Source organism: Variovorax sp. GW821-FHT09B05 (assembly GCF_059418265.1).
Window position 1 is genome coordinate 1 of sequence record NZ_JBWKPN010000013.1, and the last position, 111,166, is coordinate 111,166.

Below are 111,166 nucleotides of genomic sequence, written 5' to 3' on the forward strand. Positions count from 1 at the left end.
AGTGGGGTCGCCTTTCTTTGCTTACTTTCTTTGGCGAGACAAAGAAAGTAAGTCGCCCGCCGGGGCGAGACCCGGCCTACAGCCTAAAAAAAGAACCCAACCTCAATTCAACCGCAGCACGTCCTCAACAGCCAAAGCAACCCCAGCCAACCGCGAGTCATCCCCATTAACCGAAGACAACATCAACCCAACAGGCAACTCCCCAGCCGAATGACAAGGCAAGCTGAACGAACACCCATCCATCAAATTGATCGCAAACGTATTCCGCAACAACAGTCCGTTAGCCTGGAAAAACGCCGAATCCTCAGCCAACGAATCAATGGCAGGCGCCACGATAGGCACCGTAGGACAAAGCAACGCATCGAACCCCTCAAGCCGCCCCTCGACCCGCGAGATCCACTCCCGCCGCCGATCCAGCAACGCGATGTAATCGGCAGCCCGCACCTCGGTCCCCAGGGCAATCCGCGCCGCAACCCGAGAATCAAACGCCTCGCGCTTCGAAGCAAACCGTTCCCGATGCACAGCCGAAGCCTCGATAGGCGACAACCCCCCCGGCGCATTGACCGTCCCGATCTCCGCTAGCTCGCTCAACGCAATCTCCACGATCTGCGCCCCGGCTTTGGACAGCGCCTGCACCGCCCGCTCAAAAGCCCGCGCCACGCCAGGCTCGATCGCATCGAACATCAGCGTCTGCGGCACCGCGAGCCGCAACCCCTGCGCCGGCCGGCGCCGCACCACGAGCGGCGCATCGGCGATCGCGGCGTCGGCGATCAGGCAATCCTCGACGCTGCGCGCCATCGCGCACACCGTGTCGAGCGAACGCGCGAGTTCGAAGGCGCCGGTGCGTGGCACGCGCGACTGCGTGCTCTTGAAGCCGACGATGCCGCACAGCGCGGCCGGGATGCGGATCGAGCCGCCGGTGTCCGAACCCAGGCCCGCGACCGCGAGGCCCAGCGCCACCGACACCGCGGCACCCGACGAGGAGCCGCCGGGAATGCGCGCGACCTCGGCGTCGGCCGGATTGCGCGGCGTGCCGTAGTGCGGGTTGATGCCCACGCCCGAGAACGCGAACTCGGTCATGTTGGTGCGGCCCACGATGGCCGCGCCCTGCGTGCGCAGCCGCGTCACCACGGCCGCGTCGCGCGCGGCCGGAGGCTCGCCCTGGCAGGCGATGGAGCCGGCCAGGGTGGTCTCGCCGGCCACGTCGTAGAGGTCCTTGATCGAGACCGGCAGGCCGGCGAGCGGCGCGGTCTGCACGCCGGCCTTGTGGGCGGCATCGGCATGGCGCGCGGCGGCCAGGGCGGCGTCGGCGTAGAGGCGGGTGAAGACGTTCGCGGCCGCGGGCTGCGTGGCGGCGGCTAGCACCTGCTCGATCAGCGCCTCGTGCGTGAGTTCGCCGCGGGCGATGCGCGCGCGCAGCGCGCCGATGGTGGAGTCGTTCTGTGTTGTCATGAAGGAGGACAAGGCGTTCAGGCGATCACGGGCAGGACGCGCACCGCATAGCGGTGGACGATGCGCCGCTGCAGGCGCGCGTCATGCAACTCGATTTCCATCTGCGCGGCGGGGCGGATGGCCTCGCCGCGCGCGTTGGGCAGCGCCGCCAGTGTGCCGCAGGTCATGAAAAGTCCCTCGGGTTCCTTGCCAAGACCCGGCAGGCCGTCGCGCAGCGCGGCCAGCGGGCGGATCGCGGCCAGGGTGCCGCGCTGGTAGTCGACCCAGCGGCCGTCCTCGAGGATGCGCGAGCGCAGCTCGATGGCGTCCTGGTGCGCCTCCACGTCGCGCCAGCGCCAGGCCGAGGCGGCCAGCGGCTTGGCGCACATCTGCTTGGAGACGGCGACCGAATAGCTCTCGACCTGGCGGTCGGTGTGGTCCGAGGCCACGCCGAGCCACCACTCGCCCCGCGAGAAGAACAGCAGCGGTTCGGCCTCGCCCGAGCTCTGGTCGCCGAGCGCCTCGATCTCGGAAGACTGCGTGAGCAGCAGCGAGGCCATGCGGTAGTACAGCGGCACGCTCGAGGGGCGCGGCACGCCGAGCGCGGCCAGCTCCTCGATGTGGTGCTCGATGGCGGCGCTGTCGCGGCCGGTCCAGCCGGCCACCACCAGCGCGCTGGGCGCGACGGCGTGCAGCGCGCTGCTGCGGGTGCCGTCCTCGGCGATGCTTTCGCAGGCGATGTGCAGGGTGTTGCGCGTCATCGCTTCAGGCCTCCAGCGGTTCGTGCGCGGTCTCGCGCGCCACCAGCAGCGCGACCAGCGTGAGGCACAGCGCGCCGGTCACGTAGAGCGAGACCGCGAGCGTGCTGCCGTAGGACTTGAACAGGCTGGCGATGATCAGCGGTGCGAAGCCGCCGCCGAGGATGCCGGCCAGCGTGTAGGCCAGCGAGGAGCCCGCATAGCGCACGCGGTTCGGGAATTGCTCGGTCACGAAGGCGGCCTGCGGGCCGTACATCATGGCGTGGATCACGAGGCCGACCACCACCGCGGCGCAGATCGCGAGCGGCTTGGCGCTGTCCATCAGCACGAAGAACACGAAGGCCCAGACGATGCCGCAGAGCGCGCCGATGATGTAGACCGGACGGCGGCCGATGCGGTCCGACAGGCTGCCGAACCAGGGCACCGAGATCGCGTTGCAGGCCGCGCCGATCATGGTCGCGGTCAGCGCCAGCGGCCGCGACAGGTGCAGCACGGTGGTCACGTAGGTGAGGGTGAACACCACCACCAGCGCATAGAGCACGTCGGAGCCGATGCGCGAGCCGCCGGCCACCAGCAGGCGGCGCCAGTGCTGGCCCAGCACTTCCTTGATCGGGGTCTTGGCGGTCTCCTGCTTCTGCTCCATCTCGCGGAACACCGGCGTTTCCTCGACGCCGCGACGCAGCCACAGGCCGAACAGCACCAGTGCCACGCTCGAGACGAAGGGGATGCGCCAGCCCCAGGACTGGAAGTCCTCGGGGCTGAGCCAGGCCGACACGGCGGCGATGAAGCCGGTGCCGATCAGCGTGCCGGCCGAGGGGCCGACCTGCGTGAACGAGGCGTTGCGGCCGCGCTCGTTCGGCTTGCCGTGTTCCATCGACAGCAGCACCGCGCCGGCCCATTCGCCGCCGAGCGCCACGCCCTGCACGAAGCGCAGCGCGACCAGCGCCACCGGTGCCCAGATGCCCCAGCTCGCGTAGGTCGGCAGCAGGCCCATGAGGCCGGTCGACACGCCCATGATCACCAGCGTGGCGACCAGCACGAAGCGCCGGCCGAGCCGGTCGCCGAGGTGGCCGAAGACGACGCCGCCGAGCGGGCGCGAGATGTAGCCGACCGCGTAGGTCGAGAAGGCGAGGATGGTGCCGGTCAGCGGATCGAAGGAGGGGAAGAAGATCGCGTTGAAGACCAGCGCCGCCATGATGTTGTAGACGGTGAAGTCGTACCACTCGAGCGTGGTGCCGATGGAGCTGGCCATCGCGAGGCGGCCCATCTTGGCGGGCTTGGCGCCGTGCGCGGCGGACGCGGCCGGGAGAGCGTGTTCGGTCATGAGGATCCTGGAATGAGGAAGAAGGTGAAGGAGGCGGTCGGTCAGGCCAGCTCGCCGGCGTGCAGCTTCCAGCCGAGCGCGAGCAGCCAGCCGCTCGCGGGATCGGCATCGAGCGCGGCGGCGGCCGTGGCGCGCGCGGCGCGGGCGGCATCGGCGCCGCTGGTCTCGACCACCAGCATCGGCTGCAGCACGCGGCCTTCGCTGCGCTCGCGCGGCAGCGGCGTGCTCAGCGCGGCATCGGGCTGCAGCAGGAAGGACTGGACGAAGCCCGGCTGTTCGGCGAGGCGGCGGCCGGCCTCGGCGGCGCGTTCGGCGAGCGCGGCGGCATCGCTGGCCACGGCCAGCGGCAGCACCGCGATGTGGCTGCCGCTGCCGAAGCCGGTGACGGCGCGCACCGCGCAGACGCGGCGGATCGGATCGCGCATGCGGTCGAGGTTGGCGATCGACCACGGCGTCTGGCGCTCGAAGGCGGCGCGGTAGCCGGCCGAGCGGAACACCTCGAGCGAGGCGGTGCGGTACAGGCCGAGGTAGCGGCGGCCGCCTTCGAGCGAGACATAGCGCGCGCCGGAAAGGAAGCCCGGGATGCGCACGCGTTCCTCGACGTGCTCGCGGTCGTACCAGCGGTTGAAGTCGGCCTCGTCGGCCGCGGGATCGACGTCGCAGGCGACGAAGAGCAGGCCGTTCTCGGCGGCGGAAGGTTCGGTGACGGAAGCGGTGGAAGTCATGGCGGCGGAAGCGGGAGCGGGCCTTCGAAAAAAGAAGGCGCGATCTTCCGTCGCGGGGTCAGGCTGTCACAAACGAGTTTTTCTGGGCGACAGCCACAAGAATTACTGGCCCCTCGATGGGGCGCAAATGCGCTGTTTCGAGGGTTAACCCTCTATGGCTCCGCTCCAGATTGGTGCAATTGCCGCGGCCGTGAACTGGTCGGAGGCCCGGCAGGCCAGCTCGGCCACGAGCCGGATGGCGTCGGAGTCGGCGGCCTCGAGATGGCTCACCACCAGCCGCTGCGGCGAGATCAGCGCATCGCATTCGATGATGCGTACGTCGCCGGCCGCCACGTACTCGTAGACCGGCGGCAGCGGCACCAGCGCATTGCCGAAGCCCGCCTTCACCAGCCGCGCGAGCGCCGAGATCGAGCTCACGCAATGCACCTTGCCCAGCGGGATGCCCACCGCGCGGTAGAGGTTCTTGAGCGCCTCGTGCGGCTGCGAGCCCGGGCTCATGGTCAGCACCGGCTGGCGCAGCAGCTGCTCCACTGTCTGCGTGCCCTCGGCGCTCATCTGGCCGACCCAGCCCATGGGCATCGGCAGGCAGGGCGTGCTCACGATGCCCGCGCCCGCGATGTGGTCGGTCTGCAGCGCGATGTCGAGCGCGCCCTCGCGCAGGCCGCGGTGCAGCGCCAGCGTGGTCTCGGAGGTGAGCTGCACCTCGATGCCCGGGTAGGTGGAGCGCAGGTTGGTGAGGAAGCCCAGCAGCCAGGTGTGGACCACGGTCTCGATCGCGCCGATGCGCACCAGGCCCAGCAGGTCCTCGCGCGGGCGGCCCAGCGAGACGATCTCGCGGCGCAGCTCGAGCAGCCGCTCGCCGTAGTCCATCAGGCGCACGCCGACGGGCGTGAGCCGCAGCTCGCGCGCGTCGCGTTCGAACAGGCGCGCGCCGATGTCTTCTTCCAGCGAGGCGACGCGGTTCGACACGGCCGCCTGCGTGATGTGCAGCCGGTCGCTCGCGGCCCGGAAGCTGCCCAGCCGCGCGGCCCAGAGAAAGGCTTCGACGAATCGTGTGTTCATGCAGGTGTGTCCGCGGGGATTGTGCCGGCAATCGCGCGCCAGCCACCCCGGGACGGCCCGCATGGCTACTTCGCGGCGAGGGGGAGGGTGAGCGCGTCCAGCACCGGCACCACCGCGGCCGCGTCGTTGCTCGCGAGCAGCACCAACGCTTCGCTGGTGGCTGGCGAGAACGCGAGCAGCGCGCGGTAGCCGCCGGTCTGGCCGGTGTGGAAATAGATGCGCCGCTGCGCGCCGCCCGCGGCCGGATCGCGCATGCGCAGCGCATAGCCGACGTCGTACTCGCCCTGCGCCGACAGCGGCTCGCGCAGCCGCTCGGCCGCGGCGCCCAGCGGCCCCGCGCGGCCGGCCATCAATGCGCGTGCGAACAGCAGCAGGTCGGGCGCGGTGCTGCGCAATGCGCCGGCCGCGGCCAGCGCGCCGAATTCCCAGGGCGCGCGCGCCGCGTTGCCCGCGTAGCCCTGGGGCAGCCGCTTCGCGCGCGCCGCGTCGAGGTGCTGCACCGTGTCCTTCATGCCCAGCGGCGCGGCGATGCGCTCGCGCACCAGCTGGTCCCAGGGCTGGCCATAGCGGTCCGACAGCAGTTGCCCGACCAGCGCGATGCCCAGGCTGCCGTAGCGCGGCGCGCAGGGCGGCGACTGCGTGAACTCGAGCGTGGAGAGCGCCACCATCAGGTGCGCACGCGTGGGCCTGGCGAAGGGATTGGAGTCGAGCCCGGGCGGGCGCGCCGGCAGCGAGGGCAGGTTCGGCAGGCAGGCCGTGTGCGTGATGAGCTGGCGCAGCGTGATCGCGGCCACGGGCGGCGGCAGCGTGGCCTTGTCGGCGAGCAGCCGGCCCAGCGTGTCGTCGAGCGAGAAGTCGCCGCGCTCCACGGCCTGTGCGAGCAGCAGGCCGGTGAAGACCTTGCTGATCGAGCCGATCTCGAACACCGGCTGCGCCTGTGTCGGTGCCATCGGCCTTGCGGGGCCGACGCGGCCCGGCGCATTGCGCTGGATCGCGTAGCGCGCCGCGCCATCGCGCCAGATGCCCGCGACGAGGGTGCCGGGCCGGTCGCCGAGGACCCGGGCGGCGAGCGATTCGGGAGGGCTGTCGAAGCCGGTGCGTTCGGCATGGCCGACCAGCGGCAGCAGCAGCGCAGACAGCGCGAGGAGGGTGGCGGGAAGATGTCGCATGGCGCGCATCTTCGAAGCGCGCGGGCGCCGCGGCAACGCGCGGCGGCGGCCGCCGCGTCACCGCCGTAACGCGCGTAACGACGGCCCGTGGCTCGGCGCTTGTCAGCGCTTGTCGGCGGGCAGCACGTTGCGCGCGTCCTGCCGCAGCACCAGGTCCCAGAGCTGCTGCCCGGTCGGCGCGCGCGATTCCTCGCAGACATGCGCGACCAGCCCGGCCGCGCGCCCGACCAGCGCGAGGCCGCGGCCCAGCAGCGGGTCGAGGCCCATGTCGGCGAGCACCGCGCCGTTGGCGCCGGCCGCGTTGAGCGGCAGGTGACGGCCATGGTCCTTGCGCAGCACCTCGACCAGCGCGAGCGCGAGCCGCCAGTGGCGCCCGAAGTAGCCGTTGGCCTTCGACACGGCCATGAGCGTCGGCACGCGCGGATCGCCGTCGACGTGGATCGGATGCCCGATGCCCGGGATGCTGCGCTTCGCCTGCCGGCGCTCGCGCACCAGCGTGGCCGCGCGCTCGCGCACCTCGGCATCGCTCGCGTCGTCGGTGAGGCCCGCGGCGGCCGCGAGCAGCATCTCGCTGACGTTCTGCACCGTGCCGAGGAAGTTCGAGCCCGCGCCCAGCAGGCCTGCAGCCACCGCGCCCTGCAGCGACTCGGGCGCGCCGAGCCAGGTCATGCGCGCGGCGATCGCGCTCGGCGTGAGGCCGTGGTCGGCCGCGGTCACCAGCAGCATGTTGACCATCGCCTTCTCGCGCGGCTCGGGCAGCCGCGCCATCGCGAGCAGCCACAGCATCTCGACGAAGTCGAGCTTGCCGATGATCTCGGTGGCGAGATTCAGGCCGCGCACGTGGATCGCGTCGGGGGTGGTGTAGCCGATCTCGGTGGTGATCGTCATCGTTGACCCCCTCAGCCCGCCAGGCCCACGGTGATGCCGCCGCAGACGTAGAGCACCTGGCCCGTCATGAACGAGGCCATCGGGTGCATGAAGGCGTCGACCGCGTGCGCCACCTCGGCGGGCTCGCCGAAGCGCTGCACCGGGATGCCCTCGGCGATGCGCCGCGTGCGCGGGCTGTCGGCCGGGTTCGCGGCCTTGAAGGCCTCGGTGGCGATCGGGCCCGGCGCCACCGCGTTGACCGTGATGCCCTGCGCCGCGAGCTCGAGCGCCCAGGTGCGCGTGAGCGCGTTGAGCGCGCCCTTGGCGGCCGAGTAGCCGCTGCGCAGTTCCTTGCCGAGCGCGGCGCGGCTCGTGATGTTGACGATGCGCCCGCCGCCGGCCGCGCGCATCGCGGGCAGCACGGCCTGCACGCACTGCAGCGCGGCGCGCGCGGTCACGCCGATCTGCAGGTCGAAGTCGTCGAGCGAGGTGCTCTCGAGTGGCGCCGGGCGGATCGCGGCCACGTTGTTCACCAGGCCGGTGAAGCGGTGGCGGCCGCAGGCGTCGGCGAGCGCGGCGGCGAGCGCCTCGCGGTCGCCCATGTCCACGCGCAGGTGCGCGCCGCTGCGCGCGTCGGGCGGAGGCTGGATGTCGAGGCTGGTGACCTGCCAGCCGCTCTCGATGAGGCGGCGGCAGATCGCCAGGCCGATGCCCGAGGAGCCCCCGGTGACGAGGGCGTGGCGGTCGGATGGTGGGGTCGGATTCATGGCGTGGCGTGATGCGGTGGGGAGGTCTCGCTGCCGGCGCCCATGCGCCGCAGCACTTCGATGCGTGCGTCCTTCTTCGAGGCCTTGCCGTTCGCGGTGCGCGGCAGCGCGTCGAAGAAGTGCACCGCCTTCGGCGTCTTGACGGGATCGAGCCGCTCGCGCACCCAGGCGACGAGCTCGGCGGCCTCGCAGGCCGCGCCCTCGCGCAACTGCACCGCGGCATGCACGGCCTCGCCCCACTTGTCGTCGTCGACGCCGATCACCACGCAGTCGTAGACGGCGGGATGCCGGCCCAGCACGTTCTCCACGTCGGTCGGGTAGACGTTGAAGCCGCCGGTGATGATCAGGTCGCGGATGCGGTCCTTGAGGAACAGGAAGCCGCGCTCGTCGAGGTAGCCGCCGTCGCCGGTGCGCAGCCAGCCGTCGTGGAAGGCCTCGGCGGTCTTCTCGGGCTGCTTCCAGTAGCCCGACATCACGAGGTCGCCGCGCACCACCACCTCGCCGCCCTGGCCCGGCGGCAGCAGCGCGCCGGCCGGGTCCATGATCGCGACCTCGGTCATCAGCGCGGCGCGGCCCACCGACTCGAGGTTGCGCGGATCGAGCGCGTCCTCCACCGGCATGTAGGAGATGATCGCCGGCGCCTCGGTCTGGCCGTAGCCGGTCTCGACATGGCCGAACACCTGCTGCGCCTCCACGATCTTCGCGCTGCGCATCGGCGCCGCCGCATAGACGAAGTGGCGCAGCGCGCGCCAGTCGCGCCCGCGCGCCGTCGGGTCCTCGAGCAGGCTGTAGATCAGCGTGGGCGGCATGAAGACCGCGGTCACCCGGTCGTGCTCGAGCTGGTCGAGCACCTCGCGCGGCCTGGTCGAGCGCGGCAGCAGCACCGTGCCGCCGCTGCCGAGCACCGGCAGCAGGAAGGTCGAGGTGCCGTGCGTGATCGAGGCCACCGCGAGGTAGCGCTCGTCGGCGTCGAGCTTCATCGCCTGCATGATCGAGACGATGGTCGTGTTCCACGCGCGGTAGCTCTGCATCACGCCCTTGGGCGCGCCGGTGGTGCCGCCGGTGAACTTGATCGCCTGGATCTCGGCCAGGTCGTGGCGCACCGGCGCGGGCCGGCTGCCCGCGTGCGCGGCCAGCAGCGCCGAGAGTTCGCAAGCGGTGGGCGCCGTGCCGAGCGCGCCCGGCCGGTAGACCACGCGCGGCGCGCCGGTGGCCTCGAGCTTGGGCGCCTGCTCGTGCTCGGCGATCACCAGCGCGGCCTCGGTGAAGTCGACGATGCGGCACAGCTCGTCGGCGCCGGCGCGCGGATTGAGCGGCACCCAGATGCGGCCCGCGAGCAGGGTCGCGAACAGCGACACCACGTGCGCGAGGTGGTTGCCCGCGCAGATCGCGATGCGCCCGCGCGGATCGGGCACCAGCGTCTGGAACGCGGCGGCCAGCGCCTCGGTGTGGGCCAGCAGCTCGGCGTAGCGGAGCGTGCCCTCGGGGCCCGAGAGCGCGATCTTGTCGGGATGGCGGCGCGCGGCGCGCAGCAGGAAATCGATCGGCCGCATCCGCTTACTCCGCCTTCGCGCCCGAGACGCGCACGATCTCGGCCCACTTGTCGTACTCCTTGCGCACGAACTGGTCGAAGGCCGGCTGCGGCATCGGCAGGATGTCGGCGCCGAGGTCGCGGTAGCGCGCCTTCACGCGCTCGCTGCGCAGCGCCTTGTCGACCTCGTCGTGCAGCCGCGCCACCACCGGCGCGGGCACGCCGGTGGGCACGAACAGGCCCGACCAGGCGGTGGACTCGTAGCCCGCGAGGCCGGCCTCGGCCATGGTCGGCACCTCGGGCAGCAGCGGCGAGCGCTGCGCGCCGGTCACGGCCAGCGCGCGCAGCGAGCCCTTGGCGATGTGCGGCAGCGAGGTCGGCAGGTTGTCGAACATCAGGTCGATCTGGCCGCCGATCAGGTCGGTCAGCGCGGCCGCGCCGCCGCGGTAGGGCACGTGCAGGATGCTCACGTGCGCGAGGTGCTTGTAGAGCTCGCCCGACAGGTGGATGCTGCTGCCGTTGCCCGAGGAGCCCATCGTGAGCTTGCCCGGCGAGCGCTTCGCGAGCGCCGTGAGCTCGGCCACGGTCTTGGCCGGCAGCGCCGGGTTCACCACCAGCACGTTGGGCACCGAGCCCACCATCGCCACCGGCACGAAGGCCTTGCGTGTGTCGTAGGGCAGGTTGCCGTAAAGCGTGGGATTGATGGCGTGCGTGCCGACGGTGCCGAGCATCAGCGTGTAGCCGTCGGCCGGCGCGTTGGCGACCTCGCGCGCGCCGATGTTGCCGCCGGCGCCGGGACGGTTGTCCACGATCACCGGCTGGCCCAGCGCCTGCGCGAGCTCGGTGCCCACGAGGCGCGCGAACAGGTCGGCCGCGCCGCCGGGCGGGAAGGGCACGACCAGGCGCAGCGGCTTGGCGGGCCAGGCCGGTGTCTGCGCCATGGCGCCGGTGGCGAGGGCGGCCAGCGCGAGGGCGCCGGCGCCCAGGAGGGAACGTCGTTTCAAGGCTTGTCTCCGGAAGCGGGGAAAAAAGAAAGAGAAGGCTCAGGCCGCGGCGCCGGGTGCGCGCGCGATGCCGTGGCGCAGGCCGCCGTCCACCGGCAGCTCGGCGGCATTGATGTAGGCGGCCTCGTCCGAGAGCAGGAAGCAGGCGGCGTTGGCGATGTCCCAGGCGCTGCCCTGGCGGCCGAAGGGCAGCGGCCCGCTCGCACGGCCCGGGCGCGCAGCGCTGGCGGCGCGGCCCATGGGCGTGTCGATCAGGCCCGCGCGCACGATGTTGGCGCGGATGTCGCGCCCATGGCCCTCGAGCGCTACCGCGCGGCACAGCGCCGACAGCGCGGCCTTCGAGCTCTCGTAGGCCGGGTTGCGGCCCGCGGGCATCAGCGCGGCCAGCGAGGAGACGAACACGATCGCGCCGCCGTGCTGCATGGCGGGCAGCGCCGCCTGCGCGCACAGCAGGTGGCCGCGCAGGTTCACGCCGAGGATCGCGTCCCAGCTCTCGGGCGTGACCTCGGCCAGCGGTCGGCGGTCGCTGATGCCGGCGTTGAGCACCAGCGCATCGAGCACGATGCCGCCCTCGGCCAGCGTGGCGAACAGCGCGCGCACCTGGGCCGGGTCGCCGATGTCGGCGGCCAGGGCCACATGCTGCGCACCGGGTGCCTGCGCCTCGGTCGCGGCCACCGTGTGTCGCGCGGCCTCGAGGTCGCGGTCGGCGCACACCACGCGCGCGCCGCGCTGCGCGAGCCGCAGGCAGATCGCGCGGCCGTTGCCCACGAGTTGGGGATCGCCGCCGGCGGCCTGGCCGCCACCCACCACCAGCACCGTGCGGCCGGCGAAATCGCGCCTTGTTTCTGAGAACGTTTCCATATCGATTCCAAGGTTAAAGTGAGCACCCAGGAGGCCGCAATCCATGGAACGTTTGCATAAGGGAAAACTATGAGCCGAACGCCCAGCCAGGCGGTCTCGCTGCGCGACGTGGCGCGCGCCGCCGAGACCTCGGTGGCCACCGTCTCGCGCGTGCTCAACCACAGCGGCTACGTCAGCGCCGAGGTGCGCAAGCGCGTCGAGAAGGCCGCGCAGGGCATCGGCTACGTGCCGAACTTCAGCGCGCGGCACCTGAAGACCGGGCGCAGCAAGGCGATCGGCTTCATGGTCTCGAACATGGCCAATCCCTTCCTCTCGGCCTTCTTCGCGGCGGTCGAGGCGCGGCTGCAGTCCGAGGGCTTCTCGGTGCTGGTCGGCAGCACCTTCGACCAGCCGCAGCGCGAGGCGCAGCTGCTGCACCTGTTCGAGAACCGCCGGCTCGAGGGCGTGTTCGTCTCGCCGAGCCGCGAGGACCTGCCCGCGGCGCAGGACGCCTTCGCGCGCTGCAAGCTGCCGCTGGTGGTGCTCGACCGCGAGACCGGCTTCGAGGCCGACGCGGTCTGCCAGGACCATCGCCAGGGCGTGGCCACGGCGGTCGACTACCTGGTGTCGCTGGGCCACCGGCGCATCGCGCTGTTCGGCCCCAATCCCGCGATCCGGCCCGGGCGCGAGAAGCTGCTCGGCTACCGCGACGGCCTGCGGCGCGCGGGCCTCGGCTACGACGAGGCGCTGGTGTGCATGCTGAGCTCGGCCATCGAGTCGTCGGCCGCGCAGATGGACGCGATGCTCGCGCTCGCGGCGCCGCCCACCGCGCTGATCGCGCTCGGCACGCGGCTGCTGTCGGGCGCGCTGCGCAGCGCGCGCGAACGCGGCCTGCGCATTCCGGCGCAGCTGTCGGTGGTGGGCATCGGCACCGACGACGCCTTCGCGCTGATGGACCCGCCGCTGACCACCTTGCGCTTCGACATCGAGGGCGCCGCGCATGCCGCGGCCGAGCTGATGCTCGAGCGGGTGGAAGGGCGCGCGCCCGAGGCGCGGCGCAGCGTGCACGTGCCGCTGGCGCTCACCATCGGCGCCTCGTGCGCGGCGCCCGCGCGCTGAGCGGTTTCAGTCGCCGTCGACCAGGCCGCGCGCGATGGCGAGCGGCTCGTCGCGGAAGATCGCCATCGCGGTCTTCATGCGGCGGAAACCGAGCTTGCGATAGAACGGCTCCTTGCCGGCCACCGCGTACAGGATGATCTTCTTGTGGCCGCGCGAGCGTTCGACCAGTGTCGCGACGATCTCGCGGCCCAGGCCGGTGCCCTGGCGCTCGGGGTGCACGGCCACGTCGCAGATGTAGGAGCAGTCGAGGCCGTCGGCCAGCGCGCGGCCCGCGCCGACCAGCCGGCCGTCCTCATAGACCAGGCACTTGAAGAGGCTGGCGGCGTACACCTGCTTCAGGCTCTCGGGCGGCTTGTGGCCCAGCGGCGCGATCTCGTAGAGCCGCGACAGCTCGTCCCAGTCGACAGCGTCGATCGCGTGGCGCCACTCGAGGGCCATGGGCTCAGGCCGCGTAGAAGAATTCCTCGCGCACGATCTTGCCGTCTTCCACCGTGTAGAGCGCCATCTCCTCCATGGTGAAGCGCTCGCCGCTGGTCTTGAAGGTGGCGTCGATCTTGAAGCCGACGATGAAGCGGTCGTCGTGCGGCCACGGGCCCGCGACGATCATGCCGTGCACCTCGTGGTTCGAGGTCCACCATTCGCCCTTGCCGCGGATCGCCTCGATGCCGCGCACCTCGCGCGCCATGTCGGGCGGGCCGCCGGCCTCGACGCTCACCGCGTCGCTCGCATAGAGCGTCAGCGCCTCCTCGTAGGCGCCCTGGCGGCACAGCTCGACGAGCGTGTTGGCGATTTCCATCGTGTCCATCGTGGTCATGGGTAGCGGCCTTTCTGCGGATCGCAGCAACGGGGTTGGGGGGAATGGGAACGGCTGGAGTCAGTGTAGGCCGCCGGCCGCGCGGCGCCCATCGGGAAAGACCGGGAATGACAAGCGCGCCGGGCCGGACTCAGTCCGGCGCGTTGAGCGCGCGCATGCTGTCCACCGCCTCGCCCGAGGCCCAGAGCAGCGTGTTGAGGTAGGTCTCGATGCGGTCCACCAGCGCGGCGCGCGGGCCCTCGCGCCATTCGGTCGAGCCGTAGAAGGCCGACTGCTCGGCCTCGAGCGCCTCGCGGCTCGCATAAGCGCGCACGAGGTGGTAGCTCTCTTCCTCGTGGTCGCCGCGGCCGTAGCTCACCACGTCCATGCCCCTGGCGCGCAGCATGGGCACGGCGCGCGCGTGCATGGCCTCGTGGAAGGCCTCGAGGGTGCCGGGCTTGAGGCGGTAGGTGCGGATTTCGAGCAGTCGCCGGGTCATGAAGAGGTCCTTCCTGGATGCCGGCCACCGTTGTACCGCGTGCCGCGCCGGCGAGCCAGCGCGGCGTGCTTCAGCAGAACACGATCGCCGTGCGATGCGCGATGCTCAGTCGCGCAGCCTCGTAAAGCAGCAGCCAGGCCGCGTACTCGCGGTAGAGGCCGTTGTCGTCCTCGATCAGGGCGTCGATGCGCTCGGCCTCCTCGTCGCCGAGCTTGCCGTTGTTCAGGTGGATGCCCAGCGCGGGCGCCACGTAGACCAGTTCCTCGAGCAGGCGGTACGAGGAGCCGAGCATGCCGCCGGGCAGGCCCAGGGCTTCGTCGTCCTCCTCGTCCTCTTCCTCGTCCTCGATGTCGTCTTCCTCGGGGCCGCGCGAGAGGTCGACGTCCTCGTCGTCCTCTTCCTCGTCCTCTTCCTCGGCTTCATCGTCCTCGTCGCGCTCGTCGAACAGCACTTCCTTGAAGTCCACCGGCACGTAGAAGCCCTCGGCATCCGAGTGGCACAGCAGGTGGCTGTCCTCGCTGTCGAGCAGGGTCTGGATCTTCGGGTCGGCCGTGGGATCGACGTCGTCGGCCAGCGGCGTGGCCACCCAGTCGGGCGCGAGCACGCGGTGCGCGTAGGCGCGGCGCAGGTAGTGGATGAAGGAGTAGGGGAAGCTCTCGATCGAGGCGCGCGAGTCGAACTCGATCGCCTCGCGCGGCTCGGTGTGCGGCGGCAGGCCGGCGGCCGCCAGCACGCGGTTGACTTCCGCCAGGTCTTCCTCGAACGCCTCGGCGCCCTCGGGGTCGTCTTCGAGCAGCTCGGCAAGCATGCCGACGCAGATGGCCAGGCCCATGGATCACTCCTCGTGGTTCGTGGCGGCGATGGTGACGAACCCAGATGAAGGCGGGATGACGGCCGGCCGCGCGTTGCGCCGAACCGTCATCCGCGCGGGCGGCTTCAGCGCGCCGCTTCGACCTTGATGCGCTCGTTCGGCACCTCGCCGAACATCTCGGGCGCGTACATCGCCTCGACACGGCTCGGCGGCAGCGCGAAGTCGCCGACGTTGTTCAGCCGCACCGTGTACTCCATCTTCACCACGCCCTTGGGCAGGTACTGGTAGTAGCTGCGGAAGGCCTCGAAGCTGCGTTCCTCGAAGGCCGGCCAGCCGGCGCCCGACTTCTTCTCGCCCTGGGTGGCGATCTGCGAGTCGCGGCCCAGGCCGCTGCCGAGGATGGTGGCGCCGCCGGGCACCGGGTCGCTGATGACGACCCAGGTCATGTCGGCGCTGGCGTTGACTTCCAGGCTCACGCGCAGCACGTCGCCGCGCGTGTACTTGCCGGCCACCGCCTGCTCGACCGGCGTCACGGTCTTCTTGATCGCATAGCCGGCCGCGAACGGCGCCTTGAGCTGCACCGCCGCGATCGACTGCATCGTGAGCCAGGGCTTGCCCGTACCCTGCTGGGTCACGAGCAGGGTGTCGCGCACCGGCGCGCCGCCGGGCGACGCCGCCCACGGCAGGAACATGCCGTTGTTGCGCAGGTTGCCCGGCGAGGCCGGGGCGCCGAAGAAGGTGGTCTGGTTCGGCGCGCCGCCCGGATCGCTGGCCTTCACGCGCTCGACCTTGCTCCAGTCGACCTGCGCCTTGGCCGCGCCCAGGGTGGCGGCGGTGATGCCGGCCACCGGCGTGCTCTCGAACAGCTTGCTGAACTTCTCGAGCGCCAGCCCGCCCCAGAGGTTGGCAGTGGTGGTGTGCCAGGCGCCGTTCTGCTGCCGGCCGATGAAGCCGTTGGCGAGCTTGCCGATGTCGTCCTTCCAGCTCGGATCGTCCATCACCGTCAGCAGCAGGCGCGCGGTGTTGACGTCGCCGTTGGTCATCAGCCACCACCAGTAGTCGTCGCGCTCGGTGCTGAAGATCAGCTTGGTGCCCTGGTAGGACAGCCGCGCCTTGAGCACGTTGTTGGCCTCGTCCATGCGCTGCTGGCGCTGCGGCACGTCCTGCACGCGCTTCAAGATGTTGAGCCAGTCGATCACCGCGCTGGTGGGCCACTGGTTCGGCGCGATGGTGATGCTGCCGAGCATGGCGCCCGAGGCCTTGCCGTAGCGCGACAGCGCCTCGAGCGCGGCCAGCTTGCGCACGTCCAGGTCCTTGCGCGGGCTCCAGAAGTCGCGCGTGAGACGGCCCTCGACGAAGGCGATCAGGCCGGCCTCCATCGGCGCGCGCACGTCGTCGGCGAGCGCGAAGGCGGGGTCGAGCGAAGCCGCTTCGTTCGTGGCCGCCAGCAGGTACGAGGTCAGGATGTCGCTGCCGCCGTTGGCCTCGCCGTCGCGCGGCGGGAAGTAGCTCGCCAGGCCGTCGCTGTCGAGGTAGGTGGGCAGTTGCGCGAGCACGCCCTGCCACATCTTCGCGTCGCGCAGGCCGACCGACTTGCTGGTCTTCTGCTCGAGGCAGACGAAGGGGTAGTTGGCGAACCAGTCGCGCACGCCCGGCAGGCCTTCGGCCAGCTTGGGCTGCAGCGACAGCTTCAGGCCGCCGCGGCCGGGCAGGGCGTCGGCCGGTGGCGCCACGTCGATGGTGAACGGGCCGTCGACCTGCACCAGCGTGGCCTGCTGCACCGTGAGCGGCACCGAGGGCACGATGCGCTGGCGCACCTTGAGCGCGTCGCGCGCGCCGCCCAGCGTGTCCTTGGCCTCGATCTCCCACAGGATCGCCTCGGCGCGCGTCTGCGCGAGCTGCGCCGGCGCGGTCACGTTCCAGGCCACCTCGCGCGCCTCGCCGGCGGGGATGTCCACCGTCTGCGGCTGCAGCGTGAGCAGGGTGGCGCGCGGCGTGGCTTCCACCTTCATCGCCTTCTGCGTGGTGTTGCGCAGCGTGATCTGGGCGCGGAACTGGTCGTCCTCGCGCACCAGCGGCGGCAGGCCGCTGATGATCTGCAGGTCCTGCGTGGCCTGGATGCTGGCCTGGCCGGTGCCGAACAGGTCGGTGCCCGAGTCGGCCACCGCCACGATCTTGAAGGTGGTCAGCGCGTCGTTGAGCGGCACCGTCACCACGGCCTGGCCGTTGGCATCGAGCACCACGCGCGGGTTCCAGATCAGCAGGGTCTCGAGCAGCTCGCGCGTCTGGCCCTTGCCGCCGCCGCCGCCCGCGGGCACGGCCTTGCGCCCGTAGTGGCGCCGGCCGACGATCTCCATCTGCGCGGTCGAGGTGCTGACACCCCAGCTGCGCCGCTGCAGCATCGCGTTGAGCAGGTCCCAGCTGTCGTTGGGCATCAGCTCGAGCAGCGCCTGGTCGACCGCGGCCAGCGCCACCTCGGCGCCGGCGGCCGGCTTGCCGTCGGGCAGCTTGGCGGTGATCGTGACCTGCGCCTTGCCGCGCACCGGGTAGCTGGGCTTGTCGCTGGCCACCGTCACGTCGAGCTGGTGGGCGCGCGTGCCGACGCGGATCTCGGCCATGCCGAGGCGGTAGGCGGGCTTGCTGAGGTCGACCATGGCGGTCGGCGCCACGTACTCCTTGCCCTCGTACCAGAAGGCGGTCCACCATTCGCGCGGCGCCTTCCAGCCCCAGCTGAAGAAGCTGTACCACGGCACCTCGCGCAGGCGCCCGCGCAGCGCGAGCACGCTCACGTAGGCGTTCGGGCCCCACTCGGGCTTGACCTGCAGCGTGACCGTCGGGTCCTGGCCGTTGAGCTGCACCACGTGGGTCTCGATCACGCCCTCGCGCTCGACCGACACCAGCGCGGTCGCGAAGCGGAACGGGCTGCGCACCTGGAACTTGGCGATCTCGCCGGGCTGGTAGCTCTTCTTCTCGGGCAGCACGTCGATGCGGTCGTTGTCCTCGCCGCCGAACCACAGCTCGCCCTGCTTGGTCACGTAGACCGAGCTGGCGGCGCGGGCATCGCGGCCCTCGCTGTCGGTGGCGCTGGCGACCAGTTCCACCTCGCCGGCGTCCTTGAGCTCGGTCTCGCACAGCAGCAGGCCGCGTGCGTCGCTCTTGCCGCTGCAGACGGTGCCGATGTCCTTGGTCTCGGTCTTGTTGTCGTAGGTGTAGAAGCCGCCCACCATGCGCTTGCGGCTGGTGGTGGTGATGCGCGCCACGGCGCGCACGTTGAGCGTCACGCCGGCCTGGGGCTTGCCCGCGAGGTCGAGCGCGAGCGCCTGGAACTTGACCTTCTGCGCGGTCGAGACCCAGCCCTCGGTCTTGATGCCGGCGATCACGCCCGCGGGCCACAGCGTCTGCGTGCTGCGGATGGTCTGCACCTCGCCGTTCGGGTCGGCGTAGGTGGCTTCCAGCAGCAGCTCGCGCGCGGCCTTGACCTTGGGCACCTTGTCGATCGTGAGCTTGCCGGCGCCGTCCTTGTTGAGCGTGAGCGGCAGCTTGTCGGCGATCACGCGGGTGTCGCTGACGCTGTTGAGGTCCTCCTCGCCGCCCGTGGCCTCGGGGCCGGCCGCGGTGGCCGCCTGCAGGCCCGCGGCCTCGACCGGCCGCGGCGGGCTGAAGCTGAAGGCGTCGTAGTCGGAGAAGCTCAGGCTCTTGCCGCGCACCATGGCCGACACGCGCACCGGCAGGTTGGCCGCGCCGCCGCCGGCCACGTAGTTGATCTGCACGTCGGTGGGCACGGCCGTGGCCGCCACCAGCGGCTTCTTGTCGCTGGGCGCGATGCGGCCCTCTAGCACCGGCAGGCGGAATTCCTCGACGCGGAAGATGCCGGTCGCGAAGCTGCGGCCGCCACCGTCCTCCTCGTCGTCGCTCTCGTCGTTGTTCTTCTTGGCGCCGCCGCTGCGCAGCTGCACCTCGTACACGCCGAGCTTGGCCGCGGCCGGAATGGCGAAGCTGTTCTCGGCGCTCAGGCCGCCGGTGGCGGTCTTGCGCCAGGCCAGCGGCTGGGTGAACTGCTGGCCGCTGCCCTGGTGCGTGATGACCAGCGTGTCGGGCGTGCCGTCGGGCAGGCCGAAACCCTTGCGGGTCTGGGTGCGGATCAGGCTCTTCATCGACACCGTCTCGCCGGCGCGCAGCAGCGTGCGGTCGAAGATGGTGTGGGCGATGCGGTCGGGCTCGGGCTGCAGGCTGGTGGGCACGTTGAAGCGCCAGGGCTCGATGCCGCGCTGCCAGTCGCTCTGCGTGAAGGCGAGGTCTTCCACGCCCTTCTCGTCCTTGGCGCGCGCGCTGACGAACCAGAAGCCCTCGCCGTATTCGTCCTCGCCGTTGCAGTTCGGCGCCTTCGAGGGCACGCCCTCGAGCATCACGGTGCCGTCGGCGCCGGTGGTGCCCGAGGCCACGGCCTTGCCGCGGCAGTCGGACACGCGCACCTGCGCGCCCGCCACCACCTTGCCCTTGTCGAGCGTGGTGACCCAGGCCATCGAGTTCTCGCGGCCCAGCTTGAAGTGCACCGCGAGGTTGGTGGCCAGCGCGCTGGTGCGCACGTACATCGTGCGGTTGGCGCCCAGGCGCTCGTCGAGCAGCGCGTCGCCGAGCTTCTGCGAGGCGATCTCCAGCACGTGGAAGCCCGGCGTCAGCGGGATGCCGATGACCTCGAAGGGGCGCGGGTCGCCGCTCTCGGCCTTGGGCATGTCGAGCGACTTCACGCCCGGCTGGCCCGAGAGCAGCGACAGCGTGCGGGTCTGCACGTAGCTCTTGTCGCTGCTGTCGAGCACCGGCGGCAGCGGCGTGCGCAGGTCCTTGCGGGCCTCGGTGCGCGCGATGGTGTAGCTGTCGTAGCGGCGCACCTTGCGCAGCCACTCGATGATCTCGGCGTCGGTCTTCGGGTTGATGTCGCTGACCTTGCCGGGCGTGAGCGCCTGCACCATCAGCTGCGGCTCCACGCGGCGCACCGTCACCGGCATCATGGCCGGGGTGTCGGGCTCGGCCAGGCGCTCGATCACGCCGAAGGGCGAGGCCGCGAACTTGGCCAGCGGCGGCATGGCACCGGTCGCTACTTTCAGCGGGAAGCTGTCGGGCGAGGCCAGCGGCCGGCCCGAGGCGTCCTCGAACTTCGAGGGCAGCTCGATGCTGAAGGAGGTGCTCTCGGCCAGCGGCGGCGCGAACTCGATCGAGCTCACCACGTCGTCGGCGTTCTGGGCCGAGCCCTCGTCGTCGAACTTGGGCGAAAGCGTCTTGCCGCCGCCCTTGAGCTGGATCGCCGCGGCCACCTTGCGCGTGACCGGCGCGTTGAACTGCAGCGTCATCGGGCGCAGCGGCAGGCAGGCGGCCTGCGCGTTCTCGCGCTCGCAGGTGAAGGAGACCGCGAAGGGTTCGCGCACCGTGAAGCTCAGCCGGCGCTCGACGCTGTTGGCGATGCCCGAGGGCGTGGCCACGCCCTTGCCGTAGACGATCTGCAGCTTGCTGCCGGGCGTCAGCGTGCGGTTGCACTGCAGGGTGACGAAGCGCAGCGGCGTCTTGGCGGCGGCCTTGTCGCGGCCATGGGCCTTGAGCAGCTCGTTGCGCTGGGCGCCTTCGATCAGCTTCACGGGCACGCGCTCGCCGACGCCGTCGGCCGCGCACCAGACGTTCTCGCGCACGCTGTCGAGCGTGGCCGGGCCGTTGAGCTCGAGCATGAACATCTGCTGCTCGTCGATCTTGGCGTAGCTGCCAGGCTCGAAGTCGCGGATGAAGGGACCGCCGGTGGAGAACTGGTAGCGCTCGGGGCCGGTCAGCTCGCCGCTGGCGGGCTTGAACGAGGCGATGCGGCTGATCGTGCAGCGCACGCCGGGCGGCAGGTCGTTCTCGAAGTCGTAGACCCACTGCTTGGCGTCGGTCCAGCGGCCCTGGCCCTTGCCGGCCTGCGCGTCGGTGCAGCTCACGGACAGCGGGGCCGGTGCCTTCGGATCGCCGAAGTTGACCGCGGCCTGGTCGAACTTGGCGACCACCTGCCGCACGCGCGAGACCTCGCCCTGGGGCGTGAGGCTGGTGATCTGCAGCGCGAACGCGGGGGCGGCCAGTGCCGCCGCGCCGATGGCCAGCCAGAGGGATCGCGCACTCATCGAACTGTTCACAACTAACTCCTCCTGAGGACAGCGCACGAGGGTAGCCGATTTGCATGGCGCCACGGCAGTGCCGTCCGTCATAGGCCGGGGGGCCGGAGCCTGCGAAGTCGCCCCTTCTTCTTACAATCGCTCACCCCGGGCGAGCGTCGCGCGGACGAAGTCAGGAAACCGCCGCCAACCGATGAAACGCTACTGGGAAATCGACGCCTTGCGCGGGCTGATGCTCGTGCTGATGACCGTCACCCACCTGCCGACACGGCTGACGGACCCGCTGGGCCAGCCCTTCGGCTTCGTCTCGGCGGCCGAGGGCTTCGTGCTGCTGTCGGCCTTCGTCGCGGGCCTGGTCTACAGCCGCATCGGCCATGTGCGCGGGGTCGAGTCGATGCGCAGCGCGTTCTGGCGCCGCGTGGTCAAGGTCTACCTCTGCCATGCGGCCACCCTGCTGTTCCTGTTCACCGTGATCACCGGCGTGGGCCTGCACATCGACCAGCCGGCGGTGAAGAACCTGGTCTCCTACTACCTGGCGGCGCCGCGCGACGGCTTCCTCTACGGGCTGCTGCTGGTGTACGAGCCGGCGCTGCTCGACATCCTGCCGATGTACATCTTTTTCATGCTCATGAGCCCCTGGGTGCTGGCCTTCGCGATGCGCCATGGCTGGCTGCCGGTGATGGCGGTGAGCGCGGCGCTGTGGGCGGCGGCGCAGTTCGGCTTCAGCGAATGGGTCTACGGGCTGGCGGTGCGCCACCTGGGCCTGCCGGTGCCGTACCACGAGATGGGCGCCTTCAACACCTACGCCTGGCAGTTCCTCTGGTTCTCGGGGCTGGCCATCGGCGCCAGCCGCAATGCGCCGGGCATGCGGCCGCTGCGCTTTCCGGCCTGGCTGCTGGTGCTGGCGGCGGGCGTGGCGCTGTACTGCTTCTACTGGCGCCACACCGGCATCAACGGCCAGGCGCCGTTCGGTGGCGACGTGGAACGCAACCTGCTGTTCGACAAGTGGCTGCTCGGGCCGCTGCGGCTGGTCAACCTCGTGGCGCTGGGCATCCTCGCGGTGCGCTTCGGTCCCTGGCTGATGCGCAAGCTGCCGCGCCTGGGCTGGCTCGAGGCCATGGGCTCGGCCTCGCTGCCGGTGTTCTGCGCCCACCTGGTGGCCGTGCTGCTGGTGCTGGCCTTCTATGGCGACAGCCAGACCGCGCGGCCCTGGTGGGGCGACGCGCTGCTGCTGGCGGCGGTGTTCACGGGCATGTACCTGGTGGCGCGCGTCTCGCGCGGCGCCGACGTGCCGCCGCCGGCGGACGAGGTGCCGACCCAGCCGGCGCGAGCCTAGTACCCGGCCAGCGGTTCGTGGCGGGCCGACCGGCTTGCCGCGGCGAGCAGGGCGTCGGGGTCCACCGCGTGCAGCGCCATGTGGGCGACGCCCCCGCGCTTGGGCACCCAGCAGCGCCAGGTCAGGAACACCTGCGCGAGGCCGCCGCGCAGGTCGACATGCACGCCGTCGAGCATCAGCGGCACAGTCTCGGAGGTCTGGTCCTCGCGCTGCACGGTCGTGCTCAGCCGAACGCCGGGCAGCCAGACCTGCACATGCGCATGGTCGGGATGCATGTGCAGCAGCTGCAGCTCCTCGTCGCCCGCGAGCGGCGCCTCGTGCACCAGGCCCGGCGCGGCGTACTGGTAGAAGCGGTAGTCGAAGTCGTCGGGCAGCAGCGGATGCTTGCGCGCGAGCCAGTCGTCGTCGTAGCGGCCCGCATGCCGCTGGCGCGGGCGCCACACCGGCGGCAGCGGCGCGAAGCCCTGCGGCACGTGGTCGTGGCGGCGCCAGTCGGCGATGGGGTCGGAGGGATCCTCGATCGCGGGCGCTGGCCACTCGGCCGCGGCGTCGCAATGCGCGGCATCGACGATGCCGCGGCCCAGCGGATTGGCGCGGTGCACGTCCGGGGGCGAACTGCCGGGGACCGGGCCGCCAAAGGCCTCGCGCCAGGCCAGCGGCACGGCGCGCGCGGGCTGCGGTGCCGACAGCGTCCAGCCGGCGTCGCGCTTCTCGCCGTCCTCGGGCGGATCGCGCCGAACGGGACACCAGCGCCTCGGGCCATGCACGCGCACCAGCTTCTCGAGCCGCCCCAGCCGCGCGCCCACGAGCCACGACGCGGCCGCCTCGCCGCGCGGCGCCCAGCCCGAGCCGAGGATCGTGAGATCGGCGGCCGGCTTGTGCGGCACGAGGTCGCAGCAGCGCACCAGCAGGCCGTCGGCCGGGTCGCCGTCGTAGCGGTCGGCCAGTTCCAGCGCGGCCTGGCGCGGCGCCAGCGCGAGCGGCTGGCCCGGCACCAGGTGGAAGCTGCCGCGCACCGCGAGCACGGCCATGTCGGTGCCGTCGCGGTGGAACTGGGAGAAGGCGAGCGCGGAAAAGGGCGTGTGGTTGTCGAGGTCGGGCGCCATGCTCAGCGTCGCAGCAGCGTGTAGATGCGGCAGGCGCCGTCGCGCTGGCTGCCCAGCAACTGGACCGGCAGCGCGGGCAGCGCGTCGGCCAGACTCTCGAAGGCCACGGGATCGTCGACCGCGAGCACCAGCAGCTGGCCCGGCGCGCTGCGCGCGATCGCCTTGCGCAGCCGCAGCATGGGCTGCGGGCAATGCATGCCGCGGGTGTCGATGCGCAGGGCCGGGCCGTGGCTGTCGTCGATGCCGTCCGCGGTGGGCGCGGGCCGGGCCGGCAGGAAGGCGGCGTGCGGATCGCTCATGGCGTGGCGCCCGGCGTCGCCAGCGTGCGGAAGTCCGGCATGGCCCCGAGGCGCTGCAGGTGCAGCCCCTCGATGCCGACCATCGCCGGCTTGAAGATCACGCCCACCACGCGGCCGTCGGGCAGGTAGTGGACGATGCGGTGGTTGCCGTCGCGCAGGTCGATCGGGCGGCCGAAGGCGGTGTCGGCCGAGAGCTTGCGGCGCGCGCCCTGCGGCGTTTCGCCGCGCGCGTCGAGGCCGAAGGGCAGCGGCAGCGCGGCGGCATCGAGCTGCAGGTCGTAGAGCACCCAGGCCTGCGGGTCGGCCTGGGCGACGCGATCGGCGAAGGGATGGACCAGCGCCACCCGCAGGCCGTTCGACGCGCTCGCGTAGTCGGCCCGGGCCGCGAGCTCGGCCGGCGGGCATCCGGTGGGCGCGAGCTGCGCCCAGGCCGCGAAGTCGGCCAGCCACTCGGCGATGCCGCAGCAGCCGATGCGCTGCGCGGCCTCGTCCATCCAGTCGATCTCGCGCTTCCACAAGGCCATGGCCATGGCGCCTCAGCGGATCGGCGGATTGCCGGGGAAGGGGATGCGCTCCCAGGCCGTGCCGTCGAAGCGCGCGATGTCGGCGTAGCCGATCGACCAGAGCACGCCGTCGACCACGCGCAGCAGGTGGCCATCCTCGTACTCGGGGTCGAGCCGGGTGCGGATGCGGTGCGTCGCGCCGTTGGCATGCAGGTAGAGGCCGGTCTCGGTGGCCAGGAAGATCTGGCCGTCGTAGCTTGTCACGTCGACATAGGCGCGCGTGTCGTCGAGCGCCGAGACGTCCTGGAAGCCGTCGACATGGTTGCCGTGCAGCAGCGTGCCGCCGCGGCCGCAGGCCCAGACCGAGTCCTCGCGCTCGACATGGATGCGCGAGATGGCCGGCATGCCGCTGGCGACGGCTTTCCACGGCCGTCGGCCGTCGCCGCAGTACAGCACGCCGTCGTTCACGTTCTGGAACCAGCCGCCCGCGTAGACCTCCTGCTCGTTCGCGCCGGCGATCGCCTTGAAGCTGATGCTCTTCTTCTCGCCCTTCTCGCGCAGCAGCCCGGTGTCCATGTGTTCCCAGGCCCCCGGCTTCGTCCGGCGATAGATCTGGCCGCCGCCGCCGCAGGCATGGAGCCGCCCGCCGATCTGGGCCAGCGCGATCATGCTGCCCCAGCCTTCGGAGTCGTCGCTCCAGAGGCCGGCGCCTTCGATGCGCTCGGTCATGGCCTCGCCGCCGGGCGGCAGCTGCATCACGTCGCCTTCCTCGGTGAGGAAGACGAAGGCCGCGGCCGCGCCGGGGTCGCCGGGCGGGGGCGAGAAGAAGAGGCCGTCGACGACCGTGGCCGGCAGGTCGGTGGAGCGCCAGAGCGGATCGTGGCCCGCGCGGTACTGGCACAGGCGCGCGAAGCCCTCGAAGCGCGCGTCGGCGTTCGAGCAGGCGAGGAAGAGATCGTCGCGTCCGCGCGGCGCCGCGGCCTCGATCTGCAGCCGTATCCGGTCGGGTTGGGTCAGGGGCGTCATCGTCGTGCTCGGTGCTTTCTCGTCGTCATTCCACGCGCCACGCGTTCTGCAGCAGTTCGCGCAGTTCGGCGGAGGTCTTCGTCAGGCCCCGTCCGAGCATTTCGTCGGGGATGGTCTTGAAGGCGTCCCGGATCGGCTGCTCGAACTGCCGCTTGCAATCGGGCTTGACCTCGTCCAGCGCGTCGATCGAGATGTCCAGGACATCCTTCAGCGTGACCGTGCCGTTGCTGCCTATTTTCGCGCGCATGCCTTCGGAGATCTTCCGATGGACTTCGGCATGGTCGTCCTTGTTCAGGCAGATCGACGGCCCCTTGTCGAGCGAGGGCGCGCCGGGCATGCGCACGCCCGGGTCGAGGCGGGTGCCCACGCGCAGGATGAAGTCGGGCACGACGTGGTGCGCGGCCTCGCCGTCGCCGCACTTGTTCTCGTCGTAGGGCTCGGGCTCGCAGTCGTCCTTGTCGCCGGTGATGCGGGTGCCGTCCTTGCCGCCGCCGCCGCTGGTGTCGGTGGCCGGCGCGGGGGCGGTGGTGGTCTCCTTGGCCCGGGCGCGCTCCTCGGCGATCTGCTGCTCGAGCGAATCGCGCACCTTGGCGTCGTAGGCATGGAAGCCCTTCGATTCCCAGGGCAGCAGCGACTCGAGGAAGTTGCTGCTGGCGTAGTCCTGCTTGTAGGCGGCGAGCTGGTCCACCGCCTGGTCGTAGAGCGACTGTTCGCGCGGGGTCTGCGGCGTGATGCCGGTCAGCGCCTTTTTCGCCTCGTAAATGGCCGCGTAGTGGTCGCCGATCGGCATCACCACCAGCACGATGACCGCGATCAGGTTGCCCTTGCCGCCGCCCGTGGGCTTGGGCAGCCGGGGGCGCGGCATGGTCGCCGGCGGGCGCCACTTGGGCATGTCGGTGACGGTCGGCGTCTTGCCGGTGTCGAGGAAGGCCAGCTGCACCGGCTGCTCGCCCAGCGAGGCGCGCAGCAGCGAGCTGTAGCCCGACAGGTTGGCGGCGCTGGCGATCTTCGCCTTGCCGGTCTTCTCGTCGTCGCTGCCGTAGTAGGCGATCTCGGCGCCATCGGCCTGCGCCTTGGCCAGCAGGGCCTCGGCTTCGCTGTCGTCGATCGCCGGCCGGTCCTCGGGCGGCCAGCGCTTGCCGCGGTCCTTCTTGTAGATCAGCTCGCCGCCGGTGTTGCGCTTGTTCATCCAGAAGCTGTCGCCGTCGCGCACCAGCCACTGGCCGTTGACCCGCACCACCGTCGAGGCGGTCTTGGGCTCGGCGATGTCGCCCACCGTGCCCGAACTGATGCCCTTGGCCGCGCCCGGCTCGTCGCCCGTGACGTGCGTGACCTGGCTGTCGAACTTGAAGGCCTTGAGCGAGGTCAGGAAGACGTTGCGCGAGGCGTTGGCATCGTCGCCGAGCCGGCCGGTGATCTGGTAGGGGATGGGCGGGGTGGACGAGCCGATCGGCGTCTTGCAGACGTCGGGCGAGGTGCACACCACCAGCGCCTGGCCGACGTCGCGGCCCGCCTCGGGCGGCGGATCGCTGGCCGGCGTCTGCGGCCGGGGCTTGCCCACGATCACCGCGACGCGCGCGATGCGTCCCGTCGCGCCCGAGGGCAGCGCCGTGCCGAGGCCATCGAGCCCGGCGGGCTTGGCAAGCGAGGCACCGGCCTTGGGGTCGAGCGCCATGCTCAGCAGAGGTCGATGACGTGGCCGTTGATGCGCACCGGCCCCGCGGCGCGGAAGTCGAAGCGCGTGCCGGTCAGGGTCACCTGGCCGTCCTTGGTCATCTCGAGCCGGCTCTTGCCGACGGTGATCACCAGCGTCTCGCCCACGTCGAGCGAGAAGTCCTCGCCGATGGTCTCGGTCTTGCTCTTGCCGACCGCCACCGTCTGCGTCAGGCCGACCAGCGAGGTCTTGGCGATGCCGACCTCCTCGGAGGAGGTCAGTGCGACGAAGCGGTTCATGTTCTGCAGCACCGTCAGCAGCTCGTTGGCCTTGATCGTCTCGACGCGGTTGTTGCCGATGGTGATGGTCTCGTCGTGGCCGACGTTCTCGGTGCGGTCGTGGCCCACCTGCACCGTCTCGTCGTGGTCGATGGTCTTGGCGCGGTCGTGGCCGACCCAGTGCGTCTCGTCGTGCTCGACCTCGATGTCCTGGTTGCGCTCGGCATGCAGCCACACCTGCTCGGCGCCCTTCTTGTCCTCGAAGCGGAAGGCGTTGGCATTGGCATCGGTCGCGCCTTCCGAGCTGCGCGACAGCAGGCCGCTCTGCGTGGCGTTGGCCGGCAGGTCCCACGGCGGCATGTTGTCGGCGTTGTAGACGCGACCGGTGACGATCGGCCGGTCGGGATCGCCGTTCTCGAAGTCGACGATCACCTCCTGGCCGATGCGCGGGATCTGGATGCCGCCGAAGTTGGTGCCGGCCCAGGGCGAGGAGACGCGGACCCAGCACGAGCTGTTCTCGTCCTTCGGGCAGTAGCGGTTCCAGTGGAAGCTCAGCTTCACGCGGCCGTACTGGTCGGTCCAGAGCTCGCGCCCGGCCGGGCCGGTGACGATGGCGGTCTGCGGGCCCGTGGTGCGCGGGCGCGGGACAGTGGGCACGTCGGCGCGGTAGACCTTGCTGGTGGGGATCACCTCGAAGTCGACGCGGCACTCGAACTGTTCCTGCCCCGAGGCCTCGCCCGGCTCCTGCAGGCGCAGCCGCGCGGCGGTGACGAGGTAGGCGCGGTTGGCCTCGTTCTGCGGATGGCGCTCGAGCGTGAAGGTGCAGCCCGGCACCACGGCGCGCAGATTGCCCGAGCCGCTCGCGCGTTCGCCACGGCTGCCGGTTTCTTCCATGCGCCGGCGCACCAGCTGCTCGCCCTCGGACTCGGCCGTGTAGTCGCCGGGCCAGGCATAGCGCTCGCGTTCGTTCTGCGCGGTCTTGCGCGGCATCGCGCTGACCTGCTGCAGCCGCGCCTTGGGCCGCTCGAAGTCGAAGTCGTCGGTCACCCAGCGCCCGCTCTGCAGCGCCTCGAAGGCGCAGAAGCTGTCGCAGTGCTCCTCGCGCACCGTGTCCTCGGCGGCGTGGAACGGGATCTTCTCGTAGGCCGCGTTCGCGAACGGCTGGTGCGCGCCCATCTCGTCGACGATCACCAGCGTGTGCTTGTCCTGCGCATGCTCGAACCAGAAGTACAGGCCCCACTCGTGCAGCAGCCGCGCGACGAAGTCGAAGTCGGTCTCGCCGTACTGCACCTGGAAGTCGCGCGGCGGATAGCTCTGCGAACTGCGGATGTCGAGCGGCAGGCCGTAGGGCGAGAGCACCTCGCGCACGATGTCGAGCACGGTCTTGTGCTGGAAGATGCGGTAGTCGCTGCTGCGCGTGGCGAGCGTGAGCCAGGGCTCGATCACCGCCTCGTAGAGCGCGCGGCGGTTCTCCAGCCGCAGGAAGCGCACGCGCGTGACCAGGCCCGCGATGTGACGCTCGCCGCCGCCCGCGCCGGGCCGGCCGTCGAGCAGGATGTGCACCGCGAGCGGCTCGCCCACGAGCTGCTTGATCGCGACGTTGGCGGCCTGGCGTTCGTTGAAGCCCGGCTGCTCGGGCGTGGTCAGCGTGACCGTGTAGGCGTAGAGCTGGCTCAGTCCCTCGCTGCCCTCGATGGCCACCGGCTCGAGCGCCGGCGCGTTGCCCCATTGCGGCATGGCGCTCGAGGTGACTCGCAGGACGCGCGTGGCTCGCGATGCGCTCGGCATGGATTCGATCTCCCTGAAGTCGTCGCCGCCGCCATGGCCGCGCACCGGCGCGGCAGGCGTGGAACAGGCCCCCTTTCTACCGAGCCGTCATGAAACTTCGAAGACCGTTTCCCTCAGTCGCGCTGTAGGACAAGGCCGTGCCGAGGCAGGGAAGGGTGAGAAATGGAGTCGAAAGAATTCGAAATGGCCCGGCCGGGCTTCGGCGGCTTCAATGCGCCGGCACGAGGTGCGAGGCGATCACCGACTGCCACAGCCGGTAGCCCTCGTCGGTCATGTGCAGCCGGTCGCCGCGGAACAGCTCGGGCCGCGGCTTGCCGTCGGCCCCGAGCATCGGCGTGAAGATATCGATGTACTCGCTGTTGGGCAGCCGGTTGAGGTAGGCCGAGACCATGTGGTTGGTCTCGCGGATCAGCGGCATCAGGTGCTCGCGCGAGGGGCTGGGCTTGACCGAGACGAAGCTGATGCGCGCATCGGGCAGCTCGTTGCGCACCACGTTGGCGAAGCGCACGAAGGCATCGAGCACCTGCAGCGGCGTGCGGCCCTCGGCGAGGTCGTTGTCGCCCGCGTAGACGATCACCTGGCGCGGCCGGTAGCGCACCACCAGGTCGTGCGCGAACAGGCTGCAGTCGGCCAGGGTGGAGCCGCCGAAGCCGCGGTTGACGATGCCGGGCACGCCGGCGAAGTCCTGCGAGAGGCGGGTCCACATGCGCACCGTGGAACTGCCCACGAACACCACGCCGCCGGGCGGCGGCAGGCCGTCCTGATCGGCGCGCGCGAAGGCCTCGAGCTCGCGGTGCCAGCGCACGCGCGCGGCGAGGTAGTCGGCCGAGGAGACGACCGGGTCGAAGCTGGCGGCGGGTGCCGGGGCGGTGACGGGTGCCTGGGCCTGGGCGGCGAACGAGGCCGCCAGCAGGGCCAGCGCGGCGAGCGCGGTCTTCATCGAGAACATGGAGCGGGAAGGAAAAGCGGGCAGGCGGACCATCGGAAAAGCCGAAGCTGGGCAGGGAACGGGCGCCGCGCGCGGCGCCCGCCAGGCCTCAGATTGTCTTCTCGATCAGCGCGCCCTTGAAGAGCACCGGGCCGGTCGGCCCGCCTTCGCTCGGCACGCCGCCCTTGGGCTCGAGGCTGATCGCGAGCGTGGGCACGGCGCGCACGTCGGCTTCGCTGGCCGGCAGCCGCAGGCCCGGCGCGCGGTCGAGCACGCCCAGCGAGCGCGGCGCGCCGCCCGGCGGCAGGGCCCACAGCTGCAGCGACTTGTCGGCGCCTTCGTTGAAGCCGCCCACGCGCTGCAGCACCAGCTGGCGCTTCTTCGGATCGAAGGTCACGAGCATCGAGGCCGCGTCCTTGTCGTCGGACAGCACCGCCACGTACTGCACCGCCGGTGCATTCAGCAGCTGGTCGCGCAGGTTCAGGCCGACCGTGACCGCAAGCACCGTGGCCAGCGCGCCGGCCGCGGTCGCGCCGCGCCACAGCGCGAGGCTGCCGAGCCAGCCGCCCGCGGGTTTGCGCTGCTGGGCGGCGCTGGCCGCTTCGCGCTGGCGGGCCAGCGCGAGCTGGGCCTGCTCGGCGTCGATCATGTTGCGGATGCGGGTCCAGACGGCCGGATCGGGCACGACCGGGCTCTGCAGCTCGGTCATGCTGGCCAGGCGGCCCTGCCAGACCAGCGCGGCGGCGCGCACCGGCGCCTGTTCGCGCGCGAGGGTCTCGAAGCGGCGGCGCGCGCCGCCGCGCAGGGTGCCGAGCGCGTGGCTCGCGGCCAGCAGCTCCAGCAGTTCGGGATGGGCGGTGAGTTTCATGGCGGGGCTACTTTCTCTGCGCCTACGCGAAGCGTCCCATGCAGACGCGCAGTTTCTCCAGGCCGCGCCGGATCCAGGTCTTGACCGTGCCCAGCGGCAGCTTGAGCTGGTCGGCCAGTTCGCCATGGCTGAGCTCGCGCAGGTAGGCCAGGCTGACCACCTCGCGCTGCCGGCCCTCGAGCTGGCTCAGGCACTGGTGCAGCGCCCAGGCCTGCTCGCTGGCATCGGCCGTGTCGGCCGGGTTCGGTGCATCGGATTCGAGGGTGTCGGCCAACAGCTCGTCGAATTCCTGCGTGAGCTGGGCCCGGTCGGCGGTGCGGCGGCGCAGCAGGTCGAGCGCGCGGCTGCGCACGATCAGCCCGAGCCAGGCCAGCGGCGGGCTCAGGCTGGCGCGGTAGTCGCCGGCCACGCGCCAGACGGTGAGAAAGCTCTCCTGCAGCACGTCCTCGGCCCATTCGCGCTGGCGCACCACGCGCATCGCGAGGCCCATGAGCTTGGGGGCGGTCCGGTCGTACAGGATGCGCAGGGCGGCTTCGTCGCGATGGCCGATCCGGTCGATCAGCGCCATCAGCTCGGCGTCGGGGCTGGGTGCGGTCATGCGCGGATTGTGGGGCATCGCTTTCCATCCCTGGAATACGCCCGCGCCGCGGCGCCGGATTCAACCGGTTTTTGGCGCCGGCTGAATCCATCGGCCCACCGCGCGCGTACAGGCGCAAGAGGCCGTCGAAACTCACGACAACAACGGACCGCTTCTTCTTTCACCTCTCCCGAAGCCGATCTGAAAAAGGAAACGATCATGCACATCCGCACCCTGAACGCCCTGGCCGCCGCGCTGGCCGTGGTTGGGCTCGCCGCCTGCTCCGGCATGGGCGCCAAGTCCGCCGCGACGTTCTCGCAGGCCTCCCTGCCCGACGCGGTGAAGGTGCCGGCCGGCCACTCGGTGGCCATGGAAACCGTGGGCACCGGCGACATCACCTACGAATGCCGCGTCAAGGCCAACGCCGCCGGCCAGTACGAGTGGTTCTTCGTCGGCCCCGATGCGAAGCTGTGGGACCGCGCCGGCAAGCAGGTCGGCAAGTACTACGGCCCGCCCGCCACCTGGGAAAGCGCCGACGGCTCGAAGGTCACGGCCACGCAGGTCGCCGTCGCTCCGAACGGCACCGGCAACATCCCGCACCAGCTCGTGAAGGCCAACCCCGCCACGGGCGCCGGTGCCATGCAGAACGTGAGCTACATCCAGCGCGTGGCGACCCAGGGCGGCGTGGCACCGGGCGCGGCCTGCGGTGCCTCGAACATGGGCCAGAAGCAGGTCGTGAAGTACCAGGCCGACTACATCTTCTACCGCGCGGGCTGAGCCCTCGCGCGCCTTGAAGACCGGGGCCGCGACCCCGGTTTTCCGTTGCCTCATGCCCCCGCGCGGCCCCCCTTTTGGGTGGGTCGTTTGAAACATTTGTGAACGTATACTGCCCCGCACATAACAGGAGCGGGGCGCTGCGGCGCGCGGGGCGGAGCATGAGGAACATCGCGATCGTGATCGCGCTCTGCGTGGGCGCGTGGTATTACTTCATCGGCGGTCGCAAGCTCGATGAACCGCTGGTCCGCCAGTACTACGAGCAGGAGGCGCACGCCATCCTCTCGCGCAATCCCGAGCGGCTGTGCAAGCAGCTCAGCAGCCGGGCCGTGGTGCAGGACCGCACCACCGTGCTCGGCCAGTCGCAGGACAGCACGCTGAACCGCGCCCAGGCCTGCGATGCCGCGCGCGAGAGCTTCAAGACCTTCGAGGTGATCGGCGAGGCCATGGGCGGCATCCTGACCATCGAGTACGACTACCACCTCGATTCGGTCGAGCTCGCCTCGGACCGCAAGAGCGCCATCGTCAAGGGCACCAGCCGGCTCAAGATGGGCGAGCAGGCGATGCAGTTCGCCTCCAGCTTCGAGCAGCGCATCGAGCGCGAGCTCGGCCAGGTGCGGCTGGTGCGTTCCGACCAGAGCACGCTGGTGCGCCTGCAGGGCGCCGGCGCGATGCGGCAGAGCGATTTCTTCAAGAAGTGAGGGCCGTGCCATGAGCACCCGTGACCGCATCCGCGAGGACGACGACCGGCCCGCGCCGCCGCCGTTCTGGCACCGCCTCAACAGCTTCTTCGCCTTCCCGTTCCAGATGCGCCCGCTGATGTACGGGCTGGCGCTCGCGCTGTGCAGCCTGCTGTTCGAGGCGGTGTTCTTCCTGCCCGACGTGCTGGCGATCCTGCTGATCGAGCTGGGCATCGTGCTGGCCGCGAGCCGCTACGGCTTCAAGGTGGTGGCGCTGGGCTCGCGCGGCATCTGGCGCTCGGCCGACTTCCCGCGCACGCTCGACGACGAGTGGGTCAACCTGCCGTGGAAGCTGTTCGCGATCTCGCTGGTGCAGGGCATCGCGATCGGCGCGCTGGCCAAGCTCGACCCGATGCTCGCCACGGTCGGCGTGTTCGTCATGTCCTTCACCTTCCCGGCCGCGGTGATCGTGCTGGTGCAGTCGTGCAGCTTCTTCCAGGCGATGAACCCCGGCTACGTGTGGGAGACGATGCGCATCATCGGCTGGCCCTATGCGCTGCTGTGCTTCTTCCTGTTCCTGCTGAGCACCGGCGCGCAGATCGCGATCGCCATGCTGCTGCCGGTGATGAACGGGCGCATCGCGCTGCCGATCATCAACTTCGCCTTCATCTATTTCGGCTGGGTGATGGCCAGCCTGCTGGGCTACGTGATGTACCAGCACCATGCGGCGCTGGGCATCGACCTGCTGCCCGGCGGCGGCGTGGACGACGGCGCGCCGGTGGACCGCCGCACGCCCGAGCAGATCGCGGCGCAGCGCCTCGACGCCGAGGTCGCGCAGTGCATCACCGACGGCGACCTCGCGGCCGCGCTCGGCCTCGCCTACGAGGCACAGCGCATCGCGCCTTCGGACGACCTCGCGGCGCAGCGCCGCTACCACCGCGTGCTGGCGCTCGTGCCCGACAAGAAGGACACGATGCTCGACCAGGCGCGCCGCTTCATCCCGCTGCTGATGCGGCGCGACCTCGCGTCCGAGGCGCTCAAGGTGTTCAAGACCTGCCGCGAGAAGGACAAGGCCTTCGCGCTCGAGGACCCCGCGATGGTGATCGCGATGGCGCGCGCCGAATGGCGCGGCGGCGATGCCCACGGTACCTTGGCGCTGCTGTCGGGCTTCGACCGGCGCTTCCGCGGCCATGCCGCGATCCCGCAGGCCTACGAGCTGGCCGCGCGCGTGCTGGTGCAGGGGCTGGGCCGCTCGGACATGGCGCAGCCGATCCTGACCACGCTCGAGAACCGCTACCCGGACAGCGAGCAGACGAAGGAAGTGCGCTGGCTGCTGCGGCCGGCGCCGGGCGTGGCGGCTTCGGCCTGAACCGCCTCAGCTCTCCTTCCAGCCCCCGCCCAGCACCTTGTAGATCGTGAGCCGGTTGGTCTGCTCGGTGAGCTGCAGGCCGATCAGCGTCTGCTGCGCGGCGTAGTAGGCGCGCTGCGCATCGAGCACGTCGAGGTAGCTGCTGGCGCCGCTGCGGAACAGCGACTGCGACAGCGAGAAGCTGCGCGAGGTGGCGTCGAGCAGCGAGCGCTGCGCGTCCAGCCGCTCGGCCAGCGTGCGGCGCTCGGCCAGCGCATCGGCCACTTCGCGGAACGCGGTCTGCACCGTCTTCTCGTAGCTCGCGAGCTGGATCTTCTGCTGCGCCTCGGCCACGCGCAGGTTGGCGCGGTTGGCGCCGCCATCGAAGATCGGCACGCTGATCGAGGGCGCGAAGCTCCAGGCGCTGCTGCCGCTGGCGAACAGGCCCGACAGCGTGCTGCTGGCCGTGCCCGCCGAGGCGGTGAGCGCGATGCGCGGGAAGAAGGCGGCGCGCGCGGCGCCGATGTCGGCGTTGCTCGCGCGCAGCGCATGCTCGGCCGCGAGCACGTCGGGCCGCTGCTGCAGCACGCTCGAGGGCAGGCCGGCCGGCGGCACCAGCAGCCGCGCGGCGGGCGCGGGTTCGGCGGTGGCGGCCGTGGCGGTGCCCGGGTCGGTCGCGGCCGGCGTGGGCAGCAGCTCGGCCGGCGGCGTGGCGCCGACCAGCAGCGCGAGCGCGTTGCGGTCCTGCTCGACCTGGCTGTCGAAGGCGGCCGCGTCGGCGCGCGCCGCATCGACCGTGCTCTGGGCCTGCGCGAGCGCGAGGCCGGACTGCGCGCCCAGCCCATGGCCGCGCTGGATCAGGTCGAAGGAACGGCGCTGGCTCTCGAGCGTGTGGCGCGCGAGCTGCAGCCGCTGCTCGTCGGCCGCGAGCTGCAGCCAGGCGGTGGCGACCGAGGCCACCAGGCTGATCTGCGTGCCGCGCTGCGTGGCCTCGGTCTGGAAGAAGCTCTGCAGCGCCGCCTCGCTGAGGTTGCGCACGCGGCCGAACAGGTCGATCTCGTAGCTCGTGAGGCCGAGGTCGGCGCTGTATTGCGTGGCGTAGCGCGGCTCGCCGCCGGTCGAGAGGCTGCCCGGCGTGCGCGAGCGGCTGCCGCCGGCGCCGGCGTCGATGGTGGGAAAGAGCCCGGCGCGCGCGATGCCGTACTGGGCACGCGCGCGCTCGATGTTGAGCGCGGCCACGCGCAGGTCGCGGTTGTTGGCGAGCGCGAGCTCGATGGTGCCGCGCAGCTTCGGCTCGACGAAGAAATCGCGCCAGCCCGCATCGAGCGGCGTGCTGGCTTCGACGTTGGCCGAGGGCAGGGTCTGCGGCACCGGCAGCGCGGGCGCCTGGTAGTCGGGCGCGAGGTTGACGCAGCCCGCGAGCACGGCCGCGGCGACGAGCGTCAGCGAACGCAAGGGGAGGGCGCGTTGCATCAGTGGCCTCCTTGCTCGGCGGTCTGCGCGGGCGCGAGGGGCTCGTCTTTCGGCGCGGCCTTGCGCCGCCCCGCGAGCCAGCCGCGGATCAGCGCGAAGAACAGCGGCACGAAGAAGATGCCGAGCGCGGTACCCACCACCATGCCGCCGAGCACCGCGGTGCCGATCGACTGGCGGCCACCCGCGCCGGCGCCGGTGCCGATGGCCAGCGGCAGCACGCCGAAGCCGAAGGCCAGCGAGGTCATCAGGATCGGGCGCAGCCGCAGGCGCACCGCCTGCAGCGTGGCGTCGAGCACGCTCTTGCCCTGTTCCTGCAGCTGCTTGGCGAACTCCACGATCAAAATCGCGTTCTTCGACGACAGCCCCACGGTGGTCAGCAGGCCGACCTGGAAGTACACGTCGTTGCTCAGGCCGCGCAGGCTGGTGAACAGCAGCGCGCCCACGATGCCCAGCGGCACCACCAGGATCACCGAGAACGGCACCGACCAGCTCTCGTAGAGCGCGGCGAGGCACAGGAACACGAACAGGATCGAGATCGCGTAGAGCAGCGGCGCCTGCGCGCCCGACAGCCGTTCCTGGAACGAGGCGCCGGTCCATTCGTAGCCGATGCCCGGCGGCATCTGCTTCATCACCTCCTCGACCGCGGCCATCGCGTCGCCCGAGCTCACGCCCGGCGCGGCATCGCCCACGAACTCGTAGCTCGGGCTGCCGTTGTAGCGCTGCAGCTGCGGCGAGCCGTAGCTCCAGCGCGAGCTCGAGAAGGCGGGGAACGAGACCATCTGGCCCAGGCCGTTGCGCACGCTCCAGCGGTCGATGTCCGAGGGCAGCATGCGGAAGTCGGTGTCGCCCTGCATGTAGACGCGCTTCACGCGGCCCTTGTCGAGGAAGTCGTTGATGTAGGTGCCGCCCATGGCGCTCGACAGCGTGCTGTCGATGTCGGCGGTGGCCAGGCTCAGCGCGCCGGCGCGCGCGTCGTCGATGTCGACCGCGAACTCGGGCGTGTCGTCGAGGTTGTTGCTGCGCACGTTCATCACTTCGGGCCGGCGGCTCAGCAGGTCGATGGCCTGGTCGCGCGCCTTCACCAGCGCGTCGTGGCCCAGGCCGTTGATGTCCTTCAGGTGGAAGTTGAAGCCGGCATTGGCGCCCAGGCCGCGCACGGCCGGCGGCAGCAGCACGAAGACGCGCGCGTCGCGCACCGTCGACAGGTCCTTGTTGGCGCGCCGCGCGAGCTCGGCGGCCGACTGGCCCTTTCCGGTGCGCTCGGCCCAGTCCTTGAGCTTGACGAAGGCGCGCGCCGAGCTCTGGTCGCCGTTCTGGCCGGTGAGGATGTTCACGCTCAGCACCTCGGGCTGCTTGGCGAAGTACTGCTGCACCTGCTCGGTCACCGGTTGCAGCCGCGCGTTCGAGGCGCCCGGCGGCAGCGTCACCTGCACCTGCAGGAAGGCCTGGTCCTCGTCGGGCAGGAAGGAGGTCGGCAGCCGCATGAAGAGCAGCGCCATCACGCCCGCGATCAGCAGGTAGACCACGATGCTGCGCTTGCCGCGCCGCACGATGCCGCCAACCACGCCCTCGTAGCGCGCGGCATTGCGGTCGAAGCCGCGGTTGAAGGCCGCGAAGAAGCGGTCGACCCGGCCCAGCAGGCCGGCGCGCGGTGCCGCATGGCCGCCCTTGGCGACCGGCTTGAGCAGCGTGGCGCACAGCGCGGGCGTGAGCGTGAGCGCCACGAACACCGACAGTGCCATCGCCGAGACGATGGTGATCGAGAACTGGCGGTAGATCACGCCGGTGGAGCCGCCGAAGAAGGCCATCGGCACGAACACCGCCGACAGCACCAGCGCGATGCCCACCAGCGCGGGCGTGATCTCGGCCATCGACTTGCGCGTGGCCTCCTTGGGCGAGAGGCCTTCCTCGTGCATCACACGCTCGACGTTCTCGACCACCACGATGGCGTCGTCCACCAGCAGGCCGATCGCCAGCACCATGCCGAACATGGTGAGCGTGTTGATCGAGTAGCCGGCCATCGACAGCACGCCGAAGGTGCCCAGCAGCACCACCGGCACGGCGATCGCGGGGATCAGCGTGGCGCGGAAGTTCTGCAGGAACACATACATCACCAGCACCACCAGCAGCATGGCCTCGAGCAGCGCCTTCACCACCTCGTCGATCGAGGCGCTGACGAAGGGCGTGGTGTCGTAGCTCACGAAGGTCTGCAACTGGTTCGGGAACAGCGGCTTGAGCTCCTCGACCTTGGCATTCACCGCCTCGGCCACCTGCACCGCGTTGGCGCCGTCGGCCAGCACCACGCCGAGGCCGGCACCGGGCCGCCCGTCGAGCTGCGAGCGCACCGTGAGATTCTCGGCGCCGAGCTCGACGCGCGCCACGTCCTTCAGCCGCACCACCGCGCCGTCGGGCGTCACGCGCAGCACCACGTTCTCGAACTGCTCCGCGGTCTGCAGCTTGCTGCGCGCGGTGATGGTGGCGTTGAGCTGCTGCTGCGCGGCCGCCGGCAGCGCGCCGAGCTGGCCGGCCGACACCTGCGCGTTCTGCGCCGTGATGGCGGCGTTCACGTCAGACGGCATCAGCGCGTACTTGCGCAGCTTGTCGGGGTCGAGCCACAGCCGCATGGCGTAGCCGGTGCCCAGGGTCTGGACCTCGCCCACGCCGTCGATGCGGCTGATCACGTCGACCAGGTTGCTGCTGATGTAGTCGCCGACGTCCACGGCCGAGGCGCTGCCGTCGGCCGAGAACATCGAGACGATCATCAGGAAGTCGTTGCCGCCCTTGGTGACGGTGACGCCGCGGCTCTGCACCTGCTGCGGCAGCCGCGACATGGCCTGCTGCAGCTTGTTCTGCACCTGCATCTGCGCCACGTCGATGCTGGTGCCGGGATTGAAGGTCAGCGACAGCCGGGCCACGCCCGAGGAGTTGCTGGTCGACTGCATGTAGAGCAGGTTGTCCAGCCCCTTGAGCTGCTGCTCGATCACCTGCGTGACCGAGTCCTCGACCGTCTTGGCCGAGGCGCCGGTGTAGGTGGCGTTGATCGACACGCGCGGCGGCGCGATGTCGGGGTACTGCTCGAGCGGCAGCGTGCGGATCGCCATCAGGCCCGCGAGCATGACGACGATGGAGAGCACCCACGCGAAGATGGGTCGGTCGATGAAGAACTGCGCCATGGCCCGACCTCAGCGCGCCACGGGATCGGTGGCGGCATCGGCCGCGTCGGGCGCGACGGCGGCCACCGGGCCGGCCGCGGCGCGCGCGCCGAGGTCGACCACCTTGACCTTGTCGCCGACCTTCACGCGCTGCGAGCCCTCGGTCATCACGCGATCGCCCGGGGCGAGGCCGTCGAGCACCTGCCAGCGCGTGCCGATCGCGCGGCCGACCTGGATCGGGCGCTTCGCGACCTTGTTCTCGGCATCGATCACCAGCGCCGAGGCGCTGCCGTCGGGCGCGCGCGTCACGGCCTGCTGCGGCACCAGCAGCGCGGCGGCGTTCACGCCCTCCTGCAGCACCGCGCGCACGTACATGCCGGGCATCAGCAGCCGGTCGGGGTTGGGCACCACCGCGCGCAGCGTCACGCTGCCGGTGCCGGCATCGACGGTGACGCCGCTGAAGGTCAGGCGCCCGGGGTGCGGGTACTTGCTGCCGTCCTCGAGCACCAGCTGGATGCGGGCCTCGGCATCGCTGGCGCGCTGCAGCCGGCCGCTGGCGAGCTCGCGCTTGAGCCGCAGCAGCTCGCTGCTCGACTGCGTGACGTGCACGTGGATCGGGTCGAGCTGCTGCACCGTGGTCATCGCGGTGGCCTGGTTGGCCGTGACCAGCGCGCCCGGCGTGACGCTCGAGAGCTCGGCCCAGCCGCTGATCGGCGAGGTGATGCGGGTGTAGCCGAGCTGGATGCGCGCGGTCTGCTCGGCCGCGCGCGCCACGCCGAGGTCGGCCTCGGCCTGCTGCTCGGCGGCCTGCGTCTCGTCGAACACCTGGCGGCTGATGGCGTCGATCTTCACCAGCTCGGCATTGCGGCGCGCCACGGTGCGCGCGGTGGCGAGCGCCGACTCGGCCTTGCGCACGCTGGCCTGCGCGCTGGCATGGGCCGCCTGCAGCGAGGCCGGGTCGAGCTGGTAGAGCACCTGGCCGGCCTTGACCTGCGAGCCTTCGGTGAACAGCCGCTCCTTGAGGATGCCGCCGACCTGCGGCCGGATCTCGGCGATGACCGGGGCCGCGGTGCGGCCCGGCAGCTCGGTGCTCAGCGCCAGCGTCTCGTGCTTGAGCGTGACGGTGCCGACTTCCCGTTCCGGCGCGGCGGCCCCTGCCTTGGGCGTGGCGGCCTCGTTGCGCGAGCAGCCGGCGAGCGTGATGGCGGCGGCCAGCGCGAGGGCGGTCATGAGCAGCGGGAAGGGACGGCGTGTGTGAGCGGGCATGGGCAGGGGGAAGTGACGAGGGCCCCAAATGGAGCGAACGGGCGCTCCCGAGTTCAATGCAGGAGGAGACCCGGAGCGAGCTTTACAGAGAGAAAGCCCTGCAAGTGCGATGCCAACCATGACAAAGTCGTGTGACAGCCGCTTGGCTGGAATGCAAAGTTAAGTATCGCTAGCGTTTGCCGAGCAAGTCCTTGCGAACTGTGTGGGTCTCCGACCGGCGGCCGGAAACCGCGAAACGGCTCAGGCGCGCTGCAGCGCGCGCGTGACCATGTCGTCGGGCGCGAGCCGCAGCAGGTGCGGCAGCAGGCCCACCGCCTTGTCGCGCTCGCCCGCATGCAGCAGGCCGTTGGCGCACACCGAGAGCGTGTCGGCCAGCTCGGGATGGTCGGGCGCGGTCTTCAGCAGGATGGTGCAGAGCCGGCGCGCGTCCTCGAACTGGCGGATGCGCACGAAGCGGCGCGCCAGCCGCGCCATGTCGTCGGGCTTGAGGCGCACGCCGGGCTTCGCCTGGTCGAGGTAGGTGGTGAAGCTCGCATGCTGCAGCGCCAGCGTGTCGGGGTCGGTGGCGCTCAGGCGGAAGATGCGCCGCGCCGCGGCATGGAAGTCGTCGCCGGCCGGTTGCAGCCGCGCGGTGTTGAACCAGGCGCGCAGGGTGTCGGCGTCGTTCGGGCGCAGCGCCGCGGCGGCGCGCCATTCGCTGCTGGCCGACTCGAACTTCATCGCCGCGCCCAGCCGGCGCGCGTTGGCGACGCGGCGCTGGAATTCGCCATCGCCGCCGTCGTGGTCGCGCGCGCTCGCGCGCTCGGCCGCCAGCGTCTCGGGCGTTTTCACGCGCCCGAGCGCCAGCGCGAGCGTCATCAGCGCCGCACCGCTCAACAGCCCGCCCAGATGCGCCATGTAGGCGATGCCCTGGCCGCCCACCAGGTGCTGCAGCAGTTCGTTGGCGATCCAGGCCGGCAGCAGCAGCAGGGCCGGTGCCGTGACGTAGTTGAAGTAGAAGAACAGCTGGTAGAAGAAGCGGATGCGCCGCAGCCGGTACATCACGGCATACATGCCCATCAGCGCCGACACCGCGCCCGAGGCGCCGAGCCCGTAACTGCCCTTGCCCGCATAGGCCCAGTCGGCCAGCGCCGAGGCACCGACGGCGCCCAGGAGGTAGAAGCTCAGGAAGGTGGTGCGCCCGAGCGCCAGTTCGACCGAGAAGCCGAACAGGAACAAAAACAGCATGTTGCCCAGCAGGTGGCCGGTGCTGCCGTGCAGGAAGGCAGCCGTGATCCAGGTCCAGGGCTTGAACTCGGCGTCCTTCGCGTAGTCCTGCGCCCAGCGCTCGGTGAAGGGCGCGGGCCACTGGGCATCGAACTCCCGGCGCTCGCGCTTCCATTCGTCGAAGCGCGGATGCGCGGGCGTGATCACCTCGTCGGCGCGCAACTGGCGCAGGAACACGCGCTCGTGCTGCAGGCCCTCGAGCAGCTCGTCGGTGCGCTTGAGCTTGAGCAGCTGCCGCGCGGCCTCGGCGCGCGGCGACTGCGTGCGCTCGAGCCAGTCGACGAAGGCCGGCAGCTCGAGCGCCGGCAGCGCGCTCTTCGCGTAGTAGCGCGCGGCGCGTTCCTGCGCGTTCTCCTCGCTGCGCTGCGGGCCCCAGAACACCAGCATGTTCACGAGGATCAGCAGCACCGTCATCCACGGCGGGTTGCGCCAGCTCGGGCGGTTCTCGAGCGGGATGGCGTAGAACATGGCGGGCCCTGCGGGTCGCTGCGCTGCCGAGGGCCGGCGCGATCAGCCGAGGCGGGCGCGGTGGCGCGCGATCTGCGCCTTGACCTGCGCGGGCGCCGTGCCGCCGAGGATGTTGCGTGCGTTGAGCGAGCCGCGCAGGCTCAGCACGTCGTACACGTCCTTCTCGATCTTCGGGTTGAACTGCTGCAGCACCGCCAGCGGCAGCTCGGCCAGGTCGACCTTGTGCGAGGTCGCGGCCTTGACCGCGTGGGCCACGATCTCGTGCGCGTCGCGGAACGGCAGGCCCTTCTTCACCAGGTAGTCGGCCAGGTCGGTGGCGGTGGCGTAGCCGCGCAGCGCGGCCAGTTCCATCGCCTCGGGCTTGACCGTGATGCCGCCGATCATCTCGGCGAAGATGCGCAGCGTGTCCTTGAGCGTGTCAGCGGTGTCGAACAGCGGCTCCTTGTCTTCCTGGTTGTCCTTGTTGTAGGCCAGCGGCTGGCCCTTCATCAGCGTGATCAGCGCCATCAGGTGGCCGACCACGCGGCCGGTCTTGCCGCGCGCCAGCTCGGGCACGTCGGGGTTCTTCTTCTGCGGCATGATCGACGAGCCCGTGGTGAAGCGGTCGGCGATCTGGATGAAGGCGAAGTTCTGGCTCATCCAGAGGATCAGCTCCTCGCTCATGCGGCTGATGTGCACCATGCACAGGCTGGCGGCGGCGCTGAACTCGATCGCGAAGTCGCGGTCGCTCACGGCGTCCAGGCTGTTCTGGCACACGCCTTCCATGTTCAGCGTCCTGGCGACCAGCTCGCGGTCGAGCGGGTAGCTGGTGCCGGCCAGCGCGGCGGCGCCCAGCGGCAGGCGGTTGACGCGGCGACGCACGTCGGCCAGGCGCTCGGCGTCGCGGCTGAACATCTCGACGTAGGCCAGCATGTGGTGGCCGAAGCTCACGGGCTGCGCCACCTGCAGGTGGGTGAAGCCCGGCAGGATCACCTCGACGTTCTTCTCGGCGATGTCGACCAGCGACTTCTGCAGGGTGACCAGCAGCTCGGCGATCAGGTCGATCTCGCCGCGCAGCCACAGGCGCACGTCGGTCGCGACCTGGTCGTTGCGGCTGCGGCCGGTGTGCAGCCGCTTGCCGGCGTCGCCCACGAGCTGGGTCAGGCGGGCCTCGATGTTCAGGTGCACGTCTTCGAGGTCGAGCTTCCATTCGAAGGCGCCGGATTCGATCTCGGCGCGGATCTGCGCCATCCCACGCTCGATCTCGGCGTGGTCCTGCATGGTGATGATCCCCTGCGCGGCCAGCATGCCGGCATGGGCGAGCGAGCCTTCGATGTCGGCCTGCCACAGGCGCTTGTCGAAGAAGACGCTGGCGGTGTAGCGCTTCACGAGGTCGCTCATGGGTTCCGAGAACAGGGCGGACCAGGCTTCGGATTTCTTGTCGAGTTGGTTTTGGGTCATGGGAGCCGTTCGGGAGGCAATAATGGGCTGGTTACCCAATGTATCTGCGAATGCGCAAGCCGGCGATTTTATCGGCCACCCCACCCGCCGCGTCCTCCGACCGCGCCCGCCCGCCCGCGCGCGCGCAGGCCGTGCTGTTCGACGCCTGCCAGATCGGCGTGGTGCTGCGCACCGTGGTCTTCGTCGAGGCGGTGGTGGGCGTGGCCGCGATGTTCGTCTCGGGCTCGCCCGGCGAGTGGCTGGTGCAGGCCGCCACCGTCACGGGCGGCGCCTTGCCGGCCACCCTGCTGTGGCTGGTCGCGGCCTGCGGGCTCAAGAAGCCGTTGCGGCAGCTGCCGGTGCCGTGGCAGTACGCGGTGGGCGCGCTGCTGGGCGCCATCTCGGCGCTCTATGGCTGCGGGCTGCTGCGGCTCACGGGCGTGCTGGTCAGCGCGCCCTGGTTCGCGAGCGCCCTGGCCGGTGCCTTCTTCGCCGGCATGGTGATGGCGGCGATGGTGCTGCGCGCACGTGGCCAGACGCCGGCTGCCACCACCGCGCGGCTCGAGGAGCTGCAGTCGCGGATCCGGCCGCACTTCCTGTTCAACACGCTCAACAGCGCCATCGCGCTGGTGCGCGAGGAGCCCGCCAAGGCCGAGACCATGCTGGAGGACCTGAGCGAGCTGTTCCGCCAGGCGCTGGCCGATCCCGGCGAATCGGGCACCCTGGCCGACGAGATCGCGCTGGCCGAGCGCTACCTCGCGATCGAGCAGGTGCGCTTCGGCGAGCGGCTGCGCATCCGCTGGGACCTCGATGCCGCGGCCAGCGACGCGCGGCTGCCGCCGCTCTTGCTGCAGCCCTTGGTCGAGAATGCGATCAAGCACGGCGTGGAACCGAGCCCGGACGGTGCCAAGCTGCGCATCCGCACCGAGCGGCGCGGCTCGATGGTGGTGATCGAGGTGGTCAACAGCCTGCCGCCGCTGCGCTGGGCCGACGAACCGCTGCCGCGCGGCCACGGCATCGCGCTGGCGAACGTGAGGGACCGGCTGCGGCTGCTGCACGACATGCGCATGCAGTTCAGCGCCGGCATGGATCAGAAGAGCTACCGGGTGCGCATCGCGATACCCGCCGAATCATGAACGCATGCCATTGCGTTGGGGGGACATGAATGAGCCTGAGGACATTGATCGTCGACGATGAAGCGCTGGCCCGCTCGCGGCTGCGCACCCTGCTGCGCGACTGCAGCGCGCCCGCGGCCGAGGTGGTGGCCGAGGCCGCGCAGGGCGCCGAGGCGCAGGCGCAGCTGGCGTCGATGAAGCTCGACGTGGTGCTGCTCGACGTGCACATGCCCGGCATCGACGGCATCGAGGTGGCGCGCGCGCTGCGCGAGCGCGCCGACGCGCCGGCCGTGGTGTTCGTGACCGCCCATGCGGCGCATGCCGTCACCGCCTTCGAGCTCGACGCGGTCGACTACCTCACCAAGCCCGTGCGCGCCGAGCGGCTGCAGCAGGCGCTGCAGAAGGCCGAGCGCTATCTCAAGGAGCGTGCCAGCGACAAGGTGGCGCAGGAGAGCGTGCTGATCCAGGACCGCGGCCGCGCCGAACGCGTGCCGCTGGCGGAGATCGTCTACCTGAAGTCTGAGTACAAGTACCTCACGGTGCGCACGGCCGCGCGCAGCCACATCCTCGACGGCTCGCTCAACGATTTCGAGGAGCGCTATCCCCAGCGCTTCCTGCGCGTGCACCGCAATGCGCTGGTGGCGCGCAGCGCGATCCGCGCGCTCGAGCGCTACGATGATGGCGAGGACGCCGAGGGCTGGGCGCTGCGCCTGTCGACCGTGCCCGAGCTGGTCGCGGTATCGCGCCGGCAGCTGGCGGCGGTGCGCGAGGTCATCAAGGACGCACGATGAACGACAAGGCGAGCGACGACGACGCCCCGCGGCCGCCGCCCGCGCAGGAGGAGGTGCCCGCGCCCGAGCTGGCCCCGGTGCCCGAGGAGCCGGTGACGGCCGCCGCCGTTCCCGCGCCCGCGCTGCGCCCCGAGCCGCCGCCCGCGCCGAAGTCCGAGGCCGACGCGGAGCGCGACCTGCCGGTGCTGCGCGTGCCGGTCGACGTGCGCAGCTTCTCGCTGGTGGTGCTCGCGGTGCTGGCCAGCGTGTTCGCGCTGCAGTGGGCGCAGTCGGTGTTCATCCCGCTGATGCTGAGCCTGCTGCTGAGCTATGCGCTGTCGCCGCTGGTCGACCGGCTCGAGCGCTGGTGGCTGCCGCGCTGGATCGGTGCCGCCGTCATCCTGCTCGGCCTGTGCGGCGCCATCGGCTGGACCGGCTATTCGCTCTCGGGCAGCGCCTCGTCCCTGCTCGATTCACTGCCGGCCGCGGCGCAGAAGCTGCGCCAGGCCACGCGCACCGACAAGAGCACCGGCGGCACGCTCGACAGCGTGCAGCAGGCGGCCTCGCAGCTCGAGCGCGCGGCCGAAGAGAACTCGCGCGCGCTGGCACGCCGCGGCGTTGCGCGCGTGGTGATCGAGCGGCCGCCGTTCAACGTGCGCGACTACCTCTGGACCGGCACCGTCGGCCTGCTCGGCGCGGCCGGACAGCTCACGCTGGTGGCCTTCCTCACCTACTTCGCGCTCTGTTCGGGCTCCACCTTCCGGCGCAAGCTGATCAAGATCTCGGGCTCCAGCCTCGAGAAGAAGAAGATCACCGTGCACGTGCTCGACGACATCACGCGCAACATCGAGCGCTACCTGCTGGTGCAGATCTTCACCAGCGTGCTCGTGGGCGTCGCCACCGGCCTGGCCTTCTGGGCCCTCGGGCTGCAGAACGCGGCCGTGTGGGGCATCGTGGCCGGGGTCACCAACCTCATCCCCTACATCGGCTCGGTGATCGTGCTCTCGGCCGCGGGCCTGGTGGCCTTCCTGCAGTTCAATACCCTCGAGATGGGCATCCTGGTGGCCGGCACCTCGCTGCTGATCCACACCCTGGTCGGCAACCTGCTGATGCCCTGGCTCACCAGCCGCACCAGCCGCATGAACCCGGTCGCGGTGTTCGTCGGCGTGATCTTCTGGGGCTGGCTCTGGGGCGTCTGGGGGTTGCTGCTCGGCATCCCGATCACCATGGTGATCAAGGCCATCTGCGACCGGGTCGAGGACCTGCAGCCGATCGGCGAATTGCTGGGCGAGTAGGGCGGCTCAGCCCGCCGACTTGAAGGCCGGCCGGCCGCCCGGCGCCGGCTTCTCGGGCAGCTTCTTCACGAAGGTCGCCGCCGGCGCCAGCGGCTTCCCGTCGTGCGTGCGTAGATCGATGCGCTTCACCGGCTTGCCGCTCTCGCGCTCGACCAGCACCGAGTGCGGCTCGCCCTTGGCATAGAGATGCTGCTCGCCCCAGTGGCGCAGCCCCACCACCACCGGAAAAAGCCCCTCGCCCCTGGGCGTCAGCAGGTACTCCTGGTAGAGCGAGCCGTCGGAGGCCGGCGCCTGGCTCAGCACGCCTTCGTTCACCAGGTTCTTGAGGCGGTCCGCGAGGATGTTCTTCGCCACGCCCAGGCTCTGCTGGAACTCGCCGAAGCGCTTCATGCCGTCGAAGGCGTCGCGCACGATCAGCAGCGACCAGCGGTCGCCCAGGATGTCGAGCGTGCGCGCCATGGGACAGGCGTCTTCCTTGAGGCTTTTGCGGCGGGCCATGGCGATGCGTTGCGGGTGGATGTGGTTGCAGGATTAAACCATCTCGGCGATGGCCGTATGGGCGCTGTCGCAAGACCTTGCGGCGCGGCGGGGCTGTCCGGTCTATCAGGTTGCAAATAAAAACTGATCTGCCTACGATCAATCAGGTTTCAAATAAAAACCAGATAACCGATTCGATCACTCCCTTTGCCAGCGCGCAGAAAGCCATCCATGACCGCTTCATCCGATACGCAACCGTCCCCCGCCGCCGACATCGTCCGCGGCGCCGATGCCGTTCCCGGCCTGCGCGCCAGTCCCGTGCGCGTGGCCGTGGTCCAGTTCGACCCGCAGGTCGGCGTGGAGAACCTCGCGCGCAACAGCGCGGCGATCTACCAGCGGCTCGATGCCGCGGTCGCCAACGGCGCGCAGCTGGTGGTGCTGCCCGAGCTCGCGACCACCGGCTACTGCTTCAGTGGCCGCGCCGAGGCCTATGCCCATGCCGAGCCCGTGCCCGGCGGTGCCGCGGTGCAGGGCTGGGTGTCGTATGCGGCGCAGCACGGCATCTACATCGTCGGCTGCCTGGTCGAGCAGGACGGGTTGCAGCTGTTCGACACCGCGGTGCTGGTCGGGCCCGAGGGCTACATCGGTCGCTATCGCAAGACCCACCTGTGGAACAACGAGAAGCTGTGGTTCACGCCCGGCGACGAGGGTTATCCGGTGTTCGAGACGAAGATCGGCCGCATCGGCCTGCTGGTGTGCTGGGACATCTGGTTTCCCGAGGTGCCGCGCATCCTCGCGCAGCTGGGCGCCGACATCGTCTGCGCGCCCACCAACTGGGTCTGGACGCCGCCGCCGCTGTATGACGCCAGCGGCACCTGCATGGCGGCCTACCTCACGATGACGGCGGCCCATGCCAACGGCATCTTCATCGCGACGGCCGACCGCATCGGCACCGAGCGCGGCGCGGGCTTCATGGGCAACTCGCTGATCGCGGGCACCAACGGCTGGCCGATCGGCCGCATCGCGGGGCCCGACGAGGACACCATCCTCCATGCCGACGTCGACATCGGCGCGGCGCGCTCGGCACCGATCTGGACGCCGCTCAACGACCTGCACCGCGACCGCCGCACCGACCTCTACGACCCGCTGCTCGGCTACGTCGGTGCACGGGCGCTGCCGCGATGAGCGAGACCTTCGGCTTCTTCGCGCGGCAGACGATCGCCGCGCTCGCGAACGACCTGCGCGCGGGCCGCCGCACCTCGGCGCAGTTGATCGAGGCCTCGCTGGCCGAGATCGAGTCTCGGAACCCGCGCCTCAATGCCTTCGTGCGCGTGGATGCGCAGGGCGCGCGCGCCGCCGCGCTGCGTGCCGACGACGAGCTGCGGCAAGGCATCGACCGCGGCCCGCTGCACGGCATGCCGGTGGCGATCAAGGACCTGATCGACATCGCGGGCCAGCCCACCACGCAGGGCTCGGCGCTGTACCTCGAGCACGTGGCGCGCGACGACGCGGCCTGCGTGCGGCAGTTGCGCGCGGCCGGCGCGGTGCCGGTCGGCAAGACCACGCTGCACGAGTTCGCCTACGGCGCCACCGGCGACCGCTCGGTGCAGGGCGCGGCGCGCAATCCGCATGCGCCCGCGCGCATGTCGGGCGGCAGCAGCGGCGGCAGCGCGGTCGCGGTGGCCGCGGGCATGGTGCCGCTGGCGCTCGGCACCGACACCGCGGGGTCGGTGCGCGTGCCGGCGGCGCTGTGCGGCGTGGCGGGCTTCAAGCCGGCCTGGGGCGCGATCTCGTGCGAGGGCGTGCGGCCGCTGGCCGCGTCGCTCGACCACGTGGGGCTGTTCGCGCGCAACGCCGAGGACGTGGCGCTGGCCTATGGCTGCCTGGCGCCACTCGATGCGGCCGTGGCGCCCGCGGCGCGCATCGGCTGGATCGTTCCTTCGCTGCTCGCGCGCACCGATCCGCGCATCGCGCGCGCCGTGCGCGAGCGCCTCGGTGTCGCCGGCCTGCCGGTCGACGAGGTGGACCTGCCCGCGCAGTTGCCGCAGGCGCACGAACTGTTCGAGATCTTCTCCACGCTGCAGGCCAGCGAGGCCTTCGCGGTGCATGCGGAGGACGTGGCGCGCGGCGCCGGGGCCATCGATGCCGAGGTGCTGCAGCGCCTGCGCCGCGGCGAGGCGATCCCGGCCTGGCGCTATGTGCGCGCGCTCGCGCAGCGCGAGGCCGTGGCGCGCACCGTGGCCGACCTGCTGCGGCGGCACGAGGTGCTGGCGCTGCCGACCGTGCCGATGCTGGCGCCCACCATCGGCGAAAGAATGCCCCGCATTGACGGCGCGGCCGTCGAGGTGCGCGCCGCGCTGCTGTCGCTCACGAGCCCGTGGAACCTGGTCGGGCTGCCCGCGATCAGCGTGCCCGTGGGTCGCATCGACGGCCTGCCGATCGCGCTGCAACTGGTGGCCGCGGCCGGCAGGGAGGCCGCGCTGCTCCGCCTCGCCTCCACCCTCGAAGGAGTCGCCTGAAATGCCCTATCTGCAACTCGACGTGAACGGCCGCCATGCGGCCACCGACAAGCAGCGGCTCGCGCAGCGCCTCTGCGAGACCTATGCCGCGATGATGAGCGTGGACATCCGGCGCATCAGCGTCGCGGTGCGCGAGGCGGGCGAGGGCGGCGTGTGGCGCATGGTCGATGGCGAGCCGGTGGAAGTGTCGGTGCTGATGTGCGACATCCGGCGCGGCCGTTCGGCCGAGCTGCGGCTCGCGGTCGCGAAGGCGCTGTGCCGCGACTGCGCGGAGATCCTGGGGCTGCGCGAGGACCGGCTCAACGTCGAGTTCACCCAGCATGCGGGCGACGAGATGTACCACCCGACACTGGGCGGCTACAGCCCGGAGTGGGCGCAGGGCGAGGGCGACTGAGGGCGCTCAGCGCGGTGGCCTGGCCAGCCGCGCGAAGCGCGCGATCATCAGCGGCCCGAGCAGTGCGCCGAGCCCGACCGTGGTCCATGCGGCGACCCAGCTGTGGGTGCTGCCCACGCCGAAGCGTGCCTGGCCCCAGTCGAGCGCGAGGCCGAACACCCAGGGGCTGATCGCGCCCGCACCGAAGCCCATCACCGAGCGCACCGAATAGGCCACGCCCAGGCGATGCGGCGCCACCACGTCGGCCAGCGCGGTCGAGTAGACCGAGGAGTCGGCGATGGCGAACAGGTTGTAGAGCGCGGCGGCCGCCGCCAGCAGCCACAGCGGCCAGCTCCACATCCAGCCGAAGGCGAAGGACATGCACAGGCTCGCGAGGGTGGCGACCATCATCACGTGCGCGCGGCCCCAGCGGTCGGAAGCGGCACCGCCCGCGATGCTGCCGAACACGCTGACCAGGTGCGCCAGCGCCGCGAGCGCGATGCCCGCGCCCTTCCACGCCGCCGGCACATCGCCCGACGCGGCCACGAGGTAGGCGGGCAGCCAGGCCCACAGCGCCATCAGCTCCCAGCAGTGGAAGGCATAGGCCCAGTTGCCGGCCATCGCGGGCTTGTCGCGCACGGTCTCGGCCAGTGCGCGCAGCGTGCTTTCGCGCGCGGCTTGCGGCGGTGCCGTGGGCAGTCGCATGCGGCGCAGTGCCGGCACGGTGAGCAGCGCGCCCACCGCGGTGCACAGCGCGGCCGCGATCAGGCCATGGCGCCAGTGCGCGAGGCTTGCGAGCGCGGCCACCACCGCGAGCGAGAGCGCATAGCCGAGCGACGAGGCGCCGAGGAACAGCCCCATCGCGCGGCCGCGCACGGCGGGTTCGGCATTGCGCGCGAGCAGCTGCAGCCCCGGCGTGTACGAGGCACCGGCGCACAGCCCCGCGAGCCCGTACAGCAGCAGCGCCGAGCGATGGCCGCTCGCGAACAGCGCGAAGCCCAGCGCCGCGACCGCGCTGACCGCGCTGCCGAGCAGGAACACGCGGTGCGCGCCGAAGCGGTCCGCGAGCAGGCCCACGGCGAACAGCGAACTCATGTAGCCCACGTGCCAGGCGCTCTGGATCGAGCCGGCCTGCGCGGCGCTCATCTGCCAGTCGACCATGGTGAAGGGCAGCACGCCGGCATAGGCCGTGACGATCATGGCCTGCAGCAGCCGGCTCGCGCAGAGCATCGCGAGCCAGCCCGGCGCGGGCGTGGAGACCGGGCCCGCCATCAGGCCAGAGCGCGTTGCATCAGCACGGTGTCGACCCAGCGGCCGAACTTGAAGCCCACGTCGCGCAGCACGCCGACCCGTTCGAAGCCCAGGCTCTCGTGCAGCCGCGTCGAGCCCGCGTTGCCGCTGTGGCCGACCACCGCGACCATCTGGCGCAGGCCCTGCGCGGCGCAGCGCTCGATCAGCGCCGCGAGCAGCGCCTTGCCGATGCCGCGGCCGTGTTCGCCCTGCGCGACGTAGATCGAATCCTCGACCGTGTGGCGGTAGGCGGAGCGCGCGCGGTAGGCGCCGGCATAGGCATAGCCGACCACGCGGCCCTCGCGCAGCGCGACCAGGTAGGGCAGGCCGAGGCGCAGCACCTCGAGGCGGCGCGACAGCATCTGCGCCACGGTCGGCACCTGCTCCTCGAAGGAGCAGAGGTCGTGCAGCACGTAGTGGCTGTAGATGGCCTGGATCTGGTCCAGGTGCTGGGGCTCGGCGTCGGCGATCTCGAACGCGGCGGAAGAGGGAGAAGGGTCGGAAGAAGGCATGGCGCGATCTTGACGCGCGGTGTTCGATAAATGAAGCTTCGATCACCTATGCAAGCCATGAGAAAAACTTTGGACAAGCCGCTGCAGCGCTCGCTCAACCTCGACCAGCTGCGCGCCTTCGGCCTGGTGGTCGAGACCGGAAGCTTCTCGGCCGCGGCCGAGCGCCTGGGCCTGAGCCAGCCCGCGGTGAGCCTGCAGGTGCGCCAGCTCGAGCGCCGCCTCGCGGTGCGGCTGGTGGAGCGCGTGGGCCGGCGCGCGCGGGCCACGGCTGCCGGCAGCGAGCTGCTGCGCCATGCGCAGCACATCGATGCGGCGGTCGAGAACGCGATCGAGGCGCTGGCCGACCATGCGAGCGCGGTCGCGGGCCGCGTGCGGCTGGGCACCGGCGCCACCGCCTGCCTGCACCTGCTGCCGCCGCTGCTGCGCGCGCTGCGCGAGCAGTACCCGGCGCTCAGCGTGGTGGTGAGCACCGGCAACACCGACGACTGCGTGCGCAAGGTGGAGGAGAACAGCATCGACCTCGCGCTCGTCACCTTGCCGGCCGCGGGGCGTTCGCTCGAGGTGACGCCGGTGCTCGACGACGACTTCGTGGCCATCGGCCGCGCCGACCTCGCGCCGCTGAAGGCGCGCGTGGGGCCGGCCGACCTGGCGCCGCTGCCGCTGGTGCTGTTCGAACCCGCGGCCAACACGCGCCGGCTGGTCGACCGCTGGTTCGCGGCCGAGGGGCTGCAGCCGCAGCCGGTGATGGAGCTCGGCAGCGTCGAGGCGATGAAGGAGATGGTGGCGGCGGGGCTGGGCTACGCCATCGTGCCGGGCATGGCGATGCGCGGGCGCGGTGCCCATCCCGAGCTGAAGATCAGCCGGCTGGTGCCGCCCATGTCGCGCACTTTGGCGATCGTGCTGCGGCGCGACAAGCCGGTGGGCAAGGGCCTGCGCGTGGTGCTCGATGCGATCGCGCGGGCGGGGGCCGAAGGCAAACGGCCGGGAGCGCCACGCAGGCGTCCCGGCCGTTGAAGGGAAGGCTGCCGCTCAGGCCGCCACGGCGGCGCTGCGCGCGCGGCCCAGCGTGACCACGATCAGCGCCGCGACCAGCACCAGCCCGCCGCTCATCACCATGGTGCTCGAGATGCCCCAGCCGTCGACCACGCGGCCGCCGAGCAGCGCGCCCGAGGCGATCGCCACCTGGAAGCCGCTGACCAGCAGCGCCTGGCCGGCCTCGGGCGCGTCGGGCACGGCCTCGAGCATCCAGCCGGTGAGCGCCACCGGGATCAGGCCGAAGGCCACGCCCCAGATCACGACCACCACCGCGCCGGCCACCATGCCGGTGCCGAGCAGCGTCGACAGGATCAGCGCCGTGGCCAGCAGCAGCGCAGCCAGCAGGGTGGTGCCGCGGACGCTGCGCGCCACCATGCTGCCGCCGAGGAAGGTACCGAAGAAGCCCACGGCGCCGTAGACCAGCAGCAGCGTGGTCACGCCGTTGGGGTCGAGGCCGAAGACCTGCTGCAGCAGCGGCTTGAGGTAGGTGTAGGCGGCGAAGTGGCCGGCGATGAAGAACAGCACCGCGAGCAGGCCGACCTGGGCCATGCGGCGCGTCAGCGGGATCAGCAGGTCGCGCGCGCCGATGGCGCGTGCCGAGGGCAGCGGCGGCAGCAGCCACAGCTGCACCAGCAGCACGGCCCCGGCCAGCGCGCCGGTGGCGGCGAAGGAGGCGCGCCAGCCGAAGGTGGTGCCGAGGAAGGCACCGGCCGGCACGCCGAGCACGGTGGCGGCCGACACGCCGGCCAGCACCAGCGACATCGCGCGCGCCTGCTGGGCCGGTGGCACCAGTTGCGTGGCGGCCGGCGGCGCGAAGGTCCAGAAGCCGCCCACGCACAGGCCGAGGATCAGCCGCGCGATCAGCATGGTGGCGAAGTTGGGCGCGAAGGCCGCGAGCAGGTTCGAGGCGATCAGCGCCACGGTGAGGCCGATCAGCAGGGTGCGGCGATCGAGCCGGCCCGAGGCCACGATCAGGCCCGGTCCCGCGAAGGCCGCGAGGATGCCGGGCATGGTGATCATCAGGCCCGCGGTGCCGTTCGAGACGTTGAGGGTGCTGGCGATGTCGGTGAGCAGGCCGATCGGCATGAACTCGGTCGAGACCATGGCGAAGGAACCGACCGAGAGCGAGCCGACCGCGAGCCAGGTCGAGCGCGAGGTCTTCGCGGAATCGGGCGGCAGCGCGTCGATGCAGGGGGCGCCGCTGGGTGCGTTCATCATGGGAAGGAAGTCCGGTGGGCATCGGCCGGCACGGCGGTCGATGCTTGTTGCAAAGGGCTTCGCAGTGTGGTCGCCGGGGCGCCCGCGACAAAGGGGGCGCGCGGCAGTTGTCAGTTTCCCCAGGGCGAACAATCGAGGGGTTTGCGTGCTTTCGGCTGCACGCAGGCGCCCGGGAGCGGCGCCTTGCCGTCCATCGACGGCAAGGGCGCGCTCAGGGCTTGGGCGGCGCGGCCTCGGCGAACGAGGGAATGTCCTCGCCGCAGGCCATCCACGGCACGTCGTGCGAGCGCCAGATGTGCTGGCTGGGCCGCACGCCCGGATCGTCGTCGAGCGAGCCCACGCGCAGGATCACCTGCGGCTGGGCCACCCACTCGGCCACGAGGTGGCTGCCGCAGCGGCGGCAGAAGTGGCGCAGCTTGCCGGGCGTCGACTCGAAGGCCGCGAGCGCGTCGTCCTGGCCGCGCAGCCAGCGGAAGTCGGCGCGGTCCACGCGGGCCGTGCTCGCGAAGGCGGCCGCATGCGCCTTGCGGCAGGTCCGGCAGTGGCAGTGGCCGATCGGGCCCGCAAGCTTCGTGGCCTCGTAGGCCACGGCGCCGCAGAGACAGGAGCCTTGCATGCGCGCCTCCTCAGCCGGTGTTGCGCAGGCCGGCGGCCACGCCGTTGATCGAGATGTGGATGCCGCGCTGCAGCCGCTCGCCGCCGTCGCCCGCGCGGTAGCGCCGCATCAGCTCCACCTGCAGGTGGTGCAGCGGGTCGATGTAGGGGAAGCGGTGGCGCACCGAGCGCTGCATCTCGGCATTGCCCTCGAGCCGCTGCTTGGCGCCGGTGATCAGCGTGAGCGCGTCCGAGGTGCGGTGCCATTCGGCATCGATCATCGAGAACACCTTCTGGCGCAGCTTGCGGTCGCTCACCAGTTCGGCATAGCGCGAGGCCAGCGCGAGGTCGCTCTTGGCGAGCACCATGTCCATGTTCGACAGCAGCGTGCGGAAGAAGGGCCACTGCGCGTACATGCGCTGCAGCAGCGCCTGGCGTTCCTTGCGGCCCGCGGCATTGCCGGCGGCCGCGAGGAACTGCTCCACGCCCGCGCCGAAGCCGAACCAGCCCGGGATGGTGAGGCGGCACTGGCCCCAGCTGAAGCTCCAGGGCACGGCGCGCAGGTCGTCGATCTTGTGGCTGGGGTTGCGCGAGGCGGGGCGCGAGCCGATGTTGAGCTCGGCGATCTCGCGGATCGGCGTGGCGCTGAAGAAGTACTCGCCGAAGCCCGGGGTCTCGTAGACCAGCTTGCGGTAGGCGGCCATGCTCGCGCTCGAGAGTTCGCCGGCCGCCGACAGGAAGGTGGCGGGCGCCGACTTGCCCTGCGGCAGCAGCGTGGCCTCGAGCGTGGCGGCCACCAGGGTCTCGAGGTTGCGCCGGCCGATCTCGCGGTTGGCGTACTTCGAGCCGATGACCTCGCCCTGCTCGGTCAGGCGGATCTGGCCGCGCACCGTGCCCGGGGGCTGCGCGAGGATCGCCTGGTAGCTCGGGCCGCCGCCGCGTCCCACCGTGCCGCCACGGCCATGGAACATGCGCAGGCGGATGGGGTTGGCCTTCTTCTTGTTGAGTTCGTCGAACAGCGCCACCAGCGCGATGCCGGCGCGGTAGAGCTCCCAATTGCTCGTGAAGATGCCGCCGTCCTTGTTGCTGTCGCTGTAGCCGAGCATCACGTCCTGCTCGGCGCCCGAGCGCTCGATCAGCGCCTGGATGTTCGGCAGCGCATAGAAGGCGCGCACGATCGGCGCGGCATTGCGCAGGTCCTCGATGGTCTCGAACAGCGGCACCACGATCAGGTCGCAGGTGGCGTCCTTGTCCATCGCGCCGCGCAGCAGGCCCACTTCCTTCTGCAGCAGCAGCGCCTCGAGCAGGTCGCTCACGGTCTCGGTGTGGCTGATGATGTAGTGGCGGATCGCCGCGTTGCCGTAGCGCGCGCGGGCCACGCGCGCGGCCGCGAAGATCGCGAGCTCGCTGCGGGCGAGCGGCGAGTAGTCGGCATCGGGCACGCGCAGCGGGCGCGCGTCGTCGAGCAGCTTGAGCAGCAGCGTCTGCTTGGCCTCCTCGGCCAGCGAGGCATAGGCGGGTTCGATGCGCGCGGTGGCCAGCAGCTCGGCGATCACGGCCTCGTGCTTGTCGGAGCTCTGGCGCAGGTCGACCGTGGCGAGATGGAAGCCGAACACCTCGACCGCGCGGATCAGCGGCTTCAGGCGCGGCGCGGCCAGCAGGCTGCTGTGCTTCTCGCCGAGCGAGTCGTCGATGGTGCGCAGGTCGGCCAGGAACTCCTCGGCCGAGGCGTAGGGGTTCTGCGGCGCCACCGCGTGGCGCGCGGCCTCGCCGCCCGTGAGCTCGCGCAGCGTGGCCGCGAGCCGCGAGTACACGCCGGTCAGCGCGCGGCGGTAGGGCTCGTCCTTGCGGTGCTCGCTGGTGTCGGGCGAACGCTCGGCCAGCGCCTGCATCTCGACCGACACGTCGATCAGGGTGGCCGACAGCGAGAGCTCGCCGCCCAGGTAGTGCACCTCGGTGAGGTAGTGGCGCAGTGCCAGTTCGGCCTGGCGGCGCAGCGCGTACTCGAGGGTCTCGGCCGTCACGTTGGGATTGCCGTCGCGGTCGCCGCCGATCCACTGGCCCATGCGCAGGAAGGTCGCGACCGAGGGCGTCTGGCCGCCCTGCGCCAGCGCCTTCTCGAGGTCGGCATAGACGCGCGGGATCTCGCGCAGGAAGGTGGCCTCGTAGTAGCTCAGCGCGTTCTCGATCTCGTCGGCCACGGTGAGCTTGGAGAAGCGCAGCAGGCGCGTCTGCCACAGCTGCGTGACGCGGATGCGGATCTGCGCCTCGTTGTCGGCGAATTCGAGCGGCGACAGCGCGTCGGTGCCGCCGGCATAGGCCTGCTGGCGCAGGCGGATCTCGTCGCGCGTGGTCAGCAGCTGCGCGATGGCGCGCTCGGCGTCGAGGATGCTCTTGCGCTGCACCTCGGTCGGGTGCGCGGTGAGCACCGGCGACAGGTAGCTGTGGGCCAGCGTGGCCACGATCTCGTCGGGCTTCACGCCGGCCTTGCGGATGCGCGCCAGCGCGGTCTGCAGGTCGCCGTCGGCGCTCTCGCCGGCGCGTTCGGCCTCGGTGCGGCGGCGGATCAGGTGGCGGTCTTCGGCCAGGTTGGCCAGGTGGCTGAAGTAGCTGAAGGCGCGGATCACGCGCACCGTCTCGGCCGCGGTCAGGCTCTTGAGCAGGTTCTTCAGCGCGCGGTCGGCGGCCTGATCGGCATCGCGGCGGAAGGCCACCGACAGCGTGCGGATCTTCTCCACCAGTTCATAGCTCTCCTTGCCCTCCTGCTCCCGGATCACGTCGCCGAGGATGCGGCCCAGCAGGCGGATGTCGTCGATCAGCGGCTGGTCTTCGGCTTGCCTGCGCTTCGGTGGGGCGGCAGGGGTCTTGCTGGCTTTCATTCGATGGTGTTCCTGGAGACTTGGAGTGCTGTTGGAATGGAGCGTCGCCGCCGTTGCTGCGGCGCAACATGCTAGCATCCCGCCGGTTTCTGTTCATGTACTTTTCGGGGGCGGTTTTGAGCAATATCGTGATTGCCACGCGCGAAAGCCGGCTGGCCTTGTGGCAAGCCGAGCACGTGCAAACGCTGTTGCAAGAAAAAGGCCATTCGGTCCGCCTGCTGGGCATGACCACGCGCGGCGACCAGATCCTCGACCGCACCCTGAGCAAGGTCGGCGGCAAGGGCCTGTTCGTGAAGGAGCTCGAGCTCGCGCTCGAGGAAGGGCGCGCCGACATCGCGGTCCATTCGCTCAAGGACGTGCCGATGGAGCTGCCCGAGGGCTTCGTGCTGGCCTGCGTGCTCGAGCGCGATGACCCGCGCGACGCGCTGGTGTCGCCGCGCTACGCCTCGCTCGACGAACTGCCGCAGGGCGCCGTGGTCGGCACCTCGAGCCTGCGCCGCGTGATGCTGCTGCGCGCGCGCCGGCCCGACCTGCGCATCGAACCGCTGCGCGGCAACCTCGACACCCGGCTGCGCAAGCTCGACGAGGGCCAGTACGACGCCATCGTGCTCGCCGCCGCGGGCCTCAAGCGCCTGGGTCTCGAGGACCGCATCCGCATCGCCTTCGAGCCCGAGACCATGCTGCCGGCCGCGGGCCAGGGCGCGCTGGGCATCGAGGTGCGCGCCGACCGCGCCGACTTGATCGCATTGCTGGCACCGCTGTCGCACCGCGGCGACTGGCTCGCCACCGCCGCCGAGCGCGCCGTGAGCCGCGCGATGGGCGGCAGCTGCTCGATGCCGCTGGCCGCGCATGCGCGCTGGCAACCCGACGGCAGCCTGCGCATCGACGCCGCCTGGGGCGACCCCGAGGGCGCCGAGCCGATGCTGCAGGTGAGCGCGCGCGCCGAGGCCGGCGATCACGCGCAGGCCGATGCGCTCGGGTTGCACGCGGCCTCGCTGCTGCGCGACGCGGGCGCCCACTGAAACGCGTGGGGACCGTGGCGACGACCGCAGCGCCGACCGTCCTCGTGACGCGACCGGCGCGCGAGGCGCCGCCTTGGATCGATGCACTGCGTGACGCGGGCTTCGACGCACGCGCGCTGCCCTTGATCGAGATCGCGCCGGTGGCCGATGCCGCGCCGCTGCGCGCGGCCTGGAACGAGCGCCATGCGGCGCGGATGTTCGTGAGCGCCGCGGCGGTCGATCACTTCTTCGAAGCCAACACCGGCACCGCACTGCAGGCCGGCTGCCGCTTCTGGGCCACCGGCCCCGGCACCGCGCGCGCGCTGCAACGAAACGGTGTTCCGCCCGAGGCCATCGACACACCCGCGGCCGACGAAGGCCGCTTCGATTCCGAAGCCCTGTGGGCGATCGTGGGGCCACGGGTCGTGCCCGGCACGCGCGTGCTGATCGTGCGCGGCGGCGATGCGCAGGGCCGGCCCGCGGGCCGCGACTGGCTCGCGCAGGCGCTCGACGCTGCGGGCGCGCGGCGCGACACGGTGGTCGCCTACCGCCGGCTCGCGCCCGTGCTCGACGGCGCGCAGCGCCGGCTGGCCGAACAGGGCGCCGCGGGCCGCGCGCTCTGGCTCTTCAGCAGCTCGGAGGCGATCGCCAACCTGCGCACCGCGCTGCCGGCCATCGATTGGCGGGCCGCGCGTGCCATCGCCACCCACCCGCGCATCGCGCAAGCCGCGCGTGGCGCGGGTTTCGGCACGGTGCGCGAGAGCGCGCCGCTGCTGGAAGCGCTGGTCGCGTCGATAGAATCCCTCGCATGAGCGCCGTGCCTCCGTCCGACGAGTCTTCTTCCGCCTCCGCCGCACCCCAGGCACCCGTGCCGGCTCCGCTGACGACTTCTTCCCAATCTCCCGCCGCCCTCGCCGCGGCCGCCACCACCCTGACGCGCATCGGCCTCGGCCTGCTGGCCCTGGTCTCGCTGGGCGCGCTGCTGACGTCGATCGCGCTGTGGCAGAAGGTCGGCAACATGAAGGAGCAGCTCGCGCGCCAGAGCAGCGAGGCGCTGATGCAGTCGCTCGAGGCGCGCACGCTGGCACGCGAGGCCAAGGACACGGTGCGCGACACCGCCGCGCGCGTGGCGCTCACCGAGACCCGCGTCGCCGAGGTCGCGCTGCAGCGCTCGCAGCTCGAGGAACTGATGCAGAGCCTCTCGCGTTCGCGCGACGAGAACCTGGTGGTCGACATCGAATCCACGCTGCGGCTCGCGCTGCAGCAGGCGCAGGTCACGGGCAGCGTCGAGCCGCTGCTGGCCGCGCTGAAGGCCGGCGACCTGCGCATCGCGCGCGCCGCCCAGCCGCGGCTGGCGCCGCTGCAGCGCGCCATGCAGCGCGATGCCGACCGGCTGCGCAGCACCGCCAGCGCCGACGGTGGCGAGGCCCTGCAGAAGCTCGACGAACTGATGCGTGGCGTGGACGACCTGCCGCCGCTCAACGCGGTCGCGATGCGCGGCACCGGCCTCAATGCCTGGCAGTCCGACCCGGTGCCGGCCGACGCGCCCTGGTGGGAGCGCGCGCTGCTCACGGTGCGCAATGAGGCGCGCTCGCTGGTGCGCGTGGGCCGCATCGAGCGGCCCGAGGCGATCCTGCTGGCGCCCGACCAGACCTACTTCCTGCGCGAGAACCTCAAGCTCAAGCTGCTCAACGCGCGCCTGTCGCTGCTGTCGCGCCAGGTCGACGTCACGCGCACCGAGCTCGCCAACGTGGCGGCCTCGCTCAACCGCTATTTCGATCCCGCGTCGCGCCGCACGCAGACGGCCGCAACGCAGTTGCAGCAGCTGCAGGCGCTGGTGAAGACCACCGAGCCGCCGCGCATCGACGACACGCTCGCCGCCCTGGCCACCGCCGCGGCCGGCCGCTGAGAAGGCAGGGCTTTCCATGCGCGCCGCACTCTGGCTCCTCGCGCTGTTCGCCGTCGCCGCGGCGGTCGCGCTGTTCGCCGGCAACAACCAGGGCACGATCACCGTGTTCTGGCCGCCCTGGCGGGTCGACCTCTCGCTCAACCTCGTGCTGGTGATCCTGCTGACGCTGTTCGTGCTGCTGCACGCGGCGCTGCGCGCACTGGCCGCGCTGTTCTCGCTGCCGACCCAGGCGCGCCAGTGGCGCATGCAGCAGAAGGAACGCATGCTGCATTCGGCGCTGCTCGATGCGATGGTGCAGCTGATCTCGGGCCGCTTCTCGCGCGCACGCAAGGCCGCGCAGGCCGCGCTCACGCAGGAGAAGACCCTGGCCGCGCTCGGCGCCAGCCTGCCGCAGGCGCAGCAGGTGCGCGTGCTGTCGCACCTGCTCGCGGCCGAGAGTGCGCAGGCGCTGCAGGACCGCCCGGCGCGCGACGCCCATCTGCAGCAGGCGCTCAACGAGAGCGCCGACCGCAACCTGCTGGCCAGTCCCGAGACCCGCGAGGGCGTGCAGTTGCGCGCCGCGCGCTGGGCGCTCGAAGACCGCGATCCGGCCGCCGCGCTCGCGCGCCTGGAGGAACTGCCGCAGGGCGCGCAGCGGCGCACGCTGGCGCTGCGGCTGCGGCTGAAGGCCGCGCGCCAGGACCGCCGCACGCTCGAGGCGCTCGAGACCGCGCGGCTGCTGGCCAAGCACCGCGCCTTCTCGGAGGCCGCCGCGCAGAGCATCGTGCGCGGGCTCGCGACCGAGCTGCTGTCGGGCGCGCACGATCCGGCGCAGCTGCTGCGCGCCTGGTCCGAACTCGAGACGGTCGAGCGCGAGATGCCCGAGGTGGCCATCCACGCCGCGCAGCGCATGGTGCTGCTCAAGGGCGACCTGCCGGTGGCGCGCAACTGGCTGCTGCCGGCCTGGGAGCGCATGGTGTCGCTGCCGCGCGGCCTCGGCGACGCGCTGCGCGTCAAGCTCGCGCTGGCGCTCGAGGCGGGGCTCGACTCGGTCGATGCCGACTGGCTCGCGCGCATCGAGAGCGCGCAGCGCAACAACCCGCGCGATGCCAATCTGCAGTACCTCGCGGGCATGGCCTGCATGAAGCGCCAGCTCTGGGGCAAGGCGCAGCAGCTGCTGTCGCAGGCCGGCATGGGGCTGCAGGACCCCGAGCTCTACCGCCGCGCCTGGCTCGCGCTCGCGCAACTGGCCGAGGACCGCGGCGATGCCGAGCAGGCCGCGCTGGCCTGGCGCAACGCGGCGCAGATCGAGAACCACCCGGTCTCGCTGCGCTAGCTCAGGGGCGCGAGGCGCAGGCGACCGTGGGCCGCCTGCTGCCGCCGTGGAAGGCCAGCGCGCTCAGCGCCGCGAGCACCCACACGCCGAGCGCACCGTAGAGCATCACCCCGCCGAAACCCTGCAGCAACGCGCCGTGGGCGATCGCACCCGAAGGGTCGAGCGCGGCGAGCGCCGGAAACTCCGGGTGCAGCGTCGCGAGATGGCCGGCCGCGATCCGTTCGGCGAGCGCGGGCAGCGACGGCGCCAGTTCCGGCAGCGCGCGGCGCAGCGCGGCCCCGATGCCCGCGAGCAGCAGGAAGCCCATCAGCGCGATGTTGATCGCCAGCGTGATGAGCCGCGCGCTCATGTCGATGCCCGAGGCCATGCCGGCGCGGCTCGCGGGCACCGAGCCGGTGGTGGTGTTGGTCACCGGCGTGTTGATCACGCCGAGGCCGAGGCCCGCCAGCAGGCAGCCCGGCAGCAGCGTGAGCCAGCTCGCCTCGGCGACGCCGCTGCCCCAGCGCATCAGCAGGAAGCCCGCGCCGATGGCGAACAGGCCGGCCGGGATCACGACGCCGGCGCGAAAGCGCGCCGCGAGCCGCTCGCCCAGCGGCGGCGCGACCAGGGTCGGCAGCGTGTAGGCCAGCAGCGCCGTGCCGGCCTGCACCGCGTCATAGCCCAGGCCGGCCTGGAAGTAGATCGGCAGGTAGATCATGAAGGGCCAGAAGCTGAAGTTCATGCCGACCGAGCCGAGGATCGCGCCCGAGAACGCGCGGATGCGGAACACCGAGAAGTCGAACATCGGATGGGCGCGGCTTCGCTCGACCGCGACGAAGGCGGCGAAGCTCGCGGCCGAGGCGCCGAGCAGGGCCAGGCCCGCCGCGCTCGCGAAGCCGAGCCCGGGCCCCTGCGTGATGTAGCCCGTGAGACCGAGCACCGCGAGCGACAGCGTGACGATGCCCGCGAGGTCGAGCCGCTTCGCCTCGGGGTCGCGCGACTCGCCGATGCTGACGGCCGCCAGCAGCCAGGCGATGGCGGCCAGCGGCGCATGGACCAGGAACACCCATTCCCAGTGCCACAGCGCGGCGATCGCGCCGCCGACGATCGGCCCGAAGCCCAGGCCGACGCCGAACACCACGCCCCAGATCGCGAAGGCCCGGCTGCGTTCGCGGCCCTCCTGGAATTGATGCGAGAGGATGGCGATCTGGCAGATCAGCATGGTGCCGCCGCTCAGGCCCTGCAGGAAGCGCGCGCCGATCAGCAGCGGCGCGCTCTGCGCCAGGCCGCAGGCCAGCGAGGTGAGGCCGAACAGCAGCAGGCTGATCGCCAGCACGCGCTTGCGGCCATAGCGGTCGGCCAGCGTGCCGGCCGCCATCAGCACCGTGGTGCAGGCGATGGTGTAGGCATTCATGATCCATTGCATGGCCTCGAAGTCGGCGTGCAGCGTCTTCTCGAGCGTGGGCAGGATCACGGGAATGCTGGAGATCTCGAGGCCGAACATCGCGGCGACGAGGCAGAGGGCGACCAGCGCGAGGCGGTTGCGTGCGGTGGGTGAGAGGGTCATGGGGCGTCCGGTTGGCGCGGCGCGGCGAGGAGGCCGGCCGTGAGGAGCGCGATTCTGGGCAAAGGGTCTTCATGAGGGAAATGATTTAATTTCGTGAGATTCATTAATCTCTGTCACTACTCAAACGACTTCCCGCCTCCCGCCATGGACTTCGATCCCACCCTGCTGCGCGCCTTCGTGGCCGTGAAGGAGACCGGCAGCTTCACGCGCGCCGCGCAGCGCCTGCACCTGACGCAGTCGGCCATCAGCCACCAGATCCGCCGGCTCGAGGAGCAGGTGGGCCGCGCGCTGCTGCACCGCACGACGCGCCGCCTCACGGTGACGGAGGACGGCGAGGATTTCCTGCGCTATGCCGAGCAGATCCTGACGACGCTCGATGCCATGACGCAGCGCTTCCAGCCCTCGCCGATCTCGGGCGTGGTGCGCTTCGGCGCGCCCGACAACTTCCTGGGCGAGCGCCTGGCACCGCTGCTGTCGCAGTTCGCGCGCGCCTTTCCGTCGGTGCGCATGGAGGTCTGCGTGAGCATGCACGTCGACCTGCGCGCGGCGATCAAGGCCGGCGAGCTCGACCTCGCGGTCGTGATGTCGCCGCCCGAGGTGGAGGAGGGCACGCGGCTGCGGCGCACGCAGCTGGTCTGGGCCGCGGCCGAGACCTTCGAGCCGCCCAAGGGAGGCTCGCTGCCGCTGGCCTTCTTTCCGAAGCCCTGCGTCTACCGGCAGGTGGCCGGCGCGGCGCTCGACCTCGCGCCGATCGACTGGCACGTGGTGTTCACCTCGGCCAGCCCGCAGGGCATTCGCGCGGCGGTGCTCGCGGGGCTCGCGGCGACGGTGATCACGCGCGAGGACGTGGAGCCGGGCATGAAGATCGTCGACGGCCGCTATGGGCTGCGGCCCTTGCCGAGCGTAGACTTCTCGCTGATCTGGAGCGAGAACGGCCACACGCCCTGTGCCTGCCGCTTCGGGCAGCTGATCCTCGAGATGCCGGGGCTGGTGGCGCCGGCCCCATGAAAAACGGCGCCCGAGGGCGCCGTCTTCATTGCAGTCGAGCAGGTGCTCAGAGCGTGCGCTGCTCCGGCTGCGCTTCGCCAGCCGGTTGCTCGAACGGCAGCGTCATCGCGGCCAGTTCGCGGCGGGTTTCGACCAGCACCAGCGGGCCTTCGTCGAGCACGATCACCGGCGGGCGCTCGCGCGGCACGTGGACCGGCTTCGGCTCGGCGGCGATCGCGGCGCGCGCCTGCGCGATGCGTTCGGCGTCGGAGTTGACCCACTGCAGGCCCGAGCTTTGCGCGATCTGCGCGAGCTCGTCGAGCGGCAGCTCGAAGGACTGGACCTTCGGCAGCGCACGGCCGTTGGCGGCCGGCTGCGGCGCGCTCGCGCGTTCGACCACGATGGGTGCCGCGGGCACTGCGGGTTGCTGCGGCTGCTCGAAGCGCGCTTGCGGCGCGGGCTCGCGCACCTGCGGTGCGGCGGCCGGGGCTTCGGCGACGATCGCGACGCTGTCGGCAGTCTCGGCGACCTGGGCCACCGCTTGCTCAGCGAACGGCTGCGGCTGGCGCGCGACGGGTGCGTCCTGCAGGTTCTGCGCCTCGGCGGGCGCGCCGTCGAAGGCGGCCACGGGTTGCGCTTCGCCTTCTTCGCGCGGTGCGCGTTCGCGGCGGTCACGGCCGTAGCGGTCGCGCGAACGGCCGCGGCGCTCTTCGCCGTCGCGGCGCGGTGCCTGCTCGGCGCCGTCCTGCGGTGCGGCTTCGCGGCCGGCTTCGGCGTCGGCCGATGCGATGGTGGCGGCTTCGCCTTCCTCGTTGAAGCGCGGCTGGCCGTCGTTGCGGCGCTCGCGGCGGCCGTCGTTGCGTTCGCCACGCGGGCCACGCTCTTCGCGGCCGTTGCGCGGTGCACGCTCGGTGCGTTCGCCCTGCGCGGCGTTGCCGTCCTCGCCGGCGGCGGCTTCGCCGCGCGGCGCATCGCCGTTCAGGTTGCGCTCGCCGCGTTCGGCGTTGCGTTCGCCACGTTCACCGCGCTCGCCGCGTTCACGACGGGCGCGCGGTGCGCGTTCGCCGCCAGCCGTGCCTTCCTCGCCCGGCACCGCGTTCGGTGCGAGCTGCTGGGCTTCGAGGCTGACGCCTTCGAGCGCTTCGGCCGGCACGTTGCGGCCTTCGCCCTCGCGGCGTTCACCACGACCGCGGCGCTGATCGCCCTCGCGCGGCGGACGGCCTTCGCGGTTGTTCTCGCGCGGCTGGCCATCGGCGCGCAGCTCGGCGCTGCGGTTGTCGCGGCCTTCACGACCTTCACGGCCCTCGCGACCGCCTTCGCGGCGCTCGCCATTGCGACCACCGCCACGGCGTTCGCCGTCGCGGTTGCCCGAACGGGCACCGTTCTCGCCACGGCCTTCGGCATTGCGGCCTTCGCCGCCGCGGCCGCCACGGCGCTGTTCGCCGTCGCGTGCGCCGCGCGATTCGCCATCGCGGCCCGGACGGCCGTCACGGCCTTCGCGGCGCGTCGGCTTCGGTGGCTCGACCGGAATCGCCGAGGGCGCGGGTGCCGGCGCGGCCGCCGGCGTGCCGCCGCCGAACCAGCTCTTGATGCGGGCGAAGAAGCCCAGCTCGGCCGGCGCGGGCGCCACCGCCACGGGCGGCGCGACCGGTGCGGGTGCGGCGACGGGCGCGCGCACCGGCTCGGGCTTGACTGGCACCACGGGTGCCGGCGCGTCGGGCAGCACGCCCTTGATGACCGGCGTCTGCTTGTTGGTGGGCTCCTGCGAGCGGCGCGTGACCGAGGTCGGATCCTCGATCTCGTCGGCCATCTTGTAGCTGGCCTCGATGTGGTCGAGGCGCGGGTCGTCGTGCTTCAGGCGTTCGAGCTTGTAGTTGGGCGTCTCGAGCGTCTTGTTCGGCACCATCAGCACGCTCACGCGCTGCTTGAGCTCGATCTTGGCGATCTCGGTGCGCTTCTCGTTGAGCAGGAACGAAGCGACTTCCACCGGCACCTGCACGTGCACGGCGGCGGTGTTGTCCTTCATCGACTCTTCCTGAATGATGCGCAGGATCTGCAGCGCGCTCGATTCGGTGTCGCGGATGTGGCCCGAGCCGCCGCAACGGGGGCAGGGGATCGACGAGCCTTCGGACAGCGCGGGCTTCAGGCGCTGGCGGCTCATTTCCATCAGGCCGAACTTGCTGATCGAGCCGAACTGCACGCGCGCGCGGTCCTGGCGCAGCGCGTCGCGCAGGCGGCTTTCGACCTCGCGGCGGTTCTTCGACTCGTCCATGTCGATGAAGTCGATGACGATCAGGCCGCCGAGGTCGCGCAGGCGCATCTGGCGCGCCACTTCGTCGGCGGCTTCGAGGTTGGTGCGGGTGGCGGTCTCTTCGATGTCGCCGCCCTTGATGGCGCGGGCCGAGTTCACGTCGACCGAGACCAGCGCCTCGGTGTGGTCGATCACGATGGCGCCGCCCGAGGGCAGCTGCACGGTGCGGGCGTAGGCCGATTCGATCTGGTGCTCGATCTGGAAGCGGCTGAACAGGGCGGCGTCGTCGCGGTAGCGCTTCACGCGGGCGGCATGCTCGGGCATGACGTGCGCCATGAACTGCTGCGCCTGGTCGTAGATGTCGTCGGTGTCGATCAGGATGTCGCCGATGTCGTGATTGAAGTAATCACGGATCGCGCGGATCACGAGCGAGGATTCCTGGTAGATCAGGAAGGCGCCCTTGCCGCCCTTGGCCGCGCCGTCGATGGCGGTCCAGAGCTTGAGCAGGTAGTTCAGGTCCCACTGGAGTTCGGGCGCCGAGCGGCCGATGCCGGCGGTGCGCGCGATGATGCTCATGCCCTTCGGGTACTCGAGCTGGTCCATCGCCTCCTTGAGCTCGGCGCGGTCGTCGCCCTCGATGCGGCGCGAAACGCCACCGCCACGCGGGTTGTTCGGCATCAGCACGACGTAGCGGCCGGCCAGCGAGATGAAGGTGGTGAGCGCCGCGCCCTTGTTGCCGCGCTCTTCCTTCTCGACCTGGACGACCAGTTCCTGGCCTTCCTTGATCACGTCCTGGATCCGGGCCTGGCTGGCCGAGACGCCTTCGGCGAAGTATTGCTTGGAGATTTCCTTGAACGGCAGGAAGCCGTGGCGGTCCTCGCCATAGTCGACGAAACAGGCTTCGAGGCTGGGCTCGACGCGGGTCACGACGGCCTTGTAGATGTTGCCCTTGCGCTGTTCGCGTCCCTCGATCTCGATTTCGTAGTCGAGGAGCTTCTGCCCGTCGACGATGGCCAGGCGGCGTTCTTCGGCCTGCGTGGCATTGATCAGCATCCGCTTCATGATGCGTTGTCCTTATATGTATCGTTCTACCGGCCCTGGAGGGCCAACGATGCACGGACGACGCCCGCGAAACTTGGGGAATTGCCGCTTGGCTCCGGATGCTGGGTGCCGCGGCGCGCGAGCGCGAGCGGCCGTCTCGAGCGTCAGCTCGGTGACGACAGCCGGAGTGGGGGCGCGTGGATGGGGGCGAGCCCTTCGTGGTGCTGAGAGGCTGTCTTTTTGACAGCCCGTTGCGCAAGGGTGGCGCGCGGTTCTGGCGATTCGATGCCTGAGGCCGCTGGTCGGGACCAGGTCAGCCAGCGCAGGCATATTTGAATCAGCAGCATCAGCACAAAGGGACTCGCTTCGATCCGCCGGCAGCTGGAGGCTGCAGGCTGGTATTCCGTATCGGTGTTTCGTGGGTGTCGGCTTGACTTGGGCGTCTGGCCTGCCACTTTGCGCAGTTGCGCGGGGTTTGCAGGCTCGTCGCCAAAGCGGCATCGACCTCGCAGCGCCGCCGGGGTGTTTGACAGCAGTGCTCTAAACTTCTGTCTAATCAAGCACTTACACGACCGCGCTGGTGAAAAACATTATAGGTGCGAAGCAAGCCCCCGCGGCTAAGGAGTTTGCCGGAGAGCCGGCGGCCATCCGCTTCCTCACGATCGACGCCGAGTCGGCCGGGCAGCGCCTCGACAACTTCCTCTTCCGCCATCTGAAAGGCGTGCCGAAGACCCACGTCTACCGGATCATCCGGTCGGGCGAGGTGCGCATCAACAAGGGGCGGGCGCAGGCCGAGACCCGCGTCGAGACCGGCGACGTGGTGCGGCTGCCGCCGATCCGTGTGGCCGAACGCGCCGAGGAGGCCGCGAGCGCGGCGCCGGCGCGCGAATTCCCGCTGCTGCTCGAGGACGAGGCCGTGCTGGCCGTCGACAAGCCCGCCGGCGTGGCGGTGCATGGCGGCAGCGGCGTGAGCTTCGGCGTGATCGAGCAGCTGCGCACGGCGCGCCCGGGCGCGAAATTCCTCGAGCTGGTGCACCGGCTCGACCGCGAGACCTCGGGCATCCTGCTGGTCGCCAAGAAGCGCAGCGCGCTGGTGGCGCTGCAGGAGCAGTTCCGCGAGCGCGAGACCGGCAAGACCTACCTGGCGCTGGTCGAGGGCGCCTGGCCCGCCAACAAGAAGGTGCTCGACGCGCCGCTCGCCAAGTACCTGCTGCCCGACGGTGGCGCCGGTGCCGGCGAACGCCGCGTGCGCGTGGTGGCCAAGGACCATCCCGACGCGATGCGCGCCGTGACGCTGGTGCGAGCGCTGGCCACGCTGTCGCTGCCCGGCGATGCCACGCCGATGTCATTGCTCGCGGTCACCATCAAGACCGGCCGCACGCACCAGATCCGCGTTCACCTGGCGTCGGCCGGCCATCCGATCGCCGGCGACGACAAGTACGGCGAATCCGAGCGCCGGCGCGCGCTGCAGAAGCTGGGCCTCAAGCGCATGTTCCTCCACGCCTGGCGATTGCAGTTCAACCATCCCGCCACCGGCGAGCGCGTCGCGCTGCAGGCCGAGCTGCCGCCCGAGCTGCGCTCGCTGATGCCGCCCGCCGCGCTCGACGCGATGACACGACACCCCACGCCCACGACCCATGACTGACTCTGCAGACAACGCCCGTCCCCCGCGCTTCGACCTGATCGCCTTCGACTGGGACGGCACCCTCTACGACTCCACGCGGCTGATCGTGCGCTGCATCCAGGCGGCGGTGGTCGACGTCGGCGGCGCCAAGCCCAGCGAGGACGATGCCGCCTGGGTCATCGGCCTGGGGCTGGCCGAGGCGCTGGCGCGCGCCGCGCCCGACGTGCCGAAGGAGAAGTACCCCGAGCTCGGTGCCCGCTACCGCTACCACTACCTGCAGCACCAGGACGACATCGTGCTGTTCGGCGGCGTGCTGCCGATGCTCGACGCGCTGCGCGCGCGCGGCCACAAGCTGGCCGTGGCCACCGGCAAGTCGCGCCGCGGCCTCAACGAGGCGCTCAAGACGGTGGCGCTGCGCGACCGCTTCGACGCCTCGCGCACCGCCGACGAGACCTTCGGCAAGCCGCATCCGCGCATGCTGCTCGAGCTGATGGAGGAGCTCGAGGTGGCCCCCGAGCGCACGCTGATGATCGGCGACACCACGCACGACCTGCAGCTGGCGGTGAACGCGGGCTGCGCCAGCGTCGGCGTGAGCTACGGCGCGCACGAGCCCGACAGCTTCGCCGAGTTCAAGCCGCTGCACATCGCGCACTCGATCGCCGACCTCGAAGCCTGGCTGCTGGGCAACGCCTGACACGACAATCGCCTGCCATGAGCGAAGACAGCATTCCCCTGTGCAATGGCGCCGACCTGGTGGAGGGCAGCCAGGCCGTGCCTTTCGACGTGGTCTACGGCGGCGAGACCTGCCGCGCCTTCGCGGTGCGCTTCGAGGGCCAGCCGCACGCCTACCTCAACCGCTGCAGCCACGTGGCGATGGAAATGGACTTCCAGCCCGACCGCTTCTTTGACGACACCGGCCAGTGGCTGCTGTGCGCCACCCATGGCGCCGTGTACCGGCCCGACACCGGCGAATGCGCGGGCGGGCCGTGCCGCGGCGGCCTCGTGAAGATCGCGCTGAGCGAGCGCGACGGCGTGGTGCACTGGCATACTGCCTGGAACCTTCAACCCCTCAACTTCTAGCAAGCGCCGCGCTTTGCGACTGCCTGTTCGCCTGCCGCTTCCATGAACGACCAGAACCGCACCGATCCCCACGGTTTCGAGCCTTTCGAGCCGGCCCCGCCTTCTCTTTCGTCTTCGCCCGATCCCCAACGCACCATGTCCAACGATCCCACTCAGCGTCCCGGCTGGGAGCGCGCCACGCTCGAGAAACTGGCTTTCGCGGCCCTCAACGAGCAGAAGTCCACGCGGCGCTGGAAGACCTTCACGCGGCTGGCCTGGCTGGCCTTCTTCATCTTCCTGGCCTGGTTCGCGCTGTCGCGCGGCGCGCCGAGCACCGCCAAGACCACGGCTCACACGGCGGTGGTCGAGATCAAGGGCGAGATCGCCAACGGCGGCGACGCCAGCGCCGAGTTCGTCGTGGCGGCGATGAAGTCCGCCTTCGAGGACGACGGCGCCAAGGGCGTGGTGCTGCTGATCAACTCGCCGGGCGGCAGCCCGGTGCAGGCCGGCATCATCAACGACGAGATCAAGCGCCTGAAGGCCAAGCACAAGAAGCCGGTCTATGCCGTGGTCGAGGAAACCTGCGCCTCGGCGGCCTACTACATCGCGGCCGGCGCCGACAAGATCTACGTCGACAAGGCCAGCATCGTGGGCAGCATCGGCGTGCTGATGGACGGCTTCGGCTTCACCGGCGCGATGGAGAAGGTCGGCGTCGAGCGCCGCCTGCTGACCTCGGGCGAGAACAAGGGCTTCCTCGATCCCTTCAGCCCGATGAACGACGCGCAGCGCGAACACGCGCAGAAGATGCTCGACCAGATCCACGAGCAGTTCATCAACGTGGTGAAGACCGGCCGCGGCGACCGCCTCAAGCTCGACACCCCGGGCCTGTTCAGCGGCCTGTTCTGGAGCGGCGAGCAGGCCGTGAGCTACGGCTTGGCCGACCAGCTCGGCAACGTCGACTACGTGGCGCGAGAGGTGATCAAGGCCGAGGAAGTCATCGACTACACCCGCCGCGACAACGTGGCCGAGAAGCTGGCCAAGAAGTTCGGCGCCGCCATGGGCGACGCCACGATCCGTTCGCTGAAGTCGGTGCCCGCGCTGCGCTGAGGCGCGGTCAGTCGCCGCGCATGCCGGCCGCGGCGTAACGCGCCGAGGCCGCCAGCGCGACCGCGAACACCACCACCACGTAGAGCGCCGCCGTCAGCGAGGTGGCGCGCGCGATCAGCCCGATGACCGCCGGGCCCGCCATGAACCCCAGGTAGGCGATCGCCGAGACGGCCGCGATGCCGCGCGCCGGCTCCACGCCCGGCACCTTGGCCGAGGCCGCGAACAGGATCGGCACCACATTGGCAAAGCCGATGCCCACGCCTGCGAAACCCACCAGCGCGAGCCAGGGCCAGTCGGTGAGCAGCACCAGCGCCATCGCCGCCGCCGCCAGCAGGCCGCTGCCGCGCAGCAGCACCGCGGGCGCGAAACGAGCGCGCAGCGCATCGCCGCCGAAACGCGCCGCCGCCATGGCGGCCGAGAAGCTCGCGTAGGCGAGGGCGGCCTGCTGCTGCGGACTGCCCAGTTCCTGCTGCAGATAGAGCACGCTCCAGTCGTAGATGGCGCCTTCGGCGATCAGCCCCAGCGCCGCAAGCACGCCCAGCACCGCCAGCGCGCCGCGCGGCAGGCGGAAGCCGTGATCGGCCTCGGTGGCGCCGGCGGCCGCGGGCGGCTTCGGCAGCATGCGCGTGGCCGACAGCGCGACCAGCGCCACCATCGCCGCCGACACCAGCAGCAGGTGCGCCTGCGGGGCGAGCCCGGCCGCGAGCGCCGCGCTGCCGCTGGCCGCGCCAGCCATGCCGCCGAGGCTGAACATGCCGTGCATGCCGCTCATCAGCGGCTTGCCGCCATGCAGCTCGAGCTGCGCGGCCTCGGTGTTGATCGCCACGTCGAACACGCTGGTGACGAGGCCGAACACCGCCAGCAGGCCCAGCAGGGCGGCGTAGCCGGGCATCGCGATCAGGCCGCAGAGCAGCAGCGCGTAGACGCAGCCGCACAGCGCGGCCATGCGCCGCGGCCCGTGGCGGCCGATCCAGCGGCCGGCGCTTGTCAGCCCGTACATCGCGCCGGCGCCGGCCGCGAGCATGGCGAGGCCGAGCTGGGCCTCGTCGATGCCGTAGTGCCCCTTGACCGTGGGCACGTGCACGCCCCAGGTCGCGAAGATGAAGCCCGAGGCGAAGAATTGTGCGCGCGAGGCCCAGCGCGTGGCCGCAGTCACGGCCATCGTCAGCGCCCGATCGCGAACACGGCGGGCAGGCGTTCGTCGACGCCGGCCGGCGGCTTGTTGGCGCGCCAGCCCTTGATCGTCTCGCTGCGCAGGTTCGCCTCGGCCAGCGTGAGGCCGCGAGCGACCGCCAGCCGCGTGTTGTGCTGCAGCGTCTGCACCAGCGCCTGCAGCAGGGCGGCGTTGCGGTAGGGCGTTTCGATGAACAACTGGGTCTGCCCCGTCTTGAGGGCCAGCGCCTCGAGTTCGCGGATGCGGCGCTGGCGCTCGTCGGCGTCCTGCGGCAGGTAGCCGACGAAGGCGAAGTTCTGGCCGTTGAGGCCGCTGGCGGCCAGCGCCAGCAGCAGCGAGACCGGGCCGATCAGCGGCACCACCGTGATGCCCAGGTCGTGCGCCGCGCGGGCCACCGACGAGCCCGGATCGGCCACGGCCGGCATGCCGGCTTCGCTGAGCAGGCCGATGTCGTGGCCTTCGAGCGCCGCGGCCAGCAGCGGGCGGGCGTCGAACTGGCCGGCGTGGTCGCCTTTCTTGTGCACCTCGCGCGGCAGTTCCTGGATCGCCTGCGCCTGCAGCGGCGCGGCCAGCGGTGCCACGGCGTCGATGCGCTTGAGGTAGGCGCGCGCGGACTTGGCGTTCTCGCAGATCCAGTGCGTGATGCTGGCGGCGGTCTGCAGCGTGCCGAGCGGCAGCGCGTCCTGCAGCGGTGCCTGGGTGTCGCAGCCGAAATCGAGCGGCGCCGGCACGAGGTAGAGCTTGCCGCGGTTCACAGCAGGTCGATCCCGGCGGCGCGCAGCATGCGGGCGGTGCGGATCAGCGGCAGGCCCACCAGGGCGCTGGGATCGTCGCTGTCGATGGCCTCGAGCAGCGCGATGCCCATGCCTTCGCTCTTGGCGCTGCCCGCGCAGTCGTAGGGCTGCTCGGCCAGCAGGTACTGCTCGATCGCGGCGTCGCTGAGTTCGCGGAACACCACGCGCACGGGCGCCAAGTCGCGCTGGACGAAGCCCGTTGCCTGGCAGACGACCGCCACCGCGGTCTGGAAGACCAGCGTCTGGCCGCGCATGTGCCGCAACTGGGCGGTGGCGCGCGCATGGTCGCCGGGCTTGCCGAGCGCTTCGCCGGCCAGGTCGGCCACCTGGTCGGAGCCGATCACCACGGCGTCGGGGAAGCGGGCGGCCACGGCGTTGGCTTTCTCGAGCGCGAGCCGGTGGGCCAGGGCCTGCGGGGTTTCGCCGGGCAGCGGCGTTTCATCGACTTCGGGCGCATGCACCTCGAAGGGCAGGCGCAGGCGGGTGAGCAGCTCGCGGCGGTAGCGCGAGGTGGAGGCGAGGATCACGGTGCGTTGCATGCGGCGATTGTGAGGGAGGCCCAACAACCCCTTCGGGGTCGGCCCGACAGGAAAGCCGGCGTCGGCGCGCTAGACTGGGGCGGATGAAGAGAGAATTTGCCCCCGGCCGGCTCGATGTCGCCGGTTTTGCCGCCGCGGCGGCCACCCTGTCCGCCGACGATCCGGTGCGCAACTACACCCGGCTGGTCGACGAGATGGCGGCCGAGGCTCCTTCCGATGCCGTGGTGCATTGGGAGGCCGATGGCGAGCAGCGCGTCGGCGCGGACGGCCGCGAAGAGCCCTGGCTGCACCTGACGGCCGAGGCCACCGTGCCGCTGGTCTGCCAGCGCTGCCTGTCGCCGGTCGACACGCCGGTGCAGGTCGACCGCTGGTTCCGCTTCGTGGCCGATGAAGAGACCGCGGCGGTTCAGGACGAAGAGTCCGAGGAGGACCTGCTGGTCGCGAGCCGCGATTTCGACCTGCACGCGCTCATCGAGGACGAACTGCTGATGGAAATCCCGGTCATGCCGGTGCATGACGTGTGCCCGGCGCCGGTCCAGCTCTCGGCCGTCGATCCGGATTTCGAGTCGCCCGACAAGGAGCGCGAGAACCCCTTCGCCGTGCTGGGTGCGTTGCGTTCGAGCAAGCCCGGACAGGGCGACTAGCCCCATCCGGGCAGTCTGGGCTATAATCATGGGCTTCGCGCGCGCCGCCGTACGCAGCAGTGCAGATTTCGGAGAAGACTTTCGGGGCTTTCGGAATCTGGGCATGTCCTTCATGCCGCCTCACTGCTACAGCCTGAGCCCGCATCCTCTCACCCACCTTACCGTCCAGGAGCCATCATGGCCGTCCAGCAAAACAAGAAGTCGCCTTCCAAGCGCGGCATGCACCGTTCCCACAATGCCCTGGGCGTGCCCGGCATCGCCGTCGAGCCGACCACCGGCGAAACGCACCTGCGTCACCACATCAGCCCCAACGGTTTCTACCGCGGCCGTCAGGTGCTCAAGAACAAGTCCGAAGCCTGATTTCGCACTCCAAGGCCAAGGCCCGAAGCTACTTTTTTTGTAGCATCGGGCCTTTGTTTTGATGGCTACGCCTTCTTCTTCCCCGGCTTCCACTGCTGCGCCTTCGGCAATCACGCTCGCCGTCGATTGCATGGGGGGCGACCATGGCCCGCGCGTCACGCTCGCGGCCTGCCGTGCTTTTCTCGAGCGCCATCCCGAGGCCTCGCTGTTGCTGGTCGGCGCGCCCGATGCGCTGGCTGGCTTTGCCGCGCATCCTCGCGCCCGGATCGTTCCGGCCAGCGAAGTGGTCGGCATGGACGATCCGATCGAGATCGCGCTGCGCAAGAAGAAAGACTCGTCGATGCGGGTCGCGATCCAGCAGGTGAAGGATGGCGCGGCGCAGGCCGCGATTTCCGCCGGCAACACGGGCGCGCTGATGGCCATCGCGCGCTACCTGCTCAAGACGCTCGACGGCATCGACCGGCCCGCCATCGCGCCCCAGTTGCCGAACGCGAAGGGTGGCGCCACGACGGTGCTTGACCTTGGCGCCAACGTGGATTGCGATGCCGAGGACCTGCTTCAGTTTGCCGTGCTCGGCTCGGCGCTGGTGTCGGCGCTGACCGGCAACGAGTCGCCTTCGGTCGGCTTGCTCAACGTGGGCGAGGAAGCGATCAAGGGCAGCGAAACGATCAAAAAAGCCAGCCAACTGCTGCGTACGGCTGCCAATTCCAAGGATTTGAACTTCTACGGCAACGTGGAAGGCAACGACATCTTCAAGGGCACGACCGACATCGTGGTCTGCGACGGTTTCGTCGGCAACGTGGCGTTGAAGGCCAGCGAGGGTGTGGCTTCGATGATCGGCGAGTTCATTCGCGTCGAGTTCTCGCGAAGCATCTTCACGAAGCTTGCTGCCATCGTGGCTTATCCGGTCTTAAAAGCGTTCAAAAACAGGTTGGATCATCGTCGCTACAACGGCGCGGCACTGCTGGGCCTGCGTGGACTGGTTTTCAAGAGCCACGGTTCGGCCGATGAGACGGCTTTCGGCCATGCGCTGGATCGCGCTTATGATGCCGCTCGCAACAACCTGCTCGATCGCGTTCGGGCCCGTATCGCCCACGCCGCGCCTTTGCTTGCGCGGCAGGAATCGGCGGCGACGGCCGACGCGGTCTAGTTTCACGTTTTGATGAGCCCATATTCACGCATCACCGGCACCGGCAGCTATCTGCCGCCGCGCCGGGTGACCAACGACGATCTCGCCAAGGAACTGGCGGCGCGCGGCATCGAGACCTCCGATCAGTGGATCGTCGAGCGCACCGGCATCCATGCGCGCCATTTCGCAGCGCCCGACGTGGGCAGCAGCGACCTGGGCCTGCATGCCGCCCGCCACGCCCTCGAGGCGGCGGGACGCAAGGCAACGGATGTCGACCTGATCATCGTGGCCACCTCGACCCCCGACATGGTGTTCCCCTCGTCGGCGGCCATCCTCCAGAACAAGCTCGGCATCGCCGGCTGCCCGGCTTTCGACGTGCAGGCCGTGTGCAGCGGCTTCGTCTATGCGCTGACCGTGGCCGACGCCATGATCCGCACCGGCAGCGCACGCTGCGCGCTGGTGATCGGCGCCGAGGTGTTCTCGCGCATCCTCGATTTCAACGACCGCACCACCTGCGTGCTGTTCGGCGACGGCGCCGGCGCGGTGGTGCTGGAAGCCAGCGACGAGCCCGGCATCCTGGCGACCGACCTGCATGCGGACGGCAAGCATGTCGGCATTCTTTGCGTGCCCGGCCACGTGTCGGGCGGCAACGTGCTCGGCACGCCGCTGCTGCACATGGACGGCCAGGCGGTCTTCAAGCTCGCGGTGCGCGTGCTCGAGGAAGCCGCGCGCGCCACGCTGGCCAAGGCCGGCAAGACCGAGGCCGACATCGACTGGCTGATTCCGCACCAGGCCAACATCCGCATCATGGAAGGCACGGCCAAGAAGCTGAAGCTGCCGCGGGAGCGGCTGGTCGTCACCGTCAACGAGCACGGCAACACGTCCGCGGCCTCGATTCCGCTGGCGCTCGACGAAGCGGTGCGTTCCGGCAAGGTGAAGAAGGGTGAAACCCTCATGCTCGAAGGCGTGGGTGGCGGTTTCACCTGGGGCGCGGTGCTGCTGAATCTGTAGTAATTAGTGGGCGAGACAGCCGGTCCTGCCTAGGCGGGCCGCGTGACGTGACGCATACAACAATGAAATCCTTTGCTTTTGTCTTTCCGGGTCAGGGTTCGCAGGCGGTCGGCATGCTCGATGCCTGGGGCGATCACCCGGCCGTGGCCGAAACGCTGCGCGAAGCTTCCGAAGCGCTCGGCGAAGATCTCGGCGCGCTGATCAAGAGCGGCCCGAAGGAAGCGCTGGCGCTCACCACCAACACCCAGCCCGTGATGCTGGTGGCCGGTGTGGCCGCCTGGCGCGCCTGGCTGGCCGAAGGCGGCGCCACGCCGTCGGTGGTGGCCGGCCATTCGCTCGGCGAATATTCGGCACTGGTGGCATCGGGCGTGCTGACGCTCGCGCAGGCGGCGCCGCTGGTGCGCTTCCGTGCCCAGGCGATGCAACAGGCCGTGCCGGTCGGCACCGGCGCCATGGCCGCCATCCTCGGGATGGAGGCTGCCAAGGTCATCGCCAACTGCCAGGAAGTCACTGCCTCGTTCGGCGCCGGCAGCGCCGAAGTGGTGGAAGCCGTGAATTTCAACGACCCGATGCAGACCGTGATCGCGGGCAGCAAGGCGGCGGTCGAGAAGGCCTGCGAGACGCTGAAGGCCAACGGCGCCAAGCGCGCGCTGCCGCTGCCGGTGTCGGCCCCGTTCCATTCGAGCCTGATGAAGCCCGCGGCCGAAGCGCTGCGCGAGAAGCTGGCTTCGGTGACGCTGGCCGCGCCGCAGATCCCGGTGCTCAACAACATCGACGTGGCGGTCGAGACCGACGCCGACCGTATCCGCGACGCACTCGTGCGCCAGGCCGCCGGCCCGGTTCGCTGGGTCGAAAGCGTGCAGGCCTTGAAACTGCGCGGTGTAGCCGCCATCATCGAGTGCGGTCCGGGCAAGGTGCTGGCCGGCATGGCCAAGCGCATCGCCCCCGAGCTCGAAGCCGCGTCGGTGTACGACCCGGCCACGCTCGCCGACGTTCGACAATCGCTCGCCGGCTGACCGGTGCCAGGCCCAGAGATCTCTTTCTTCTTATGAGCATTCCCAAATTCGAAGGGCAAGTCGCCCTGGTCACCGGCGCATCGCGCGGCATCGGCGCGGCCATCGCCCTGGAGCTCGCGCAGCGCGGCCTCAAGGTGGTCGGCACCGGCACCACGGAAGAGGGCGCGTCCAAGATCACCGCCATGCTCAGCGCCTACGACGGCCGCGGTCGTGCGCTGAACGTGAACGACGGCGCGGCCGTCGAGGCGCTGATCGACGAGATCGTGAAGGCCTACGGCGCGATCCATGTGCTGGTCAACAACGCCGGCATCACGCGCGACACGCTCGCGATGCGCATGAAGGACGACGACTGGGATGCGGTGCTCGACACCAACCTGAAGGCCGTCTTCGGCCTGTCGCGCGCCGTGATCCGCCCGATGATGAAGCAGCGCTACGGCCGCATCATCAGCATCACCAGCGTGGTCGGCGCCTCCGGCAATGCCGGCCAGGCCAACTACGCGGCCGCCAAGGCCGGCGTGGCCGGCATGACGCGCGCACTGGCGCGCGAGCTCGGCAGCCGCAACATCACGGTCAACTGCGTCGCCCCCGGTTTCATCGAGACCGACATGACGGCCAGCCTGCCCGAAGCGCAGCAGCAGGCGCTGCTGCAACAAATCCCGCTGGGCCATCTGGGCAAGCCCGCCGACATCGCGCATGCGGTGGCGTACCTCGCATCTCCCCAGGCCGCCTACGTGACGGGGCAGGAACTGCACGTCAACGGCGGCATGCACATGTAGCCGCAAGGCGCAAGCTTTTCGTCGTGCCGGGCCTGCGGGGAAGCTCGCAATCCGCCCGGCTAAAATCCACCGGTTACCTACAACCCTCAGAGGGAATCAAATGAGCGATATCGAAGCACGTGTCAAGAAAATCATCGCCGAGCAGCTCGGCGTGGAAGAGTCCCAAGTGACGAACGAAAAGGCTTTCGTGGCCGACCTCGGCGCTGACTCGCTCGACACGGTCGAACTCGTGATGGCACTCGAAGACGAATTCGGCATCGAGATCCCCGACGAAGACGCCGAAAAGATCACCACGGTGCAAAACGCCGTCGACTACGCCACCAAGAATCAAAAGGCCTGATCGGCCCCAACTGACGACACTGCGGCGGCCGGCGGCTTTCTTTCGGAACCGCATGCGCCGAGCGGCCGTCGTCCAGCGCTTCCAGAAAGGTTTGCCGGCATGACCAAACGCCGCGTCGTCGTGACCGGACTCGGTTGCATCGCTCCCGTCGGAAACACGGTGGCCGATTCCTGGGCCAACCTGTTGGCGGGAAATTCGGGCATCGCGAACATCACCGCGTTCGATGCGAGCGCCTTCGCCTGCAAATTCGCGGGCGAGGTGAAGGGTTTCGACATTGCCCAATACATCTCCGAGAAGGAAGCGCGCCACATGGACCGCTTTATCCATCTCGGGATGGCCGCCGCGATCCAGGCGGTGCAGGACAGCGGGCTCAAGACCGGCGAAGAACTCCCGTACGAGGAAGCGGTCCGCATCGGCTGCAACATCGGTTCGGGCATCGGCGGCCTGCCGATGATCGAGGCCACGCACGGCGAGCTGGTGAACCGCGGTCCGCGCCGCGTGTCGCCGTTCTTCGTGCCGGCGTCGATCATCAACATGATCTCGGGCCACGTGTCGATCAAGTACGGCTTCAAGGGCCCGAACATCGCCGTGGTCACCGCCTGCACCACCGGCCTGCATGCCATCGGCACCTCGGCGCGCATGATCGAGTACGGCGACGCCGACGTGATGATCGCGGGCGGCGCCGAGTCGACCATCTCCCCGCTCGGCATCGGTGGCTTCACCGCGCCGCGCGCGCTCAGCACGCGCAACGACGATCCCGCTACGGCCTCGCGTCCGTGGGACAAGGATCGCGACGGCTTCGTGCTCGGCGAGGGTGCGGGCGTGGTCGTGCTCGAGGAGTACGAACATGCCAAGGCACGCGGCGCCAAGATCTACGCCGAAGTCGCGGGCTTCGGCCTGACGGGCGATGCGTACCACATGACGGCGCCCGACGTCGACGGCCCGCGCCGCTCGATGGTCATGGCGCTCGCCAATGCGGGGGTCAACCCCGACCAGGTGCAGTACCTCAATGCGCACGGCACCTCGACGCAGCTCGGCGACCTCAACGAGACGAATGCGATCAAGAACGCCTTCGGCGACCATGCGAAGAAGCTGGTCGTGAATTCGACCAAGTCCATGACCGGCCACCTGCTGGGCGGCGCGGGCGGCATCGAATCGGTGTTCACGGTGCTGGCCCTGCATCACCAGAAGAGCCCGCCGACGATCAATATCTTCAACCAGGATCCGGAGTGCGATCTCGACTACTGCGCCAACGAGGCGCGCGATCTGAAGATCGATGTCGCGGTCAAGAACAACTTCGGCTTCGGCGGCACCAACGGCACGCTGGTGTTCAAGCGCGCTTGAGTCTTCATCTCCCATGCACGGCGCACCGTCGGTGACCTACCCGGTGGGGCGCTCGCGTGGCGCAGCCCGCCTCCTGACCGTGGTCTGGGCACTCGGCGCGCTCTGCGCGGGTGCGTCCTGCTACTTTTTCGATAGCGTTGGCTGGCGCCATGCGCTGCTGCTGCTCAGCGTGCTGTTCGCAGGGGCGGCCGCTGGCATCGGCCTGCGCCGCGACGGCGCGGGTCTTCTTCATTTCGACGGCCAGTTCTGGTCGCTGGCACCCGCGGCTTCCGATGCCGCGGATCCGGCGCGCTCGGTCCTGGCCGCGCGCGCCGTCGTCGCGCTCGACCTGCAATCGCTGCTGCTGCTGCGCCTGAGCGAACCGGGCCGGCCGCATCGCTGGCTCTGGGTCGAGCGGCAGACGATGCCCGAGCGCTGGCGCGATCTGCGCCGTGCGGTATATTCGCGCCCCCCCGCAGCCGACACCGGCGGCGATGTCTGGCGCGCGACCGCACCCGCCGACGCACCCTGAAATCCCCCTCTCGATGACCACGTCCCCGCCGCCCGTGCCGCCGGATTCCGGCTTGACCGACGCCGCTGCGGCGCCGCGTCCGGGCGAGATCGACTTCCAGCTCGTGCAGCGCACGGTGGCGGGCGACCAGAAGGCCTTCGAGCTGCTGGTCATCAAGTACCAGCGCCGCATCGAGCGCCTGATCGGGCGCATGGTGCGCGATGTCGACCTGGTCGAGGACATCGCGCAGGAAACTTTCATCCGCGCCTATCGTGCACTGCACCAATTCCGCGGCGAGGCGCAGTTCTACACCTGGCTCTACCGGATCGCGGTGAACACCGCGAAGAAGGCGCTGGTCGACATGAAGCGCGACCCGACCATCTCGGAAAGCGCCCTGCGGCCTTCTTCCGAGGACGACGATGAAACTTACCGTCCGGGAAACGAACCAACCACCGACGAAACCCCCGAATCGGTCATGGCGGCCAACGAAATCGCGGCCGCGGTCGAGTCCGCCATGGAAGCGCTCCCCGCGGAGTTGCGCCAGGCAGTCACGCTGCGCGAGATCGAGGGCATGAGTTACGAAGAGATTGCCGAAGTCATGGATTGCCCTATCGGCACCGTGCGTTCGCGGATCTTCCGTGCGCGCGAGGCCATTTCGGCCAGGGTCAAACCGCTGCTCGACAACCAGTCAGGCAAGCGTTGGTAAGCAAAATCAGGTGAACGAAATGAATCAGACGATGACGGTTCGAGAACAGGTGTCGGCGCTCGCGGATGGTCATTTGCAGGGCGACGAGTTCGCGCAGGCCATCGACAAGGTCTGCGGCGACGAGGAATACCGCGCGGCGTGGCAGGCCTACCATGTGGTGGGCGACGTGCTGCGTTCGAGCACCAACGTGGCGTGCAGCGACAGCAGCGCTTTCCTGGCCCGTTTCCAGCAGCGGCTGGCGGCCGAGCCGGTGTCGATCCGGCCCGTGGCGGCCGTTCCCGAGGCCCAGGTGGTGCCGCTGCAGCGTCGCGCCGACGCGGCCAACGAGCCGGTCTTCCGCTGGAAGCTGGTGGCCGGTGCCGCTTCGCTGGTGGCCGTGGCCGCCATCAGCTGGAGCTGGGTCGGCAGCGGTGTCGTCAACGGCCGGGCCGGTGCCCAACTGGCGCAGCAACAACCCGTGTCGGGCCCGGTGCTCGCATCGGCCGCCACCAACGGCGCGCAGGGTTCGACGCTCACGCCCACGCGCGTGATCGTGGGCAACGGCAAGCCGCAGGTGATGCTGCGCGATCCGCGCCTGGACCAGTTGCTCGAGGCACACCAGCAGGCGGGCGGCGCCTCGCAAATGCCTTCCGGTTTCCTGCGCAACGCGACCTTCGAAGGACCCACGCGCTGAGCGTGCGCCTCTGCCTCCTTCCCTGCCAATGACTGTTCAGATGCCGATCTCCGCACGCGCGTTCGTGCTCGTGCTTGCCGCTTTTTGCATCGCGCAGATCGCTTCCGCGCAGACCCGTTCCAGTGCGGCGAACACCCGGGGCGCGGCATCGGCCCAGGCGGCGGGCGAGCCGCCCGCCATGAGCGTCACCGAGTGGCTGCAGCGCATGCACGCGGGTGCGCGCCAGCGCAATTACGTCGGCACCTTCGTGGTGTCCGCGCCCGGCGGCGATCTGTCGAGTGCGCGCATCTGGCATGTGCGCGACGGCGAGCAGCAGATCGAGCGCATCGAGGCATTGAGCGGCCCGCAGCGTTCGACCTTCCGCCGCAACCAGAGCGTCATGACCTTCCTGCCCGAAGCCAAGGTGGTGAAGGTCGAGAAGCGCGAGAACCTCGATCTCTTCCCCAATCTGCCCGACAAGCAGGATTCGTCGATCGGCGAGTTCTACGACGTGCGGCCCATCGGCAAGGACCGCGTGGCCGGCTTCGACGCCGACGTGGTGCAACTGACGCCGCACGACGGCCTGCGCTTCGGCTACCGCATCTGGAGCGAGCGCCGCACCGGGCTGGTCGTCAAGCTGCAGACGCTCGACGATCAGTCGCGCGTGGTCGAGCAGTCGGCCTTCTCCGAGCTGCAGCTCGACGTGCCCGTGAAGGCCCAGGCCTTGGCGCAGATGATGGCCAACACCGCCGGCTATCGCATCGAGAAGCTCGAGCTCGAGCGCACCAGCGCGCAGGACGAGGGCTGGACCCTGAGCGCGCCGGTGGCCGGCTTCAAGCCACGCAGCTTCTTCCGGCGGCCGGCCGCGGGCGGCGACAAGAACGCCGCGACGCAGGACCGCACCGTGCAATGGATCTTCTCCGATGGGCTCGCCTCGGTGTCGCTCTTCATCGAGCGCTACGACGCCAAGCGCGCGCCGCGCGACGGCGTGCTGACCATCGGCGCGACCAATGCGATCCGCAGGCGCCTGCCCGAGCCGGCCAACGACTGGTGGCTCACGGCGGTAGGCGAAGTGCCGCAGCAAACCCTGGACGCCTTCGCGCAGAGCCTCGCACGCACGCGTTGAAAAGAACATGTCCGACACCTTTCTCGCCCGATCCGGCGAGAAGCGGAAACTCTCAGTACCTGTTTCGAGTCGCAGCCGTTCTCTTTGAAAGACAACCGATGATGTTCAAGATCGAGGGACACAAGCTCCGTTCCGGCGTGTTCGCGTCCATGCTGGCGCTCACGGCCGGGTTGGCGTTCATGCCGGCCGAGCCGGTGCAGGCGCAGACCGCCACCCGCACGCTGCCCGACTTCACCGACCTGGTCGACCAGGTCGGCCCGTCGGTGGTCAACATCCGCACCGTCGAGAAGGTGGCGCAGCGCAGCGGCAATGGCGGCGAGATGGATGAGGAGATGCAGGAGTTCTTCCGCCGCTTCTTCGGCCAGCCGATTCCCGGCGCTCCGCGCCAGGGGCCGCGCCCCAACCGCCCGCAGCCGCAGGAAGAAGAACGCCCGCGCGGCGTGGGCTCGGGTTTCATCCTGACGGCCGACGGCTACGTCATGACCAATGCGCACGTGGTCGAGGACGCCTCGGAGGTAATGGTCACGCTGCCCGACAAGCGCGAGTTCAAGGCCCGCATCGTCGGCGCCGACAAGCGCACCGACGTGGCGGTGGTGAAGATCGAGGCCACCGGCCTGCCGGCCGTGAAGGTCGGCGACATCTCCAAGCTGCGCGTGGGCGAATGGGTGATGGCCATCGGTTCGCCTTTCGGCCTCGAGAACACCGTCACCGCGGGCATCGTGAGCGCCAAGCAGCGCGACACCGGCGAGTACCTGCCGTTCATCCAGACCGACGTGGCGATCAATCCCGGCAACTCGGGCGGTCCGCTGATCAACATGCGCGGCGAGGTCGTCGGCATCAACAGCCAGATCTATTCGCGCTCGGGCGGCTTCATGGGCATCTCGTTCTCGATCCCGATCGACGAAGCGATCCGCGTGAGCGAACAGCTGCGCACCTCGGGCCGCGTCTCGCGCGGACGCATCGGCGTGCAGATCGATCAGGTCACCAAGGACGTCGCCGAATCGATCGGCCTGGGCAAGGCGCAGGGCGCGCTGGTGCGCAGCGTCGAGGCCGGTTCGCCGGGCGAGAAGGCCGGCGTGGAGCCGGGCGACATCATCACCAAGTTCGACGGCAAGGCGATCGAGAAGCCGAGCGATCTGCCGCGCCTGGTGGGCAACACCAAGCCCGGCACCAAGAGCACGCTGACGGTGTTCCGCCGCGGCAGCTCGCGCGACCTGAGCGTGACCATCGCCGAGATCGAGCCCGACAAGCCGGCCAAGCGCGCCGCCGACCGCGAGGAGCCGGCGCCCAAGCCGCAGGCTTCCGCCGCCGCCAAGTCGCTGGGCCTCGCGGTCAGCGACCTGAGCGATGCGCAGAAGAAGGAGCTCAAGCTCAAGGGCGGCGTGAAGGTCGACGCCTCGAACGAGGCCGCGGCGCGTGCCGGCCTGCGCGAGGGCGACATCATCCTGGCCGTGGGCAACATCGAGGTCTTGAATGCCCGCGAATTCGAGTCGGCCGTGGGCAAGGCCGACAAGAGCAAGCCGCTCAGCGTGCTGTTCCGCCGTGGCGAATGGGCGCAGTACGCGCTCATCCGGCCCGCACGCTGATCCCGGCGGTGCCGTCAAGTGGCCCCACCCGTCAGTCGGGTTTGGGGCCATTTTTTTGAGCTGTTTGCGACGCTTCGGCGCGCCGCTCTAAAAAAATCTGCATCGGCCTCAAGCCGGCGATTTGTTAGTGTTTGCTGACTTAAGGAAGGGCTAAGGACCGTTTTCGGTAGAATAGCGGCCTCTCGGCGGCGAGTCGGCGCATAAGCCGAGCGGTCTCCTTCACGATGCGAGATGTTAGGTGACAGTCCACCGACGCTCCACAGATCGCCCACAAGTTGTTCAGAGAGTGCTCCACCAAGCCTGTTGATAAGTTGTTTATAAGTTGCTTGTTGTTGACCCGCAACGACCTGTTTGGACCCTGTTCCCGGATGTACGTGCTTCCCTTTTTGCCTACAATGAAGTTCCAACTACTGCAGTTGCCATTGCTTGTTGGTTCAGGGCGCGTCTCCAGGAGACGCGCCCTTTTTTCTTGCCTGTTGCCCTCTGTGCACGAGCCAATTCAAGTACTTAAGCGTTCCCGTTGATGAATCACATCAGAAATTTTTCGATCATTGCGCACATCGATCATGGCAAGTCGACGCTCGCAGACCGTTTGATCCAGCGCTGCGGCGGCCTCGCGGAACGCGAGATGGAAGCGCAGGTGCTCGACTCGATGGACATCGAGAAAGAGCGTGGGATAACCATCAAGGCACAGACCGCGGCACTGCACTACAAGGCACGCGATGGACAGGTCTACAACCTCAATCTGATCGACACGCCGGGCCACGTCGACTTCTCTTATGAAGTGAGTCGCTCGCTGTCGGCATGCGAAGGCGCGCTGCTCGTCGTCGATGCATCGCAAGGCGTGGAAGCGCAGACGGTGGCCAACTGCTACACCGCGCTCGACCTCGGTGTCGAAGTGGTGCCCGTGCTCAACAAGATGGATCTGCCGAACGCCGATCCCGACAACGCACGCACCGAGATCGAAGACGTGATCGGCATCGACGCGACCGATGCGATTCCCTGTTCGGCGAAGACCGGCCTGGGCATCGACGACATCCTCGAAGCGATCGTGCACAAGATGCCGGCGCCGCGCGGCAATCCCGACGCCGCGCTGCGCGCGATGATCGTCGACAGCTGGTTCGATCCGTACGTCGGCGTCGTGATGCTGGTGCGCGTGGTCGACGGCCGGCTCGCAAAGGGTGACCGCATCAAGATGATGGCCTCGGGCGCCAGCTACAACGCCGACAACGTCGGTGTCTTCACGCCGGCCAACGAGCCGCGCGCTTCGCTCGAGGCGGGCGAGGTGGGCTACATCATCGCGGGCATCAAGGAGCTGCAGGCCGCGAAGGTCGGCGACACCGTCACGCTGATCAAGCCGGGCACGGGCGGTGCGGCCGCCACCGCGACCGAGGCGCTGCCGGGCTTCAAGGAAATCCAGCCGCAGGTGTTCGCCGGTCTCTATCCGACCGAGGCCAGCGAGTACGACTCGCTGCGCGACGCGCTCGAGAAGCTCAAGCTCAACGACTCGTCGCTGCGCTACGAGCCCGAGGTGAGCCAGGCGCTGGGCTTCGGCTTCCGCTGCGGCTTCCTCGGCCTGCTGCACATGGAGATCGTGCAGGAGCGCCTGGAACGCGAGTTCGACCAGGACCTGATCACGACCGCGCCGAGCGTGGTCTACCAGGTGGTGCGCAGCGACGGCGAGGTCATCATGGTCGAGAACCCGTCCAAGATGCCCGAGGTCGGCAAGATGAGCGAGATCCGCGAGCCGATCGTGACCGTGCATCTGTACATGCCGCAGGAATACGTCGGCGCCGTCATGACGCTCGCCAACCAGAAGCGCGGCGTGCAGATGAACATGGCCTACCACGGCCGCCAGGTCATGCTGACCTACGAGATGCCGCTCGGCGAGATCGTGCTCGACTTCTTCGACAAGCTGAAGTCGGTCAGCCGCGGCTATGCCTCCATGGACTACGAGTTCAAGGAGTACCGCGCCTCCGACGTGGTCAAGGTCGACATCCTGCTCAACGGCGAGAAGGTCGACGCGCTCTCGATCATCGTGCACCGCACCCAGTCGCAGTACCGCGGCCGCGCGGTGGTGTCGAAGATGCGCGAGATCATCTCGCGCCAGATGTTCGACGTGGCCATCCAGGCCGCCATCGGGGTCAACATCATTGCGCGTGAGACAATCAAGGCGCTGCGCAAGAACGTGCTGGCCAAGTGCTACGGCGGCGACATCACCCGCAAGAAGAAGCTGCTCGAGAAGCAGAAGGCGGGCAAGAAAAGAATGAAGCAGATCGGCTCGGTCGAGGTCCCGCAAGAGGCCTTCCTCGCGATCCTGCAAGTCGAAGACTGATCAACATGGCATTCATCACCTCCCTCATCCTCGCGGCATTCGCCGGCTACATCGGCGCCTGGTACTTCGGAGCGATCGAGGGCAACTTCGCCTTGCTGTTGTTCCTGGCCACGGTGGTCACCGGCCTTTACTGGCTGGCCGAGCGCTTCTACTTCCTGCCGCGGCGCGAGCGCGCGGCTGCCGCGCTCGAGAGCTCGCTGGCCGAGCGCAACGCACGGCTGGCCGGGCAGGGCATCAAGCAGGTCGACACCGCCGACGCCAAGGCCAGCGAACGGCTGCTGATGCAGCCCTGGTGGCTCGACTGGACCGCCGGGCTGTTCCCCGTGATCCTGGTCGTGTTCCTGCTGCGCTCCTTCCTCTACGAGCCGTTCAAGATTCCCTCGGGCTCGATGATGCCCACGCTGCTCACCGGCGACCTGATCCTGGTCAACAAGTTCACCTACGGCCTGCGGCTGCCGGTGATCAACACCAAGATCACCGACGGCACGCCGCTCGCGCGCGGCGACGTGGTGGTGTTCCGCTACCCGCCCAAGCCGAGCCAGGACTACATCAAGCGCGTGGTCGGCATTCCCGGCGACGAAGTGGCCTACCTGAACAAGAAGCTGACCATCAACGGCCAGCCGGTCTCGAAGGAGGCCGCGCCCGACTACCTCGACGGCGAGTCGATGCGCCTGCTCAAGCAGTTCGACGAGAACCTCGCGGGCAAGCAGCACAAGATCCTCAACGACGACGCCGGCCCCGCCTTCGTGCCCGGCGCCAGCGACTTCCCCTTCCGCGAGAACTGCCGCTACTCGGTCGAAGGCGTCACCTGCAAGGTGCCGGCCGGCAACTACTTCATGATGGGCGACAACCGCGATAATTCGGCCGACTCCCGTTTCTGGGGCTTCGTGCCGGACAAGAACATCGTGGGCAGGGCCTTCTTCGTCTGGATGAACTTCGGCGATCTGGGACGCATCGGTCCGTTTCAATAAGCATCAAGCAATTCGTTCGAGGGGTATGAGGGTATGAGAACTGTTCGGTCCAGCCGGAACAGTGCGGCGCGTCAGCGCGGCATCTCGTTCATCGGGCTCGTGTTCGTGGCCGTCGTGCTGGCCTGCGTGGGCGTCGTCGTCGCCCAGGTCATCCCGACGCTGATCGAGTACCAGGCGATCTACAAGGCCGCCAACAAGGCCAAGGAAGGCAGCACCGTGCCCGAGATCCGCGCCATCTTCGACCGCGCCCAGGCCATCGACGACTTCCAGTCGGTCACCGGCAAGGACCTCGACATCAAGAAGGTCAACGACAAGGTCGTGGTGGCCTTCTCCTACGAGCGCGAGATCCCGCTGTTCGGCCCCGCCTACCTCGTGCTCAAGTACAAGGGCGAGACCAACTGAACGCCCAGGGAAGCAAGGTGGATGGCGGCCTCACGGCGCTCCAGTCGCGCCTGAAGTACACGTTCGCCGACCCGCGGCTGCTGCAGCTCGCGCTCACGCACCGCAGTTTCTCCGCCGACCACAACGAGCGCCTCGAGTTCCTCGGCGACTCGGTGCTGAACCTGGCGGTCTCGCACCTGCTCTACACCCGCCTCGCGGCCCTGCCCGAAGGCGACCTGTCGCGCGTGCGCGCCAACCTCGTGAAGCAAGACACCCTGCACCGGCTGGCCGTGGGCCTCGCGCTCTCGCCGCTGCTGCGGCTGGGCGAGGGCGAAGCCCGCTCGGGCGGTCCGAACCGGCCCTCGATCCTGGCCGACGCGCTCGAGGCGCTGATCGGCGCGGTCTACCTCGATGCCGGCTTCTCGGCCGCGCAGGCGCTGGTGCACCGGCTCTACGAAGCGGTCGAGATCAATCCGCGCATGGAAGCGGTGGGCAAGGACCCGAAGACCGAATTGCAGGAATGGCTGCAGGGTCACAAAATGAAGCTGCCCGTCTACCGCGTCGCGGGGACACTGGGGGCAGCGCACAAGCAGACCTTCGACGTCGAGTGCGAAGTGCCCGAGCTGGGCCTTCGCGAACGCGGCATCGGCGGTTCGCGCCGCGCCGGCGAGCAGGCGGCAGCCGCCGCCATGTTGATCCGCCTCAAGGCACGCGGCGGCGCGTGAAAACGAAATGAACGACGCTATCAAATCAGCAGCACAGCCCCAGGACCCGACGGGCGAATCCAAACCATCGGAAGCCACGGGCCCGCAGCACTGCGGTCTGGTCGCCATCGTCGGCAAGCCCAACGTGGGCAAGTCCACGCTGCTCAACGCGCTGGTCGGCCAGAAGATCAGCATCACCTCGCGCAAGGCGCAGACCACGCGCCACCGCATCACCGGCATGCGCACGCTCGGCGCCACGCAGTTCGTGTTCGTCGACACGCCGGGTTTCCAGACCCTGCATGCCAACGCGCTGAACAAGTCGCTCAACAAGACCGTGCAGGGCGCGGTCGGCGACGTCGACCTGATCCTGTTCGTGGTCGAGGCCGGCAGCTTCACGCCGGCCGACGAGCGCGTGCTCAAGCTGCTCGGCAAGGGCATCCCGACGATCCTGCTGGCCAACAAGCTCGACAACGTCGGGCGCCGCGGCGACATCGCGCCCTGGCTGCAGCAGATGCAGACCAAGCACGAGTTCGCCGAGTTCGTGCCGATGTCGGCCAAGAACGCGAAGGACGTCGAGCGCCTGTTCGGCATCTGCGAGAAGTACCTGCCCGAGCAGCCCTGGTTCTACGACGAGGACGAGCTCACCGACCGCAGCGAGAAGTTCCTCGCCAGCGAGCTGGTGCGCGAGAAGCTGTTCCGCCTCACCGGCGACGAGCTGCCCTACACCTCGACTGTCGTCATCGACAAGTTCGACGAGGAAGCGCCGCAGAAGAAGGGCCACAAGCGCCTGCTGCGCATCGCCGCCACCATCGTGGTGGAGCGCGACAGCCACAAGGCGATGGTGATCGGCGACAAGGGCGAGCGCATCAAGCGCATCGGCATGGAAACCCGCGTCGAGCTCGAAAAGCTGGCCGATGCCAAGGTGTTCCTCGAACTCTGGGTCAAGGTGCGTTCGGGCTGGGCCGACGACGAGGCCCGCGTGCGCTCGTTCGGCTACGAATGAAGTGGCCGCCGCCCACCGCGTTTCGCACGAACCGGCCTATGTGCTCCATCGCTACGACTGGAGCGAGTCGAGCCTGATCCTCGAGGTCTTCACCCGCCACCACGGGCGCATCGCGCTCGTGGCCAAGGGGGCGAAGCGGCCGAGCTCCAACTTCCGCCCGGTGCTGCTGCCGCTGCAGCCGCTGGAGATCAACTACGGCGGCGATGCCGAGATCCGCACCCTCAAGGGCGCGGAATGGATGGGCGGCCACGTCATGCCCACCGGCGATGCGCTGCTGTCGGGCTACTACCTCAACGAGCTGCTGCTGCGCCTGCTGGCGCGCGACGACGCGCACGAGGCCCTGTTCGACGCCTATGGCGGCGTGGTGCAGGTGCTGGCCGGCGATCATGGCGGCGCCCAGGCCGCCACCCAGGCGGCCGCGCTGCGCGCCTTCGAGCTGCTGCTGCTGCGCGGGGTCGGCCTGCTGCCGCAGCTCGATGTGCAGACCCTGACGCTGGAGTCGCTCGAAGCCGGCACCCGCTACGCCCTGGTCGCCGAGGCCGGCCTGCGCGCGGCGGCCGACGACGAGGCCGCGCTGGCCGGTGCCGACTGGCAACGGTTGCAGGCCGCACTCGACGACCGCGCGCCGTTCACCGCCACGCTGCGGCTGGTCGCGACCCTGAGCAACGGCAGCAACAGCGCGCTGCGCAATCAGCTGCGCGCGCTGCTCAACTACCATTGCGGCGTGTCCACGCTGCGTACGCGGCAGTTGATGAGAGATATCCAAGCACTATGAGCACTTCCTCTGCCTCGGCCGGCACCACCGCGCTGTCGGTCAATCTCAACAAGGTCGCGCTGGTGCGCAATACGCGCCACCTGGGCATTCCGAGCGTGGTGAAGGCCGCCACCCTGTGTCTGCAGGCCGGCGCCCAGGGCATCACCGTGCATCCGCGGCCCGACGCGCGCCATATCCGCACGCACGACGTGCACGACCTGTCGGCGCTGCTGGCGAAAGACTGGCCCGGCATCGAGTTCAACATCGAGGGCAACCCGTTCCAGAACCTGATGGACTTCGTGCGCGAGCTGCGCCCCCACCAGGCCACCTTCGTGCCCGACAGCGAGACCCAGTCCACCAGCGACCATGGCTGGACCTTCCCCGACGACGCCGAGCGCCTGCGCCCGCTGATCGCGGAAGCCCGGGCGCTGGGTGTGCGCGTCAGCCTGTTCATGGACCCGATTCCCGAGATGATGGCCGCGGCCAAGGCCGTCGGTGCCGACCGCGTCGAGCTCTACACCGAATCCTTCGCGGCCTCGCGCGGCACGCCCGACGAGCAGGCCGTGCTCGAGCGCTACGCGGCCACGGCGCGCGCCGCGCTCGCCGCCGGCCTGGGCCTGAACGCCGGCCACGACCTGAGCCGCGACAACCTCACGCCCTTCCTGAAGGCGGTGCCCGGCGTGCAGGAGGTCTCGATCGGCCATGCCTTCGTGGCCGATGCGCTCGAGCTGGGCTACGAGGCCGCCACGCGCGACTACCTGCGCTGCATCGCAGAGGCCCACGCCGCCGCATGATCTACGGCATCGGCACCGACATCTGCGACGTTCGCCGCATCGCCGCGACCTTCGAGCGCCAGGGCGAGCGCTTCGCGCGCCGGGTGCTCAGCGACGCCGAGTTCGCGGTCTGGAAGGCGCGCAGCGAGCGCTGGCCCAAGCGCGGCCTCAGCTATCTCGCCACCCGTTTCTCGGCCAAGGAGGCCTTCAGCAAGGCCATCGGCATGGGCATGCGCATGCCGATGAGCTGGCGGCTGTGCGAGATCGCCAACCTGCGCAGCGGCAAGCCGGTGATCGTGCTGCACGGCGAGCTCAAGACCTGGTTCGAGGCGCAGAACCTTACGGCCCACGTCACCGTCACCGACGAAACCGAATACGCCGCGAGCTTCGTGGTGGTCGAACGCAAGGATGGGCCCGCGCCATGAGTGCGAAGACCGAGGAACTGCTTCTGTCGCCGCTGGTGGTCGACGTGGCCGGCACGGCGCTGACCGATGCCGACCGCCGCCGGCTGGCGCATCCGCGCGTGGGCGGCGTGATCCACTTCGCGCGCAACTGGGAAAGCCGCGCGCAGATGACGGCGCTCAATGCCGAGATAAAGGCGATCCGGCCCGACCTGCTGATCTGCGTCGACCACGAGGGCGGGCGGGTGCAGCGCTTTCGCAGCGACGGCTTCACCCATCTGCCGACGATGCAGTCGCTGGGCGAGCTCTGGATGCGCGACGCGATGCAGGCCACCCAGGTCGCGACCGCGGCGGGCCAGGTGCTGGCCGGCGAACTGCGCGCCTGCGGCGTCGACTTCAGCTTCGCGCCGGTGCTCGACCTCGACCATGGCCGCAGCACCGTGATCGGCACGCGCAGTTTCCACCGCGATCCGCGCGTGGTCGCGCTGCTGGCCAAGAGCCTGATGCACGGCATGCTGCTCGCGGGCATGCGCAACTGCGGCAAGCACTTTCCGGGGCACGGCTGGGTCAATGCCGATTCGCATGTCGAGATCCCGGTCGACAAGCGCAGCCTCAAGGCCATCCTGGCCGACGACGCGCGGCCCTACGACTGGCTCGGCGGCACGCTGGCCGCGGTCATGCCGGCGCACGTGATCTATCCGAAGGTCGACAGCCGGCCCGCGGGCTTCTCGCCGCGCTGGCTGCGCGAGATCCTGCGCGGCCGCTTCGGCTTCGACGGCGCCATCTTCAGCGACGACCTCAGCATGGAGGCCGGCCGCTACATCGATGGCGAACTGCTGAGCTTCGCCGACGCGGCGCTGGCCGCGCTCGGCGCTGGCTGCGACCTCGCGCTGCTGTGCAACCAGAGCATCGGCGAGGGCCGGCCGCTCGACGAGTTTCTCGACGGCTTCGAAGCCGCCGAACGCGCCGGTCGCTGGCAGCCCGGTGCCGAGGCGCGCGCCAGCGAGGCACGGCGCCGCGGCCTGCTGCCGCAAGGCGAGCCCGTCGACTGGCAGGCGCTCACGCGTTCGCGCGGGTACCTCGATGCGCGCCGCTTGCTCGACATCTAGCGCGACGCCATCGTCGCCCGCGGCGGTCCGCTGCCTGGAGTGACCCATGCCCCTGTGCCTCAGCCTTCTTCAGCGCGCGGACGAGGCGGTGCTGCGCAACCATGCGCACTACTGCCGCCTGTTCGGCTATCCGCACCAGTGGGCCGACACCGAGCGCATCGCTCATCCGGCGCTGCGCGCGAGCGCCAAGTACAGCCAGATCCTGCGCCACCTGCGCACGCTGGCCGAGGGTGACTGGCTGCTGTTCCTCGACGGCGACTCGGTGGTGTTCCACCCGGTCGCGGTCGAGGCGCTGATGCAGGGGCGCGACCTGGTCGCGCTCGAGGGGCCATCGACCGGCGACCGCGCCGGTCCGGCCATGACCAACATGCTGGTGCTGCGCAACACGCCCGGCAACCGCGCGCTGCTGCATCAACTGATCATCGACGCCGGCCACGTGGTCGCGCTCGAATCGCCGCGCCTCGACGAGACCGCGCGACTGGCACCGGCGGGGCTCCTGCCCTGCAACAGCGTGCTGGCCGAAGCCTACGTCAACGTCTCGTGGCGCGTCTCGCAGTGGCACGACGCGCGGGTCTTCGTGGTGAACCTCGCCGCGCTGCCGGTGCCGCTGCCCGACGGTGGCTGGCGCGACGAGATCCTGCACGACCTGAACCTGCAGGCGCTGCTGGTGCGCGAGGTCAACAGCGCCCTGATGCAGGGCCGCCCGGTGCTGCAGCCGCCCGCCTATCCGGCGCTGTCCGAGGAGGCGTGCACCAGCATCAATCCGCAGGCGCGCATCGCCTTCCTCACGCTCTACACCCACCACATCGCCACCTACGCGCGGGTGTCGGAACACAACGTGCGCCGCTACTGCGAGCGCCATGGCCACGCGTACCACGTGTACCGGGCGCTGCCCGAGGCGATCGGGCCCGGCATCAACGGCTCGTGGGTGCGCACCTGGCTGCTGCAGCAGCACCTGGCGCAGCACGACTGGGTGATCTGGGTCGACGCCGACGTGGTCTTCCGCAACCAGGCGCGCCCTTTCGAGCCGCTGCTGCAGGGCCGCGACCTGCTGCTGGCCAAGGACGTCGGCGCCTGGCGCTTCAATTCGGGCGTCATGGGTTTTCGCAACACGCCGGCCAACCTCGCGCTGCTGGAACGCATCTGGGCGCGCATCGGCGAGGTGGCCGACAAGTCCCAGGTCTACAGCAGCCTGGGCGACCAGCACTACACCAACGAGGTGCTGAAGGAGGAGGGCCTGCTCGGCGAGCACAGCGTGCTGGACAACCTCAGCCTCAACACGCCGCCGCTGTTGGCCGACGAGGACACGCTGCTGGTCCATTTCGTGAGCCTGTCCGAGCCCTACCGGTCGGTGTACATGGCCGCCATGGACGCGGCCTCGCAGAAGAGCCGCTAGCCGCCGGCCGTGGGCGATCAAAGCCCGCGCAACCGTGCAGAACCTGACACCGCGGCGCCCGCCGCGCCAGGGCGCTCCTGTACAGTCGTACGCCCCAGAACAGCAGCGAGAGCAGAGGGATTCCCATGGCGCACATAGGCTATTCCTGGCCCACCTTCGACGTCCTGACGCAGGAGATCATCCGGGCGATCGACCCGCAGCGCATCCTCGACATCGGCGCCGGGGGCGGCAAGTACGGCGCGCTGCTCAAGGACATCGTTCCGCGCTGCGAGCTCACCGCGCTCGAATGCGACGAAGCGGCCTTTCCGGGCCTGCGCGAAACGGGCTACCACCACATCCTCCCGATCACCGCCGACGGGCTGTACAAGCAGAGCAGCGACCTCTACGACGTCGTCATCCTCGGCGACGTGATCGAGCACATGCTGCATTCGCAGGGCCGGGACCTGCTGGAGTTCCTCAACTACCGCTCGCGCTACATCCTCATCTCCACGCCCGAGTGCATGCCGATGAGCCGCCCCGTCTTCTTCGAGGGCCACAACTCGCTCTGGCGGCCCGATTCCTTCTCGTGGCACGACTACTGGGCGCACCAGCAGTGCGGCGTGATGCATTTCTACCTGCTGCGCGGCCACGACAACTGGGCCGGCCCCGGCCTGGCGGAAGTGGTCGAGAAGGTGAACGGCGCGGGCATCTTCAACCGCTACCAGGACGAGAAGACCCAGCCGGTGCAGCTCGAGATCCGGGACACCCGCTTCAAGCAGCCCGCGGGCGACGACAACTTCATCCTCTACCGGCCTTTCTGAGAGCCACAGCGCCATGGCCGAAGCGAACAAGACCTCCCTGCGGGACATCGACATCATCGTGTCGTACCGCGAGGCCAACGAGGAGCGGCGCGAGAACCTCTACACCGTGCTCGCGCACCTGGGGCGCACCTACACCGACTACCGGCTGTGGCTGCTCGAGGCCGCAGCCACGCCGAGCTTCGACTGGCGCCGGCTCGACGATCCGCACATCCGGCATGTCTTCGTGCCGCACGATGGTCCGTTTCCCAAGTCGATGCTTTACAACACCGGCGTGCGGCTCGCGCGCAGCCCGGTGATCTGCTTCCACGATGCCGACTCGATCGCCCAGCCGCAGTCGCTGCGGGCCTGCATCGACGCCCTGATGGAAGGGCAGGACAGCGATGCGCTGTGTCCCTACTGGTCGGTGATCAACGTCGCCGGCGCGCTCAAGCAGGGCTTCATGGCCGACCCGGACTATGGCCGCCTGGCTGCCATCGATCCGCAGCGATTGCCCGAGGATGCGATCGTGCTGTACCCCAATGCCAACGGCGGCATCGTGCTGTTCAAGCGCAGCGAGTACATCCGCGTGGGCGGCTACAACGCGCGGCTCGAGGGCTGGGGCGGCGAGGACGACGAACTGCTGCGCCGCGCTTCGCGGCTCGGTGTGCGCTGGCACTCGATGAACGTGCCGATGTTCCACCTGCACCATGACTCGGTCTCGCGCGGCGAGCACATCGAGCGGATTCGCGATACCGAGAATGCGCGTGCGCCGGAGGCGATTGCCGACATGTCGCAGGAAGAGGTCGAGGCGCTGGCCGTCGAGCTGTCGGCCTTCTTTCGCTGAACCGGGGCGCCGGCCTGCGCGCTCGCGGTCGGCTCAGCCGCCGGCTTGTTGCGAGCGCCACGCGAAGAAGCGCTCGATCGCGGGCTGGATGAACATCGCTTGCGACGTGGCCGTGAAGAGCCGGTGACCCAGCTCGGCGCGTTCCCGGCGTTCTTCCGGTGCCGACAGCAGCCGCTCGGCCGTGTCCGCGAGCCGCTCATAGGGCTCGCCGAAGACCCCCTCGCGCAGCTCGGTCCGCAGCTCGCTGTCGTCGTAGATCTCCGTCAGGATCGGCTTCTTCGCGACGAAACCGACTGCCAGCCGCGGAATCTCCACCGTGCGCGTGGCGTCGAGGAAGCTCACGTTGAGCAGCAGGCGGCTGCGTGCCAGCAGGGCGGCGCGCTCCGCCACCGGGATCGAATGGTGCGCCACGACGGTCATTCCGCGCGCGCGCAGCGCCTCCAGCAGGCGCATGCGCCGATCGTTGAGGCTGCCGAAGAAGAGGACGTCGATGTCTTCGGCCACGGGCGGGTCGGACGCCGGCGGCGGCAGGATGGCGCCGGCCTGGTAGCCGTAGGGCACCAGGTCCGCGCGGGCGATGCCGAGCTCCGCGTAGCGCCGGAAGTTCAGCGCGCTGTATTCCCACACGTAGCTGTTGCGCAGGATCTCCAGGTAGGCCGGCGTGAAGGCATTGCCGCCTTCGACCAGTTGCTCGATGTTGACGACGATGCAGTCGGGCCCGAGGTGCGCCAGCTGGTTCCAGGTCAGTCCGGCCGCGAACATGACGATGTTGACGCGGCGCGTGTCGACCTGCGCCTGCTGCCAGTTGACGTCGTAGCCGAGTTCGAGGAGCCCGAGCCTGAAGCCCTCGACGATCTCTCCGATGAACTGCGGATCGCCCGCCGATGTCAGGTGCAGTGGATGTTTCATGGACTCCCTCTTTCTCTTTGGGGGCGCGCCTCCCGAATCGCGCGCCATGCGAGGGCGATTGTGTGCACGGCCGCGGCCCCAGGCAAGCCGCCGCGCCCTGCTCAGGATGCGGCGGGCGGCGTGGCCGCCGATTCCCACAGGCGCATCCCGCCCGCCTCGATGTGCGTCAGGTACAGCCGCAGATCGAACTCCAGCTGGTGGTAGTCCGGCTCCATGTGCGTGCACAGCGCATAGAAGGCCTTGTCGTGGTCGCGCTCCTTCATGTGCGCGAGCTCGTGCACGACGATCATGCGCAGCCAGGGAGCAGGCACGGCCTTGAACAGGTTCGCGACGCGGATCTCCTGCTTGGTCTTGAGCTTGCTGCCTTGCACGCGCGACACGGTGGTGTGGGTGCCCAGCGCATGTCGGATCACGTGCAGCTTGCTGTCGAAGATCACCTTCGACAGCGGCCCGGCCTTGCGCATGAACTCGTTCTTGAGCCCGGTCGTGTAGAGGTAGAGCGCCTGGTCGGTCTGCACGGCATGCGCGCCCTCGGGGTAGCGCTCGCGCAGCCAGGTGCCCAGGCGCTCTTCGTCGAGCAGTCGGCGCACCTGCGCCTGCAGCGTCGTCGGATAGGCCGAGAGGTACTTCATGCGCGATGGCACGACCGATGACGCGGAGCCCGCGGCTCAGCGTGCCGCGAAGGCCAGCCCCGAGGCCACGCCGCCGAACAGGTCGCCCTCGACCAGCGGCACGCCCGCGAAGCTCTTGCGCAGGGCCTGCTGGAAGGGTCGCAGCGCCGAGGAGCCGCCGGTGAGGTAGATCGCATCGAGCTCGTTGCTGCGCAGGCCGGCGCGCTTGACGCAGGCATGGGCGCAGGCGATCACCGCTTCGAACTGCGCCGCGAGCTGCTGCGCCATGTCGGCCGGCGACAGGGTGCTCGTGAGGCCGGGCTCGGCGCAGTCGAGGTCGATGACGGCGGGTGCGTCGCTGACCGAGGCGTCGATCTTGGCCTGCTCCACCGCGCCGAGCACGCGATGGCCGTGGCGTTCGTCGAGCACCGCCATGAGCCGGTCGTGCAGCCGGGTGTCGGCATAGCTGGTACGCAGCTCGCGCGCCTGCCGCGTGGCTTTGGCGAGGTACAGCCAGTTGATCAGGTGCCACGACGACAGGTCGAAGAAGACCTTGCTCGGCACCTCGCGGCCCTGCGGCCCGTGATGGCCGAAGCCCAGCAGCGGCATCACGCGGTCGAGATTGAGCCGCTGGTCGTAGTCGGTGCCGCCGATGTGCACGCCGGTGGTGGCCAGCACGTCGTCGCCACGCTCCTCGCGCGCGGCGCGCTCGGGGCCCAGGCGCACCACGGTGAAGTCGGAGGTACCGCCGCCGATGTCGACGATCAGCACCAGCGATTCCTTGCGCACGCGCTGCTCGTAGTCGAAGGCGGCCGCGATCGGCTCGAGCTGGAAGGCGATGTCGCGGAAGCCCGCGGCGCGCGCGGCGGCGCGCAGGCTCTGCTCGGCGCGCTCGTCGCGCTTGCTGTCGTCGTCGACGAAGTGCACCGGCCGGCCGATCACCACGCGCTCGGGCAGGCGGCCCATCTCGCGCGCGGCACGCTCGGCCATCTCGCGCAGGAAGCGCGCGATGATGTCCTCGAAGCTCACGAGGCCGTCGAAGATCGCGGTCTTCTCCTGCATCAGCGGGCTGCCCAGCAGGCTCTTGAGCGAGCGCATCAGCCGGCCTTCGACGCCGGCCAGGTAGAGCGCGATCGCGTCGCGGCCGAAGTGCGTGCTGCGGTCCTCGGCGTTGTAGAAGATCGCGGTGGGCAGGGTGGTGGCCGCGCCTTCGATCGGCAGCAGCCGGGTGGCGCCCGCGATGCGGCAGGCGACGGCCGAATTCGAGGTTCCGAAGTCGATGCCGATCGCGGTGGCGTTCGCGGCCGCGGTGCTCAAGATTCCCTGCGCAGCGCGGGGAACAGGATCACGTCGCGGATGCTCGGCGAGTCGGTCAGCAGCATCATCAGCCGGTCGATGCCGATGCCGCAGCCACCGGTGGGCGGCATGCCGTACTCGAGCGCGCGCACGAAATCGTGGTCGTAGTACATGGCCTCGTCGTCGCCGCCGTCCTTGGCCGCCACCTGCGCGTTGAAGCGCGCAGCCTGGTCCTCGGCGTCGTTGAGCTCGCTGAAGCCGTTGCCGAACTCGCGCCCGGTGATGTAGAGCTCGAAGCGCTCGGTGACCTCGGGGCGCTCGTCGTTGGCGCGCGCCAGCGGCGAGATCTCGGTCGGGTGCTCCATGATGAAGGTCGGCTGCCAGAGCTTCTCTTCGACGGTCTCCTCGAAGTACATCACCTGCAGGCTGGCCAGGCTGCGCTGCGAGAGCTTGTCCTTCTCCTCGCTCAGGCCCAGCTTGCGCAGGGCGTTGACGAGCCAGGCGCTGTCGTCGACCCCGTCGCCCGCATCGGTGTGCTTGAGGATCGCCTCGCGGATCGTCAGGCGCTCGAAGGGCTGCGTCAGGTCGACCGGCTTGCCCTGGTAGGTGAGCTGCTGCGTGCCCACGGCCTTGTCGGCGATGGTGCGGATCAGCGTCTCGGTGAAGTCCATCAGGTCGCGGTAGTTCCAGTAGGCCGCGTAGAACTCCATCATCGTGAACTCGGGGTTGTGCCGCACCGAGATGCCCTCGTTGCGGTAGCTCCGGTTGATCTCGAACACGCGCTCGAAGCCGCCGACGATCAGGCGCTTGAGGTAGAGCTCGGGCGCGATGCGCAGGAACATCTCCTGGTCGAGCGCGTTGTGGTGCGTCTTGAAGGGCTTGGCGTTGGCGCCGCCCGGGATCGGATGCAGCATCGGCGTCTCGACCTCGAGGAAGTCGTTGGCCACCATGAATTCGCGCAGCGCGCTCACGGCCTTGCTGCGCGCGGTGAAGCGCACGCGCGCCGACTCGTCGGTGATCAGGTCGACGTAGCGCTGGCGGTACTTCTGCTCCTGGTCGGCCATGCCGTAGAAGTCGCCCGGCAGGGGACGCAGGCTCTTGGTCAGCAGGCGCAGCGCGGTGACCTTGATCGACAGCTCGCCGGTCTTGGTCTTCATCAGCGTGCCTTCGGCGCCGAGGATGTCGCCGAGGTCCCAGCGCTTGAACTCGGCATAGACCTCTTCGCCGACCGCGTCGCGCGTGACGTAGAGCTGGATGCGGCCGGTGGCGTCCTGCAGGGTCGCGAAGCTGGCCTTGCCCATCACGCGCTTGAGCATCATGCGGCCGGCCACGCTCACGGCGACGTTCTGCGCCTCGAGCGCTTCGGCTTCGACGGCGCCATGCGCCTCGGCGAGCGCGGCGGCGCGGTGGCCCGGCTTGAAGTCGTTGGGGAATGCGACGCCCTTGCCTTCGGTCTGCGCGGTGCGCAGCAGCTTGAGCTTCTCGCGGCGTTCGGCGATGAGCTTGTTGTCGTCGACGGCGGGCGTGGTCGCGGCCGGAGCAGGGGTGGGCGGCTGTTGTTCGGACATGGGGAGGCGGTAGGGGAGGCGCGCGCAGGGAAATTCGGCGCGAAAGGCGGGATTTTAGCCCAGGCGATGGCGCGCGAATTCCGGCGAACCCGTCGCCGGCCTTGCGCCATCAGCTATCAAATTCGAAGCGCGAAACGAAGCGGGGCGGGCCCTTCGGCCCTGTCGCCCGAGCGCTCAGGCGATGCCGGTGCGCGCCAGCAGATCGCCGACCAGCTCGAGCCGCATCAGCGGGCTCTCGAGCTCCATCAGCCGCTGCCGCAGCTCGAGCTGCATCGGCACCAGCTCGCACCAGCGGTTGGCGACCCAGCCGCAGTCGTCGTAGCGGTAGGGCGCGCCGATCGGCAGGCGCACCGGCGGCGAGCCGGTGGCGTCCTGCGCGCGCTTGCGCTCCTCGAGCGTGTCGACCAGGCGCCGCAGCGCGGTGGCGGTGTGCTGCAGGTCCTCGGGGATCTCGAGCGCGACGTCGTCGGGGAGGATCGCGACGTCGGCGATCCACAGGCCGTGCTTCTGCAGTTCGCTGTGGCGCACGCGAAAGCGCTGCGTGCCCACGCACTCGATCTGCAGCAGGCCGCTTTGCGGCGATTCGAATTCGCGGATCACGGCCAGCGTGCCGACCTCGGCGAAGCGCTCGGCCTGCGCGCCGGCCTTGCGCACCTCGGTGCCGCTCGTGAGGTTCACCACGCCGAAGGGCACGCCGCCCTTGCGGCACTTGCCGATCATGTCGAGGTAGCGCACCTCGAAGATGCGCAGCGGCAGCAGGCCGCCGGGGAAGAGGACCGTGCCGAGCGGGAACAAAGGCAGGGAGTTCAGAAGGGGTTGTGTCGTCATCGAAGAGCCTTGCGTGGCTATCATCGCACTCCGCTTCACCTCGCGCGCCATGCTCTATCAGATCCCATCGTTCCTCCTCGACGTGATCGTCGGCCTGCTCGGCGGCGCCTGCCTGCTGCGGCTCTACATGCAGTACCACCGCGTGCCCTTCGGCAATCCGCTGGGCCGCTTCATCTTCGCCATCACCGACTGGATCGTGCTGCCGCTGCGGCGCCTGCTGCCGGCCGTCAAGAAGTGGGACCTCGCGAGCGCCGTGGCTGCCTGGCTGCTGGTGATCGCCAAGTTCCTCGTGCTGTGGCTGCTGATCGGCAACCTCGGGCGTATCGGCGCGCTGCCGCTGGTGTCGTTCATCGGCCTGCTGCAGCTCGCCGTGTCGGGACTGACCGCGCTGCTGGTGGTGTACGCGGTGCTCTCGTGGGTGCCGGGGGCCTCGCCGATGCTGCTCGACCTGATCTCGCGCCTGGCCGAGCCGCTGGTGCGGCCGTTCCGCCGCGTCATTCCGCTGCTCGGCGGCGTCGACCTGTCGCCGCTGGCCGCGATCGTCGTGCTGCAGGTGATCGCTATCGTGCTGAACAACCTGCTGGTGCTGGCCTACCGGCTCTGACCGTTTGCAGGCCCCATGAAAAAAGCGCCCGGAACCGCGAGGTTCCGGGCGCTTCGTCTTTCGAGAGGCTCTGAATCAGCTCACCGCATCCGCCGGTTGGCGCAGCAGCATCGCGAGCGTGCTGGCGATGGTCTTGCGCAGTTCGCGGCGGTCGCTGATGAAGTCGATCGCGCCCTTGGTCTGCAGGAACTCGGCGCGCTGGAAGCCTTCGGGCAGGGTCACGCGCACGGTCGATTCGATCACGCGCGGGCCGGCGAAGCCGATCAGCGCCTTGGGCTCGGCGATCACCACGTCGCCCATGAAGGCGAAGCCGGCCGACACGCCGCCCATGGTCGGGTCGGTCAGCACGCTGATGTAGGGTAGGCCCTTCTTCGCGAGGCGCGTGAGCGCGGCGTTGGTCTTGGCCATCTGCATCAGCGACAGCAGGCCTTCCTGCATGCGCGCGCCACCGGTGGCGGTGAAGCAGATGAACGGCACCTTCTGCTCGATCGCGGTCTCGACGCCGCGCACGAAGCGTTCGCCGACCACGCTGCCCATGCTGCCGCCCATGAATTCGAACTCGAAGCAGGCGACCACCACGCTGATGCTGTGGACCGAGCCGCCCATCACGACCAGCGCGTCGGTCTCGCCGGTGTTCTCCAGGGCTTCCTTGAGGCGCTCGGGGTACTTGCGGCTGTCCTTGAACTTGAGCGCGTCGACCGGCAGCACTTCCTGGCCGATCTCGTAGCGGCCCTCGGCATCGAGGAAGGCGTCGAGGCGCGGACGCGCGCCGATGCGATGGTGATGGCTGCAGCTCGGGCAGACGTTCTGGTTGTGCTCGAGGTCGGTCTTGTAGAGCACCGTCTCGCAGGCCGGGCACTTGATCCACAGGCCCTCGGGCACCTGGCGGCGCTCGGCGGGGTCGGTCTGGGCGATCTTGGCGGGTAGCAGTTTTTCAAGCCAGCTCATGGGCATTCCTAGGTTCGCGCGAAGGCGGGAGAGCCTTCGGGGCCGTCAGTGCCCCTTTCGTGCTTTTTCGCATGACGAAAGGGGCCTGACGAGGGCAGCGGCGATTATCGGCCAGCCGCATTCTTCGCGGTAGCCGCCGGCAAGGCATCGAGCGCCTCGCGGATGCCCGCGAGGAATTCATGCACCGCGGGCACCACCTTCTCGCGCGGCTGGCCGTCGATCAACTGGATGATCTTGGTGCCGATCACGACCGCGTCGGCCGCCGAGCCCACCGCCTGCGCGGTGCTGGCGTCGCGGATGCCGAAGCCCACGCCGACCGGGATGCCCACGTGCTGGCGGATGCGCGGGAGCATGCGGCCGACCGCCTCGGTGTCGAGGTGGCCGGCGCCGGTCACGCCCTTGAGCGACACGTAGTAGACGTAGCCGCTCGCGATGCGCGCGACCTGCGCCATGCGCTCGTCGGTGCTGGTGGGCGCCAGCAGGAAGATCAGGTCGATGCCGGCTTCGCGCAGATCGGCGGCGAACTGTTCGCACTCCTCGGGCGGGTAGTCGACCACCAGCAGGCCGTCGACGCCGGCCGCGGCCGCGTCGCGGATGAAGGCGTGCTTGCCGTGCACGAGGTCGTAGCGCTCGACCGGGTTGGCATAGCCCATCAGCACCACGGGCGTGCCCGTGTCCTTCGCGCGGAAGGCCGCGACCATCGCCAGCACCTGCTTCATGCCGATGCCCAGCGCGAGCGCGGCTTCGCCGGCCTGCTGGATCACCGGGCCGTCGGCCATCGGGTCGGAGAAGGGCACGCCGAGTTCGATCACGTCGGCACCGGCCGCGACCATGCCGTGCATGAGCTCGGGCGTGATGTCGGCAAAGGGGAAGCCGGCGGTGACGTAGGGGATGAGCGCGCGGCGCCCGTCCTTCTTCAGCGCCTCGAAGGTGGCTGCAATGCGGCTCATCACTTGCCTCCCTTCACGCTCAGGCCGCGCATCGAGGGCCGGTCGTAGAAGTCGACGCCCGCGAGGTCTGCGACGGTGCCGATGTCCTTGTCGCCACGACCCGAGAGGTTGACCAGGATCGACTGGTCGGGGCGCATGGTCTTCGCGAGCTTCAACGCGTGGGCCACGGCGTGGCTGGATTCGAGCGCGGGAATGATGCCCTCCGTGCGGCACAGGTAGTGGAAGGCCTCGAGGGCCTCGAGGTCGGTGACGCCGACGTACTCGGCGCGGCCGATGTCGGCCAGGTACGCATGCTCGGGGCCCACGCCGGGGTAGTCGAGGCCGGCGCTGACGCTGTGCGTCTCGGTGATCTGGCCGTCCTCGTTCTGCAGCAGGTAGGTGCGGTTGCCGTGCAGCACGCCCGGGCTGCCGCGCAGGATCGAGGCGGCGTGCTTGCCGCTGTCCAGGCCTTCGCCCGCGGCCTCGACGCCGATCAGCCGCGTGCCGGCGAACGGGATGTAGGGGTGGAAGATGCCGATCGCATTGCTGCCGCCGCCCACGCAGGCGACCACCGCGTCGGGCTGCTTGCCCTCGGCCTCGCCGGTGATGCCGTCGGCCGCCAGCATCGCGGGCATCTGCTCGATGCACTCGGTGCCGATCACGCTCTGGAAGTCGCGCACCATCATCGGGTAGGGGTGCGGGCCGGCGACCGTGCCGATGATGTAGAAGGTGTTCTCCACGTTCGTGACCCAGTCGCGCATCGCCTCGTTGAGCGCGTCCTTCAGCGTCTTGCTGCCCGATTCCACCGGCACCACCGTGGCGCCGAGCAGGTTCATGCGGTAGACGTTGGGGCTCTGGCGCTTCACGTCCTGGCTGCCCATGTAGACCACGCATTCGAGGCCGTAGCGCGCGCAGATGGTGGCCGTGGCCACGCCGTGCTGGCCGGCGCCGGTCTCGGCGATCACGCGCGGCTTGCCCATGCGACGCGCGAGCATCGCCTGGCCGATCACGTTGTTGATCTTGTGGGCGCCGGTGTGGTTGAGGTCCTCGCGCTTGAGATAGATCTGCGCGCCGCCCATCTCGCGGCTGGTGCGCGCGGCGTGGTAGATCGGCGAGGGCCGGCCGACGAAGTGCTTGAGCTCGTAGTGGAATTCGGCCAGGAAGGCCGGGTCTTCCTTGTACTTCGCGTACGCGTCGCGCAGCTCGTTGATCGCGTGGGTGAGCGTCTCGCTCGCGAAGGTGCCGCCGTAGTTGCCGAAATGGCCGGTGGCGTCGGGTTGCTGGTAGGTGCTTTGCATGGTTCTCGATCGTTGGGCCGCAGCCCGGTCGACAACCGGGTGCGGCGGCTAACTGGAGAAGGACGAGGCGTCGGCCGCTCTCACCGCGGCGACGAATTGCCGGATCTTGCCGGCGTCCTTCAGGCCCTTGTTCCCGGGACCGTCGATCTCGACGCCCGAGCTCACATCAACGGACAGCGTCTTGCAGCGTGTCCGCAGCGTGCGAATGCCATCGCCCACGTTTGCAGGTGTGAGTCCACCACTCAAGACGAGGTGAGCGTCGACGGCGGGTGGAAGAAGTGACCAATCGAATGCCTTGCCGCCACCGCCATAACCGTCGACATGGGCGTCGAGCAGGATGGCCTGGGCGTTTGAGAAATCGGATGCGTATTTTACGAGGTCGAAGCGGGCGCCGGCCTCGCCGAGGGGAATGCGGGCCGCGCGCATGAAGCGGAAGCGGCCGTTTCCGCTCGCCGCGAGGCAGTCGGCGGGCGTTTCATCGCCATGGAACTGGGCGATGGCACCCGGCACGCGGGCCAGCGCGGCGATGGCCTCGGCGGGTTGCGCATCGACGAACAGCAGCACCGGCGTGACGAACGGCGGCAGGCGCGCCGCCAGCACGGCCGCGCGTTCGGGCGCGATGGCGCGCGGGCTCTTGGGGTAGAGCACGAAGCCGACCGCATCGGCGCCGGCTTCCACGGCGGCATCGAGGTCGGCCTCGCGCGTGAGGCCGCAGATCTTGATGCGGGTGCGCGGCGGGAGAGGGCTCATGGCGGGCCATCATAGGCCGCGCGGGCGGCCTGGAAGGTGGCCTCGGCCGGCAGACCCCACTTGGCGTCGTACAACGGGCCGAGGAAGTACAGCCCGTCGGGCGAGAAGGTCGGCGCCGCCGCGTCGCGGCTGCGCGCGGCGAGCACCTCGCTGATCCACTCGGGCGACTCGGCGCCCCGGCCCACGCGCACCAGGCAGCCCATCAGGTTGCGGATCATGTGGTGCAGGAAGGCATCGGCCTCGAACTCGAACTGCCAGCGGCAGCGCTCGCCCTCGCCGTGGCGCGTGATCTCGATGCGCCGCAGGTTCTTGACCGGCGAGCGGGCCTGGCAGGCCGAGGCGCGGAACGAGCTGAAATCGTGTTCGCCGATCAGCAGCGCGGCCGCGGCGCGCATCGCGTCGCCGTCGAGCAGGTTCATCGACCAGCCGACCCGCCCCGCGTCGAGGCTGGGGCGCACCGGCGACTGCGAGAGCACGTAGACGTAGCGCCGCGCGAGGGCGCTGGCGCGGCAATGGAATTCGGCCGGCACCGGGTGCGCCCACTGCACCGCGATGTCGTCGGGCAGGTAGCGGTTGGTGCCGCGCATCCAGGAGAAGGGTTCGCGCTGCACCTCGGTGTCGAAGTGCACCACCTGCATCAGCCCGTGCACGCCGGCGTCGGTGCGGCCGGCGCACAGCGTGGAGATGCGTTGCGCGGCGAACTGGGACAGGGCCTTCTCGAGCTTGTCCTGCACCGTGCGGCCCGAGGACTGGCTCTGCCAGCCGTCGTAGGCCTGGCCGTTGTAGCGGATGCCGAGCGCCAGCCTCACGAAACCAGGAACAAGGAGGCCGGCGCCGCGCGCTCAGCGCAGCTCGGCGAGCAACTGCCGCGCCTGCGACTTGAGTTCGCCGGCGCTTTCGGCTTCGACTTCCTCGACCAGCGAGCGCGCGCCCTCGACGTCGCCGATGGCCTGCAGCTCGCGCGCCAGCGACAGCTTGACGGCATGCGGGCTCTCGTCGTCCTCATGGGCCGACGCCGACGGCGCGGGATGGTCGGCGCCGTTGCCCGAGCGGGCGGGCAGGCCGGCCAGGGCGCTCATGTCGAACTCGATGAAGCCCGAATCGGCCGGCAGGCCGGCACCGCCGCGCAGCACGGCCGGGCGGGTGTTGTCGGCGTCGTTGAGCGAGCCGGGCAGGGTGTCGAGCGGCAGCGCGCCGGGGGCGGTATCGAAATCGTTCTCGAGGTCGACCGTCGGCTGCGCAGCCAGGCTGGCGGACGGAGGCGTCGTCGGGCGCGCGGCCGGGGCGGGCGCATAGGCCGACTTCGGCAGGCTGGCGCCGACCGGTGCCAGCGGCGGCGGTGCGGGCGGCTGGCTCAGGTCGAGGTCGAAGTCGAGCGGTGCCACCGAGGGCACGAAGGCCGGAGCGGCTGCCACCGGGGCCGGGGCGGGCGCGGGCTTGGCGGCAACCGGCGGGCGGGCCGAGGCGGCCGCCAGCGCGGTCGCGAGGGCGGCGCTCTCGGCGGGCGTGGCGCTGCGCGGCGTACCCGATTCGTACAGCGGGTTCCCCGGATCGAGTTCCTTGCCCATGTCGACCACGCGGGTCCAGTCGGCGCCGCTGCCGCCGGTGAGCTTGTGCACTTCGGTGGCCAGGCCTTCGTAGGCGCGCAGGTCGCGGCGCTTGGCGTGGATCTCGAGCAGCTTCAGGTGGATCGCCGTGCGGTCGGGATTCACGCGCAGCGCTTCGCGCAGGATTTCCTCGGCCTGCAAGTCGCGGCCGTAGGCCAGGTAGACGTCGGCCTCGGCCACCGGGTCGACGTCGCCAGCATCGAGCTGGCTCGGCGAGTACGACAGCGAGGAGACGGTGGAATCGCCGCGGTTCTTGGTGTCGACCGATTCGCCGCCGCTGGCGCCGAAGAAGGAGTCCTTCGGGATGCGGCTCTCGAGGAAAACGCTCTCGCTCATTTCCTCGCGCCGGCGCCCCAGCACGCGGTAGAGCAGGAAGCCGATCAGCAGCGCGATCAGCGCGATGCCGCCCAGCATCAGCGGGTTGTCGAGCAGTTCGTCGAGGAAGCTGCGTTCGGGCGGCGGAGGCGGCGGCGCCACGACCTTCTTGGGCGCGGGCTTGGGTGCGGGTGCCGCGGCACTGGCCGCGGGGCTCGGAGCGGGGGCGCCGGTGGCTGCAGCGCCTTCGGTGGGGGTGGCGGCCGCGGCGGCTGCTGCCGCTGGCGCAGCTTCGACGGCGGGCGTCGCTGCGGCCGGGGCCGGCGTGGCTGCAGCAGCGGGTGCCGGTGCCGGTGCCGGTGCCGGCGCGGCAGCGGGGCTCGGTGCGGTGGCGGCGGGGCCGGCGACCGGCACCGGGATGCCCGGCGTCGTGGCGGGCGCGGCGGCTGGGGCGGCCGCAGCGGCGGGCGTGGGCGCGGCCGAAGGCGCCGCGGCGGTCGAGCCACCCGCGGCCTTGAGCTTGTTGAGCTCCTCGATGTTCTTCGACAGTTCGGCGGCGCGGGCGCTGCGATCCTGCGCCTGGCGGGTCTGCGCGACCTTTTCCTCGGCCGCACGCGCGGTGGCGCTGCCTTGCGAGATGGTGAGCTTGTCGGGCGCGGCGGCGGCTGCGTTGCGGTCCTCGACATTGGCCTGCACCCGGCCGCCGGCGCGGCGGCTGGCGCCGGCCACGTTCGAGGTCGGGGCGTTCTCGGCCAGTCGCTGGCGGTAGGCGCCGAAGTCGCGGCTCTGGGCCGTGACCGTGCGGCGGGCTTCCGCGGCCGGCACCGCGCCGGCTTCGGCGGCGCTCGGCAGGTCGAGCACGGCGCCGGCCTTGATGCGGTTGACGTTGCCGCCGATGAAGGCATCGGGGTTGGCCATCAGCAGCGCGACCAGCATCTGGTCGAGCGAGATGTCGGCCGGCTTGTTGGCCGCCGCGATCTTGCCGGCGGTGTCGCCGCGCTGCACCGTGAGCTGTTCGCCACTGCCCGCCGGACGGGGCGCAGGGGTGACGGGTGCGGCGGAGGAGGCCGCGGACGGTGCCGGTGCCACGGTGACCGGCGCGGGCGCCTCGGCCGGTGCGCGGCGCGTGCGCGCGACGACCGGGCCCGGGCGCTCGACAGGTGCCGCGACCTGCGGCGAGACGGGGGCGATCGGCGTGCCGGCATCGGCCGCGGGGCGCGCGGCCGGCGGATCGAGCAGCACGGTGTAGTCGCGCACGATGCGGCCGGTGCTGCCGTTGGCTTCGAGCAGCAGGTCGATGAAGGGGTCGTTGAGCGGACGACTGCCGTTGAGGCGCACCACGTACTGGCCGCCGGCGCGGCGCTGCAGCGTTGCGCGCACGTCGCTGAGGGCCGGGTTGTAGGGCACGCCGGCCGCCTTGAAGGCGTCGGCGGTGGCCACGTTGATCTTGAGGCTGTCGGCTTCGGCGGTCGTGATCTCGGTCACGTCGATCTCGGCCCGCAGCGGTTCGCCCAGCGCCGACTGCACCTTCAGCGGACCCAGTGCCAACGCGCTCGCATCGGTGCTGGCCAGACCCATCGCCACGGCCACCGCCGCACTCAGGACGGACAGGCGAACGCCGTTCAGGGGAAGGGAGGAGCGAGCGGCCGATGGGCAGGCCGCGGGCAACAGATGTCTTGTCATGCTGATAGGGGGGCGGCTCAGGCCCAGAAATTGTAAGAGGACGTTAGCATCATCACCCCCTACTGACAAGGCAGTGCGCCCGTTCTACCCAGTGCGCGCATACTTACGAACACATCTTCTGTCGCCTTTCGACAACAAGGGGGTAGGCAACGGGCGCGAACTGCCCCCATCAGGCTTCCAGCAGGATGCGCAGCATGCGGCGCAGCGGTTCGGCGGCGCCCCAGAGGAGCTGGTCGCCGATGGTGAAGGCGCCGACGTACTCCGGGCCCATCGCCAGCTTGCGGATGCGGCCGACCGGGATGCCCATGGTGCCGGTCACGGCCACGGGCGTCAGGTCCTGCAGGGTGGCTTCGCGGGTGTTCGGCACCACCTTCACCCAGGCGTTGTCGGCGGCGATCATGGCTTCGATGTCGGCCACGGGCACGTCCTTCTTGAGCTTGAAGGTCAGCGCCTGGCTGTGGCAGCGCATGGCGCCGATGCGCACGCAGAAGCCGTCGACCGGCGTGGCCGCGGTGCCGAAGCCCGCGCCCTGGCCGAGGATCTTGTTGGTCTCGGCGCCGCCCTTCCACTCTTCCTTCGACATGCCGTCGCCCAGGTCCTTGTCGATCCAGGGGATCAGCGAGCCGCCGAGCGGGGCGCCGAAGTTGGCGGTCTCGGCCGCGCTCAGGTTCTGCTGCTTGTGCAGCACCTTGCGGTCGATCTCGAGGATGGCGGACTTGGGGTCGTCGAGCAGCGAGCGGACTTCGGCGTTGAGCGTGCCGAACTGCGTCAGCAGCTCGCGCATGTGCTGCGCGCCGCCGCCCGAGGCGGCCTGGTAGGTCATGCTGGTCATCCACTCGACCAGGCCGGCCTTGTAGAGCGCGCCCACGCCCATCAGCATGCAGCTCACGGTGCAGTTGCCGCCGATCCAGTTCTTGCCGCCGTTGGTCAGCGCGTTCTGGATCACGGGCAGATTGACCGGATCGAGCACGATGATCGCGTCGTCCTTCATGCGCAGCGTGGAGGCGGCGTCGATCCAGTGGCCGTTCCAGCCGGCGGCACGCAGCTTGGGGAACACCTCGGTCGTGTAGTCGCCCCCCTGGCAGGTGATGACGATGTCGCACTTCTTCAGAGCCTCGATGTCGTGCGCGTCCTTGAGGGCGGTCTCGTTCTTGGCCATCGCCGGGGCCTTGCCGCCGGCGTTGGAGGTCGAGAAGAAGACCGGCTCGATGAGGCCGAAGTCGTTTTCGGCCTGCATGCGGTCCATCAGGACCGAGCCGACCATGCCGCGCCAGCCCACGAGGCCGACCAGAGGTTGAGATGCGTTCGCCATTTGAGTGTGCCCTTTAAGAAAAAAGAAAGTCGCTGGTTTCTCTTTGCGCCCGACTCGTCAGGAGCCGGGTGGGCGTGACGAAGCGGGCTGCGGTTAGCCGGTAATCGTCTTTTTGGTGATCGAGGCCGAGAGTGCCGCCACCACGGCGTCGCCCATCTCGATGGTGCCGACCTTGCGGGTGCCCTCCGACCAGATGTCCCCCGTGCGCAGGCCAGAGGCCAGCACATGCTTGACCGCCGACTCGATCCGGTCGGCAGCTTCGGCTTGGTTGAGGGAGAAACGGAGCATCATGGCAGCGGACAGTATTGTAGCCAGGGGATTGGCGACCCCTTTGCCGGCAATGTCGGGCGCGCTGCCGTGGCTGGGCTCGTACAGGCCCTGGTTGCTGGCATTGAGCGAGGCCGAGGGCAG

The 111,166-nt window shown here is 70.1% G+C and carries 102 protein-coding genes (1 of these 102 cut by a window edge); 47 read left to right on the plus strand and 55 right to left on the minus strand.

Features of this window, described 5'->3' with window-relative positions; translation table 11 throughout:
• Positions 1-102: 102 nt before the first annotated feature.
• From AC07RM_RS28750 to AC07RM_RS28800, 11 genes are all read right to left on the minus strand, one after another.
• Positions 103-1,452 (minus strand): amidase, encoded by a 1,350-nt coding sequence (locus tag AC07RM_RS28750; RefSeq protein ID WP_495336714.1) that lies wholly within the window; start codon positions 1,450-1,452, stop codon positions 103-105.
• A gap of 17 nt (positions 1,453-1,469) precedes the next feature.
• Positions 1,470-2,192, minus strand: coding sequence for a DUF2848 domain-containing protein (locus AC07RM_RS28755; RefSeq protein ID WP_495336715.1), 723 nt, complete (start codon positions 2,190-2,192; stop codon positions 1,470-1,472).
• Between the two features lie 4 nt (positions 2,193-2,196).
• Positions 2,197-3,513: an MFS transporter gene (locus tag AC07RM_RS28760; RefSeq protein ID WP_093348525.1), complete on the minus strand. Its 1,317-nt coding sequence runs from the start codon at positions 3,511-3,513 to the stop codon at positions 2,197-2,199.
• A 41-nt stretch (positions 3,514-3,554) separates the two neighbouring features.
• A complete protein-coding gene (locus AC07RM_RS28765) occupies positions 3,555-4,238 on the minus strand; it encodes a hypothetical protein (protein WP_495336716.1) in 684 nt (227 codons plus the stop codon).
• Positions 4,239-4,382: 144 nt separating this feature from the next.
• Complete coding sequence (locus AC07RM_RS28770) at positions 4,383-5,300, minus strand: LysR family transcriptional regulator (protein ID WP_093348530.1); 918 nt, start codon at positions 5,298-5,300, stop codon at positions 4,383-4,385.
• Between the two features lie 65 nt (positions 5,301-5,365).
• Positions 5,366-6,469 carry a serine hydrolase domain-containing protein gene (locus AC07RM_RS28775; protein ID WP_495336717.1) on the minus strand — a complete coding sequence of 368 codons (1,104 nt, stop codon included), beginning with the start codon at positions 6,467-6,469 and terminating at the stop codon, positions 5,366-5,368.
• 102 nt (positions 6,470-6,571) lie between these two features.
• On the minus strand, positions 6,572-7,357 hold the full coding sequence (locus AC07RM_RS28780) for a citryl-CoA lyase (RefSeq protein WP_495336718.1): 786 nt from the start codon (positions 7,355-7,357) through the stop codon (positions 6,572-6,574).
• Between the two features lie 11 nt (positions 7,358-7,368).
• Positions 7,369-8,103 (minus strand): SDR family oxidoreductase, encoded by a 735-nt coding sequence (locus AC07RM_RS28785; protein ID WP_495336719.1) that lies wholly within the window; start codon positions 8,101-8,103, stop codon positions 7,369-7,371.
• Complete coding sequence (locus AC07RM_RS28790) at positions 8,100-9,656, minus strand: class I adenylate-forming enzyme family protein (RefSeq protein ID WP_495336720.1); 1,557 nt, start codon at positions 9,654-9,656, stop codon at positions 8,100-8,102. Before AC07RM_RS28790 ends, AC07RM_RS28785 begins: the two co-directional genes overlap by 4 nt.
• A 4-nt stretch (positions 9,657-9,660) precedes the next feature.
• The gene (locus AC07RM_RS28795) at positions 9,661-10,638 is read right to left on the minus strand and encodes a tripartite tricarboxylate transporter substrate binding protein (protein ID WP_296792721.1); all 978 of its coding nucleotides are present in this window, start codon (positions 10,636-10,638) and stop codon (positions 9,661-9,663) included.
• Between the two features lie 39 nt (positions 10,639-10,677).
• On the minus strand, positions 10,678-11,499 hold the full coding sequence (locus AC07RM_RS28800) for an SDR family NAD(P)-dependent oxidoreductase (RefSeq protein ID WP_495336721.1): 822 nt from the start codon (positions 11,497-11,499) through the stop codon (positions 10,678-10,680).
• 69 nt (positions 11,500-11,568) lie between these two features.
• Here AC07RM_RS28800 and AC07RM_RS28805 point away from each other — a divergent pair, with 69 nt between their 5' ends.
• Positions 11,569-12,597 carry a LacI family DNA-binding transcriptional regulator gene (locus AC07RM_RS28805; RefSeq protein ID WP_261217758.1) on the plus strand — a complete coding sequence of 343 codons (1,029 nt, stop codon included), beginning with the start codon at positions 11,569-11,571 and terminating at the stop codon, positions 12,595-12,597.
• A 6-nt stretch (positions 12,598-12,603) separates the two neighbouring features.
• Here the strand turns inward: AC07RM_RS28805 and AC07RM_RS28810 are convergent, their stop codons facing one another.
• The 5 genes from AC07RM_RS28810 to AC07RM_RS28830 form a co-directional block, all read right to left on the minus strand.
• Positions 12,604-13,035: a GNAT family N-acetyltransferase gene (locus AC07RM_RS28810; RefSeq protein ID WP_495336722.1), complete on the minus strand. Its 432-nt coding sequence runs from the start codon at positions 13,033-13,035 to the stop codon at positions 12,604-12,606.
• Between the two features lie 4 nt (positions 13,036-13,039).
• The gene (locus AC07RM_RS28815; RefSeq protein ID WP_444814270.1) at positions 13,040-13,411 is read right to left on the minus strand and encodes a nuclear transport factor 2 family protein; all 372 of its coding nucleotides are present in this window, start codon (positions 13,409-13,411) and stop codon (positions 13,040-13,042) included.
• 130 nt (positions 13,412-13,541) lie between these two features.
• Complete coding sequence (locus AC07RM_RS28820; protein ID WP_057596395.1) at positions 13,542-13,889, minus strand: NIPSNAP family protein; 348 nt, start codon at positions 13,887-13,889, stop codon at positions 13,542-13,544.
• A 70-nt stretch (positions 13,890-13,959) separates the two neighbouring features.
• Positions 13,960-14,721: a putative DNA-mimic protein gene (locus AC07RM_RS28825; RefSeq protein ID WP_057596396.1), complete on the minus strand. Its 762-nt coding sequence runs from the start codon at positions 14,719-14,721 to the stop codon at positions 13,960-13,962.
• 104 nt (positions 14,722-14,825) lie between these two features.
• Entirely contained in the window at positions 14,826-20,843 is a 6,018-nt protein-coding gene (locus AC07RM_RS28830) for an alpha-2-macroglobulin family protein (RefSeq protein ID WP_495336723.1), read from the minus strand.
• Between the two features lie 184 nt (positions 20,844-21,027).
• Between AC07RM_RS28830 and opgC the strand changes: the two genes are divergently transcribed.
• A complete protein-coding gene (opgC, locus tag AC07RM_RS28835) occupies positions 21,028-22,170 on the plus strand; it encodes an OpgC domain-containing protein (RefSeq protein WP_495336724.1) in 1,143 nt (380 codons plus the stop codon).
• Here opgC and AC07RM_RS28840 read toward each other — a convergent pair.
• From AC07RM_RS28840 to AC07RM_RS28880, 9 genes are all read right to left on the minus strand, one after another.
• Positions 22,167-23,276, minus strand: a complete 1,110-nt coding sequence (locus AC07RM_RS28840) for a DUF2169 family type VI secretion system accessory protein (RefSeq protein WP_495336725.1) — start codon at positions 23,274-23,276, stop codon at positions 22,167-22,169. The genes opgC and AC07RM_RS28840 overlap by 4 nt on opposite strands.
• A 2-nt stretch (positions 23,277-23,278) precedes the next feature.
• Positions 23,279-23,575, minus strand: coding sequence for a sulfurtransferase TusA family protein (locus AC07RM_RS28845; protein ID WP_495336726.1), 297 nt, complete (start codon positions 23,573-23,575; stop codon positions 23,279-23,281).
• A complete protein-coding gene (locus tag AC07RM_RS28850) occupies positions 23,572-24,099 on the minus strand; it encodes a hypothetical protein (RefSeq protein WP_495336727.1) in 528 nt (175 codons plus the stop codon). The genes AC07RM_RS28845 and AC07RM_RS28850 overlap by 4 nt, the downstream gene beginning before the upstream one ends.
• 12 nt (positions 24,100-24,111) lie before the next feature.
• Positions 24,112-25,104 carry a beta propeller repeat protein gene (locus tag AC07RM_RS28855; protein WP_495336728.1) on the minus strand — a complete coding sequence of 331 codons (993 nt, stop codon included), beginning with the start codon at positions 25,102-25,104 and terminating at the stop codon, positions 24,112-24,114.
• 25 nt (positions 25,105-25,129) lie between these two features.
• Entirely contained in the window at positions 25,130-26,779 is a 1,650-nt protein-coding gene (locus tag AC07RM_RS28860; RefSeq protein ID WP_398495909.1) for a DUF4150 domain-containing protein, read from the minus strand.
• A 2-nt stretch (positions 26,780-26,781) separates the two neighbouring features.
• Entirely contained in the window at positions 26,782-28,824 is a 2,043-nt protein-coding gene (locus AC07RM_RS28865) for a type VI secretion system Vgr family protein (RefSeq protein WP_490878698.1), read from the minus strand.
• 208 nt (positions 28,825-29,032) lie between these two features.
• Positions 29,033-29,773, minus strand: a complete 741-nt coding sequence (locus AC07RM_RS28870) for an SGNH/GDSL hydrolase family protein (protein WP_495336729.1) — start codon at positions 29,771-29,773, stop codon at positions 29,033-29,035.
• Between the two features lie 88 nt (positions 29,774-29,861).
• Positions 29,862-30,620: an anti-sigma factor gene (locus AC07RM_RS28875; protein WP_495336730.1), complete on the minus strand. Its 759-nt coding sequence runs from the start codon at positions 30,618-30,620 to the stop codon at positions 29,862-29,864.
• Positions 30,621-30,642: 22 nt separating this feature from the next.
• Positions 30,643-31,218 carry an RNA polymerase sigma factor gene (locus AC07RM_RS28880; RefSeq protein ID WP_256222759.1) on the minus strand — a complete coding sequence of 192 codons (576 nt, stop codon included), beginning with the start codon at positions 31,216-31,218 and terminating at the stop codon, positions 30,643-30,645.
• 198 nt (positions 31,219-31,416) lie between these two features.
• On the opposite strand from AC07RM_RS28880, the gene AC07RM_RS28885 reads away from it, so the two are divergent.
• The 3 genes from AC07RM_RS28885 to AC07RM_RS28895 all read left to right on the plus strand — a co-directional run bounded on the left by AC07RM_RS28885 (position 31,417) and on the right by AC07RM_RS28895 (position 34,020).
• A complete protein-coding gene (locus AC07RM_RS28885) occupies positions 31,417-31,974 on the plus strand; it encodes a DUF3455 domain-containing protein (RefSeq protein ID WP_495336731.1) in 558 nt (185 codons plus the stop codon).
• Between the two features lie 158 nt (positions 31,975-32,132).
• Entirely contained in the window at positions 32,133-32,672 is a 540-nt protein-coding gene (locus AC07RM_RS28890; RefSeq protein WP_495336732.1) for a hypothetical protein, read from the plus strand.
• A 10-nt stretch (positions 32,673-32,682) separates the two neighbouring features.
• Positions 32,683-34,020 (plus strand): hypothetical protein, encoded by a 1,338-nt coding sequence (locus AC07RM_RS28895; protein WP_495336733.1) that lies wholly within the window; start codon positions 32,683-32,685, stop codon positions 34,018-34,020.
• Between the two features lie 6 nt (positions 34,021-34,026).
• Here the strand turns inward: AC07RM_RS28895 and AC07RM_RS28900 are convergent, their stop codons facing one another.
• From AC07RM_RS28900 to argH, 5 genes are all read right to left on the minus strand, one after another.
• Entirely contained in the window at positions 34,027-35,472 is a 1,446-nt protein-coding gene (locus AC07RM_RS28900; RefSeq protein WP_495336734.1) for an efflux transporter outer membrane subunit, read from the minus strand.
• The gene (locus AC07RM_RS28905) at positions 35,472-38,645 is read right to left on the minus strand and encodes an efflux RND transporter permease subunit (protein ID WP_296780011.1); all 3,174 of its coding nucleotides are present in this window, start codon (positions 38,643-38,645) and stop codon (positions 35,472-35,474) included. Before AC07RM_RS28905 ends, AC07RM_RS28900 begins: the two co-directional genes overlap by 1 nt.
• A gap of 9 nt (positions 38,646-38,654) precedes the next feature.
• The gene (locus AC07RM_RS28910; RefSeq protein WP_208510624.1) at positions 38,655-39,890 is read right to left on the minus strand and encodes an efflux RND transporter periplasmic adaptor subunit; all 1,236 of its coding nucleotides are present in this window, start codon (positions 39,888-39,890) and stop codon (positions 38,655-38,657) included.
• Positions 39,891-40,130: 240 nt separating this feature from the next.
• Positions 40,131-41,624 carry a rhomboid family intramembrane serine protease gene (locus AC07RM_RS28915; RefSeq protein ID WP_495336735.1) on the minus strand — a complete coding sequence of 498 codons (1,494 nt, stop codon included), beginning with the start codon at positions 41,622-41,624 and terminating at the stop codon, positions 40,131-40,133.
• A gap of 42 nt (positions 41,625-41,666) precedes the next feature.
• Positions 41,667-43,064 carry an argininosuccinate lyase gene (argH, locus tag AC07RM_RS28920; RefSeq protein WP_495336736.1) on the minus strand — a complete coding sequence of 466 codons (1,398 nt, stop codon included), beginning with the start codon at positions 43,062-43,064 and terminating at the stop codon, positions 41,667-41,669.
• 50 nt (positions 43,065-43,114) lie between these two features.
• Here argH and AC07RM_RS28925 point away from each other — a divergent pair, with 50 nt between their 5' ends.
• From AC07RM_RS28925 to AC07RM_RS28935, 3 genes are read left to right on the plus strand one after another with little or no spacing between them, the layout of a single operon-like run.
• Positions 43,115-44,179 carry a sensor histidine kinase gene (locus tag AC07RM_RS28925; protein WP_495336737.1) on the plus strand — a complete coding sequence of 355 codons (1,065 nt, stop codon included), beginning with the start codon at positions 43,115-43,117 and terminating at the stop codon, positions 44,177-44,179.
• Positions 44,180-44,208: 29 nt separating this feature from the next.
• A complete protein-coding gene (locus AC07RM_RS28930; protein WP_057592325.1) occupies positions 44,209-44,949 on the plus strand; it encodes a LytR/AlgR family response regulator transcription factor in 741 nt (246 codons plus the stop codon).
• A complete protein-coding gene (locus AC07RM_RS28935; protein ID WP_495336738.1) occupies positions 44,946-46,223 on the plus strand; it encodes an AI-2E family transporter in 1,278 nt (425 codons plus the stop codon). The genes AC07RM_RS28930 and AC07RM_RS28935 overlap by 4 nt, the downstream gene beginning before the upstream one ends.
• A gap of 6 nt (positions 46,224-46,229) precedes the next feature.
• On the opposite strand, the gene AC07RM_RS28940 is transcribed toward AC07RM_RS28935, so the two are convergent.
• On the minus strand, positions 46,230-46,721 hold the full coding sequence (locus tag AC07RM_RS28940) for a winged helix-turn-helix transcriptional regulator (RefSeq protein WP_208507507.1): 492 nt from the start codon (positions 46,719-46,721) through the stop codon (positions 46,230-46,232).
• A 210-nt stretch (positions 46,722-46,931) separates the two neighbouring features.
• On the opposite strand from AC07RM_RS28940, the gene AC07RM_RS28945 reads away from it, so the two are divergent.
• The 3 genes from AC07RM_RS28945 to AC07RM_RS28955 are packed head-to-tail and all read left to right on the plus strand — an operon-like array spanning position 46,932 to position 49,613.
• Entirely contained in the window at positions 46,932-47,885 is a 954-nt protein-coding gene (locus AC07RM_RS28945) for a nitrilase family protein (RefSeq protein WP_495336739.1), read from the plus strand.
• On the plus strand, positions 47,882-49,219 hold the full coding sequence (locus AC07RM_RS28950; RefSeq protein ID WP_495336740.1) for an amidase: 1,338 nt from the start codon (positions 47,882-47,884) through the stop codon (positions 49,217-49,219). Before AC07RM_RS28945 ends, AC07RM_RS28950 begins: the two co-directional genes overlap by 4 nt.
• 1 nt (position 49,220) lies before the next feature.
• On the plus strand, positions 49,221-49,613 hold the full coding sequence (locus AC07RM_RS28955; RefSeq protein ID WP_495336741.1) for a tautomerase: 393 nt from the start codon (positions 49,221-49,223) through the stop codon (positions 49,611-49,613).
• A 6-nt stretch (positions 49,614-49,619) separates the two neighbouring features.
• Here AC07RM_RS28955 and AC07RM_RS28960 read toward each other — a convergent pair whose 3' ends face one another.
• Complete coding sequence (locus AC07RM_RS28960; protein ID WP_495336742.1) at positions 49,620-50,864, minus strand: MFS transporter; 1,245 nt, start codon at positions 50,862-50,864, stop codon at positions 49,620-49,622.
• Positions 50,864-51,394 carry a GNAT family N-acetyltransferase gene (locus AC07RM_RS28965; RefSeq protein WP_398498202.1) on the minus strand — a complete coding sequence of 177 codons (531 nt, stop codon included), beginning with the start codon at positions 51,392-51,394 and terminating at the stop codon, positions 50,864-50,866. The genes AC07RM_RS28960 and AC07RM_RS28965 overlap by 1 nt, the downstream gene beginning before the upstream one ends.
• Before the next feature lie 48 nt (positions 51,395-51,442).
• Between AC07RM_RS28965 and AC07RM_RS28970 the strand changes: the two genes are divergently transcribed.
• Positions 51,443-52,408 carry a LysR family transcriptional regulator gene (locus AC07RM_RS28970; protein WP_495336743.1) on the plus strand — a complete coding sequence of 322 codons (966 nt, stop codon included), beginning with the start codon at positions 51,443-51,445 and terminating at the stop codon, positions 52,406-52,408.
• 15 nt (positions 52,409-52,423) lie between these two features.
• Here AC07RM_RS28970 and AC07RM_RS28975 read toward each other — a convergent pair whose 3' ends face one another.
• From AC07RM_RS28975 to ppc, 3 genes are all read right to left on the minus strand, one after another.
• Positions 52,424-53,647, minus strand: a complete 1,224-nt coding sequence (locus tag AC07RM_RS28975; RefSeq protein ID WP_208507499.1) for an MFS transporter — start codon at positions 53,645-53,647, stop codon at positions 52,424-52,426.
• A 211-nt stretch (positions 53,648-53,858) separates the two neighbouring features.
• Positions 53,859-54,263, minus strand: a complete 405-nt coding sequence (locus AC07RM_RS28980) for a GFA family protein (protein ID WP_495336744.1) — start codon at positions 54,261-54,263, stop codon at positions 53,859-53,861.
• A gap of 10 nt (positions 54,264-54,273) precedes the next feature.
• Entirely contained in the window at positions 54,274-57,120 is a 2,847-nt protein-coding gene (gene ppc, locus AC07RM_RS28985; RefSeq protein WP_093348623.1) for a phosphoenolpyruvate carboxylase, read from the minus strand.
• Between the two features lie 95 nt (positions 57,121-57,215).
• Here ppc and hemC point away from each other — a divergent pair, with 95 nt between their 5' ends.
• From hemC to AC07RM_RS29005, 4 genes are read left to right on the plus strand one after another with little or no spacing between them, the layout of a single operon-like run.
• Positions 57,216-58,142: a hydroxymethylbilane synthase gene (hemC, locus tag AC07RM_RS28990; protein WP_495336745.1), complete on the plus strand. Its 927-nt coding sequence runs from the start codon at positions 57,216-57,218 to the stop codon at positions 58,140-58,142.
• A gap of 14 nt (positions 58,143-58,156) precedes the next feature.
• Positions 58,157-58,933: a uroporphyrinogen-III synthase gene (locus tag AC07RM_RS28995; protein WP_495336746.1), complete on the plus strand. Its 777-nt coding sequence runs from the start codon at positions 58,157-58,159 to the stop codon at positions 58,931-58,933.
• A complete protein-coding gene (locus AC07RM_RS29000; RefSeq protein ID WP_093348629.1) occupies positions 58,930-60,030 on the plus strand; it encodes a uroporphyrinogen-III C-methyltransferase in 1,101 nt (366 codons plus the stop codon). The genes AC07RM_RS28995 and AC07RM_RS29000 overlap by 4 nt, the downstream gene beginning before the upstream one ends.
• Before the next feature lie 16 nt (positions 60,031-60,046).
• Positions 60,047-61,345 carry a heme biosynthesis protein HemY gene (locus AC07RM_RS29005; protein WP_208513639.1) on the plus strand — a complete coding sequence of 433 codons (1,299 nt, stop codon included), beginning with the start codon at positions 60,047-60,049 and terminating at the stop codon, positions 61,343-61,345.
• A 1-nt stretch (position 61,346) separates the two neighbouring features.
• Here the strand turns inward: AC07RM_RS29005 and AC07RM_RS29010 are convergent, their stop codons facing one another.
• Positions 61,347-62,891: an MFS transporter gene (locus tag AC07RM_RS29010; protein WP_495336747.1), complete on the minus strand. Its 1,545-nt coding sequence runs from the start codon at positions 62,889-62,891 to the stop codon at positions 61,347-61,349.
• 144 nt (positions 62,892-63,035) lie between these two features.
• Between AC07RM_RS29010 and AC07RM_RS29015 the strand changes: the two genes are divergently transcribed.
• Positions 63,036-63,899 (plus strand): LysR family transcriptional regulator, encoded by an 864-nt coding sequence (locus AC07RM_RS29015; protein ID WP_490879733.1) that lies wholly within the window; start codon positions 63,036-63,038, stop codon positions 63,897-63,899.
• Positions 63,900-63,945: 46 nt separating this feature from the next.
• Here the strand turns inward: AC07RM_RS29015 and AC07RM_RS29020 are convergent, their stop codons facing one another.
• Positions 63,946-67,191, minus strand: coding sequence for an Rne/Rng family ribonuclease (locus tag AC07RM_RS29020; RefSeq protein WP_495336748.1), 3,246 nt, complete (start codon positions 67,189-67,191; stop codon positions 63,946-63,948).
• Positions 67,192-67,750: 559 nt separating this feature from the next.
• Here AC07RM_RS29020 and AC07RM_RS29025 point away from each other — a divergent pair.
• Genes AC07RM_RS29025 through AC07RM_RS29040 form a run of 4 tightly spaced genes read left to right on the plus strand, consistent with a single transcriptional unit; the run spans position 67,751 to position 70,960 of the window.
• Positions 67,751-68,815 carry an RluA family pseudouridine synthase gene (locus AC07RM_RS29025; protein WP_208513642.1) on the plus strand — a complete coding sequence of 355 codons (1,065 nt, stop codon included), beginning with the start codon at positions 67,751-67,753 and terminating at the stop codon, positions 68,813-68,815.
• Positions 68,808-69,488, plus strand: a complete 681-nt coding sequence (locus tag AC07RM_RS29030) for an HAD family hydrolase (protein WP_093348645.1) — start codon at positions 68,808-68,810, stop codon at positions 69,486-69,488. Before AC07RM_RS29025 ends, AC07RM_RS29030 begins: the two co-directional genes overlap by 8 nt.
• 17 nt (positions 69,489-69,505) lie before the next feature.
• On the plus strand, positions 69,506-69,874 hold the full coding sequence (locus AC07RM_RS29035; protein ID WP_093348647.1) for a Rieske (2Fe-2S) protein: 369 nt from the start codon (positions 69,506-69,508) through the stop codon (positions 69,872-69,874).
• A 42-nt stretch (positions 69,875-69,916) separates the two neighbouring features.
• A complete protein-coding gene (locus tag AC07RM_RS29040) occupies positions 69,917-70,960 on the plus strand; it encodes a S49 family peptidase (RefSeq protein ID WP_093348650.1) in 1,044 nt (347 codons plus the stop codon).
• A gap of 7 nt (positions 70,961-70,967) precedes the next feature.
• On the opposite strand, the gene AC07RM_RS29045 is transcribed toward AC07RM_RS29040, so the two are convergent.
• Genes AC07RM_RS29045 through AC07RM_RS29055 form a run of 3 tightly spaced genes read right to left on the minus strand, consistent with a single transcriptional unit; the run spans position 70,968 to position 73,467 of the window.
• On the minus strand, positions 70,968-72,122 hold the full coding sequence (locus tag AC07RM_RS29045; RefSeq protein ID WP_296780081.1) for an MFS transporter: 1,155 nt from the start codon (positions 72,120-72,122) through the stop codon (positions 70,968-70,970).
• 2 nt (positions 72,123-72,124) lie between these two features.
• On the minus strand, positions 72,125-72,889 hold the full coding sequence (locus AC07RM_RS29050) for an SAM-dependent methyltransferase (RefSeq protein WP_495336749.1): 765 nt from the start codon (positions 72,887-72,889) through the stop codon (positions 72,125-72,127).
• Positions 72,886-73,467, minus strand: coding sequence for a Maf family protein (locus AC07RM_RS29055; RefSeq protein ID WP_495336750.1), 582 nt, complete (start codon positions 73,465-73,467; stop codon positions 72,886-72,888). The genes AC07RM_RS29050 and AC07RM_RS29055 overlap by 4 nt, the downstream gene beginning before the upstream one ends.
• 83 nt (positions 73,468-73,550) lie before the next feature.
• On the opposite strand from AC07RM_RS29055, the gene AC07RM_RS29060 reads away from it, so the two are divergent.
• The 11 genes from AC07RM_RS29060 to AC07RM_RS29110 all read left to right on the plus strand — a co-directional run bounded on the left by AC07RM_RS29060 (position 73,551) and on the right by AC07RM_RS29110 (position 81,956).
• Positions 73,551-74,111 carry a YceD family protein gene (locus AC07RM_RS29060; RefSeq protein WP_495336751.1) on the plus strand — a complete coding sequence of 187 codons (561 nt, stop codon included), beginning with the start codon at positions 73,551-73,553 and terminating at the stop codon, positions 74,109-74,111.
• Between the two features lie 177 nt (positions 74,112-74,288).
• Entirely contained in the window at positions 74,289-74,471 is a 183-nt protein-coding gene (rpmF, locus tag AC07RM_RS29065) for a 50S ribosomal protein L32 (RefSeq protein WP_057592299.1), read from the plus strand.
• A 61-nt stretch (positions 74,472-74,532) separates the two neighbouring features.
• A complete protein-coding gene (gene plsX, locus AC07RM_RS29070; RefSeq protein ID WP_398498853.1) occupies positions 74,533-75,621 on the plus strand; it encodes a phosphate acyltransferase PlsX in 1,089 nt (362 codons plus the stop codon).
• Positions 75,622-75,633: 12 nt separating this feature from the next.
• Positions 75,634-76,611 carry a beta-ketoacyl-ACP synthase III gene (locus tag AC07RM_RS29075; RefSeq protein ID WP_057592297.1) on the plus strand — a complete coding sequence of 326 codons (978 nt, stop codon included), beginning with the start codon at positions 75,634-75,636 and terminating at the stop codon, positions 76,609-76,611.
• Positions 76,612-76,673: 62 nt separating this feature from the next.
• Positions 76,674-77,627, plus strand: coding sequence for an ACP S-malonyltransferase (gene fabD, locus AC07RM_RS29080; protein WP_490876550.1), 954 nt, complete (start codon positions 76,674-76,676; stop codon positions 77,625-77,627).
• 32 nt (positions 77,628-77,659) lie between these two features.
• Complete coding sequence (gene fabG / locus AC07RM_RS29085; RefSeq protein WP_057592295.1) at positions 77,660-78,403, plus strand: 3-oxoacyl-ACP reductase FabG; 744 nt, start codon at positions 77,660-77,662, stop codon at positions 78,401-78,403.
• A 100-nt stretch (positions 78,404-78,503) separates the two neighbouring features.
• Positions 78,504-78,743, plus strand: coding sequence for an acyl carrier protein (acpP, locus tag AC07RM_RS29090; protein ID WP_007830471.1), 240 nt, complete (start codon positions 78,504-78,506; stop codon positions 78,741-78,743).
• Positions 78,744-78,842: 99 nt separating this feature from the next.
• On the plus strand, positions 78,843-80,087 hold the full coding sequence (gene fabF, locus AC07RM_RS29095) for a beta-ketoacyl-ACP synthase II (protein WP_057592294.1): 1,245 nt from the start codon (positions 78,843-78,845) through the stop codon (positions 80,085-80,087).
• A 13-nt stretch (positions 80,088-80,100) separates the two neighbouring features.
• Positions 80,101-80,598 (plus strand): hypothetical protein, encoded by a 498-nt coding sequence (locus AC07RM_RS29100; RefSeq protein ID WP_093348668.1) that lies wholly within the window; start codon positions 80,101-80,103, stop codon positions 80,596-80,598.
• A gap of 13 nt (positions 80,599-80,611) precedes the next feature.
• Entirely contained in the window at positions 80,612-81,283 is a 672-nt protein-coding gene (gene rpoE / locus AC07RM_RS29105) for an RNA polymerase sigma factor RpoE (RefSeq protein WP_093348670.1), read from the plus strand.
• Positions 81,284-81,302: 19 nt separating this feature from the next.
• The gene (locus AC07RM_RS29110) at positions 81,303-81,956 is read left to right on the plus strand and encodes a sigma-E factor negative regulatory protein (protein ID WP_495336752.1); all 654 of its coding nucleotides are present in this window, start codon (positions 81,303-81,305) and stop codon (positions 81,954-81,956) included.
• 36 nt (positions 81,957-81,992) lie between these two features.
• Here the strand turns inward: AC07RM_RS29110 and AC07RM_RS29115 are convergent, their stop codons facing one another.
• Positions 81,993-82,145, minus strand: a complete 153-nt coding sequence (locus tag AC07RM_RS29115; protein WP_256222762.1) for a hypothetical protein — start codon at positions 82,143-82,145, stop codon at positions 81,993-81,995.
• Here AC07RM_RS29115 and AC07RM_RS29120 point away from each other — a divergent pair.
• From AC07RM_RS29120 to AC07RM_RS29185, 14 genes are all read left to right on the plus strand, one after another.
• A complete protein-coding gene (locus tag AC07RM_RS29120; RefSeq protein WP_256222763.1) occupies positions 82,135-83,061 on the plus strand; it encodes a MucB/RseB C-terminal domain-containing protein in 927 nt (308 codons plus the stop codon). The two genes, AC07RM_RS29115 and AC07RM_RS29120, sit on opposite strands and share 11 nt — an antisense overlap.
• A gap of 98 nt (positions 83,062-83,159) precedes the next feature.
• Positions 83,160-84,647, plus strand: a complete 1,488-nt coding sequence (locus AC07RM_RS29125) for a DegQ family serine endoprotease (RefSeq protein ID WP_296780111.1) — start codon at positions 83,160-83,162, stop codon at positions 84,645-84,647.
• A 523-nt stretch (positions 84,648-85,170) separates the two neighbouring features.
• The gene (lepA, locus tag AC07RM_RS29130; protein WP_208513648.1) at positions 85,171-86,982 is read left to right on the plus strand and encodes a translation elongation factor 4; all 1,812 of its coding nucleotides are present in this window, start codon (positions 85,171-85,173) and stop codon (positions 86,980-86,982) included.
• A gap of 5 nt (positions 86,983-86,987) precedes the next feature.
• Positions 86,988-87,953 (plus strand): signal peptidase I, encoded by a 966-nt coding sequence (gene lepB, locus AC07RM_RS29135; RefSeq protein ID WP_208513649.1) that lies wholly within the window; start codon positions 86,988-86,990, stop codon positions 87,951-87,953.
• A 33-nt stretch (positions 87,954-87,986) separates the two neighbouring features.
• Entirely contained in the window at positions 87,987-88,355 is a 369-nt protein-coding gene (locus AC07RM_RS29140; protein WP_093348686.1) for a DUF4845 domain-containing protein, read from the plus strand.
• Positions 88,356-88,372: 17 nt separating this feature from the next.
• Complete coding sequence (rnc, locus tag AC07RM_RS29145) at positions 88,373-89,059, plus strand: ribonuclease III (protein ID WP_093348689.1); 687 nt, start codon at positions 88,373-88,375, stop codon at positions 89,057-89,059.
• A 7-nt stretch (positions 89,060-89,066) separates the two neighbouring features.
• Positions 89,067-90,041, plus strand: coding sequence for a GTPase Era (gene era, locus AC07RM_RS29150; protein WP_490876548.1), 975 nt, complete (start codon positions 89,067-89,069; stop codon positions 90,039-90,041).
• A 1-nt stretch (position 90,042) separates the two neighbouring features.
• Positions 90,043-90,816 carry a DNA repair protein RecO gene (gene recO, locus AC07RM_RS29155; RefSeq protein WP_296780124.1) on the plus strand — a complete coding sequence of 258 codons (774 nt, stop codon included), beginning with the start codon at positions 90,043-90,045 and terminating at the stop codon, positions 90,814-90,816.
• The gene (locus tag AC07RM_RS29160) at positions 90,813-91,589 is read left to right on the plus strand and encodes a pyridoxine 5'-phosphate synthase (RefSeq protein WP_093348696.1); all 777 of its coding nucleotides are present in this window, start codon (positions 90,813-90,815) and stop codon (positions 91,587-91,589) included. Before recO ends, AC07RM_RS29160 begins: the two co-directional genes overlap by 4 nt.
• Positions 91,586-91,993, plus strand: a complete 408-nt coding sequence (acpS, locus tag AC07RM_RS29165) for a holo-ACP synthase (protein WP_057592281.1) — start codon at positions 91,586-91,588, stop codon at positions 91,991-91,993. Before AC07RM_RS29160 ends, acpS begins: the two co-directional genes overlap by 4 nt.
• The gene (gene nagZ / locus AC07RM_RS29170) at positions 91,990-93,078 is read left to right on the plus strand and encodes a beta-N-acetylhexosaminidase (RefSeq protein ID WP_495336753.1); all 1,089 of its coding nucleotides are present in this window, start codon (positions 91,990-91,992) and stop codon (positions 93,076-93,078) included. Before acpS ends, nagZ begins: the two co-directional genes overlap by 4 nt.
• 46 nt (positions 93,079-93,124) lie before the next feature.
• A complete protein-coding gene (locus AC07RM_RS29175; RefSeq protein ID WP_495336754.1) occupies positions 93,125-94,474 on the plus strand; it encodes a glycosyltransferase family protein in 1,350 nt (449 codons plus the stop codon).
• Positions 94,475-94,599: 125 nt separating this feature from the next.
• Positions 94,600-95,274 (plus strand): class I SAM-dependent methyltransferase, encoded by a 675-nt coding sequence (locus tag AC07RM_RS29180; protein WP_495336755.1) that lies wholly within the window; start codon positions 94,600-94,602, stop codon positions 95,272-95,274.
• 13 nt (positions 95,275-95,287) lie between these two features.
• Positions 95,288-96,097 (plus strand): galactosyltransferase-related protein, encoded by an 810-nt coding sequence (locus tag AC07RM_RS29185; protein WP_495336756.1) that lies wholly within the window; start codon positions 95,288-95,290, stop codon positions 96,095-96,097.
• Between the two features lie 33 nt (positions 96,098-96,130).
• On the opposite strand, the gene AC07RM_RS29190 is transcribed toward AC07RM_RS29185, so the two are convergent.
• From AC07RM_RS29190 to AC07RM_RS29210, 5 genes are all read right to left on the minus strand, one after another.
• The gene (locus AC07RM_RS29190; RefSeq protein ID WP_398499308.1) at positions 96,131-97,006 is read right to left on the minus strand and encodes a CgeB family protein; all 876 of its coding nucleotides are present in this window, start codon (positions 97,004-97,006) and stop codon (positions 96,131-96,133) included.
• A gap of 101 nt (positions 97,007-97,107) precedes the next feature.
• Entirely contained in the window at positions 97,108-97,638 is a 531-nt protein-coding gene (locus AC07RM_RS29195; protein WP_495336757.1) for a M48 metallopeptidase family protein, read from the minus strand.
• 36 nt (positions 97,639-97,674) lie between these two features.
• Positions 97,675-98,934 (minus strand): Hsp70 family protein, encoded by a 1,260-nt coding sequence (locus AC07RM_RS29200; protein ID WP_495336758.1) that lies wholly within the window; start codon positions 98,932-98,934, stop codon positions 97,675-97,677.
• Positions 98,931-100,481: a lysine--tRNA ligase gene (gene lysS / locus AC07RM_RS29205; protein WP_495336759.1), complete on the minus strand. Its 1,551-nt coding sequence runs from the start codon at positions 100,479-100,481 to the stop codon at positions 98,931-98,933. Before lysS ends, AC07RM_RS29200 begins: the two co-directional genes overlap by 4 nt.
• Before the next feature lie 174 nt (positions 100,482-100,655).
• Positions 100,656-101,309: an LON peptidase substrate-binding domain-containing protein gene (locus tag AC07RM_RS29210; protein ID WP_256222764.1), complete on the minus strand. Its 654-nt coding sequence runs from the start codon at positions 101,307-101,309 to the stop codon at positions 100,656-100,658.
• A 49-nt stretch (positions 101,310-101,358) separates the two neighbouring features.
• Here AC07RM_RS29210 and AC07RM_RS29215 point away from each other — a divergent pair, with 49 nt between their 5' ends.
• Positions 101,359-101,913 carry a YggT family protein gene (locus AC07RM_RS29215; protein ID WP_057592332.1) on the plus strand — a complete coding sequence of 185 codons (555 nt, stop codon included), beginning with the start codon at positions 101,359-101,361 and terminating at the stop codon, positions 101,911-101,913.
• 75 nt (positions 101,914-101,988) lie between these two features.
• Here AC07RM_RS29215 and accD read toward each other — a convergent pair whose 3' ends face one another.
• The 8 genes from accD to leuB all read right to left on the minus strand — a co-directional run.
• Positions 101,989-102,861: an acetyl-CoA carboxylase, carboxyltransferase subunit beta gene (accD, locus tag AC07RM_RS29220; RefSeq protein ID WP_057592272.1), complete on the minus strand. Its 873-nt coding sequence runs from the start codon at positions 102,859-102,861 to the stop codon at positions 101,989-101,991.
• 104 nt (positions 102,862-102,965) lie between these two features.
• Positions 102,966-103,811, minus strand: a complete 846-nt coding sequence (trpA, locus tag AC07RM_RS29225; RefSeq protein ID WP_296801467.1) for a tryptophan synthase subunit alpha — start codon at positions 103,809-103,811, stop codon at positions 102,966-102,968.
• Positions 103,811-105,088 (minus strand): tryptophan synthase subunit beta, encoded by a 1,278-nt coding sequence (trpB, locus tag AC07RM_RS29230; RefSeq protein ID WP_093348722.1) that lies wholly within the window; start codon positions 105,086-105,088, stop codon positions 103,811-103,813. Before trpB ends, trpA begins: the two co-directional genes overlap by 1 nt.
• A gap of 48 nt (positions 105,089-105,136) precedes the next feature.
• Complete coding sequence (locus tag AC07RM_RS29235; RefSeq protein WP_057592269.1) at positions 105,137-105,838, minus strand: phosphoribosylanthranilate isomerase; 702 nt, start codon at positions 105,836-105,838, stop codon at positions 105,137-105,139.
• On the minus strand, positions 105,835-106,647 hold the full coding sequence (gene truA / locus AC07RM_RS29240) for a tRNA pseudouridine(38-40) synthase TruA (RefSeq protein WP_057592268.1): 813 nt from the start codon (positions 106,645-106,647) through the stop codon (positions 105,835-105,837). Before truA ends, AC07RM_RS29235 begins: the two co-directional genes overlap by 4 nt.
• A 33-nt stretch (positions 106,648-106,680) precedes the next feature.
• Positions 106,681-109,350: a FimV/HubP family polar landmark protein gene (locus AC07RM_RS29245; protein ID WP_495336760.1), complete on the minus strand. Its 2,670-nt coding sequence runs from the start codon at positions 109,348-109,350 to the stop codon at positions 106,681-106,683.
• Between the two features lie 262 nt (positions 109,351-109,612).
• A complete protein-coding gene (gene asd / locus AC07RM_RS29250; protein ID WP_057595813.1) occupies positions 109,613-110,755 on the minus strand; it encodes an aspartate-semialdehyde dehydrogenase in 1,143 nt (380 codons plus the stop codon).
• Positions 110,756-110,848: 93 nt separating this feature from the next.
• Positions 110,849-111,166: the 3' portion of a 3-isopropylmalate dehydrogenase gene (gene leuB, locus AC07RM_RS29255; RefSeq protein WP_093348729.1), read on the minus strand. It continues 783 nt past the right edge of the window; the window shows 318 of its 1,101 coding nt (coding positions 784-1,101); the start codon falls outside the window, past its right edge; it ends in the stop codon at positions 110,849-110,851.

Excerpts from the sequence above, each read along its gene's own strand:
- AC07RM_RS28750 (WP_495336714.1), bottom strand. The coding sequence starts at position 1,452 with ATGACAACACAGAACGACTCCACCATCGGCGCGCTGCGCGCGCGCATC.
- AC07RM_RS28755 (WP_495336715.1), bottom strand. The coding sequence starts at position 2,192 with ATGACGCGCAACACCCTGCACATCGCCTGCGAAAGCATCGCCGAGGAC.
- AC07RM_RS28760 (WP_093348525.1), bottom strand. The coding sequence starts at position 3,513 with ATGACCGAACACGCTCTCCCGGCCGCGTCCGCCGCGCACGGCGCCAAG.
- AC07RM_RS28765 (WP_495336716.1), bottom strand. The coding sequence starts at position 4,238 with ATGACTTCCACCGCTTCCGTCACCGAACCTTCCGCCGCCGAGAACGGC.
- AC07RM_RS28770 (WP_093348530.1), bottom strand. The coding sequence starts at position 5,300 with ATGAACACACGATTCGTCGAAGCCTTTCTCTGGGCCGCGCGGCTGGGC.
- AC07RM_RS28775 (WP_495336717.1), bottom strand. The coding sequence starts at position 6,469 with ATGCGACATCTTCCCGCCACCCTCCTCGCGCTGTCTGCGCTGCTGCTG.
- AC07RM_RS28780 (WP_495336718.1), bottom strand. The coding sequence starts at position 7,357 with ATGACGATCACCACCGAGATCGGCTACACCACCCCCGACGCGATCCAC.
- AC07RM_RS28785 (WP_495336719.1), bottom strand. The coding sequence starts at position 8,103 with ATGAATCCGACCCCACCATCCGACCGCCACGCCCTCGTCACCGGGGGC.
- AC07RM_RS28790 (WP_495336720.1), bottom strand. The coding sequence starts at position 9,656 with ATGCGGCCGATCGATTTCCTGCTGCGCGCCGCGCGCCGCCATCCCGAC.
- AC07RM_RS28800 (WP_495336721.1), bottom strand. The coding sequence starts at position 11,499 with ATGGAAACGTTCTCAGAAACAAGGCGCGATTTCGCCGGCCGCACGGTG.
- AC07RM_RS28805 (WP_261217758.1), top strand. The coding sequence starts at position 11,569 with ATGAGCCGAACGCCCAGCCAGGCGGTCTCGCTGCGCGACGTGGCGCGC.
- AC07RM_RS28810 (WP_495336722.1), bottom strand. The coding sequence starts at position 13,035 with ATGGCCCTCGAGTGGCGCCACGCGATCGACGCTGTCGACTGGGACGAG.
- AC07RM_RS28815 (WP_444814270.1), bottom strand. The coding sequence starts at position 13,411 with ATGACCACGATGGACACGATGGAAATCGCCAACACGCTCGTCGAGCTG.
- AC07RM_RS28820 (WP_057596395.1), bottom strand. The coding sequence starts at position 13,889 with ATGACCCGGCGACTGCTCGAAATCCGCACCTACCGCCTCAAGCCCGGC.
- AC07RM_RS28825 (WP_057596396.1), bottom strand. The coding sequence starts at position 14,721 with ATGGGCCTGGCCATCTGCGTCGGCATGCTTGCCGAGCTGCTCGAAGAC.
- AC07RM_RS28830 (WP_495336723.1), bottom strand. The coding sequence starts at position 20,843 with ATGAGTGCGCGATCCCTCTGGCTGGCCATCGGCGCGGCGGCACTGGCC.
- opgC (WP_495336724.1), top strand. The coding sequence starts at position 21,028 with ATGAAACGCTACTGGGAAATCGACGCCTTGCGCGGGCTGATGCTCGTG.
- AC07RM_RS28840 (WP_495336725.1), bottom strand. The coding sequence starts at position 23,276 with ATGGCGCCCGACCTCGACAACCACACGCCCTTTTCCGCGCTCGCCTTC.
- AC07RM_RS28845 (WP_495336726.1), bottom strand. The coding sequence starts at position 23,575 with ATGAGCGATCCGCACGCCGCCTTCCTGCCGGCCCGGCCCGCGCCCACC.
- AC07RM_RS28850 (WP_495336727.1), bottom strand. The coding sequence starts at position 24,099 with ATGGCCTTGTGGAAGCGCGAGATCGACTGGATGGACGAGGCCGCGCAG.
- AC07RM_RS28855 (WP_495336728.1), bottom strand. The coding sequence starts at position 25,104 with ATGACGCCCCTGACCCAACCCGACCGGATACGGCTGCAGATCGAGGCC.
- AC07RM_RS28860 (WP_398495909.1), bottom strand. The coding sequence starts at position 26,779 with ATGGCGCTCGACCCCAAGGCCGGTGCCTCGCTTGCCAAGCCCGCCGGG.
- AC07RM_RS28865 (WP_490878698.1), bottom strand. The coding sequence starts at position 28,824 with ATGCCGAGCGCATCGCGAGCCACGCGCGTCCTGCGAGTCACCTCGAGC.
- AC07RM_RS28870 (WP_495336729.1), bottom strand. The coding sequence starts at position 29,773 with ATGTTCTCGATGAAGACCGCGCTCGCCGCGCTGGCCCTGCTGGCGGCC.
- AC07RM_RS28875 (WP_495336730.1), bottom strand. The coding sequence starts at position 30,620 with ATGAAACTCACCGCCCATCCCGAACTGCTGGAGCTGCTGGCCGCGAGC.
- AC07RM_RS28880 (WP_256222759.1), bottom strand. The coding sequence starts at position 31,218 with ATGACCGCACCCAGCCCCGACGCCGAGCTGATGGCGCTGATCGACCGG.
- AC07RM_RS28885 (WP_495336731.1), top strand. The coding sequence starts at position 31,417 with ATGCACATCCGCACCCTGAACGCCCTGGCCGCCGCGCTGGCCGTGGTT.
- AC07RM_RS28890 (WP_495336732.1), top strand. The coding sequence starts at position 32,133 with ATGAGGAACATCGCGATCGTGATCGCGCTCTGCGTGGGCGCGTGGTAT.
- AC07RM_RS28895 (WP_495336733.1), top strand. The coding sequence starts at position 32,683 with ATGAGCACCCGTGACCGCATCCGCGAGGACGACGACCGGCCCGCGCCG.
- AC07RM_RS28900 (WP_495336734.1), bottom strand. The coding sequence starts at position 35,472 with ATGCAACGCGCCCTCCCCTTGCGTTCGCTGACGCTCGTCGCCGCGGCC.
- AC07RM_RS28905 (WP_296780011.1), bottom strand. The coding sequence starts at position 38,645 with ATGGCGCAGTTCTTCATCGACCGACCCATCTTCGCGTGGGTGCTCTCC.
- AC07RM_RS28910 (WP_208510624.1), bottom strand. The coding sequence starts at position 39,890 with ATGCCCGCTCACACACGCCGTCCCTTCCCGCTGCTCATGACCGCCCTC.
- AC07RM_RS28915 (WP_495336735.1), bottom strand. The coding sequence starts at position 41,624 with ATGTTCTACGCCATCCCGCTCGAGAACCGCCCGAGCTGGCGCAACCCG.
- argH (WP_495336736.1), bottom strand. The coding sequence starts at position 43,064 with ATGACCCAAAACCAACTCGACAAGAAATCCGAAGCCTGGTCCGCCCTG.
- AC07RM_RS28925 (WP_495336737.1), top strand. The coding sequence starts at position 43,115 with ATGCGCAAGCCGGCGATTTTATCGGCCACCCCACCCGCCGCGTCCTCC.
- AC07RM_RS28930 (WP_057592325.1), top strand. The coding sequence starts at position 44,209 with ATGAGCCTGAGGACATTGATCGTCGACGATGAAGCGCTGGCCCGCTCG.
- AC07RM_RS28935 (WP_495336738.1), top strand. The coding sequence starts at position 44,946 with ATGAACGACAAGGCGAGCGACGACGACGCCCCGCGGCCGCCGCCCGCG.
- AC07RM_RS28940 (WP_208507507.1), bottom strand. The coding sequence starts at position 46,721 with ATGGCCCGCCGCAAAAGCCTCAAGGAAGACGCCTGTCCCATGGCGCGC.
- AC07RM_RS28945 (WP_495336739.1), top strand. The coding sequence starts at position 46,932 with ATGACCGCTTCATCCGATACGCAACCGTCCCCCGCCGCCGACATCGTC.
- AC07RM_RS28950 (WP_495336740.1), top strand. The coding sequence starts at position 47,882 with ATGAGCGAGACCTTCGGCTTCTTCGCGCGGCAGACGATCGCCGCGCTC.
- AC07RM_RS28955 (WP_495336741.1), top strand. The coding sequence starts at position 49,221 with ATGCCCTATCTGCAACTCGACGTGAACGGCCGCCATGCGGCCACCGAC.
- AC07RM_RS28960 (WP_495336742.1), bottom strand. The coding sequence starts at position 50,864 with ATGGCGGGCCCGGTCTCCACGCCCGCGCCGGGCTGGCTCGCGATGCTC.
- AC07RM_RS28965 (WP_398498202.1), bottom strand. The coding sequence starts at position 51,394 with ATGCCTTCTTCCGACCCTTCTCCCTCTTCCGCCGCGTTCGAGATCGCC.
- AC07RM_RS28970 (WP_495336743.1), top strand. The coding sequence starts at position 51,443 with ATGCAAGCCATGAGAAAAACTTTGGACAAGCCGCTGCAGCGCTCGCTC.
- AC07RM_RS28975 (WP_208507499.1), bottom strand. The coding sequence starts at position 53,647 with ATGATGAACGCACCCAGCGGCGCCCCCTGCATCGACGCGCTGCCGCCC.
- AC07RM_RS28980 (WP_495336744.1), bottom strand. The coding sequence starts at position 54,263 with ATGCAAGGCTCCTGTCTCTGCGGCGCCGTGGCCTACGAGGCCACGAAG.
- ppc (WP_093348623.1), bottom strand. The coding sequence starts at position 57,120 with ATGAAAGCCAGCAAGACCCCTGCCGCCCCACCGAAGCGCAGGCAAGCC.
- hemC (WP_495336745.1), top strand. The coding sequence starts at position 57,216 with ATGTACTTTTCGGGGGCGGTTTTGAGCAATATCGTGATTGCCACGCGC.
- AC07RM_RS29000 (WP_093348629.1), top strand. The coding sequence starts at position 58,930 with ATGAGCGCCGTGCCTCCGTCCGACGAGTCTTCTTCCGCCTCCGCCGCA.
- AC07RM_RS29005 (WP_208513639.1), top strand. The coding sequence starts at position 60,047 with ATGCGCGCCGCACTCTGGCTCCTCGCGCTGTTCGCCGTCGCCGCGGCG.
- AC07RM_RS29010 (WP_495336747.1), bottom strand. The coding sequence starts at position 62,891 with ATGACCCTCTCACCCACCGCACGCAACCGCCTCGCGCTGGTCGCCCTC.
- AC07RM_RS29015 (WP_490879733.1), top strand. The coding sequence starts at position 63,036 with ATGGACTTCGATCCCACCCTGCTGCGCGCCTTCGTGGCCGTGAAGGAG.
- AC07RM_RS29020 (WP_495336748.1), bottom strand. The coding sequence starts at position 67,191 with ATGAAGCGGATGCTGATCAATGCCACGCAGGCCGAAGAACGCCGCCTG.
- AC07RM_RS29030 (WP_093348645.1), top strand. The coding sequence starts at position 68,808 with ATGACTGACTCTGCAGACAACGCCCGTCCCCCGCGCTTCGACCTGATC.
- AC07RM_RS29035 (WP_093348647.1), top strand. The coding sequence starts at position 69,506 with ATGAGCGAAGACAGCATTCCCCTGTGCAATGGCGCCGACCTGGTGGAG.
- AC07RM_RS29040 (WP_093348650.1), top strand. The coding sequence starts at position 69,917 with ATGAACGACCAGAACCGCACCGATCCCCACGGTTTCGAGCCTTTCGAG.
- AC07RM_RS29045 (WP_296780081.1), bottom strand. The coding sequence starts at position 72,122 with ATGGCCGTGACTGCGGCCACGCGCTGGGCCTCGCGCGCACAATTCTTC.
- AC07RM_RS29055 (WP_495336750.1), bottom strand. The coding sequence starts at position 73,467 with ATGCAACGCACCGTGATCCTCGCCTCCACCTCGCGCTACCGCCGCGAG.
- AC07RM_RS29060 (WP_495336751.1), top strand. The coding sequence starts at position 73,551 with ATGAAGAGAGAATTTGCCCCCGGCCGGCTCGATGTCGCCGGTTTTGCC.
- rpmF (WP_057592299.1), top strand. The coding sequence starts at position 74,289 with ATGGCCGTCCAGCAAAACAAGAAGTCGCCTTCCAAGCGCGGCATGCAC.
- plsX (WP_398498853.1), top strand. The coding sequence starts at position 74,533 with ATGGCTACGCCTTCTTCTTCCCCGGCTTCCACTGCTGCGCCTTCGGCA.
- AC07RM_RS29075 (WP_057592297.1), top strand. The coding sequence starts at position 75,634 with ATGAGCCCATATTCACGCATCACCGGCACCGGCAGCTATCTGCCGCCG.
- fabD (WP_490876550.1), top strand. The coding sequence starts at position 76,674 with ATGAAATCCTTTGCTTTTGTCTTTCCGGGTCAGGGTTCGCAGGCGGTC.
- fabG (WP_057592295.1), top strand. The coding sequence starts at position 77,660 with ATGAGCATTCCCAAATTCGAAGGGCAAGTCGCCCTGGTCACCGGCGCA.
- acpP (WP_007830471.1), top strand. The coding sequence starts at position 78,504 with ATGAGCGATATCGAAGCACGTGTCAAGAAAATCATCGCCGAGCAGCTC.
- fabF (WP_057592294.1), top strand. The coding sequence starts at position 78,843 with ATGACCAAACGCCGCGTCGTCGTGACCGGACTCGGTTGCATCGCTCCC.
- AC07RM_RS29100 (WP_093348668.1), top strand. The coding sequence starts at position 80,101 with ATGCACGGCGCACCGTCGGTGACCTACCCGGTGGGGCGCTCGCGTGGC.
- rpoE (WP_093348670.1), top strand. The coding sequence starts at position 80,612 with ATGACCACGTCCCCGCCGCCCGTGCCGCCGGATTCCGGCTTGACCGAC.
- AC07RM_RS29110 (WP_495336752.1), top strand. The coding sequence starts at position 81,303 with ATGAATCAGACGATGACGGTTCGAGAACAGGTGTCGGCGCTCGCGGAT.
- AC07RM_RS29120 (WP_256222763.1), top strand. The coding sequence starts at position 82,135 with ATGAGCGTCACCGAGTGGCTGCAGCGCATGCACGCGGGTGCGCGCCAG.
- AC07RM_RS29125 (WP_296780111.1), top strand. The coding sequence starts at position 83,160 with ATGATGTTCAAGATCGAGGGACACAAGCTCCGTTCCGGCGTGTTCGCG.
- lepA (WP_208513648.1), top strand. The coding sequence starts at position 85,171 with ATGAATCACATCAGAAATTTTTCGATCATTGCGCACATCGATCATGGC.
- lepB (WP_208513649.1), top strand. The coding sequence starts at position 86,988 with ATGGCATTCATCACCTCCCTCATCCTCGCGGCATTCGCCGGCTACATC.
- AC07RM_RS29140 (WP_093348686.1), top strand. The coding sequence starts at position 87,987 with ATGAGAACTGTTCGGTCCAGCCGGAACAGTGCGGCGCGTCAGCGCGGC.
- era (WP_490876548.1), top strand. The coding sequence starts at position 89,067 with ATGAACGACGCTATCAAATCAGCAGCACAGCCCCAGGACCCGACGGGC.
- AC07RM_RS29160 (WP_093348696.1), top strand. The coding sequence starts at position 90,813 with ATGAGCACTTCCTCTGCCTCGGCCGGCACCACCGCGCTGTCGGTCAAT.
- acpS (WP_057592281.1), top strand. The coding sequence starts at position 91,586 with ATGATCTACGGCATCGGCACCGACATCTGCGACGTTCGCCGCATCGCC.
- nagZ (WP_495336753.1), top strand. The coding sequence starts at position 91,990 with ATGAGTGCGAAGACCGAGGAACTGCTTCTGTCGCCGCTGGTGGTCGAC.
- AC07RM_RS29175 (WP_495336754.1), top strand. The coding sequence starts at position 93,125 with ATGCCCCTGTGCCTCAGCCTTCTTCAGCGCGCGGACGAGGCGGTGCTG.
- AC07RM_RS29180 (WP_495336755.1), top strand. The coding sequence starts at position 94,600 with ATGGCGCACATAGGCTATTCCTGGCCCACCTTCGACGTCCTGACGCAG.
- AC07RM_RS29185 (WP_495336756.1), top strand. The coding sequence starts at position 95,288 with ATGGCCGAAGCGAACAAGACCTCCCTGCGGGACATCGACATCATCGTG.
- AC07RM_RS29190 (WP_398499308.1), bottom strand. The coding sequence starts at position 97,006 with ATGAAACATCCACTGCACCTGACATCGGCGGGCGATCCGCAGTTCATC.
- AC07RM_RS29195 (WP_495336757.1), bottom strand. The coding sequence starts at position 97,638 with ATGAAGTACCTCTCGGCCTATCCGACGACGCTGCAGGCGCAGGTGCGC.
- lysS (WP_495336759.1), bottom strand. The coding sequence starts at position 100,481 with ATGTCCGAACAACAGCCGCCCACCCCTGCTCCGGCCGCGACCACGCCC.
- AC07RM_RS29210 (WP_256222764.1), bottom strand. The coding sequence starts at position 101,309 with ATGACGACACAACCCCTTCTGAACTCCCTGCCTTTGTTCCCGCTCGGC.
- AC07RM_RS29215 (WP_057592332.1), top strand. The coding sequence starts at position 101,359 with ATGCTCTATCAGATCCCATCGTTCCTCCTCGACGTGATCGTCGGCCTG.
- accD (WP_057592272.1), bottom strand. The coding sequence starts at position 102,861 with ATGAGCTGGCTTGAAAAACTGCTACCCGCCAAGATCGCCCAGACCGAC.
- trpA (WP_296801467.1), bottom strand. The coding sequence starts at position 103,811 with ATGAGCCGCATTGCAGCCACCTTCGAGGCGCTGAAGAAGGACGGGCGC.
- trpB (WP_093348722.1), bottom strand. The coding sequence starts at position 105,088 with ATGCAAAGCACCTACCAGCAACCCGACGCCACCGGCCATTTCGGCAAC.
- AC07RM_RS29235 (WP_057592269.1), bottom strand. The coding sequence starts at position 105,838 with ATGAGCCCTCTCCCGCCGCGCACCCGCATCAAGATCTGCGGCCTCACG.
- asd (WP_057595813.1), bottom strand. The coding sequence starts at position 110,755 with ATGGCGAACGCATCTCAACCTCTGGTCGGCCTCGTGGGCTGGCGCGGC.